Source organism: Desulfofundulus sp. JL263-se (assembly GCF_056316025.1).
Genome location: NZ_CM149993.1, coordinates 402,079 through 515,337 on the forward strand (window position 1 = coordinate 402,079; position 113,259 = coordinate 515,337).

The following is a 113,259-nucleotide window of genomic DNA, read 5'->3' on the forward strand; positions in this document are numbered from 1 at the left end:
TCAATCAGATATTCAACGCTGTTATGGCCGTCCGCAACAGGTATATCTGGCGGTTACAGGTGTTGGACTTGCTGGCTGAAGACTTCCGCCGGCGTCCGCAACAGGTATATATGGCGGTTACCGCAGATGGCAAATTCTGTTTTAATCATAGACGAGCCTCAAGGGCTACCGCCTGAGATGGGCAGGGGCTTGAGAACCGTCCTGCGAGAATTTGCAGAGCTTCTCGGCACGCGTATACTAGTTATGACAGCCACTCCGCCAATATGGTTTTGGGAAGGTATCCGGAGTGCTGGAGAACCCCCTGTTTCCTTAAAGAATCAGGAATATAAAGCCCGTTAAACGGCATAATACTTGGCTTTTTTAACGGTTTTGATAGCACCATAAGGGTTGTAAGCTCCATTACGCTCAAAAGTTGGTTTATTTCTTTCTCGGCAAGTTTTAATAGCACCTGCAAGGGTTGCAGGTACCCACCACTGCAAAACTTGACAGGAACCTTCAGCAGCCGGTGCAGTAACAAACGAGCGAGGCGACGGCGATGGGGAGCATGACAGGGTAAGAAAACGGCCTCGCCCAATCCATTGTACCGGCTGCTGCCACCTGTTCAGTTTCCTTTTCAATTCCTCTTCGAAGAGCAGGGAGAGAAATTCTGTGTAAGACAGGTTATTTGAGATGCCTTTTCTGTCGTCATATACTTTCATGCCTGCACCTAAACAAATCAAGCGAAAAATGACAAATGCCAGCAAGGATATAATTATTGCTACAAAGAATAACAAATGTGCAACCAGCTTTTTTTAAGAGTTGGCCTGAGGTTTTTTCTTTCCAAAAAACATATTAATTATTTCGTACATCTCTTTTTATAAATTTAAAGGAGGTTTTTTATGGTAAAAAAGACATGGTTAACTATTATCGGAACTATTGTTTTGCTTGGTACCCTGGCTACTGCAACCTTTGCTGCCAATCCAATCAAGCTAATTGCAAACGGGCAGCTAGTTAAGCCGGATGCTAGTCCACAGCTAATTAATGGACGAGTAATGGTGCCGGTGCGCTGGGTGGCCGAAGCGCTTGGGGCTGACGTAAAATGGGAAAAAGAAACTAAAAGCGTATGGATCGAAACACCAAAGTTAGATTCGCTTCAACGCCAGATTGCGCTTTTGCAAAAAGCAGTAGCCCCTACAATACCTGAAGAAGCTGTAGAGAGATGGGCTAAGGGCGTAAAAATGCGTAACGGTGCATTGCAATATGCCGTTCTGTCCCCGGAATTAAAAGAGCAAAGCCGTCTTGACTATGAAAGGTGCGGATGGGTAACAGGAGTATCCAGCCCCTGGGTTGAACATTATGAAATAACTAAAACCGGAGATGGAGCATGGGAATATGAAGTCAAATTTAAAATGATGACTTCTACAGGTCCTGCCGGTTCACCGGTAATCAGGGTGATTGCCAAACAATATGAACAAAACTGGTATATATCTCAAATTATTAATTATGATGGTTTGAAGGAACAGCTAAAGAAAAAGATAAAAGATTTTATGGACTCAACATATGGGCAGCATTATCGTGTTCTGGAAACAGATGTTTTCCTGTTGTCGTTCAGTGTTGCCAATTCTAAGGTAGAAGCTGAATTTAAAGCCGGGGTTACGACGGTTCTTGGCTGTGACACACCGGCGGAGTGGCCGCTACAAAAAGGACGAATAAAGTTTTTAAAAGAAAATCGGGAAAAGCTTTCTCCTGAAAGAATAAGAAAGATTGAGGAAAAAATAGATTTTTGGAATAAAGAGTTACAGGAGTATATTAATAAACCCTCCGAAGCCAATGACTTTTTAAAAATTACCGCTGAACTGGACGGCATGGGTTCAATTAAAAAGAATACCGTTGAAATTTATCACCAGGACCCGGTGGGCAATTATGTGCCAATAAACAAAGATACCTTACCGGTGTTTAAATCTACCGAGGAATTGGTCAAACAAGGTTATGAGGAAATGCGGCAGTTAGTTGAATAGCATCTGCTGCTGACTGAAAAAGTTGTCCTTGACCCGATACCTGAGCAAAGAGACTGGTTCTGGCAGATGGGCAGAGCAGCTACACTGTTCTACAACGTCGGTCTTGAACAACGCCGCTGGCATTACCTGCGCTACCACTGGGAAAGAAGTTACAGCCAGGCCGCCGCGGTTTAAGAGCTCGAAGTATTTCTTTACCCTGTACTGCGTTCAGAGCGGCTTTAACTTAAAGGTGAAACGCTGATTTTATCCGGCGGCATGAAGCCATATGTTGACGGTTACCGCCGGCGCAGGGAAGCTATCAAAATCAAAGGTTATCGCAAGTTGCCTAACAACGTCCACATCATGGCTCCCGACTCCGAGTTTTTCGGATGCCCACCATTTCAATGGTGGGAGGAGGTCATCCGTTTTAAGATAACAAGTTCTTCTTCTTGAGAGGAAAGCCTGTTATCGATTTTTTTAATGTCGTTCCATACATACCGAAGCTCAGTTTTAATGTCTTTGACGTCTTTTTGAATTTTATTAATCTCTTTCTGGAGTTCCTGCTGTCCTTGATGCAGGGCATTAACCTCTTCCCGAAGTTCCTGCTGTCCTTCTGTTAATATTTTAAGTTGTTCCAGGACAAGATTTTGAAATTTTTCGTTATTCACAGGTTGCTCCTCCAGGAATTTTTGGGTTAAATATACGTTCACCATTTAGCTAAAATTTCCTGCAGTATCATGGAGCATTTAAAGAATAGAATAGGAGTATAAAAATTAAATGACCCCGGCGGATATGGAACGGGTTAAGTTGCAGGGATGACTAGTCTTTTAATTTGAAATATTCCAATTTTGTTATTAGTCTCCGCATTTTGGCAGGGTTTGAGGCATTTCCCGAGAAATAATTACAGAATTGTTTGTAAATGGGGGGGAGATATACCTGCTTTACGCGGTAATTCTGGCAGGGGGCAAGGGGGAGAGGTTCTGGCCCTACAGCCGGGAAGCCTGCCCCAAGCAGTTTTTGAAGCTGACGGGCCCCCGCACCATGCTGCAGCAAACGGTGGACAGGCTGGAAGGGTTGGTTGGCCCGGAGGCCGTTTTTATAATTACCGGGGCGAGCTATACAGGTCTGGTGCGGGAACAGCTGCCCGGCATACCGGAAAAAAACATTATTGGGGAGCCCTGCGGCAGGGATACTGCAGCCGCCGTGGGGCTGGGCGCGCTGTACGTGGGCCGGCGCGACCCCGCAGGGGTAATGCTGGTGCTGCCGGCAGACCACTACATTGAAGACGTGGGGCGCTTCCGGCAGGTGATCTCCGGGGCCGCCGCCGCGGCTGCCCGGGGACAGCATCTGGTTACCCTGGGCATTGAACCCGCCCGTCCGGAAACGGGGTACGGCTACATCAGGCGCGGCGGCCTGCACGGCAGCTTCAACGGGGTGCCCGCTTATACAGCGGAACGGTTTACCGAAAAGCCGGATTTGGAGCTGGCGAAAAAATTTTTAGCCCGGGGTAATTACCTGTGGAACAGCGGTATGTTCATCTGGCGGGCCGATTTAATTAAGCGGTTGATTGCTGAACTTCTGCCTGAGTTGGATCAGGGGCTGCGCGCTATTGAACAGGCCCTGGATAGCGGTGATGCCTGGCGGGCAATTGAAGAAGTCTACCCCCGCCTGCCCGGGATTTCCGTGGACTACGGCATAATGGAGCGGGTCGGCAATGTCCTGGTAATGCCCGGGGATTTCGGCTGGGACGACGTGGGCTCCTGGACGGCTCTGGAGCGCCACCGGGAAAAGGATGCCATGAACAACGTGCTGGAGGCCAGGGGTGTTTTCCTGGACACCAGGAACTGCCTGATTTCATCTTCCCGCACTGTGGCCACTCTGGGCGTGGAGAACCTGATTATCGTGGATAACGGGGAGAGCCTGCTTGTTTGCCGCAAGGACCTGGCTCAGGAGATAAAGCAGGTGGTGCGGGCCCTGAAAAAGGCGGGGTACAAAGAGTTAGTTTAGGGGGGATATCAGTGGCGGCAATTAATCCGGATATATTTCGTCAGTACGACATTCGCGGGGTGGCCGACAGGGATCTTACTTCGGAAACGGTGGAGCTCCTTGGGCGGGCCTTCGGTACATACATGCGGGAGTACGGCGGCACGGAGGTAATCGTGGGCCGGGACAACCGGCTGAGTTCCGGGCGCCTGCGGGACGACCTGGTGCGGGGGCTGCTGGCCGCGGGCTGCCGGGTGATTGATGTGGGGGAGGTGGTCACCCCCATAGTTTACTTTGCCCGCATTCACTTCGGCATTGACGGGGCGGTGATGATTACCGGGAGCCACAACCCGCCCGATGAAAACGGCTTCAAGATTTCCCGGGGCCCCGGGACCATATACGGCGAAGAAATCCAGCGCCTGCGAGAGTTGATGGAAAAAGGGGATTTTTGCCGGGGCAGCGGTGCGGTAGAAGAGCGGGACGCCGTGACGCCGTACCTCTCCATGCTGCGGGAAAAGATCCGGCTGGGGCCCCGCCGGCTGAAAGTGGTGGTGGACTGCGGAAACGGCACCGCCGGCCTTTTTGCCGAGAAGATAATGGAAAACTGGGGGGTTGAGTGCTGCCCGCTGTACTGCGAATCCGACCCCACCTTTCCCCATCACCAGCCCGACCCGGTGAAAACGGCCAACCTGGCCGACCTGCGCCGGGAAGTGCGGGAGCGCGGGGCCGACCTGGGGGTGGCCTACGACGGGGACGCCGACCGCATTGGCGTGGTGGACGAGAAGGGGAACGTTATCTGGGGCGATAAATTGATGTGCCTGTACTGGCGGGAAATACTGGCCCGTTACCCGGGGGCCCCGGCGATTATCGAGGCGAAGTGCTCCCAGGCCCTGGAGGAAGAAGTGAGGCGGCTGGGCGGCAAGCCCTTTTTCTACAAGACCGGCCACTCGTTGATCAAGGCCAAAATGAAGGAAGTGGGGGCCGTTTTTACCGGCGAGATGTCGGGGCACATGTTTTTTGCCGACGAGTACTACGGCTATGATGATGCCTTTTATGCCGCGGGGAGGCTGCTGCGCATCCTTTCCCGGGAGGAAAGGCCCCTTTCCGAGCTGTTAAGTAATGTGCCCGAGTATTATTCTACCGCGGAAACCAGGGTGCCCTGCCCCGACCGGGATAAGTTCCGCATAGTGAATGAACTGGTGAGGTACTTCCGGGCTAAGTATGATGTTATAGACGTGGACGGGGCCCGGGTGCTGTTCGGCGACGGCTGGGGCCTGGTGAGGGCCTCCAACACCCAGCCGGTGTTGGTGGCCCGCTGCGAGGCCAAAACCCGGGAAGGGCTGGAGCGCATCTGCGGCATAATGAAGGAGGCCCTGCGGAGATTCCCCGAGGTGGGGGACTTTGAGTGGGAATTTTAAGGTAGGGGGACAGTCTCCCTGGGGAAAAGGGGACTGCCGCCTGGATATGAATAAGTTAAAGGATAAAGACAGTATGGTGGGGAGATATAAAACGGAAACAATTGTATTTTAAATTTTAAGGTAATCTGGATCAAAAAGCTGCTTGAATGTCCAAAAAAGGGGACAGGCTGCTTTTTAAAAAGCAGCCTGTCCCCTTTTTTAGAGGGCTATTTTGTCTTCTACTTTGAGCTTCAACCCCTGGGCTAGCATTTTGCGCCGCACATAGGCCAGCTGCATTTGCAGGGGGAGCTCCATGGGGCAGTTGTCGTTGCAGGCCATGAGGCCCATGCAGCCGAATACCCCTTCTTCGGCTCCCACCACTTCGTAATACTGCTCCGGTGTGCGCTCGTCCCGCGGGTCGATCATAAACCGGGCCACCCGGTTTATGCCTGCGGCTCCCAGGAAGTCCTCCCGGATGTTGGCGGTGGCGCACCCGGCAATGCAGCAGCCGCACTCTATGCAGCGCTCGGCCTCGTAAATTTTGAGGGCGGTTTCGTTGTCCATGCGCTCTTCCGGGGCTCTGGGGTTGAATTCCTTGCTGGTGTGGATCCAGGCTTCGGTTTTCAGCGAAAGGTGCCTGAACCACGTTCCCGTGTCCACGGACAGGTCCCCGATGAGCTTGAAGACCGGTAGGGGGAGGAGGGTGATTTTAGCCGGCAGGTCTTTGGTCAGGGTTTTGCAGGCCAGCCTAGGGCGGCCGTTTATGACCATGGCGCAGGAGCCGCAGATGGCGGCCCGGCAGACAAAGTCGAACATGAGGGAGGGGTCCTGCTCTTCCCTTATTTTATTTAAAGCTACGAAGATGGTCATGCCGGGCAGTTCTTCCAGCCGGTATTCCTGCATGTAGGGCTTTATTTCGGGTGTTTGGGGGTTGTAGCGGAAAATGTTGAATGTGAGCTGGCGGTTAGCCATGGTTTGCCTCCTCCCTTCCGGTTTGTTCTCCGTAGCCCCGGTCGCCCGGCGGCAGTTCGGTGATGGTGACGGGCTCGTATTCCAGTTTCGGTAATTCGCTGCCTTCCGGCCAGTAGGCAAGGGTGCGCTTGAGCCAGTTGATGTCGTCCCGCCTGGGGTAATCTTCCCTGAAGTGGCTGCCCCGGCTTTCGGTGCGCTTAAGGGCCCCGTAAGCAATGCAGAGGGCCAAGCGCACCATGCCCGGGAGCCTGAGGGCCGATGCCAGTTCCGGGTTGGCCCCTTTGCCGTTTCCGGACCTCAGGCCTACCTTTTGTGCTCTTTCGTGCAGTTCCTGGAGCCTGGCCACGGCCTTTTCCAGGTCGGGCCCGTTGCGGAAGATGCCCACGTAGTTCATAAGGGTTTGTTCCATTTCCGTGCGGACCCGGTATGCATTTTCATTTCCGTTCTTACCGGAAATGAGGTCTTTTATGCGCTGTTCATCTTTTTTGACAAAATCGTCTACCAGCCGGCTCGAGTATTCCAGTGCGGTCCCCAGGGTGTACTCGGCCACTTTTTTGCCCACAACCATGCCGCTTACTATGGTTTCCGCCAGGGAGTTGCCCCCCAGCCGGTTGAAGCCGTGCAGGTCCCAGCACGCCGCCTCGCCCACGGCAAAAAGCCCCTTCAGTCCGTAGGCGTGGCCGTCAATGTTGGTCCTTACCCCGCCCATGCTGTAGTGCTGGGTGGGCCTTACGGGGATTAATTCTTTGGCCGGGTCTATACCCAGGAAGTTCTTGCAAATGTTGGCGATCTCCCGGAGGTTGGTGTAAATATGTTTTTCCCCCAGGTGGCGGATATCCAGCCACAGATGCAGCCCGTGTTCGCTTTCTACACCGTAGCCGGCGCGCATGTGCTGGGTCATCCGGCGGGATACCACGTCCCGGGAGGCCAGCTCTTTTTTCTTGGGCTCGTAGTCGGGCATGAAGCGGTGGTGGTTTTTGTCCAGCAGGTAGCCGCCGTCGCCCCTGGCGCCTTCGGTAACCAGAATTCCCGCGGGCACAATGCCCGTGGGGTGGAACTGTACCGCTTCCATATTGCCCAGGGGAACAATGCCTGTATTAAGGGCCAGGAACATGCCGCTGCCTTCATTAATAACGGCGTTGGTGGATACCCCGTAAAGGCGGCCGTAGCCGCCGGTGGCGATAACGGTGGATTTGGCTGTATAAGCCAGCAGTTCACCGGTGCGCAGGGAGCGGGCCACCACGCCCAGGCACTTTTCCCCGTCGTGAATAAGGGTAATGGCCTCCACCCGGTCGTGTACCGTAATGCCCATTTTAATGACTATGGAGTCCATTGTGTACTGTAAAGTATGACCCGTCCCGTCCGAGGTATAACAGGTGCGCCAGTAGGCGGTCCCCCCGAAGTCACGGGCGGTGATGAGGCCTTCCTTTTCTTTCTTTTCTTCGATTACCCTGCCGTCCGGGAGCGTTCTTTTGCCGGCCACCACCCGGTTCCAGGGAACGCCCCAGTGGGCCATTTCCCGCACCGCAATGGGTACCGTTTCCACGAACAGACGGGCCACATCTTGCTCGCATCCCCAGTCAGAGCCCTTTACGGTATCTTCGAAGTGAATGTCGGGGTTGTCCCCTTCACCCATGGCACAGTTACCCAGGGAAGCCTGCATGCCGCCCTGGGCGGCGGTACTGTGGGAGCGGCGGGGCGGGACCATGCTCAATATAATGCAGTCCAGGCCGTGCTTTGCCAGTTCAATGGCCGTGCGCTCTCCCGCCAGTCCTGCGCCGATGATTAATACGTCAGTTGTGAAGGTCTTGTAAGTGCTCATACCGTACCTCCTAACTTGAGAAAGACCCACATGGCTGCAAGTCCAAGGGTAACGATGATCAGGGTAATAATCTTCAGAACGTACCCGATGGGCTTACGGGGAAACCATCCCCACTTTACAAAAATGCGGTAGAGGCCTACGCTGGCATGGTATTCTCCCAGGGCCAGCAGTACCAGGTAAAACCACCAGAAGGCCTGGATACGCTCCGCGCTGGTATGGGCGCGTATGGGCCACCCGGTTACAACGGTCCATACGTGAACGGCCGCCAGCACCAGTATGGCCATACCGGTAACGGCCTGGAAAACCCAGGTCCAGGTATCGGTATGGCGCAGCAGTTTGGCATGCCGCCAGATTATTTTTTGTTCCCGGTAGCGGGTGGGAATTCTGCGCCCGGCCACCACGAAGTGAATAAGGCCTATGACCGCAACAACGGGGATACCTATGTATGAGAGCAGATAGGTATCAAAAAATTCCGACAAGTCGTTAAAGGTATCACGGCCCAGTAATATGGTGGATACGAAAATCATATGGGACCACAAAAAGCCTACCAGGGCAATGCCGCTGGCCAGTTCTACCAGGTCCAGGACGGCATCGGCCCTGGGATTTTTGGTTAGGATCCGCTGGGAAAGCATGTCGTTCTCCTTTCTTTTCAGAAACTCGCAAAAATTGCAACAACTCACAAAACTCCCGGGAGTTCCGAATTTTGTCTTATTATGGCACATAACAGGCAAAATTTACGGTCAGATGTATGACAAGTATTTGTCATTTAGTTGACATATGAATGAGTTAAAGGATAAAGGCAGTGTTATGGGAAGATATAATACAGAAACCACTGTATTTTAAATTTTAAAAGCCGCCCCGGGCGGCTTTTTTGACGAAGGTTGTCCATAGTCGTAAAATTATTTTATATTTATTTTCTTAAAAAATATTCTTTCTTCATCATTGTAAAATTCCACTGCTGTCAAAGGCTCTTTAATTTCATACTTCCGGTTTCCTATTTTGATGATGACCCCGTCATAAATTTTTTGAAAAACCCTTATTATACCTGACCTGCTCTCTAAAATGGTTCTGGTGCCGATTTGCGATCCTGCTTCTTCTACTTCTATATTCCCCTTAGCTTTAATTTCTCCACCTCGAAGTACCTTGGCAATATAGACATTACCTCCTGCCGCTATCTTAGAAAAAAAGCATCCTTTGCCCAAAATATAAACGTCATTGCTGGCAGTGATAGTACTGTTAAAAGCATAGTGTAGCCTCACATTAGCTGAAGTATTACGGGTTTGTTCAATAAATTCACGGGCAAAATTTATATGTTCTATCAAAGTTTGCAGTTTTTCTTGGGTGAGATTTCTGGGGGGGATGTTTTCTTTTATCTCTTTAATAAGAATGTTAATTTCAGAGGGCATATCTACCGGAATGAGTTCCAGAAAGTGAGCGGCTTTTTCTAAAAGTTTCGGGGTATTGGGGAATTTTTTCTCTATTAGTATTAGTAAAAGGTAGCCTTGCCTGGTTTTATACTGTTTTAATTTGGGGTGTTCAATTATCATTTTTATGTAGTTAAATAGCCCTTCCAGATTATTGCAAAGTTCTTTTAAGACAAAATACGTATTTGTAAGATAATAGCTGTCTCCACCGGCCTGTACTTGTGCTCCGATACTTTTTCTGGCCCACACAGATTCCACGGCCACCACTTCAGCCCGGTTAATATAGCCAAAAATTTGCACGTTTCCCCCGGCCCTCACCCTTATGCCATCTTGTACATTACCGTAAACAGTAATATTACCTCGAAAATGCAAGTTTCCCACCGAAATATCTATATCTTCATATCGCACCAAATGAGGTTCAATATAAAAAAGCCATGTGGTTCCTATTTTTTTGTATAGGGGTCTCCCGGCCATGGTAGAGTAAACCTTGTTATTTTCTATTCGTACACCTTTCCCCGCTTTTAGGTTAATTCTCTTTGGCTCCCGGGGCATAATTACTTCCCCTGTCACGGAAAGGCCCGGCTGGCCGGCTTTTCCTTCGTGTTTAACGGCCAGCAGGGTATTTTCATCAACTGATGGAATTACATTAATGTTATAGAAGTCTGCTCTGTCTTGAAATGAATAGTCGTATTTTTTTGCCGGGCGTTCCTGGAAAAGTACTACCACGGAATCATCCACAGGCTCGGTCGGAGGTGTTCCTTTGGCAATTGTATAACTGTAGTCCTTGGGATTGGCCAGAAACTCTTGAATGGCCGGGTAATCTATACCGTGAGTTATTCCTTCCTCTTTAATTTTGTTTAATATATCATTCAGGCTAAAAGGAAAGCTTTTACTAATATTAATGGTGGTTTTCAAAACTAGGTGCTGTTGTGGAGGTTGGTCTATAAGTGAAAATTGCTTTATGGTTTTTAATTTTACCGTCATATAAGCGGTTAAACCGTTTTCAGACTTACCAATTTTTATTTCCGCCGGTGTTTCTTGTGTTTTAGGTTCAACATAAATGTTATCTTGCGAAGATACCGGGGTTTTATCTTTTACCAGTTTACCGTTGATGTAGAGATTTACACCTTCTGTGGGCTGTATATATGGTAGAATGGCTTGACCGGGTATGGCTTCTACGTGAATTTCGTTATTCTTTACCCATGCCTGGCCGGCAGGGAGCTTATCTGCGGTATCTTCTTTATATTCTACAGCCGGACATTCTGCATCCGGTACCACTGTATTGGGAATTTCTTGGGTTATGGATGTTAATTCATTTACTTCTTTTAATATTTGTTTTGCCTGGCAGTTTTTTTGAAGTAACTGTTCAATAAATTTTGTCAGTTCTTTTTCGTTGATAAGTATTACCTCCTTTTTATTCTTCCTGTATTTTATGACCTCCTTTATCTAAAATTTGCGATAATGAGCATGCATGAAAATTTTAAAAAAAGAACTGTTGGCACAATTGCTTATAAGCCGTAGACCATGGCTTGGTCTAGGTATTGCCTGTTTTTACCAGCAATACCCGTTTTATTGTGGCTTCATAATAGATTAGGGCGTTTTGTTTGGGGAAATGTTACCTTTTATCTGAAATTATTCTTCTTTTTGGTAATGCTTGGACACCTACCCACTTTAATTATAATCGTAAATACGTTGCATTGCAATAGTCTATCGCAAATACGTTTAAGACCTTGGGATGTATGTTTATTATAAAAGGGTGTATCATATTGATTGGTTCTCAAATCAAATATTTACGAAAACTCTATAAATTGACACAACAACAATTTGCTAAAAAAATAGGTGTTTCACAGGGAAATGTTGGTGATTGGGAAAGGGGCAGATCGCAACCAAGCGTATCAGCTTTAATTTCTATTTCTGATAAATTTAATGTATCTATAGATTGGTTATTAAAGGGAACCGGTCCCGGACCAAAAAGATATATAGAGAATAATCATTCAGAAAGTTTTGCCGGGCAAATGGATGAAACTGGCAATAGGTCTCGTGCAGTAAGTGGAGATACTACCATTGTGGAGAAAAAACTCCCTGTCAGAGAAAGTGGGGGTGAAGTAGAAACCTGGAATATGGTTAATTTTAAGGAAATCTACGAAAACTTAACAGACGAAGAAAAATTTCTGGTTAACCAATTTATAGAATTTCTTATTTATAAACGTAAACAAAAGGAAAACGGCAAGAAAGGAAAATCTTAGAGGGTGTTTATTGAAAAGCTGATATAAAAAAATACTTTACCCCGCAGGAAAAATGCGGGGTAAAGTGTATGTGCGGTATATATTTTAATTTTTGGCGTCAGCACCCGGGAAATTTTTAAACAGCTCCGGCGCGTAACTTTCAATTCGCCCCTGGTCGCACAGGGCAGCCAGCGCCGGGTCCACCGGCAGTTTTTCCAAAAGGGGAATGCCGGTTTCCCTGGCCAGTAATGAGCCGCTGCCTTCACCGAATAACTTTATTTTACTGCCGCAGTCGGGGCACTTCAGGTAACTCATGTTTTCTACTATGCCCAGTATAGGTATTTCCATGTGTTTAGCCATGTTGTAGGTCTTTTTCACTATCATGGCCGCCAGGTCCTGAGGTGAGGTGACTATAATAAATCCCGTCAAGGGCAGTGACTGCATTACTGTGAGCGGCACATCGCCGGTTCCCGGGGGCAGGTCAACCACCAGGTAGTCCAGCTCGCCCCAGGCCACGTCGGTCCAGAACTGTTTTACCGCCCCGGAAAGGACGGGGCCCCGCCAGATAACCGGCTCATCTTCCCTGTGGAGTAAAAGGTTTAGGGAAATTATTTTAATCCCCAGGGAAGATTCCACCGGGTACATAAATTTGTTACGCATATTGGGCTGTTCCTTAAGGCCGAACATTTTGGGTATGCTGGGACCGGTAATGTCGGCGTCCAATATGCCTACATTGAAATTCTTGCGGGCCAGGTTTACCGCCAAAAGGGCGGAAACGGAGGATTTGCCCACCCCGCCCTTGCCGCTCATTACCGCAATCATATTTTTTACCCTGGTAAATTCATTTGGGGCCAGTTTTTCAGGAAATTTACAGCTTTCGCCGTTGCACTTGTCCTTTTCGCTGCAGGAAGTGCATTTTTCTTCTGTCGCGCCCATACTCTTCTCCCCCATTCAGCGATTTTTTTGGCCATTATTTCATTTTTGACAAAGAGTATCGAATACCTTCTTCCAGAGAGATTCAATTTCATTGACCAGGCTGGAGGTCATTTTAATTACGGGCTTCCCCCTGGCGGCCGCCAGCATTACCGCTCCGTCATAAGGGATTTGTCCGGCAAAGGGAACTCTCCGTTTTCGGCAAATTGCCTTTATGCTCTCCGCGTTTTCCGGGTCAATGTCCCACTTGTTAATACAAACCATGGCGGGCACCCCGAAGAAATCCGTCAAGTCGAGAATTCTTTCCAGGTCGTGAATTCCCGGCAGGGAGGGCTCGGTAATGACCAGGGCCAGGGCTGCCCCTCCCAGGGATGCTATAACCGGGCAGCCGATGCCGGGAGGGCCGTCGGTTATTATCAAATCACAGCCCAGTTCCTTTGCTGTTTCTTCCGCCTGTTTGCGTACCAGGGCTACAAGTTTTCCTGAATTTTCCTGACCCGCTCCCAGCCTGGCGTGTATAAGGGGGCCGTAGCAGGTATCGGACTTAAACCACTCTCCGGCTGCGGTGTCCACCATTTCTATGGCTCCTTCGGGGCAAATGTGGCTGCATACCGCGCAGCCCTCGCAGGCCAGGGGGTTGACGTGGTTGTCTTTAATGGCGTCAAAGCGGCAGTATTTTTCGCACAGCCCGCAGTCGACACATTTTTCCCGGTCAATTCTGGCCTTGGGCAGGCCGTAAAACTGGTGGCGCTCCTTTATTTGGGGTGACAGCATCAAGTGCAGGTTGGCCGCATCCACGTCGCAGTCCGCCATTACTTTGTTTCGGGCCAGTACGGCAAAGGAGCTCACAATACTGGTTTTGCCGGTGCCGCCCTTACCGCTGATTACAACAAGTTCCTTCACCTGCCGTCACCCTTTCTATGTGGTCTAGTACCCGGAGAAATTGTTCCTTCAGCCCGGGCTTTATTCGGACGGGGACAGTTCCCCTGGCGTAGGCCCGGGCAATTTCCTTATCCAGGGGTATTTTCATTAAAACTGGAATGTTATTGTCGCGGCAGTACTTTTCCACTTTGTCAAAAGTGCCGGTGTAGCGGTTAATGATTACTCCGCAGGGAATGTTCAGCAGCCGCGCCACTTCCACAGCCAGGGCCAGGTCGTTGAGTCCCATGGCGGTGGGCTCGGTTACCAGAAGGCAAAAGTCCGTGTCCTCTATGGTAGTTACCACCGGGCACGAGGTGCCGGGGGGAGCGTCCAGTATCACCAGTCTTTCCTTTTCCATTTCTTTTTTAACTGCTTTAATCAGAGGGGGGCTGGTGGCTGTGCCTACTTTCAATTTTCCCCGGGTAAATTTTATCTCCCCGGCGTACCCGCTCTCAACGGCTCCAATTTCCCTAGGGACGGTGCTCACTGCCTGTTCCGGGCAAAGGGCCCGGCAGCCCCCACAGCTGTGGCAAAGTTCCGGGAAGGTGAGAACTTCTTTATCCACCACGGCCAGGGCGTTGTACATGCAGATCTCGGCGCATTTCCCGCAGAATGTGCACCGGGTATAGTCAATTTCGGGAACTTCCAGGTAAATCGTTTCCGTTTTGGTTAAACGGGGCTTGAGAAAAATGTGGGCATTGGGCTCTTCCACGTCACAATCGAGGAATTGTACCGGGTGTGGTGCCGAGAGGGCAAGGCAGGAGGCAACGGTTGTCTTGCCGGTACCTCCCTTCCCGCTGGCCACGGAAACGACTTTGTTCACTTTAATTGCCTCCTCGTTCCGGATAACCGCCCCCGCGGGTCGCGGCGTTGGGCCGGTCAAGTTCCGTTAATTTGCCCTGCTTGAACATTTCCAGGGATTCCTGTACCGTGCCGGAAATACCGGAAAAGATTTTGATGCCCGCAGCCTGCAGCGGCTGTATGGCCTTGGGTCCCACTCTTCCCACCAGCACCGCATCAACCCGGTGATTTACCAGCAGCTGGGCCGATGCTATGCCTGCGCCCTGGGGAGAATCAAGGGCCGAATTGGCCAGTGTTTCTATGTGCCTGCCGTTTTCATCCACCAGAATAAAGTAGGGAGAGCGCCCGAATCTTTGTTCTACCGGTGAGTTTAAATCTTGTCCCGCTGCGCAAATGGCTATTCGCAAAAGCCTTCGCCCCTTTCCTGAATTATGAACTTATTTTCAAAATCAGTTTATTCTTAAATTGAACATATGTCAATATCATGGGCAAAAAAAATAAAACCGGCATCCTTTCAGTGCCGGGTTAAATTTGATTCCACAAACAGGATTGTCCCAGCTTCCGCGAGTTTTGTTTGATGCGCTGGGTTATTTGCAGCTCGGCCCTCTTTAATTCAATGAGGGCGGACTGCAAGTTTTTTTGGTTATTTTCCAGCAGTTCCAGCACAATGTTGTTAATACTTTCTGGGGCGTCTGCCCTATATTGAATTTTGCCCTGGCGTAAAGATTTAATGTAACTTCTTACGGTAATTAATTGACAAATTAATTCATGAATGGATTCCAGTTGTTTTTCCATGCGGTAGGTTTGGAGGTCGGTCACGGTGTCACCTTCATTCCGGTACATTTTTTCCTCCTACTATATAATATTTTTCAGCTTGTACACGTGACTTTTAATAGTATGTAAAATTTTTTCCTCCGGGGGCCGCTTTCACAAAATCCCGCCCATTTTAATTTAGTTATCATATTAGCATTGTTCCACTTGATTGTAAACCACCGGGGCCGAACCTTTAATTGTCGCTCTAACCTGAATGTGGCGGCAGGGGTAAAGGTGGACATATTTTTTGCGGTGTTTTTGCCGGCAGAACAATAGTGCAGGAATTTTCGCTGTCTCCGGGGTAAAAAGATGGTATGGAAAATTGTATAATGGTACAGAATATATATCTGTCCGGATTAGGAGTTTGAGATATTGGTGTCCAGGTCAGGCTTTAACAGGCAATCGGTAATCAAGGGGGCCCTGGTGCTGGCGGCGGCCGGGATTTTTATCCGGGTGCTGGGGGCGGTATACAGGGTGCCCCTGGGGCGTCTTTTGGGAGACGAGGGATTGGGCATTTACGGGGTGCCCAATCAATTTTATTTGCTTTTTTTCACCCTGACGTCGGCGGGCATTCCGGTGGGCGTGGCCAGGCTGGTATCTGAAAAAATGGCGGCCGGGCGGTATAGGGATGCGTACCGGGCCTTTCGCCTGGCCCGTTTTTCCATGCTGGTTCTGGGGCTGGCGGCATCCCTTGTTCTTTACTTGGGGGCCGGCTGGCTTGTGGAAAGCGGCATAGTTGCCGATCCCAGGTGCTATAACGGCCTGCGGGCCATTTCCCCGGTGGTGTTTTTTGCCGCCGTCACCGCGGCTTACCGCGGCCTTTTCCAGGGGGTCAGGAATATGACGGCGGTGGCGGTGTCCCAGGTGGCCGACCAGGTTATGCTGGTTATCGGGACGCTGGTATTGGCCTACCTGTTTCTTCCCCAGGGGTTGGCCAGGGCTGCCGCCGGGGGGAACCTGGGCGCCATTCCCGGGGCGGCTGCGGCCCTGGGGATTATGCTGTTTTATCACTGGCTTTACCGCGGTGAATTTTACCGCCTTATGGCCAGGGATGTAAGCGGCAGGGGAGAAGGAACCTTATCTTTATTGAAAAAGATTTTTGCCACCGCCATACCCATTTCTTTTGCCAGTATCGCCATGGCCCTTACGGGTATTTTAGATAATAAGTTAATAATAGGCCGCCTGCAGCTGGTGGGGTATTCCCTCAGCCAGGCTACGGCTTTTTACGGCCAGTTTACCCAAATGGCCATGTCCTTTATAAACATTGCCATAGCCTTTGCGGCCTCCCTGGGGGCAAGCCTGGTGCCTTCGGTGGCGGAGGCTTGTTCCGCCCGCAATTTTTTGCACGTCCGCCGGCAGGTTTCCGGGGCCGTAAGGCTGGCTATTGTTTTTTCCCTTCCTGCTGCCGTGGGACTCTTTATACTTGCTCCCAATTTAACGGACCTGGTATTTGCCAACAGGGCGGCCGGAATTCCCCTGGCCTGGGTTTCCTGGGTAGTTATTTTCTGGTCGGTACACCTAGTGACCTCCGGGGTATTGCAGGGCCTGGGCCGGGCCGACATTCCGGTGCGCAGCTTGCTGGTCGGCATATTGTTCAAGGTGGGCATAACTTATTACTTGACTCCCACTGTCCTCGGCGTGCGGGCCGCCGCCCTGGGAACGGTGGTTATGTTTGTGGTTTCTTCCTTATTGAATATGCTGGCAGTCAGCCGGCGGGTGGGCTTCGATTTTGATGCCGGCAAAACGGTACTGCGTCCCGGGGTGGCAGTTTTAATAATGGCGCTGGGCACATTAAAGGTGTACGGTATACTGGCCCCGCAGATGGGAAATAACTGGGCCACCCTTGCTGCTGTGGGAGCCGGGGTTTTGATTTATGCTCCCGCGGTGGTGCTGGTGGGCGGCATTTCATCCCGGGAGGTGGGGGAGATACCCGGCGTTGGGAAAAAGCTGGCCTTAATAATAAGGAAGCTGGGGCGGTAGATAGCGATAAATTTGGATTTTTAAAGCAAGCAGCAAATAATGAAGAAATGTTTCTTCTCAGGTAGGCTTTTCCAGGGTGAAATTCATCGGCTTTTATGGTAGATATTAAGAAAATGCTTGAGAGGATGATTGCAGGTGGCCGGTAAAAGCTTTGAAGATATGGTGTTGGAACAACTAAAAAACATTATTGACGGCCAAAAGGAGTTATACAGCCTGGTCAAGGGACTGGAACACCGGGTAGAAGAGAATTCTGCCAGGTTGAGTTCTCTGGAAGAGAAAATAAATTATCTGGAAGGCAAAATTACCAATTTGGAGGTAAAAATTGGTAAGCTTGAAGAGAGAATGGACAAGCTTGAAAAGAGAATGGATAAGCTTGAAAAGAAAATGGACAAGCTTGAAAAGAGAATGAACAATTTGGAGGCCTCCTTCAATGTATTTGAAAAAGGTCAGAATTCTTTTGCTGAAAGGATTTTAAATAAGCTTGCCGACATTGAAGGTAATGTTTTATATACCGTGAACATGGTGAACCAGCATAATTTTGGGGGAATTTTTCCAAGTTAAGTTCTATTTATTAAAGATAATGTTTCCGTGGAAAAATTCCCCCAAATAGAGATATTTTTTTACTGCGGCATAAAGTGGCAGAAGAGAAATAAATAACAACTGCCGGGGGTTTACCGGCAGTTGTTATTTTGTTGTGCGCCGGGAAAAAAGCCAGGAAAGCAGCACCGCCGTTAAAATACCCAGGGCCGCAGCCGGGATGTCCGGCAGGAGCCGGGCACCCAGGTAATATACTCCTATTGCCGAGAAGCAGGTTATCGTCATGAGCAGGAAGCTTTTGCTCAATTCCAACATCTCCACTTTACGCGAATCTTTCCAGGCAGGCTTTTATGCACAGGCCGCAGCGTTTGCCGCCTTGGGTCACAAACATGTAGTGGGCGCACTTTTCTTTGTCCATGGGCCTGCCGGTGGAAGGGGAGTAGTTTTCCCGATACCTTTCCAGGGCCCCGGCGGGGCAGGCTTTCGTACACTTGCCGCAGTTGTCGCAAAGGCTTCCCTCTATGGGGGGGCTGTCCAGTGTAATTTCCGCTTCGGTAATGACGCTGCCCAGCCTGACTCCGGGCCCGTATTTGGGGGTAAGCAAGAGGTTGTTTAAACCGAACTGGCCCAGCCCGCAGAGCACGGCGGAGTGTTTGTGGGAGAAATCGGCCTTCAAGCGCGGGTAGTCCCCGATGGCGGCCTCCGGGCTGACGGCTAGGCTGGGGTAACCTTTTTCTTCCAGCATGCGGGCGATTTTGTGGGCGGCCTGGGAAATCAGCTGGTTTACGGTATTGAATTCCATCATATACTGGCTGCGGGTGCGGGGGAGGTTCAATATTGCCGTGCGATTCATGGGATAGGAGAAGGTGATGACCGTTTTGGCGCCGGGCAGGTATTCCTCCGGGCGGTGTCCCTCCGGGGCCCCGGAGTAAGCGGCAGCCGGTGCCGCCCCTATGGCGGCCAAGCCCTGGCTGAGGGCGAAGTATTTAAGTTCACTGACAATATCCATTTTGATACCACCTTTTTTATTTTGTTAATAAAGTATATCAAATAATTAATGAATTTTCATTTGCCGGGGATTATACGGGCTCGTGCTTCCCGAATACGGCCCCGCACTTGCAGCCGTAGGTTACGGTGTGCCTGCAGGGGGTTTCTTTTATGCTCAGTATGCGCACGCGGCTGTCGGCCGGGTAAATGGGCTCGCCGCAGTGAGGGCAGAGATCTCCCTGAATGAAGCGGCGGGCGTAAATTGCCGCGTAGCCGCCTTTTACCGCTTCTACCGTGAAGCCGGTGAATTGGAGCCGGGAGATGCGGTAGCGGTCGAGAATTTTACGGATTGAACGGAGCATAAGCTTCCGGGAGATGCTGCTTTGGGTAAGTAAAAAGGCGTTTATGGCAATTTGTATCATATTTAAGTCATCCTGGGAGGGAAAAGGGTATATCCTGGCTTGCAATGTGGGTCCTCACTTTCTACAGGGGTCAGGTGTTTCCACTTATATTTTGCCCTGCAGGCCTGTCCGCAATAAGTGGAAGTATCCGTGCCGGGCTGATATAATGGGTAAAAAAAATGGCAAAAGAAGGGATAGCGTTGTCTGATGCCAGGTTGCGCCCGCTGAACAAAAAAGAGTATAAAAAGCTGATCAGGGTGTCCCGCGGTGAGGAGGCGGCCGATATTTATTTCCGGGGCGGTACGGTGATAAACGTGTATACCCGGGAGCTTTGGAGGGCCAATGTGGCCGTTAGCGGTGCCTATATTGCCTACGTGGGGGAGTCCGAGGCCATGGTGGGCCCGGAGACCACCGTAATTGACGTGTCCGGCCGGTTTCTTTGCCCGGGATATATAGAGCCCCACGCCCACCCTTTCCCCACCCAGGTTCTTTTTCCTCTTACCCGGGTGGCCTTAACCAGGGGCACCACTACTCTGGTTTATGATAATTTATTTCTTTTCCAGCTTTTGGAGCCGGAGGGGTTGGGGAAACTTGTAAAGGATTTGCAGCAACTGCCTGTAAAAATCCTGTGGAGCGCCAGGCTTGACCCCCAAACATTCTCGCAGGGGGCCCGGGCAAAGTTCAGCCCCGGGAGGGTTATGGAATTTCTTGATTCCACCTCCGTTCGCCAGGTGGGGGAGCTTACCGACTGGCCGGCGCTGCTTGCCGGCGACGACCAGATGGTGGAAAATATGATTAATGCCAAGAAGCTGGGCAAAAAGGTGGAGGGGCATGCCTCCGGGGCCTCCCTGGATACCTTGAATGCCTTGGGCGCGGCCGGGGTGACCGCCTGCCACGAAAGTTTGAATGCGGGTGAGGCGCTGCGGCGCCTGCGCCTGGGGTATTATGCCACTTTAAGGTACAGCCACTTGCGCCCGGACCTGCCGGCATTGATAAGGGGATTGCTGAAATCAGGTGTGAATATGGGGCGGGTTATACTGACCACGGATGCCACGGTCCCGCCCATGCCCACAAAGGGCTTTACCGATTATCTTCTCCGGCTGGTTATGGAGGAAGGAGTGCCGCCGGTTGAGGCCTATGCCATGGCCACGTTGAATGTGGCCACGTACTACGGCCTGGACGACCAGCTGGGGGGAATTGCCCCGGGGCGCCTGGCGGATATACTGGTGCTGGACGCCCTGGAAAACCCTACCCCTTCCCTGGTGGTGGCGGACGGGAAGGTTGTTGCTGAAAATTTGGTCCCCAGCATAAATTTTATGGAAGAAAATTGGCAAAGATATGGGTTAAAGGAAATTTTCCGGCCTAAAGACGTATCCCCGGATCTGTTTTTGATAGGTGCAGCGGGCAGGCCCTTTCCCGTTATTGAGCTGGTCAACCCGGTGATTACAAGGCGAAGGGATAAAAATATACCGGAAAGGCACGGCTGGCTGGATGTAGAAGACCTGCCGGGACTTCATTATGCCGCTTTGCTGGACCGGGAATTAAAATGGGTTAGCAGCGGCCTGATAGCCGGTTTTGCCGATAATGTGGGAGGCCTGGCCTCTACCTATACCACCGCCGGCGGTGTGCTGGTGCTGGGTCGCAATCCGGAAGATATGGCCCTGGCGGCCCGGCGTGTGTTTGAGCTGGGCGGCGGCTCGGTGTTAATTGAAAACGGCTCTACGCTGCTGGAGCTGCCCCTTTCCCTGGGGGAAAAAATGAGTATGGAGCAATGTGATTATTACATGGATAACTTCGGGCGCCTTTGCCGCCTGGTGGAAGAACGGGGGCACAGGCATTATGACTTGCATTATACCTTGCTGTTTCTGTCGGCAACCCATCTTCCGGAATTGCGCCTGTCTCCGGAAGGGTTGTTTGAGGTAAAGAGCCGGCGTGTATTGCTTCCCAGTCGGAAGTTATGACCCGGAGGGATTTAAATGTTTCAAGGGAGTTTGCAAGCCATACTTTCTGGATTGGAAAGCCTTGCCGATTCAAAAACCGTGCTGGGAAAGCCCGTGGTCACCGGTTCCATTACCCTGGTTCCGGTCATTTCCTTAAAATTGGGTTTGGGTTGCGGCTCATTTGGCGGGGCCGGGGGAGTCAGCGTGGAGCCCCGTGCCGTTATAGTTATTAAGGAGAATAACGATGTTTCCGTTTATCCCCTGCACCGGGGGGAAAAAGCCGGGGAATTGGCTGAAGTGATACCGGAGTTGTCCCGGCTGGTGGAGGAGGAGTATAATGATAACATGTAGAATAAACGGGTGATTCCGGTTTGGAGGTTGAGTTATGGGAGACAGAATAAAGACAGCCTGGGAAAAGGCTTTAGAAAGGTTTGAAGAAAGAAGCAAGAATGTTTCTCCTCAAGATATATTGCGTATGGAATACCGGCCGGAAGGGCAAAAATTGGCAGGCCGTTACCTGAAAGAACCTCAATTTAAGTTGTCCGCCGCCCTGAAACAATACGAGGGCAAAAAACGAAAAGTGGTTTTAGAGGCGGTGGAAGAGACCCTTTTAAGCAGGCTGGCTTTGCCTGAAAATGAGCAGGCCCTGCAGGATAACCGCCGGATAATGGAGGGCCTGGTGGAGATTAAAAAAAACAAGCAATTCCTGGCCCCTATTATGGGCGAGCTGGAACATTTGTTTCAGTATTACATGCAGGCCAGGGAACAGGCCCGCGAGTCCCTCAAGCGGGATTTTAGCGCCCGTATAAATTCTACAATGCAGAAGAGGGGAATTCGGCTGGGGCCCGGAGTGCGGGTCAACCCGGAAAGGCATCCTCAGTTCCATGAAGAGTGGGCCAAGTTATTGGGGAAGGTTAACGAGAAGTTTATGCCTGCCCTGGAGCAGTTACGCCAGAAAATACGGGAGACAGAGTAATCCTTCAAGTGGTGAAGGTGGTTAAATGAGTACCGCAGGTATGAAGGAAAAAAGGTATTTAAAAGTTTTAAGGGAAATGTATCATGCCCAGATGGAATCTTTTTTTCCCCATGAGGCCATGCCAAAGGTGATGGAAAGGCTGGGGCTTTCCGATGAGGAAGCCATAGCTTACGTTAAATATTTCCTGGAAAACGGGCTTGTTAAAAAGCCGGCCCACAGGCCCTCTTTTTTCCTGCGTGCCGGTTATATTCAGAGCTTCCCGCTAACCCTTACTTCCAGCGGCATATCTTTGTTAAAAAAGGGGGAGTAAGGTATTATACCCGTTTTTGCCCCGAGGTTTACCTCGGGGCAAAATATTTGGCAAATTACTCCTCTTGCCCTGCTCCTGGAGTACTATCTTCTTTGCAGGGTATGGGCTCGGCGTAGATTTCCCTGGGTATTAGCCGGTACGGCTTTGCAGGAGGCCCTTCTTTACCTCTCCTTTTTTCCGTCATTCAGCAGTTCCTCCTTCTTGTTTTTGTTGAGTTAAGTGAAAATGATTATGTTGTATTTTCAGGGTATGGACGGTGTTACAGCCGGGGCATTTCAGGCTGGTACCGTCTTTGAACCGTATTTCACCTATCCGCTTGCCGCAGCAGGTAATTTCCACGCTTACCAATTGGCCGTTGTTCAGCTGGTTTACCCGGTAATCCGTTATTACGCTCATTTTCCCCACCTCCGGATAAGTTTAAAATAACTAAAACTTGCTAAAATTTACCTGTATGGTATAATGTACCTGTGGTTACCCCCGGCTTGTCCCGCGGAAGTTAATATAAAAATCCCGGAGGATTTTTCCTATTTTACCTCTGGGAGGCAGATTTATTCTCGCTTTCCATTATAAATTACTTCGGAGAAAAGTGCATCCCCTGTTTTTTCTGTGGATATTTGCTTTGGAGGATTTTGTGTACAAAAATTAAAAAATAAAGGGGGCGTTTTAAGTGGAATTCCTGCAAAAGATGAGTGATAAAGCCAAGGGATTGGCTGATAAGGCAAAGGATCTCACCGCCAGGGCCCGGGAAATTCGCAAAAAGTCTTCCGCCCTGGTGGAAGTCGCCAAAATAAAATTTGAATTGTCAAAGTTGGAAAGGGAAATGGAAAACAACCTGGCCGGATTGGGTCTTCTGGTTTACCAGCAATACAACGGGGAAGAGGGGTTACAGCCGGAGATAGACAGGCTTTTGGAGGCCACCAGGGAGCTGGAAGCTGAAGCCAGGGCCCTAGAAGAACAGATAGCCAGCCTGCAGCCCAGTGTGCCTGTCTGCCCCGAATGTAACGAGGAGCTGCCCAAAGGTGGAATATACTGCAGTTACTGCGGGCTCAAAGTGGTGGAAGATCGGGAAAACCGCAGCGGATAGGCTGCGGTTTTCTTATTTTAAGCCTTTAAGCATACTTTTTATTATTTGCGGGTCACTGCCGGTATATAATGCTTTAACCGGCCCGTAGCGCTTTTGCCTGGCCTCATTTTTTGAAACCGGGCGCAGGCCTTCCGCATCCAGTTCCCGGGCCTTATACCTGGCCCCCGAAAACAAAAAATAAGTTCGGGGAGGGTCGGAGTTTTTATTTATATTCATTATTTTTCGCTTGCTGTAGAAATAGGTGATCATTTTGGGACCTTCTTGTTTTGATAGCCGGCATATTTCCCCTTCTTCAACCATGCGGTCAATTTCCTCCACCAGTTTGACATAACGGGGCCGGGAAGTTCTTTCCCGACTTTCTTCCGGAATCTTATTTTGTGGGGTATTGCTTGTTTTTTTTTCTTTTTTAAGTCTTTTCATAAACAAATCCATTAAATTTATCATTTGTTCCACTCCTCACATATGGAATTAATTTAGTGCCCGTGAAGCATAGATGCAGATTATCCTTTGCAATGGTTAAATTAACTTACTTCTACTTTTGTCGATTTTTCCCTGCCGGTATGCATACTTCTTGTGATAATTGTATTGACATGGCTTCGGGAATATCCCATAATGGGTATATATTTTCCAAAAGTTTCAAACAGGGGGTGTTCCATGGACTACCGCGAAAAAGTAAGAGCCCTGGCCGGCTTGATTAGGGAATCCAAAAAGACCTTTGCCCTAACCGGCGCCGGTATAAGTACGGAAAGTGGCATACCTGATTACCGCAGTCCCGGGAGCGGGTTGTGGGAAAAGCTGGACCCCGCCAAGGTATCCAGCATAAGCGCCCTGCGTAAAGACCCGGCCAAATTTTATTCCGTTAATCTCGAGCGCTGGGTGGCTTACGGGAACGCGCAGCCCAATATCGCTCACCTGGCCCTTGCCCGCTTGGAAAAAGCAGGCTACCTGGTGGGAACCATTACGCAAAACATAGACAGCTTGCACAGAAAGGCGGGGTCTGAAAGGGTATGGGAGGTGCACGGGCACTTGCGCACCTGCCGGTGCATGAATTGCGGCAGAAACTATGAATTTTCGTACCTGGTCCGGCAGGTGGAGAGCGGCTCCAACCCGCCGCTGTGCGCCGAGTGCAAGGGTGTTTTGCGCCCCAACGTAGTTCTCTTCGGAGATCCCATGAACGAGGATTTCTTTCAGGCCTGCCAGGTGCTGAGCGGCTGCCAGTTATTGATAGTTGCCGGCAGCAGCCTTTCGGTTTATCCCGTGGCCGGTTTGCCCGAGTTTGCCCGCCGGGTTGTTATTATCAACAAAACGCCCACTTCCTGGGATGACAAGGCCGAAATTGTCATTAACGATTCCACAGGGAAGGTTTTCGGGGACCTTATGGAGAAACTGGGGTTAAAGTTAAGTTAAAAAAGGTGCCTGGTACGCCGAATTTTAAATTAATTCCAGGGTGCACACCAGCGGCAGGTGATCGGAGGCCCGGCTTTTTTCCACTTTACGCTCTATTACCCGGAAATGCCGGGAAATAAAAATGTGGTCGAGGGCATGTTGCGGCTTATCGGCGGGGAAAGTGAGAAGAGGTTTACCTCCGGCGTACCGCAGGTGTGCCAAAAGGGGCTTTAATTCCGGGGCGCCCGGCGGGGTGTTGAAATCACCGGTTAAGACAACCGGATTGCCGGCTCCGGGCAGGGCTTCGGCAATGGCCCGGGCCTGGGCGGACCTGTCTTCGGTGGAAAGCCCCAGGTGGGTATTGAAAAAGTACAGGGGCCCCGCTTCCGGAAGGGAAAGCAGGCAGTATTGAAGCCCGCGCTGCTCCAGTTTCCCGGGAAGCGGAAGGTTGCCTGTTTTGAGAATGGGAAATTTGCTTAAAGCGGCATTGCCGAAACCGGAAAAACGGGTAAAGCGAAGATTCGGCGCGAAGGCATATTCTGTGCCCAGGTACCGGGCCAGTCTTTGAGCCTGTTTTTGAAAAAAACTGCGGGGTAAAAAATTATCCACTTCTTGCAGGCCCACTACGTGGGCGTTAATTTTTTTCAAGGTTTCGGCCACCCGCTTAAGTGAAAGTTTGCCGTCGATGCCCTTCCCGTACCGGATATTAAAGGTAGCGAACCTGATGCATTTAAGCATGGGGAAATCTCCTTTCCAAAGGCGCTTATATTATTAAGCTCAATTCGGTGATAATTATGGATAAGTAAATTTATGGTATAATTATAGTCCGGTTACAAATCTTTGGTGATATGGTGGGATATGCATGGGTGTAATTATACTGGGTGTAGAGACTTCTTGCGATGAAACTTCCGCTGCCGTGGTGGTGGACGGGCGGGAGGTGCGCTCCAATATCATATCATCCCAGGTGGATGTACATAAAAAATTCGGCGGGGTTGTGCCGGAGGTGGCTTCCCGCAAGCACCTGGAGATGATTAATGCCGTAATCCAGGAAGCGCTGGACGAGGCCGGGGTGGGATTCGGGGAATTGGATGCCGTGGCCGTAACCTACGGCCCCGGCCTTGTGGGGGCGCTGCTGGTGGGCGTGGCGGCCGCCAAGGCGCTGGCCTACGCCCTGGATATACCCCTTTTAGGCGTAAATCACCTGGAGGGGCACGTATACGCCAACTTCCTGGACAATCCTGATTTACCCTTTCCGCTGCTTTGCCTGGTTGTCTCCGGGGGGCATACTGATCTGGTGCTGGTGAACCGGCATGGCGATTACCGGGTGGTAGGCCGCACCAGGGATGATGCGGCCGGGGAAGCCTTTGACAAGGTGGCCCGGGTGCTGGAGCTGGGTTATCCCGGCGGGCCGGCCATAGACCGCACGGCCCGGGGAGGGGACCCCGCGGCTGTGGATTTGCCCCGGGCTTACCTGGAGGAGGGCAGCCTGGATTTCAGCTTCAGCGGCTTAAAGACGGCAGTGATAAATTATATCCACAGAGCCGGGCAGCGGGGGGAAATTGTGAATAAAAAGGACTTGGCCGCCAGTTTTCAACAGGCGGTGGTGGATGTACTTGTGGATAAAACCATAGCTGCCGCCGGCAAGTACGGTATACCGGTGGTAATGCTGGCCGGCGGCGTGGCGGCCAATTCGGCTTTGCGGAAACAGCTGTCCAAAAAGGCCGGAGATAAAGGAATAAAGCTGGTATTCCCCCCGCCTGTTTTATGTACCGACAATGCGGCTATGATTGCCTGTGCGGGATATTATAAGTATCTGCGGGAAGATTTTGCCCCGCTGACCTTGAATGCAGTTCCCAATCTTAAATTGGGGGAAGAAAAATACTGATTATTCACTGATTTATCCACTGCTGTGAATGCTTTTTCTGTGGATAATGTGGATAAGTCTGTTAATAACTTGATACATAAGAGATTTCCCATGTGGATGAGAAATTATGAGCAAATGTAAAAATGAGGAGTATATAAGAGCTTTAATGCTGTACAGCGCCCAGCAGGCCAATATTTTACCTGTGACTTCTACGTGCAACGTAAGGTGTATTTTTTGCAGCAACCGGCAAAATCCCCCCGGGACGGAGGTATATGCCGTTGCCCCCAGGAGCCTCGAAGATATAGGGCAAAGCCTTGATTTTATGGATGAGGGGCGCCCGGTCATCATCGGGGAGTCGGTCACCCGCATCTCGGAGGGGGAGCCCTTTACTCATCCCTATATAAAAGAAATCCTTCGCCTTGTGCGCCGGCGCCTGCCCCGCGCGCCCGTTCAAATCACCACCAACGGCAGCCTTTTAGACGAGCACATGGTTTCCTTTTTATCCCGCCTGGGAAAGGTGACTTTATATTTGTCCCTGAACAGTTGCAATCTCCGAATTCGGGCTGAAATGATGGGAGATAAGTCAGCCGGACGGGCTGTAAGGTGCGTAAAACTGTTAAAGGAAGCAAATTTGGAATTCCACGGCAGCCTGGTGGCCATGCCCCATGTCTATGGCTGGAATGACCTGGAGGAAACCATATTGTATTTGGCCCGGGAGGGGGCCAAAACCATACGCGTTTTTATCCCCGGGTATACCCGGCTGGCCCCGGACATATTGCGCTTTCCACCTGATTTGCCGGCCGGGGTGCGCCGGCTTATGGCCGGGCTGCGAAACAGGGTGCCGGTGCCCGTTACCTGTGAGCCCCCTGCTGTAAATAATTTATGCCCTGAAATAGCGGGGGTGATAGCCGGTTCCCCGGCGGAGCGGGCCGGGATCAGGGCGGGGGATGTTATAAAAAGTATTGACGGGGTGAGGCCTTATTCCCGGGTGGATGCCTTCAGGCGGTTCCGGGACGGCGGCTGCCCGGAGATTTTGTTGGAGCGGGATAATAAAACATTTGCCTGCCGCCTGGAAAAAAAGAAGGGAGAATCCCCCGGGGTGGTTATGGAGTACGACCTGGGCCCGGAATGGGAAGACGCGGGGAGGGCAGCCCGCCGGCACAGGGCGCAAAGGGTTTTGGTGTTAACTTCCACCCTGGCCCGGGAAGCGGCCCGCCTGGCCATGAACATGTTCGGCGACGGCTTTGAGTGGAAGGTAGCTGCCTGCCCCAACCGCTTTTTCGGGGGATCCATCGGTGCCGCGGGTCTTTTGGTGGTGGAAGACATGATTGAAGCAGTAAAAGAATTTTTGCAAAAACACCCCTGCTGGCGTCCGGATTTGGTGCTTCTTCCGCCGGCGGCCTTTGACCACTTGGGCCGGGACTTAACAGGGCGCTCCTTCCGGGAAGTGGGAGAAAAAAACGGCCTGCCCGTGGAAATAGTGTAAAACGGGTTGTGGGCGGGCGGGAGATATAATATATTTTAGTTACAAATAACCGGCCTTAATTGAAAGGAGGCATTCCCATGAAAGTCAAACAAATATCAGTTTTCCTGGAGAACAAAGCCGGGCGCCTGGCCCAGGTAACCAAAGCCCTGGGCAAGCACAACATCAACATAAGGGCCCTTTCCATCGCCGATACCACTGACTTCGGCATCCTGAGGCTGATAGTAAATGCCCCGGACAAAGCCTATCAAGTGTTGAAAGAGGAAGGGTTCACCGTCAGCAGCACCGAGGTAATTGCCGTGGAAGTTGCCGATGAGCCCGGCGGCCTTGCCCGGGCCCTGGAGGTACTGCACGGGGTGGGCGTTAATATAGAGTATCTCTACGCCTTCCTGCAAAAAGCTTCTAATGCCGCCCTGGTGGTCTTCAGGGTGGAAAGGCTGGATGAGGCCATTGAGGCATTGCAGAAAAACGGGTTTCGTGTCCTTGAGGGAGATAAAGTTTACACCATCTAGAGTGATTTTGGAGGAATTAAAGTGTCCAAAAAAGAGTTGAGAAAAAAGGTTATAAAGGAGCGCATGGAGCTTTCCGCCCAGGAGGTGGCCGAAAAAAGCGCGAAGATCACCCGGACTGTTTTGTCCATGGAAGAATACCGCCGGGCCAGGTCGATAATGGCCTTCATGGATTTCAAAAACGAGGTTCAAACCGGGGAATTGATCCGTGCCGCCATGACTGACGGGAAAAGGGTTTCGGTGCCCTTAACCGATTTGAAGGGCAAGCGCCTTATCCCTTCCCTGCTTTTGGATTTTCCCGGGGACCTGGCCCCCGGGACCTACGGTATCCTGGAGCCGCGGCCGGAATGTTTGCGCCCCCTGGACCCGGGGGAGCTGGACCTGGTGATAGTTCCAGGCGTGGCCTTCGATGAGGCGGGAAACCGCCTGGGCTACGGGGGAGGTTTTTATGACCGCTTTTTGCCCCTCACCGGGAAAGGCTGCACCTGGCTGGCCCCGGCCTTTGAGCTGCAAATCAGGCCCAGTGTTTACCCCGGTGAGCACGACTGCCCGGTTCACGTTATTGTTACTGAAAAAAGGATAATTGACTGCAGGAGATAAATAATACTGGAATATCAAGGTATTTTTTTGTGGAAAAAACTATGAGTCCGGTCCGAGCCAAAGCCGAAATCGGTGGAGCAATGTTGTAGTGAAAATGGTTACAACTTATAGGAATGCATCCTGTTAAATTATGTTAAGGGAACTAAACGCTAAAGCAAGGAGATGCTTATCTCCTTGCTTTTTTATGTACATTTTTCCCGGTTTGACCATTATCATTTTACAAGACACCGGCCTTTTACGCCGGTGTTTTTTAAAGAACGACTTAAACAACTAATCCTTATTTAAAAAGTCTGAAATTTTGAAGGAATTTCAAAATCCAAACGCGAATCAAAATAGTGTCCGAAAGCAGAATTAGAGTTGGATGCAGGCTTTTACCAGACTTATCATGTAAGTAAAAAATTGGTCCAAATTGGAGAGGGAGGAGGGAACATAATTGTCTGGTTGTCAGTGCGGGTGCGGACATAATGATGAACAGTCCAAGCAGGATGCCCTTAACAAGGTGTTTGAAAAATACCGGGGCACTGCGGGGGCATTAATTCCCGTTTTACAGGAAGCCCAGGAAATTTACGGCTATCTTCCCAGGGAAGTAATGCAGCGGATTTCCAGGGAACTGGGCATTCCCTTCAGTAAGACCTTCGGCGTGGCTACTTTTTACGCCCAGTTTCACCTGAAGCCCCGGGGGCGCAATATTATCCGTGTCTGTCAGGGAACGGCCTGCCACGTGCGGGGTGCGGCCAAGGTCTTTGACGCCATCTCTCAAAAGTTGGGCGTGGGGCGCAACGAAACCACTCAAGACCTGCGCTATACCCTGGAAACCGTGGCCTGCCTCGGTGCCTGCGGCCTGGCCCCGGTTATGATGGTAAACGACGATACCCACGGGCGCCTTACCCCGGATAAGGCAGCCGGCATCCTGGACAAGTACGAGTAGGAAGGAGGTTGCCCTGGTGAACAGGCTAATTGATAAGTGTTGCGATAAGTGCCAGCACACACCGCAAACTCCCTGTAAGGATTTTATAAAGTGCCGCAGGGAAGGTCCCCTTTGCCATGACGATGAAAGCTGCCGGGAGAAGCGGCAAAATTTCTTAAACCGGATTCACGTGCCGGCGGATTCGGCCTACCGGCAGGTGCTTATCTGTGCCGGTACCGGCTGTACCTCCTCCGGGTCCCCCAGGCTGGTGAAGACCCTGGAAGAGGAAATCAAGAAAAAGGGCCTCACCGATAGGGTGGAAATTAAAATAACCGGCTGTCACGGCTTTTGCGAGCAGGGGCCCCTCATGATCGTAGAGCCCCGCAAGACTTTTTATACCGGTGTGCAGGAAGAGGATATCCCGGAAATCGTGGAAAAGGACCTGATGGGGGACGAGGTGGTGGAGCGCCTGCTGTACAAGGACCCCACCACCGGCGAAGTGGCCCGAACTTACGAGAGCGTGCCCTTTTACGCCAAGCAAAAGCGCCTGGTGCTGTCCAATTGCGGGCATATCAACCCGGAAGCCATCAGTGACTATATAGCCAATGACGGTTATCTCGGCCTTACCAAGGTACTTTTTGAAATGAAGCCTGAAGAGGTTATCGAAGAAGTCAAGAGTTCCGGGCTGCGCGGTCGCGGGGGCGCCGGCTTCCCCACGGGGCTCAAGTGGAACTTTGTGCGCCAGGCGGAGGGGGATAAGAAATATGTTGTTTGTAACGCCGACGAGGGAGACCCGGGCGCCTTTATGGACCGCAGCGTGCTGGAGGGCGACCCCCATGCCGTGCTGGAAGGTATGATTATTTGCGGCTATGCCGTGGGCGCCGATGAAGGCTACATTTACGTCCGGGCCGAGTATCCCCTGGCCATTCACCGCCTGAAAATAGCCATTGCCCAGGCCGAAGAGTGCGGCCTTTTGGGCGATAACATACTCAATTCCGGCTTCAATTTCAGGATTAAAATCAAGGCCGGTGCCGGGGCCTTCGTGTGCGGTGAGGAAACGGCCCTTTTAACTTCCATCGAGGGTAACCGGGGTATGCCCCGGGTAAGGCCGCCCTTCCCGGCCCAGAAGGGACTTTGGGGCAAGCCCACTAACCTGAACAACGTGGAGACCTATGCCAACGTTCCCCACATCATCAGGAAAGGCAGCCGGTGGTATGCCTCCCAGGGAACTGAAAAGAGCAAGGGAACCAAGATTTTCGCCCTCACCGGCAAGGTAAACAACACCGGCCTGGTAGAGGTTCCCATGGGCATTACCATGCGGGAAATCATTTTCGGTGTAGGGGGCGGCATCAAGGACGGCAAGAAGTTCAAGGCCGTGCAAATAGGCGGCCCCTCGGGCGGCTGCCTGCCGGAAGAAAAGCTTGACCTGCCGGTGGACTACGATTCCCTGACCGCTGCCGGTGCCATGATGGGCTCGGGCGGCCTGGTGGTAATGGATGAAACTACCTGTATGGTGGATGTGGCCCGTTTTTTCCTGACCTTCACCCAGTCGGAGTCCTGCGGCAAGTGTACTCCCTGCCGCGAGGGCACCAAGCGGATGCTTGAGATCCTCACCCGCATTTGTAACGGAGAAGGTAAAGAGGAAGATATAGATACCCTGGAGCGTTTGGCCAGGGTTGTTAAAAATACCGCCCTTTGCGGCCTGGGCCAGACCTGTCCCAACCCCATCTTGTCCACTTTGCGCTACTTCCGGGACGAGTACGAGGCCCACATCAAGGACAAGCGCTGCCCCGCCGGCACTTGTGCGGCTCTTTTGACCTACCGGATTAACGAAGAAAAGTGCAAGGGCTGCGGCAAGTGCGCCAAGGTTTGCCCGGCAGGGGCCATTACCGGGGAAAAGAAACAGCCGCATAAGATCGATGCTTCCAAGTGCATTAAGTGCGGTAGCTGTATGATTAACTGCAAGTTCGGCGCCGTGGAGACGGCCTGAGAGGGGAGGGATAATTGTGGCGTCTGTTACCCTGACCGTAGACGGGGTGAAGGTGACCGTTCCCAGGGGCAGCACTGTGCTGGATGCGGCCACCAGGGCAGGAATATTTATTCCCACCTTCTGCCACGACCCGGACTCCCCCAGGTACGGGGCCTGCCGTATATGCGTGGTGGAAATTCCCGGTATGCGCAACCTGCCTGCTTCCTGCGCCACCGAGGCTATGGACGGTATGGAGGTTTACACTGAGTCGCCGGCGGTAATAGAGGCCAGGAAGACCATACTGGAGCTGCTCCTGGCCAATCACCCCATGGACTGCCTTACCTGTGAAAAGAACGGCGACTGCCGCCTGCAGGATTACTGCTTCCGCTACGGGGTCAAGGAAAGCAGCTTTAAGGGGGCCAAAAAGGACCATCCCATTGACGACAGCAACCCGTACATCGTCCGGGACCACAATAAGTGCATTCTCTGCGGGCGCTGTGTGAGAACCTGCGCCCAGGTTGAAGACAGAAGCGTTATCGACTTTGCCTACCGCGGCTTCAATACCAAGGTGGCCACGGCCATGGACACTCCCCTGGCCGAGTCCGACTGCGTTTACTGCGGGCGCTGCGTGGCCGTTTGCCCCACAGGGGCCCTGATGTTCAAGCCCCTTATGGGTAAGGGGCGGACCTGGGAAATTGAAAAGAAGCCGGTTACCTGTACCTTCTGCGACAGCGGCTGTATCTTTGACCTCAACATCAAGGACGGGCGGGTTATTGCCGTAACCCCCAAAGCCCCGGGGAAGGGGCGCCCCCTCTGCCTGAAGGGCCGCCTGGCCCTTGAGCTGAAATATTGTGACGACCCGGCACCCCCCATGCTCAAGAAGGACGGGGAATTCGTGCAGGCACCCTGGGCCGAGGCCCTTGGCATCAGGGACCTTATCAATAAAATTATTGACATGAAGTAACGGCGATTTGGGGGAGTTTTTCTACGGAAATGTTATCTTTAATAAGTAGAATTTAACTTGGAAAAATTCCCCCGAAAAAGGAGGGAGGATTTAAGTGGCGGAAGTAACCCTGATCATCAACGGCAAGCAGGTTACCGTGCCCAGGGGTACCACCGTGCTGGAGGCCGCCCGGCAGGCCGGGTTTTTCATTCCTACCCTCTGCCACGACCCGGAATTGACCAGCGTGGGGGCCTGCCGGCTTTGCGTGGTGGAGATTCCGGGCATGCGCAATCTGCCTGCCTCCTGCGTTACAGAGGTAAGGGAAGGTATGGAGGTTTACACCGAATCGCCGGCGGTTGTTGAGGCCAGGAAGACCATACTGGAGCTGCTCCTGGCCAATCACCCCATGGACTGCCTCACTTGCGGCAAGAACGGCGACTGCCGGCTGCAGGATTACTGTTATTACTACGGGGTGAAGGAGGCCCGCTTTGCCGGCGAGCGCCATGCCTATGACGTAGAGGGCGATAACCCCTTTATCGTGCGGGACATGAACAAGTGCATTCTCTGCGGCAAGTGCGTGCGAGCGTGCGCGGAAATACAGGGCAAGAACGTGGTGGACTTTGCCTACCGGGGCTTTAATACCAAGGTAACCCCGGCCATGGACGTGCCCCTTTCGGAGTCGGAGTGCGTCTTCTGCGGCAACTGCGTGGCCGTTTGCCCCACAGGGGCCCTGCAGGAAAAGGGCCTGCGGAGCCGGGCCCGCACCTGGGAAGTCAAAAAGGTCAGAACCACCTGCCCGTACTGCGGAACGGGCTGCAACTTTGACCTCAACGTCAAGGACGGCAAAGTGGTGGGTGTCACCTCCTGCGACGGCGACGTGAACGGCCGGGCGCTGTGCGTGAAGGGACGCTTCGGCTACGGCTTTATCCACCACCCCGACCGCCTGACCAGGCCGCTTATTAAAAAGAACGGGGAATTCAAGGAGGCCACCTGGGAAGAGGCCATAAGCCTGGTGGCCGAGAAGCTGGGCCGCATCAAGGAGGAGCACGGCCCCGGGACCCTGGCGGTATTGAGTTCCGCCCGGTGTACCAATGAAGAAAACTATCTCATGCAAAAATTTACCCGCGCGGTGCTCGGTACCAACAATATCGATCACTGTGCCCGCCTGTGACACGCTCCTACCGTCGCCGGTCTGGCGACTGCATTCGGGAGCGGCGCAATGACCAACAGCATAAAGGAAATAGCCGGTGCTGACTTTATTCTGGCCATCGGCACCAATACCACCGAGTCCCACCCCATTATCGGTTTGCAGGTTAAAAAGGCCGTGAGGGCGGGGGCCATCCTGGCGGTGGTGGACCCGCGGAAGACCGAAGTGGCCTCGCTGGCCCGCTACCACCTGCAGATTAAACCGGGCTCCGATATTGCCCTTTTGAACGGGCTGGCCAATGTAATTATTGCCGAGGAATTGTACGACAAGGAATTTGTTGCCGGCCGCACCGAGAATTTCGAGGCCCTGAAGGGTACCGTGGCCAAGTACACTCCGGAGTACGTGGAGGGTATTACGGGAATTCCCGCTGGCACCATTAGAGAAGTGGCCCGGGGCTACGCTAAGGCCGAGAAGGGCACGATTCTTTACACCATGGGGCTCACCCAGCACATTTGCGGTACCCACAACGTTCTGGCGGTGGCCAACCTGGCCATGCTGTGCGGGCACATTGGCAAAGAGAGCAGCGGCGTGAACCCGCTCCGGGGCCAGAACAACGTGCAAGGGGCCTGCGATATGGGCGCCCTGCCCAATGTTTTCACCGGCTACCAGGGGGTGGTCCTGGACGAGGTGCGGGCCAAGTTTGCCAGGGCCTGGAACGTGGATGCCCTGCCGGCGGAGCCCGGCCTCACCGTGGGCGAGATGATGGAAGCCGCCGGCAAGAGCGTGCGGGGCATGTACATTATGGGAGAAAACCCGGTACTGTCTGACCCGGACGGCGAACACGTGGTGCACGCCTTGGAGAGCCTGGATTTCCTGGTGGTGCAGGATATTTTCCTGACTGAGACGGCCCAACTGGCGGATGTGGTGCTTCCGGCCGCCAGTTTTGCTGAAAAGGACGGTACCTTTACTAACAGTGAGCGCCGGGTGCAGCGGGTGCGCAAGGCCATTGAGCCCGTGGGGGAAGCCAGGGCCGATTGGGAAATAATTTGTGCCGTGGCCACGGCCATGGGCTACCCCATGAATTACGCTTCACCCGAGGAAATTTTCAACGAAATAGTGTCCCTGACGCCTTCTTATGCCGGGATTTCTTACGCCCGCCTGGAGAAGGGCGGCATACAGTGGCCGTGCCCGGCCCCTGACCATCCCGGAACTCCTTATCTGCATAAGGATAAATTTGTGCGGGGACTGGGCAAGTTCACTCCCGTGGAATATGTGCCCCCGGCAGAGCAGCCGGATGAGGAATATCCCCTGGTACTCAGCACCGGGCGCAGGCACTTCCATTACCATACCGGTACCATGACCCAGCGTACTGGAGCCCTGGAAGAGTACTACGGGGAGGAGTTCCTGGAAATCAACGAGAAGGATGCCCAAAAGCTGGGCATTGCCAGCGGTGACAGTGTCAAGGTAACTTCCCGCCGGGGCAGCGTGGAAGTCAAGGCCCGGGTGTGCGGTACCGTGCCCGAGGGACTGGTATTTACCTCCTTCCACTTCCCGGAGGTGGCCATAAACAGGCTCACCAACCCGCAAAGGGACCCCGTGGCCAAGATTCCCGAATTGAAGGTCTGCGCGGTGCGGGTGGAAAAGGTGTCCTGAAGGCGGGATAAGGTTGATGGAAAAAAGCGCCGGTAAGGTTTAACTTTTGCCGGCGCTTTTTCCCATTTGAATCCAGAACTGGTTCGGTCGGGATACTTGCAAATCTGCATTACCATGATGGTTTACATTTAATAAGCTTTTATTAAGAAAACATGCATAAATGCATATATCAGTACGATGTAAATATGCATCGATATTTATAAAAGTAGCGTGCTGTAGAGGGTATTTAAATGGTGGCATGTTTTTTGCTCCTGAGTTTTTTAAAACAACAGAGAAAGGCTGCGCGGGGCAGCATTAAAAAATAAAGCAAAGGAGGAAGCCCATGAACATCGTAGTATGCCTCAAGCAAACCTTTGACACCGAAGCAAAAATCAAATTAACCGGCGACGGTAAGATCGACCGCAGTGGCGTAAGCTTAATTATCAATCCTTACGATGAATTTGCCGTAGAAGAAGCCCTCAGGCTCAAAGAGAAACACGGCGGCGAAGTTACAGTAGTCAGCATAGGCGGCCCGGAAGTGCAGGATGCGCTGCGCCAGGCCCTGGCCATGGGCGCCGACAAGGCCGTGCTGGTGGACCCCGGCGCGGAAGAAATGGACGAATACGCCACGGCAACCATTTTAGCCAAAACCTTAAGCAGCATGGAATATGACATAATCCTCGGCGGCTGGAGGGCCATTGACGACGGCTCCGCCCAGGTTGCCGGCAGGACGGCGGAAATACTGGGCCTTCCCGTTGTAAACATGGCAATTAAGCTGGAAGTATCCGACGGCAAGGCAATTGTCACCCGGGAAATTGAAGGCGGCAGCGAAATAATCGAAGTACCCCTTCCCGCCGTCATAACAGCCCAAAAAGGACTGAACGAACCCCGCTACCCCTCCATGAAGGGCATCATGAAAGCCAAGAAAAAACCCATGGACAAAAAAACAGCTGCCGATGTGGGGGCAGACGCCGTCACCAGCAAAATACAGGCACTCTCCTACTCACTGCCCGAGCCCCGCAAGGCAGGCAAAATAATCGAAGGAGAGGCCCCCGACGCTGCCCGCGAACTGGCCAGGCTGCTGCATGAAGAAGCAAAAATAATCTAAGCAAAGACTGGGAGGGTATGTAAATGGCAAAAGGCATCTGGGTATTTGCAGAACACCTTGACGGCAAAATAAAAAAAGTTAGCTATGAAATATTAACCGCTTCCCGCAAAATAGCGGATGAATTGGGTCAGGAGCTTTGCGCGGTGCTGGCGGGCAAAGACATTGCCGGCCTGGCCCCTTCCCTTGGCGACTACGGCGCGGACAAAATATTCCTCCTTGAAGACAATGCCCTTGAAAACTACACCACCGACGGCTACACCAATGTAATTGTCGACTTAATCAAAGAAAAAGAGCCCTACGCCTTCCTGCTGGGCTACACCGTATTCGGCAGGGACCTGGCGGCCCAGGTGGCCCAGCGGCTGGAAACCGGCCTGATGAGCGACTGTATAAACATGGCCCTGGAAGACGGGCAGCTGGTATTCACCCGTCCCATATACGCCGGCAAAGCATTCGTAAAGGCCCGCTGTCCCGAGGCCCGTCCCGTAATGGCAACCATCCGCCCCAATGCCTTCACGGCCCAGGAAAATAAAAAAGACGCCGAAATCATAAAAGTAACTCCCAAAGTTGGAGACATTCGCCAGCAAATCAAAGACATAGTGCGTCAGGTATCGGGGCGTCCCGAGCTTACCGAGGCCGACATAATAGTCAGCGGCGGCCGCGGCATGAAGGGGCCCGAGAACTTCAAGATTTTAGAAGAGCTGGCCGACGTGCTGGGCGCTGCCGTAGGCGCATCCAGGGCTGCGGTTGACGCGGGCTGGGTTCCCCACAGCATGCAGGTGGGCCAGACCGGCAAAACGGTCTCCCCGGTTCTTTACATTGCCTGCGGTATTTCCGGCGCCATCCAGCACCTGGCCGGCATGGGGTCGTCCAAGTGCATAGTGGCCATCAACAAAGACCCCGAGGCAAATATCTTTAAAGTTGCCGACTACGGCATTGTAGGAGACTTATTTGAAGTGGTGCCTTTATTGACAGAAGAGTTTAAGAAAATAATGGGGTAGGTTTTGGGCAAATAGGGATAATATCTCTTATAAAAAGGGCTGTTAACAAATAAGTTTTTGTTAACAGCCTTTTTCAATGGAAAAAAGGAATATATATTATTTTTGTTGAAAGACTTTAATACAAGTTTAAGACAATATGGCTCCAAGCGATAATTAGAGGTGAACCGGTTATGAATATGAGTAAAGTAATACAGCCCAAAAAAAGGGCAGGCCGCTCCGTAGTTGAAGAAATTCACAGGCGATTGCGAGAGATTATTTTAAACGGTTATTATAAACCTGGAGAAAGGTTAATGGAAAGAGAACTGGCCGATATGTTCGGGGTGAGCAGGACTCCCGTTCGTAAAGCTTTGGAACTCCTGGAACAAGAGCGGCTGGTTAAGCGGATTCCCAATAAGGGGGCCACCGTGGCCAAGTACAGCCCGGAACAGGTGAAGGAAATTTATGAACTTCGTTCTAATCTTGAGGGACTGGCGGCTTACTTGGCTACACAAAGAGCCGGAACAAAAACGAAAAATGCTTTGGTCCAGTTAATTGAAGATGGCTGGAAGGCAATAGAGCTGGAAGACTATAAAAAAGCCAGCAGTAATAACGAAAAATTTCACTCCCTGCTGGCGCAGGCAAGCGGAAACAAGCTTCTCGAGAAAACGCTGGAAACCATGCGCTGGCAATTGAATATCTTGTTACTCTCCACGTGGCAGGTTTTTGAGCGAAGAAAGCAAATTCAAAGGGAACATGAAGCCATAGTAAATGCTATTTTGAAAGGTGATGCTGAAGGTGCGCGGGACAGGGCAGTAGAACACATTAATAATGCTGGCAAGGTGGCCCTGGAAGTAATGTATGAAAAGGAAAAGATTTTTACAAAGTGTATAGAGAATAATAGGTTCTTAATGTCAGAGTCCAGCAAATAATTTCTTGATGAGAATATTTGTGGAAGGGCCTAAGGAGAAAATATTTTCCCGTACAGCCTCTTGGGGATAGGCACCAACCGGTAAAAGACCCCGAGAGGCTAATTTTTGTTTAATCCGGCAACTTCTTATTAAGGTAGGTATTAATTCAAGTGATGGGTGTCCTGGCAGGTAGGGTTTAGTTTTAAAAAATTTTTTCAAAAAAATTAATTTTTAAAAAGGTTTTTTGAGGTTGATGTAGAAAAATGTAAAATACATAATAAATGCCATTTTGTTCATATTTTATGCTTTAAAAAGGTACTTGACGATTACGAAAAATTTAGATTGTTATCCCCGAAATTAAAAGGGATGAAAGCTGCTCAAACAGCAAAGGGGGGAATATGGAAAATGACACAAACAGCATGGGACAACGCCAGGATACAGCTGGGGGACGCAGCTAAAAAAGCCGGCATAAAGCAGGAAGTTGTAAAACTTTTAAGTGAACCTCAACGTATTATGGTTGTAAATTTTCCTGTGAAAATGGATGATGATTCAATTAATTTTTTTACCGGTTACCGGGTACACCACAATTATGCCCTGGGTCCAATACAGGGCGGGACTCGTTTTCACCCGGCTGTAAGTCTTGATGATATCAAAGCACTGGCTATGCTGATGAGCATTAAAAATGCTCTCCACGGGATTCCGGCGGGAGGAGGCAAGGGTGGAGTATGTTGCGACCCAGACAGCCTTTCAAGAAGAGAGCTTGAGAGGGTATGCAGGGCATATGTGCGGGCGATTTTTCCCGTAATGGGTTCTAAATTTGATTTTCCGGGTGCGGATGTGGGTACGGACAATCAGACCCAGAGCTGGATGTTGGATGAGTGGGAGCAATTACACGGTATGCGCCATGAACCAGCTGCTATCAGCGGCAAAGCTGTTCTTCTTGGGGGTTCCAGGGGGCGAGGGCAGGCAACCGGATTGGGGGTTGGTCTTGCTGTTAGGGAGACGTGCCGTGTGTTGGGTCTTGACATTAAAAGGATGCGCGTGGCCATACAGGGTTTTGGGAAAGTAGGATATTGGGCGGCAAAGACCTTGGATAATTTGGGTGCTAAGATTGTGGCGGTGAGTGAATTAAGTGGTTTTGTCTTTAAAGAAGAAGGCTTAAGCGTGGATAAATTAAAGTCATATTTATCTGAAAATAAAACGCTGAAAGGCTTTGAAGAAGGGGAGTTCGTAACAAATGACAGGTTTTTCAGCTGCAGTTGCGATGTTTTAATCCCAGCTGCCGTTGAAAATGTAATAACGGAGAAAAATGCGAATAGTATTCAAGCCCCAATTATAGTTGAGGCAGCAAACGCGCCGGTTACCGCCGCGGCCGAAAAAATACTAAATGAAAAGGGAAAGATTATTGTTCCTGATATCCTGGCCAATGGGGGCGGGACTGTTATTGCCTATCTTGAGCGTGTTCAAGGGGAATATGATTTCTTCTGGGCCGAGCAAGAGGTTCATCAAAAATTTGAGACTATGTTTGTAAAAACATTCAATGATGTGTACAGGGCGGCGGAAGATGAGGGGATTAGTATGCGCAGTGCCGCGTGGATAAGGGCATTACGCAAAATAGAGGAAGCCATTGGGTTAAGGGGCTGGGTCTAATAACTTTTAATCATTTTAGGGTTTTTAAAGAAATTTTAAAAGGGGGGCTTTATTTGAATGGAAACCTGCGGAATATAATACCCAAAGTTGTCTCTATTGCAGCAGTAGGGATGTCCGCGTTTATATTATATACTACCCTTACGATTCCGCTGGTAGCTATGCGCCAGAGGGCCTTGGTTTTGATGCTCAGCCTTTTTATAATCTTTCTAATTTATCCGTTTAGCAAAAAGCGCGGCAGCAAAACAGGTTATATGGATATTTTCTTTGCTCTCGTGGCTTTAGGCGTTAATCTTTATGTTCTCCTCGAGTTTGAGGATCTGGTAATGCGAATAGGAATGCCTAATACGACTGACTTGATTTTGGGCGGGCTGTGTATTTTGCTGGTTCTGGAAGGTACTCGCCGGTCCATTGGTTGGCCTTTACCGATAATTACTTCCTTATTTCTACTTTATAATTTTTGGGGCAAGTATATTCCCGGTACTTTTGGCCACGGGGGATACCCAATTATAAGGGTCATTAACCAGATGTATCTCACTACGGAAGGAATATTCGGGGTACCTCTCGGTGTGGTCGTTACCATTGTATTTCTATTTGTTCTTTTCGGAAGTTTTTTGGAAAAAAGCGGGGGCGGCGATTTCTTCATTAACCTGGCAGTAGCCCTTGCCGGCAGGGCAAAGGGCGGGCCGGCCAAGATTGCTGTTATTGCCAGCGGATTTATGGGCACTATTCAGGGCTCGAGCATTGCCAATACGGTTACTACAGGCAACTTTACAATCCCGCTGATGAAACGCGTGGGATACCGCCCTGCTTATGCTGCGGCGGTGGAGGCCGCGTCGTCAACCGGCGGGCAGATAATGCCCCCGATTATGGGTGCGGGCGCTTTTGTAATGTCTGAATTTACCCAGATTCCTTATCTTACAATCGTTTCAGCGGCAATCATTCCGGCGCTGTTGTATTACTTTAGCATATATATGAATGTTCACTTTGAGGCTAACGTGCAGGGATTACAAGGAATGTCTAAGGAAGAAATACCTGACATAAGGAAAGTTTTAAGCACCGGCTATGTTTATATTTTGCCCCTTATAGCTTTGATAGTTGTATTAATTTTAGGTTACAGCCCGGCCAGGGCAGCTATAATCGGTATAGGCCTGTTGATTGCGGCCAGTATGGTTAATCCCTCTACGCGCATGAATTTGAAGAGTTTTTGGGAAGCCCTGGAAAAAGCAGGCATGACAATGGTTTCAATTGTTGCTGCCTGTGCCTGTGCCGGTATGATTGTCGGTACGGTGAGCATGACGGGGGTAGGCATAAAGTTTTCGAATGTTATCAGTTCCATATCAGGCGGGTACCAAATCTTTGGGCTGTTTTTCACCATGGTTGCTTGTATTTTGCTGGGAATGGCGCTACCAACAACAGCCAATTATATCGTACAGGCATCTATAACGGCACCGGCCCTGGTAACTATGGGAGTTCCGCTTCTTACCGCTCATCTCTTTGTATTTTATTTCGGCGTATTTGCCGATATAACCCCGCCTATTTGTTTGGCTGCCTATGCGGGGGCAAGTATTGCCGGAGCAAATCCTTTGTTAGCTGGGCTTAATGCCACGCGTAACGTAACGGTGGCTTATCTGGTGCCGTATTTGATGGTATATTTCCCCGCACTTATGGGAAGAGCTCCGTTTATCGAAGTGGCACAAACTGTTCTAACGGCCATGCTGGCGGTAATTGCTTTAAGTGCTGTTTTTTCCAATTATTTGAAAACTGTATGTACGGTCTTGCAAAGAGTATTGTTGCTCATAGCTGGAATATCATTAATTATTCCCGAGTTTCTTAGTGATTTGATTGGCGGAATAATACTTTTAGGTGTTTATTTATGGCAAAGATTTAACAGCACTAAAACCGGTTCAGCTTCGGAAATGGATGTTTAAGACAAAACCTGGGAGGTTTTGCCTTGTAAATAAATAAAAAAAACAGGGAGGTGATTATTTAAAAGATATAGTTTGGGTTTTTTAAATTTTTCCTTTTACAAAAATTAATTTGGGAGGGTTTTGAGAATGGAAAAGGTTAAAAAGTTTAAACTTTTATATTTATTAGGGCTCTTTTTGATGTTGGCCGTAGTAGTTGCGGGATGCGGGACTGAGAGTAAGGGAGGGCAGGGCACGGAAGTTCAAGAGGGGACGGAGAATCCCACTAATTTGTCAATTTCGACGGGCAGCACTGGCGGCACCTATTATCCGTTAGGTACCGGAATTGCGAATGTTTTAACGAATTCCGATTTGGGCATCAATGTAAGTGCTGAATCAACTGGCGGCTCAGTGGAAAATGCAAGGTTGTTGGGACAAAAGCAGACAGAGATTGGATTTGTAGAGTCCATGATTGCAGACTGGGCATACAATGGCAAAGAAATGTTTAAGGGCAATGCCATAAAAAATATTCGCGGGCTTATATCTCTTTACCCGAATACAATTCAAACAGTAGTTAAGGCGAAATCGGGTATAAAGAGTTATAAAGACCTTAAGGGGAAAAGGGTGGCAGTTGGCATACAAGGCAGTTCTAGCCCGCTGGCGATGCAAATTGTGCTGGAGTCCTTTGGTATGTCAATGGATGATATTAAACCGGAGTATTTAGGTTTTGGTGATTCAATGAACTTACTGAAGGACGACCAAGTGGATGCCGTAATGGTGGATGCAGGAGCACCCAATTCTTCTATTATTGATATCAGCGCCCAACATGATATTCGGATTCTTTCTATTCCGGAAGAAAATATAAAGAAAATTAAGGAAAAATATCCTTTCTTCTCAGATGTTGTTGTAATTCCCGCAGGTACTTATGAAAAAGTGCAGGAAGATGTTATTACTTGTGGCTCGAAGGCTACTTTATGCACAAGGGCGGAGCTTTCAGAAGAGTTGGTTTATAATATATTGAAAACCATATTCGAAAAGAAAGAAGATATAATTAAAGTTCATGAAAAAGGTAAGAGTATTAATCTGGAAACAGCTACAGACGCATTTTCTATACCGCTTCATCCCGGTGCAAAGAAATACTATGAAGAAAAGGGTGTACTTTAAAAGTTAATTATATAAGTAATAAAAAAATTTGGAGTTATGTAAGCCCGCCTTTGATTAAAGGCGGGCTTACCCTACATATTTTAGAGATAAGGGAGAATGTTTGAAATGACAAATCAGCTGATGGGGATTTCAACTATATGTGTACATTATGGTGAAGAAAAGGGAAAATTTTTGAATTCCGGTGTGCCGCCTCTTTTTGAGACAGTTAATTTTTATTTTGGTGATTTCCAGCAGGCAAATGATTACTTTAATGGTCGGAACAGTAATCGTTATTATTACACCAGAAAAGTTAACCCTACAGTGGAGATACTTGAGAAAAAAATAGCTGCGTTGGAAAATACACCCTGTTGTAAATTATTTGCTTCGGGAATGGGAGCAATTGGGGCAGCGATTTTGGGGCTGGCACAAAAAGGAGACCATATTATTAGTGTAAGAACCGTTTATAAAAATACTTATCGTATTTTGGAGGAGATAACCACTCGATACGGGATAACTACAACTTTTGTTGACGGCAGAAGAGTAGAAGATTTTGAGAGAGCTTTGCAACCTAATACAAAAATTATTTATTTGGAAAGCCCGTCAAGTTATAAATATTTATTGCAAGATTTAAAAGCTGTTGCTGAATTGGCCAGAAGTAGAAATATAATAACTATGATTGACAATACCAATGCAACACCGTTTAATCAAAATCCATACGAGTTTGGCATTGATGTTGTTATTCATTCGTGCAGCAAGTATTTGAATGGGCATGGAGATGTTTTGGGGGGAGCGGTTTGCTCCAGTGAAGAGATAATTAAAGAGATTGCTGAAAGAGAACATTACCTTGCTGGTAATTTATTGGCTCCGTTTGAAGCTTGGCTAATTTTGCGGGGCTTGCGTTCTTTCCCCTTACGCATGAGGTATTTTAATAAAGCAGGGGTGGAAATGGCGAAGTTTTTAGAGAACCATCCTAAGGTAGCTAAAGTTTATTATCCTTTTCTGCCTTCTAACCCACAATATGATTTAGCACGTACCCAAATGCGCGGTGCCGGCTCGTTAATGGCCTTGGAATTAAAAGCAAGCCGGGATAAGGTAGCGGTATTTATAGACAACTTGAACCTTTTCAAGATTGCAGCCAGTTGGGGAGGTTTTGAGAGTCTTGTGTGGTATCCAATGACCGGGGTTAAAAACATTGATCCTGACTGGTTGGAGAAGCACGGTCTTAATCCATCCATGGTTCGTCTTTTTATAGGGTTGGAAGATTTAGAAGCTTTAAAAGAAGATATTGAGCAGGCTTTAAAAAAATGTTAGCAGCTTATCGGCTTTATTGGAGAATTTTTCAGCTACTTGCCATATCTTCCTTAAACTCCCTGTGTACTTTTTATTTATACCGGAAGTTTTTTAGACGGGAGATGTTAGGCAAGTGGTTTTTTCTTTCTGTTGACCTGCATGGCTCAGTAGCCGAAATTTAAATATTTACTTTGTGCAATTGGGTTTGAAAAAGCCAATTCCTTTAAAAAAATTTTAAGAAAATTATTTTTTAAAAAAAGGTTTTTTAAAGTCAGTATAGAAGAATGTGAAATACATAATAAATACCATTTTGTTTACAAATCAGGTTTTAAAAAGGTATTGAGAGCTTTGTAATGTAGTTCGGTTACCGGAAGTGAAAGGAGCGAGATTTTTTAAACCATGGGCATCGGTAAAAAGAATGTGCATATTTCAGTAAAAGAAGAAAACTGCAAGAGGTGCGGTTACTGCATCGAATTCTGTCCGGGTAAGGTATATGAGCCTGCCAGGGATGGCCTGCCGCTGGTAAAGTATCCTGAAAATTGCACCGCTTGCGGGGCATGCGATTTGCGCTGTCCGGATTTTGCCATAACACTGGAGGTGGTTGGGGGTGAGTAGACCGAAAGGAGTGCAATTGCTGCAGGGAAATGAAGCCTGTGCCTGGGGGGCAATTGACGCGGGAGCAAGGTTTTTTGCCGGTTATCCTATAACACCGTCTTCCGAAATAGCCGAAATTTGTGCCAGGGAATTGCCCAAATACGGCGGGGTATATATGCAAATGGAAGACGAAATTGCCAGCATAGCCGCCGTTATCGGAGCATCCCTTTCCGGCAAGAAATCATTAACCGCCACCAGCGGCCCGGGATTTTCCCTAATGCAGGAAAACTTGGGTGTGGGTATTTACCAGGAAGTACCATGCGTAATTGTGAACGTGCAGCGGGTGGGCCCGGCCACCGGGCTGGCGACCAGGCCGGCCCAGGCGGATGTCATGCAGGCGCGCTGGGGAACCCACGGTGACCACGCTATTATAGTTCTGTGTCCTGCGTCGGTACAGGAAATGTACGACCTTACCGTGCGGGCCTTTAACCTGGCGGAAAAATACCGTACCCCGGTCATATTGTTAAGTGACGAAGTAATTGGGCACCTCAGGGAGAATGTATCCTTGCCTGAACCAGGTACGATCCAAATTATAAGCCGCAAGCGGCCTGCAGGAGACCCAAAAGAGTACCTGCCCTACAGGCCGGATGAGGATGGAATACCGCCTATGGCCGCCTATGGAGACGAGTATATAGTGCACACCTCCAGTACGTGCCATGACGAAACCGGGTGTTCTAACTTTAAGCCGGCCACCAATGCAAAACTGCTTAGTCGCCTGCGGGATAAAATTTATAATAATAAAAAAGATATAGTTCAAGTGGAATACTTTGGCCCCGAGGAGGCGGACGTAACAATCATATCCTTTGGCGCGGCGGCCAGGGTAGGGAAGTACGTTGTAGAAAAAGCAAAAAGAGAAAACTTGAAAATAAACCTTCTAAGAATCATCACCATGTGGCCCTTTGCTGATGAAGAAGTGCAGCAGGCCCTGGAAAGGACAAAGGTAGCTATAGTTCCCGAAATGAACCAAGGGCAGCTGCTGGGGGAAGTGCAGCGTGTAAACTGCTCCAATACCCCTGTATATCCTGTTTCCCGTACAGACGGGGAATTGATTACTCCGGAAGAAATAATGGCCCGCATACGGGAGGTGGCGAAATAATGGCCTACAAGTACACGGATTATCTCAATACCGAAAAACAGCCTTACATGTGGTGTCCGGGCTGCGGAGACGGCATAATCCTGCGGGCACTTACTGAAGCCCTGGCCGAGTTGCAGCTGCCGCCTCACAAAGTTGTAATTGCTACCGGCATAGGCTGCTGGGGTAAAGCCGACGATTATTTCGCCACCCATGCCTTTCACGGCAGTCACGGGCGGGCCCTGGCCTTTGCCACCGGCATAAAAGTAGGCAATCCTGACGTACACGTGATAGTGCTTATGGGAGACGGCGATGCGGTTACCATCGGGGGAAACCACTTTATCCACGCCTGCCGGCGCAATATTGACCTCACTGCCATCATAGCCAATAACTATAACTACGGCATGACCGGCGGCCAGTATTCGGCTACCAGCCCCCTCGCCGCCAAAACTTCTACCTCTCCCCGGGGCGTGCCTGAGCCGGGATTTGATATCTGTGCCCTGGCGGAAGTATCAGGGGCGAACTTTGTGGCCCGCACCACCGCCTACCACGTTTTCCAAATGAAAAAACTAATTAAACAGGCAATTGAGAAAAAAGGCTTCAGCGTCGTGGAAGTAATGAGTCCGTGTCCTACTCACTTCGGGCGGCGGAACTTTACCGACGGGCCGCGGGCTATGATGAAGTTCCTCAAAGAAAAAGCCGTACCTAAGAAACGCTATGAGCAGATGCCTGAAGAAGAGAGAAAGGAATATATAGCTACGGGTGTATTTGTCGATAAAGACAGGCCGGACTTTCTGACCGTCTACAAGAAACTGAACTCAATGGAATAGGAAGTTAAAGGGGGCGAGATTAAGATGAGTGAGACCTGGCAGGTAGTTTTGGGCGGAGAAGGTGGACAAGGTCTCATTGTGGGAGGGCAAATCCTGGCCCGTGCCGCCATACTGGAAGGCAAAAATGTAGTGCAAACACAAAGTTACGGTATCTCGGCCCGGGGCGGTTATTCTGAGGCCCAGGTGATCATCTCCGATGGTGAGATTCATTATCCCAAGTGCAATGAGCCGAACTTGGTTTTGGCTCTCACCCAGGAAGCGTACGACCGTTACTGCAACAGTGTCAAGGATGACTGCCTGATCATATACGAAAAAGACGGCGTTAAGCCCAGAAGGGGTAAAAATGATATCGATTATCCCTTTAAAGATACCTGCCTTAACATAGGAAACCTCAAGGTTATCAATATACTGTTTCTGGGCGTTATTCTGAAAAATGTTTCTATTGTGAAAGAAGAAAGCATGGTGCAGGCGATAAAAGACACCCTGCCGCCAAAAATCCACGCAGTTAACCTGAAAGCATTCAATGTGGGGCTGGGTAAATTGCGAAAGGAAAGGTAATGCTTATGATTATGGTTTCGCAAAGTTGTGCGCAGCCGAGAGTGGAAAATATTGAGGAAGAAGTTATCAGTCAATTGAAAAAAACGCGTTGCACTCATCAAGGCTTCCATCATAGCCGGACTGGGCATAGTTAAAAATACGGCTTTTGATGAGAGCAGAAAAACATGTTCATGCACATAATCTCGAAAGCTTGAGGGGCAGGATTAATTAACTTGGGATAAAACTTCTAATTGAGGAGAAAATAGAAGTGGCAAAGGTGCTTCTGACAGAGGCAATTCACGAAGAAGGCATGAAAATTATCCGAGAGGCGGCGGAGTTGGAAATTGCTGCCGATACCAGTGAAAACACCATTATCAAGGCCATTGCCGATGCCGACGGTTTGATTGTTCGCAGCAGCAAGGTTACACCGGCTATTATTGAGGCAGGGAAAAAGTTAAAAGTTATCGGGAGGCATGGCACAGGCCTTGATAACATTGACCTTGAGGCCGCCAACAGGTGTGGGGTGGCGGTGGTCAATACTCCGGACGCCAATGTGCTGTCGGTGGCTGAATACGTGCTGGCCACAATGCTTTACCTTTGCAAAAATTTACGGAAGGTCGATGCCGCCTTGCGGCAAGGCGTATTCGAGCAGCCCGGCTCGCTGCCTGGGCTGGTAACCAGACTGGGATACACAACCCTGGAGTTATACGGAAAAACCCTTGGGCTGGTTGGTGTCGGCAAAATAGCGCGCCGGGCGGCGGAAATTTGCCGCAAGGGTTTTAATATGAAGGTTTGCGGCTACGACGCTTACTTAACGCCTCAAGCCATTGAACAGGCCGGGGTGGAGCCCTGCGGGTCACTGGAAGAGGTATTTGAAAGGGCGGATTTTGTATCAGTTCATGTGCCGCTCACCCCTGGGACAAAAAACCTTATAACGGAAAAGCAGCTTAGGCTAATGAAGCCAACTGCTTATTTAATTAATGCGGCGCGGGGAGGGGTGGTGAACGAGGATGACCTGTATAAAGTGTTGAAGGAAAAGTCCATTGCGGGGGCCGCGGTTGATGTGTTTGCACAGGAGCCGCCCGGCAGGGGACATCCCTTTTTTGAGCTGGATAACATTATTGTTACACCTCACATGGCGGCCATGACCGACGGGGCGCTTATCAGAATGTCCCGGGATGTGGCGGAAGGTGTAGTATCCGTATTGCGCGGGGAACGGCCAAAACGCCTGGTCAACCCTGAGGTTTGGAGCCGGCGGAAATTTCACTGATTGAAGGAGAGGCAGTAACGTGGGTAAAAATTTCGCAGCAATGCCATTGTTAAGGGGATTGGCCGGGCAGGAATAAGGTCTTTCTTTAAAGCCGTGGGCCTGCTCAGTGAAGAACTTGACCGGCCTTTCGTTGGGGTGGTCAATTCGTGGAAATGAAATGCATCCCGGGTACGAGCATCTCAGGGAAATTGCCGGCGATGTAAAGTGGAATAAAATTTAGGATACGTGAATCTATTATATGTATTCTGCGGGTAAATTCCCGTGAATTTTAGCACGAGGGGATCGTATATGGTAGATGTAAATTTGTTGGGGAGTGGCAATTTTTGGAAGTATATAGGTATGAGGGTGATAAGGGATAAGGAAGGTAAAGTAGGGGTAAGAGTTAATAATAGCGATAATTTGAAACAGGTTTACGGAAATTATCACGGCGGAGTTATTGCTACCGTGGTGGATGCTGCGGTGGCGGTAGCCGTAAACGAGATTATCGGCAAAGAATATGGAGCCGCAACGGTTGAATTAAAACTTAATTTTTTACGGCCGGTATCAAATTCAGATTTAATTGGCTTTGCAAAAATTTTGAAGAAGGGGAAGAATTTAATTGTAGGTTTAGCAGAGGTTTATAATGAGCAAGAAGACCTAGTTGCAGTAGGTATGGCCACGTATAAAGTGGGATCTAAAACCTGGCATACACGGGATAGGTAAACGTAGTGATCCTGTTACAATTAAATTTCGAAGTTATCGTCCAAGTGCATAGTGGCCATCAACAAAGACCCCGAGGCAAATATCTTTAAAGTTGTCGACTACGGCATTGTGGGAGGCTTATTTGAAGTGGTGCCTTTATTGACAGAAGAGTTTAAGAAAATAATGGGGTAGGTTTTTAATCAATTAGTCTAAAAAACCCCGGGCAATAAGCTGCCCGGGGTTTTTTAGCGGTTATTACGATAAAGCCCGTGCTGGCCTGCTTAAATTACTCCCTTTTCCCTGAGGTTTTTGATGTCTTCTGCAGTGTATCCGAGGCGCTGTAATATTTCCTCTGTATGTTGTCCCAGCAGAGGCGGCGGGGAATGATATTCGGGCGGAGTCAGGGATAGATTAATGGGGTTCCCCAACACTTTTACCTCGCCAATTGTTGGATGCTCCATACTTACTACCATGCCCCGGTGCTTTACCTGGGGATGGTTGACTACATCCGATATTTCATTGACCGGCCCGCAGGGTACCCGCGCCTTCCTAAGGATTTCTATCCATTCATGGGAATCCTTGGTGGCAAAAATTTCTCCCAGTATTGCGTTCAGTTCTTCACGATTCTCCACCCGTTTTTCGTTGGTGCAAAACCGGGGATCGTCCACTATATCATTTAGGTCCATCGCCTCGCAGAAGCGCTCCCAGATTTTATCGTTACCTACCGCCAATATAAAGTAACGGTCCCTGGCTTTATATGCCTGGTAAGGGACGATATTCGGGTGGGCGGACCCCATTCTAACGGGATTCTTACCGGTCAGGAAGTAGTTTGACGCCATATAGGTTAACCAGGAAACTTCCGTGTCCATTAAGGAAACGTCTATATATTGCCCTTTTTTCGTTTCTTTCTTTACCATCAGGGCTGCAAGAATGCCCAGTGCCGCGTACATCCCTGCCCCGATGTCCACAAGTGCTACTCCGATCCTTATAGGCGGGCCGTCTTTTTCGCCGGTAATGGACATAAGCCCGCCCATGCCCTGCATTAACAGGTCGTACGCGGGAAAGTCCCGGTAAGGCCCGTCCTGGCCGAACCCGGAGATGGAGCAGTAGATTATTTCCGGGTTAACTTTTTTTATTGTTTCGTAATCCACTCCCAGCCGCTCAACTGTACCGGGGAGAAAGTTTTCTATAATTACATCACATTCTTTGGCCAATTCCAGCAAGATCTTTCTTCCTTCATCGCTTTTCAGGTTTAAAGTCAGGCTTTTCTTATTACGATTTATACTTAAGTAGTAAGCACTTTCTCCTTCAGCAAAGGGAGGTCCCCATGCCCTGGTTTCATCTCCTTTGCCCGGAATCTCGACTTTAATCACTTCCGCTCCCAAATCACCTAGTATCATTGTGCAAAAAGGACCGGTAAGGACGCGTGATATATCGAGGACCTTAACTCCTTTAAGCGGCAAATCCATAAATATTCCTCCCCCTGAAGTATGAATACATTCTTTTTTTATTTAATTTGCTGACGCAAAATTTATGCCAGCAGGAGCTGTTAAAAATCCAGCTGAATACGTGTTTTGCATTTGAAAATAAAATAAAACTGGTATTGTCCAAGTAAATCAGGTTAATTTCCCTATGTAGGAAATTTGTATATGGATGGAATAATGCATAAATAAAAATAATGATGCAATACGACATGGCAGTATTTATCTAAGACAAAAAAACTTCCAAAAACCGAAAAAAGGTAAAATTTAATGAATTTTTGCATCGCACTTATTGCAAATTTAATTAATAAGGTCCCCTATACCTGCATGGTAATTTAGAAATTATAAAATATTCATCATTTCAAGAATATTGTCAATATGGTATAATCTTTGCAAATTATCATAAAGTTAAGTAAATTCTTTGCTTGCATATGTTTAAAAAGAAAGGGGGAGGTCTGATAAATAAGCCCAGCGCAAAATTGTTAAAAATTTTTAAGGAGGGGGTCCTTATGCTTCCGGAAAGAAAAACTTTATTGAAGTTAATTAGTATTTTATGTGTTGCATTCATTATGATTGTATGTGCAGGCTGTTCTGCTCAAAAAACCGAATACATTTCTATCGGTACCGGGGGGACAGGGGGGACGTACTACCCTTATGGCGGTGCAGTGTCCAGCATAATTAATAAGCATGTGGAAGGTTTTCAAGCCACTGCAGAAGTTACCGGGGCTTCCGTGGAAAATATAAGGCTTTTGGAAAGTGGAGAGGCGCAGCTTGTTATGGCCATGAACGATGTTGTATATCACGCTCTTAACGGTAAGGGAGCTTTTGAAAAACCTGTAGAGGTGCGCACTTTATTTGAAATGTATCCCAATGTTTTCCATGCAGTTACCCTGAAGAACAGCAACGTAAAAACCATGCAGGATCTTGTTGGCAAGAAAGTGTCCGTGGGAGCGCCCGGCAGCGGCACGGAAACAATGTCTCAGCTCGTTCTCGATGCGCTGGGTATTAGCTACGACGACTTTGAGGTTTTCCGCCTGTCCTTCAGTGAAAATACCCAGGGTCTTAAAGACGGTGTAATTGATGTAGGAATATGGTCGGTGGGACCGCCTACTTCGTCTATCATGGACCTGGCAACCACCCACAAAATCCGGATATTATCGTTTACAGACGAAGAGATTAATAGGGTAACTGAAAAACACCCGTATTACTCTTCCTGGAAGCTTGAGCCGGGAACCTATAGCGGGCAGGAAGAAGAAGTTATAACTCCTGCGGTCTGGAACACGATAGTGGTGCATAAAGACATGAGTGAAGAAACTGCTTACAAATTGGTCAAGGCTATTTTTGAAAATGTCAACGAACTGGTTGAAGTATATGTAGGGGCTAAAAACACTACGCCGGAAAATACCATTAAAAATGCAGTGGCCCCCTTGCACCCCGGTGTAATCAAATACTTTAAAGAATTAGGTCTGGAAGTGCCTGATAAGTTAATTCCCCCCGAGATGAAGTAGTTATGTTCGGCACAAAAAGTTGTACCCGGCTTTGGGCGCCTAAAAAAAATCTTTTTTGGGCGCCCAGTTTCCTTGCCTTCACGTTATTGGTGTTGATTTTATGCCTGCTGGGGTACTGGGGCTTTAATACAAAATTTTTAGTTATAAAAGACAATAAGTCGGGTGCGGTCGGGTGGGCGGCAAGGATTAATGAAAGTGAAAATTTTGCCATTAGATATACTCATTCAGTTGACCGCCTGCCGGTTTTTGAATTTTACAAAGTAGAAAATCAAAAACTTGTTTTGACCGGTACCAAGGTAATAAATTTCGGGGCCGGGTTGGGTTATATCGGAGAAGGCAAAATGTACACGGCTGGCAAGTGGACTTTCATTAAGAATATGGATAGGCAAATTGGTTCTTTGCCCCTCAGAGTAGGGACGGTAGCGGATCATGCTTTGTTATATAGAGGTCGCGAAATTCACCTCAAGGATTATTTTTCAGGCCTTACGCTGGTGAGGCTGGAAGTTCAAAATGTATTTCAGGTTATGTTTAACAGAGTGAGGGGTGAAATCAAAGATGTCTTCAAAAAACCTTGAGTCCCAAAGAGGAACGGGCTTAACATCAAAAGCTGTCCTGATTGTAGCCCTTGTTTTAACCTTTTTTCACCTGTATACCTCCGGAGTATCCATATTAACGGCGTGGATACAAAGGGATATACATTTGATACTTATTTTAACCCTTGTATTTTTAATTTTTCCTGTAACTAAAAAGGGCAAATATAATTACGCCACAATTTTAGATTGGCTCTTTGTTATACTGGCGCTGGCTTCAGGTATCTATATAATAGTTTTTTATCAGGACATAGTTTTAAGATTGGGTAATCCCAACAGCCTGGATTTAATCTTCGGCGGAATTATGATATTGCTGCTCCTTGAGGCAACTCGCCGGGCAACCGGCTGGGTGCTTGTAATCATTGCCGGGAGTTTGCTGGTATATAACTTTGTAGGTCCGTGGCTCCCCGGCCTGTTGGGGCACAAAGGGTATTCCGTTGCCCGCGTCATCTCTCAAATGTATTTAACCACAGAAGGCATTTTCGGAATACCTTTGGGTGTTTCGGCCAATTATATATTCCTTTTTATCTTTTTGACTTCGATGCTCGAAAAATTGGGCATGGGAGAATTTTTGCTCAGGCTGGCCATGGCCATTATGGGAAGATTTACCGGCGGGCCTGCTAAAACTGCCGTTATAGCCAGCGGCTTTATGGGCTCTCTTTCAGGGAGCGCGGTAGCAAATGTTGTGGGCACCGGAACTTTTACCATTCCGCTAATGATAAGAAACGGGTACGAGCGGCATTTTGCCGGGGCCGTTGAGGCCTGCGCATCTTCCGGCGGGCAGCTGATGCCTCCCATAATGGGGGCCGCCGCTTTTATCATTGCCGAATTTTTGGGCATACCTTATATTGAAGTTGTTATCGCGGCTTTAATTCCCGCTCTCCTCTATTATTTATGTATATTGTTCGGGGTCCACTTCGAAGCTTCCCGCCTGAATCTCGTTGGCCTTCCCAAAAAGGATTTGCCTTCACTGAAAAAGGTACTTAAGGAAGGCGGGCACTTTTTGATTCCCATTTTCGTTCTTATTTTCTTTTTAGGTGTGCTCAGGTATACTCCTATCCGCTCGGGCTTTTATGCCATTGTCTCCATGTTTATCGTTTCACTTTTAAAGCCTGAAACACGTATTACCTGGGAACGTTTCAAGGAAGGAGCAGTGGCAGCGGCCAAAAATACGATAACAGTGGCGCTGGCATGCGCCACCGCCGGTCTGGTTATAGGCAGTATTAACCTGACGGGCTTGGGTCTTAAGATTTCTTCCTTTATTATTTCCGTATCCGGTGGTATCCTGTGGCTTGCCTTAATTTTAACTGCCGTGGTTGCTCTTATTATGGGCATGGGCCTGCCGGCCACTGCAGCTTACATTGTAAGTGGAACCCTGGCTGCCCCGGCTTTGGTTAAATTGGGGCTGGTTCCCCTGTCCGCCCACTTGTTTGTATTTTACTTTGCCATTATATCCGCCATTACTCCGCCCGTAGCGCTGGCCGCTTATGCTGCATCGGGAATTGCCCAGGATAATCCCTTTAAAATCGGCGTAACAGCGTGCAAGCTGGGGCTGGCCGCATTTATCGTGCCCTTCATGTTTGCATATGAGCCGCTTTTGATTGCTAAAGGCGATATTTTACAAATAATATGGGCAGCTGCAACTGCTATTTTAGGGGTTGCCTCCCTGGCAGCGGGAGTTATTGGCTTTGTTGTTAAGCCGGCCAAGATTTATGAAAGGGTGCTTTTTATCGGCGGGGCGATAATGTTATTATATGCCGGGGTGTTTAGCGATATTTTGGGCCTGGGAATGATTGCACTGGCCTTTGGTTCAAATATTACACGCGGTAAAAAACTGGCAGGTGCTGCTCAAAAGGAAAAAGAAGATAATAGGGGTTTTGAAGGGCCCCAGTTATTTACAAAAGCTGCTCAAAAGCATATTTGAACCGGCGTCAAACACCTCACCCGCCCTTTGGAAGGGCGGGTAATTTATTATGGCTGTCCCCCGAATTACTTAATTGTTAGCAAAGTCTTTTCAGTTGTTACTATTTCCTCCGGAGATACATAAATTTCCGTAACTTCCCCGCTGGCGGGGGCATATATGTTTGTTATCGTATTCAAGGCTTCCATGGTGGCTATTATGTCGTTTTTTTTGATTTTATCCCCGATTTTTACTTTGACCGATACAATTTTGCCGGCCATGGGGGCGAATATTTCAGGCATGGCAAGCACTCCTTTGTTCACTTATTGCTCCTGGTGGTTGATGATAGCTGCATCTTTATCTTTTCAGCAATATTTGTGCCAGCGAGTGAAAGATTAATGTAATAGTTTGGGCAGGTACTGCAAACACAAAAACTGTTGCTTCGCGGGCAAACCGGGATTCCCGGCGCTTTCAATGCGAAAGTGCAGAGGCTTATTCGGCATTGCATTGCTCACTCTTTGCTTTATGAGAGCGCTCGGGAAAAATTTAATGCCTTTTTACATTATTGTTTTAATTTTTTTATTGTTTTTCTACTCAGAATTATAGTAATCTTAATAAAAAAGCCGTGTAAAATAGGGGGGCTCGAAACAAAATATGCTCGTTGGCGACGTAATGACTAAAATTCCCGTAACCCTAAATAGCCGGCAAAGTATTTATGAAGTCTGGAAGTTAATCGCTGATCTGAAGGTTGTGGGGCTGCCTGTGGTGGATGAAGGGGGGCGGGTTATAGGTATTGTTACGAGGGACAGTCTTCTGGCTTTAGGGCTGGAAACCATTGTAAAATACAATGCTCAAGGCAAGGTGGAGCTAAATACCGCAGGTAATACGGTGGCCTCTGTCATGCAAGAAGATGTTTTTGTGGTCAGGGAGGACATGCCCCTCCAAGAAACGCTGTCCTTGCAGTATGAAGTTTTTCCGGTAGTTAACGAAAAAGGAGAAGTTGCCGGTGTATTGGATAAGGCTCAAATAGGCCTGGTTCTTTTCAAAGAAGCAAGTCGCATGCTGCTGCAAATAGAGACAATTCTTGATTCCGCCCACAACGGCATCGTGGCTATTGATAAAGATGGTATTGTTACCATTTTTAACAAGGCAGCTGAAAAAATTACCAGGAGACCTAAGAAGGATGCTATTGGGAAGCATCTTTCGGAAGTGATTATCCCCCAGGGCTTATTAGATATATTAAAGGAAGGCAAGTCCCAGCTGCACCATAAATTTTCCGTTGAATATTCAAAGGGTACGCGCATTTACCTTACCAACCGCAGCCCTATCATCGAGAACGGCCGTGTGGTGGGCGCTGTGGGAGTCTTTCAGGATATTTCTGAAATTGAGTTTATTTCCGAGGAACTGGATTCTGTCAAACAGTTGAATGAAGAGCTAAATGGCATTATAGAATCTTCTTATGACGGTATTTTAATTACAGATGTCGAAGGTAAAATTATCAAGGTTAACCGGGCCCACGAGCGCATTACGGGAGTAAAGGCCGAAGAGATTCAAGGTCTTACCATGCAGGATTTGGTTAAGCGGGGCATTTACTCCAGGTCAGTAGTGGACGAGGTTTTAAGTAAGGGAGAATCAGTTACCTTTTCTCAAAACCAGCTCTTAATTACCGGCAATCCGGTACGTGACAAGTCCGGAGAAATTTTCAGGATAGTAATTAACATCAGGGATATGACCGAATTAAATCAGCTGAAAGAAGAATTGGAGGCAAGCCGTGAGCTGAGCGAGCGCTACCAGTCGGAATTGGCGCAGCTCAGGGGTAAGTTGCTGAGGCAGGAAGGCCTGGTATTTAATTCCCCCAAAATGCAGGACCTGTTGGAGGTAGCTCTTCGCATCGCCCGGGTGGATTCTACGGTTTTGATTTACGGTGAATCCGGTGTAGGCAAAGAAGTTATTGCCAAACTGATCCATAAAAACAGTAAGAGAGGTGAGGGGCCCTTTATCCCCGTAAACTGCGCAACCATCCCGGAAAATTTATTGGAATCGGAACTGTTCGGGTACGAGCGCGGGGCTTTTACAGGTGCCAACCGGGAAGGCAAGCCCGGCTTGTTTGAATTGGCCCACAACGGCACGCTGTTTTTGGATGAAATTGGTGAACTTCCCCTGCATTTTCAGGTTAAACTTTTGCGGGTTATTCAGGAGCGCGAGATATTACGTATTGGCGGCAACAAGCCCCGCCCCGTTAATGTGCGCATCATAGCCGCCACCAACCGTGACCTGGAAGCGCTGCTGCAGGAAGGCAAATTCAGGGAAGATCTGTACTTTCGCTTGAATGTGGTACCTCTTCATATTCCTCCTGTACGGGAAAGAAGGGAAGAAATAATACCCCTTATATATACCTTTAAGCAGAAATTCAGTAACGAGTACGGGATTAAAAAAGAATTTTCTCCGGAAGTATTTGAAGTTTTCTTAAACTACAATTGGCCGGGAAATGTGCGGGAAATTGAAAATTTAGTGGAGCGATTACTGGTAACTGCCCCGGGCCCGGTGATTACTGCCAAAGACCTGCCCCGCCAGCTTCTGGGAGATGCCGGCCTGCGAACTCCCGAAGTTTCCGTAAAAGGCATTCTCCCGTTAAGAAAGGCTGTACTGGAACTGGAAAGACAGTTAATTGGAAGTGCTTTGAAGCAATACGGGAGTACTTATAAGGCAGCAAAGGTATTAAAAGTTGACCAGTCCACCGTTGTGCGAAAAATTAAACGATTAAAATTAGAAGGGTTATCCTTTTAGCTTTTTACCGGCCTTGAAAATTCGCCTTTTGGCGGCGGGTTTTTAGGGCTTTATTTGTGACTGGCAAAAATGCATTGAGTTTCGGGTAAGAGTATTTCAGGGGAAACCGGTTTAATGCAAAGGTGCATATTTATTTGCCTAAATGCATTACAAAGTTTGTCAGAGCTAATTTTCAGGCGCAAAAAAAGCCGAAAATGCACAGCGATGGTATTGGCATAAATATTGCGATACATGAGCGTTAACCGGGGCTGTTTAAAGTGGGGCCGGCAATCAACAATTTTCTTAATTTTGGATAAGGAGGGTCTTTCTTTATGGATTTTGAACTCACTGAAGAGCTAAGGGATATAAAAAAATTGGCACGGGATTTTGCCACCAAGGAAGTACTGCCTACCGTGGATGAAGATGACAAGGCGCACCGGTTTAGAAAAGATCTGGTTGAAAAAATGGGCGAGCTGGGCTTTTTGGGCTGCGTTATCCCCGAAGAATACGGCGGAAACGGGCTGGGCTACCTGGCTTTAGCTATTCTGGCCGAGGAAGTAGCCCGGGTGCACAGCTCCCTGCGCATCATTTTTGCGGCCAACACCCTTGGCCCGGCCATTACCATCTGGCGTCACGGCAGCGAAGAGCTGAAGCAAAAGTACCTGCCGGGGCTTACCAGTGGCAAACTGTTGGGTTGTTTTGCCATGACCGAACCCAACGCTGGATCCGATGTGGCGTCCATGAAGACCCGCGCTGTTTTAGAGGGAGATTACTATATTTTAAACGGCAGCAAGATCTGGATTTCTTTGGCGCCTGTAGCCGACATAGCCCTCATTTACGCCTATACCGATCCTTCCCAACGGGCCAAGGGCATGTCTGCCTTCATTGTGGACATGAAGAGTGAAGGCATTACCGTGGAAGCGATAACTGAAAAACTGGGCAACTGGTCTTCGCCTGTGGGCACCATTACTTTTGAAAACTGCAAGGTGCCTAAAGAAAATCTCCTGGGGCGGGAAGGCCAGGGGTTTGCCATCTGCATGCAGCAGCTGGACAATACTCGCCTGGCCTCGGCCGCGGGTGCAGTGGGAGTGGCCCAGGCCTGCCTTGACGCCGCCATCGAATATGCCAATACCAGGGAGCAGTTTGGCCAGCCCATCGGCAAGTTCCAGATGATTCAGGATATGATTGCCCAAATGCGCGTGGATATTGAGGCGGCTCGCCTTTTAACCTACCGGGCAGCATTCCTGAAGGACAAAGGGGTGCCCAACACCCTGGAAACCTCCATGGCCAAGCTTTTTGCCAGCGAAGCCGCCAATAAGTGCGCCGATTATGCCTTAAGAATATACAGTGCCTACGGCTACTCCGAGGAATACCCTGTGGCCCGGTTCTTCCGCGACGCCAAATATTATCAGATAGTGGAGGGCACCAGCAACATCCACAAGCTCATTATCTCCCAGGATGCTCTGGGTTACCGCAAGGCCAACCGGTCGTCTTAATCACGTCTGAAGGAGGAAGCTTAAATGGATCGCTACCAGGAACTCAAGGAGAAAAAAGAAAAAATAAAGCAAATGGGCGGGGAGAAAGCCGTTGAAAAACAGCATAAAGCCGGTAAAATGACCGCCCGCGAAAGGATAGAGTACTTCTTTGACCCGGGCACTTTTACAGAAATAGGGACATTTATAAAGCACCGCCAGACAGCCTTTGGCATGGCAAATAGAGACGTTCCCGCGGAGGGCGTGGTGGTCGGCTACGGCAAAGTCAACGGAAGAATGGTCATGGCCGCTGCCGAAGATTATACTGCCATGGCCGGTACTTTTGGGGAATACCACGGTAAAAAATTTGCCCAGGCCATAGATATGGCCAAAGAAATGGGGATTCCCTTCGTGGGGATGAATGACTCCGGGGGGGCCAGGCTGCAAGAAGGAATGGATACCCTGGAGGCGTATGCCTGGCTGTTCCGCTCTCAAAACCTGGCTTCAGGGATTATTCCTCAGATAGCGTTAATTATGGGCCCCTGCCTCGGCGGGCAGGCTTACCACCCGGTTATGCAGGATTTTGTTTTCCAGTGCAAAAATTACGGCTTTATGGGCATTGCCGGCCCGGCCTTCGTTAAGACCCAGCTGGGCATAGATATAGACCTGCAGACACTGTGCGGGGTGGAAGCACACGCGGTAAAATCCGGATGTACCCATGTGGTTGCGGAAGATGATAAGGACTGCTTGGATAAGGTTAAGGAACTGCTGGCGTTCCTGCCCCAAAATAACAGAGAAAAGCCGCCCCGGGTGCAAACGGGGGACGACCCCAACAGGCCGGTGTCCGAGCTGGATAATATGATACCTGAACAGCCCATGATTCCCTACGATATGCACGATGTAATCCTTAAGCTGGTGGACAACGGGTATTTCTTTGAAATAATGCCTGATTTTGCCAAAAATGTAATAGTGGGCTTCGCGCGCTTCAACGGCAGGAGTACCGGCATAGTGGCCAGCCAGCCCAACCACATGGGAGGCGTTATTGACTGTGATGCGGCTGACAAGGTGGCAAGGTTTGTAAGATTCTGCGACCTCTTCAATATTCCTTTGGTCAACTTCCACGATACGCCGGCTTATATGATCGGTCCCGATGAAGAATGGAAGGGAATATTGAGGCACGGGGCCAAGATGTTGTATGCTTATATTGACGCCACCGTGCCCAAGATTACCGTAATTCTCCGCAAATCCTACGCAGGGGCCTATTTGGGCATGTGCTGCAAGGATACCGGGGCGGACCTTGTATTCGCCTGGCCGGAGGCCAGGGTTACCATTGTGGGAGCGGAGACTGCCGCCAGCGTAATTTTTGCCAAAGAAATCAAACAGGCGGAAAATCCCGAGGAAGTAAGGGCTAAGAGGATTAAAGAATACCGTGACCTTTATGAAAATCCATACAGAGCTGCTGAGCGCGGGTATATTGACGAAATTATCCTGCCTTCGGAAACCAGAAGATATATTTGTGGAGCTTTAGATGTTTTAGAGAATAAATCCGTGGCGAGACCGTGGAGAAAGTACTCCAATATTAACTTATAATAAGGAGGCCTTGTGGAATGGATGTAGTTGCACCTATGGTCGGCAAGGTTGTCTCAATTGATGTAAATGTAGGCGATCAGGTCAAGGCAAATGATGAGGTTGCTACCATTGAGGCAATGAAAATGTACGTAAAAATTTATGCCCCTGCTGACGGTACGGTAAAGGAAATAAAGGTAGCACCCGGTGATGTGGTTAACCCGGATACTGTGGTGATGACAGTGGAATAAAGGATAAAACAAGGGGGAGGGCGCTATGCGGCCTCCCCCTTTTCGCGTTATAAAAAAAGCCCGGGCGTCACCCGCCCGGGACAAATAAAAATTTGTTTAAGGAGGATGGAAAAAGCTTTTTAAAAGCTAGATTTTCAGGTTGACAGGTTTCCCTTCCTTATCCCAACCCCTCAGCTTGTAGTAATCAGAGAGCATTTTTTGCAGCTCATCTTCGGTAAGATTGCTTTCCACATTTTTATGGGGTTCCTTGAACAATCGCTTCGGGAGCTTGTCGTCTTCCGGCCCGGCACCGTTGTAAATATTGAACTGCCGGGTCATGCTTATTATGTTATTGGCTATTTCTTTCAGTTCCTGTTCGGAATAATTAATGCCGGTAGTGGCCTCAATAAGTGTGATCAAATTGGACCATTGAATGAGGTCGCGGAAAAACACGCACAGGATTTGAGTATTAAAGATTGTCAGCCTGTTTTCAAATTCTATATATAGTTCTGCTTTTCCTTCAGTTATTTTAGGGTCAATAATTCCCGAAATTTCCGGCTTATAAAAGGTGGCTCTGAGGTGACAGGCGCCCCTGGCCGATGTTGCATATCCCAGCCCGACGCCCTTTAAAACCCTGGGGTCGTACCCGGCAGGTTCCAGGCCTTTTACGTGTATTGCCAGGTCAGAAAGGCCCAGTTCCCGGCTTGCGGTTTTGATTCCTTCCGCCAAAATGTTGCCGATATCTTTCCTGTCACAAATTTTTTGCAGGAGCAGGGCTGCTCCTTCGGCGTCACCGTAATCCAGCCGGTAGTCAATGAGACCCCTTTCGCTGGCTTCCATTACCAGGCCCACCAGGTTCCCTGCCGTTATGGTATCCATCCCCAGGCGGTCGCAGATGTCATTTAAATATATAATTTCATCCAGGCGGTCGATGCAGCAAAGTCCTCCGAAGGAGTAAATGGTCTCATATTCCGGTCCTTCCAGCTTTAGCCCGGCGTGCTTCCCCGCAGTGACAGTAGTTAAATTGCCGCAGGCCATCATGCAGTGCGGGCATGCTTTGGACTTGACGTCCAGGGTTTCTAAAAGAGTTTCCCCGCAAATATTTTTCCAGTTAACAAAGTGATTTTTTGACCAGTACTTTGTAGGGAAGCATTTTGCTTCATTCATTAAAGAGACCATTACGGTGGTGCCGTATCTCTTGTAAGTATTGACTGCAGGATGTTCTTTAGAAAGTTCTTTTAGTTCTTTAACATAATCCTTTAGCATTTCAGGATTTGCTATTTCAGCCTTTGCATTGCCGTGGAATACTACGGCTTTGAGATTTTTGGAGCCCATTACGGCGCCCGTTCCCGTGCGCCCCGCCGACCGCCAGTAATTATTTTCTATGCAGGCAAAACGGACCAGGTTTTCACCTGCCTGCCCGATTACAACTGCCTGAGCCTCTGGAACGCCCACTTCTTTTATTACGGTATCCTCTGTGGTATAGGTATCTTTGCCCCACAGGTGCGAGGCATCGTGAAATATAACCTTTTTATCGGAAATTTCCAGGTACACCGGCTTTGGGGCCTTACCTTCCAGTATAATTGCGTCATATCCCGTCTTTTTCAGTGCCGGGGCCACTCTACCCCCGCTGTAAGATTCCGCGTATAAACCAGTGAGGGGGGACCGGGTGAATACGCCGTACCGGCTGCTCCCCCACATATTAGTCCCGGTGGCGTTACCGGTGGCAAATATAATTTTATTGTCCGGGGAAAAGGGGTCCGTACCCGGAGAAACGTTCTGCAGCAAAAGATAAGAACCTAAACCTTTACCTCCCAGGTAGGACTTAAAAACTTCCGGAGAAATTTCCTCTACTGAAGTTTCTTTTGTGGTAAGATTAACCCTGAGCATTTTACCGTAAAATCCAAACATCCAGAGCCCCCCAGTAATAAGATTCATTTAAAGTTTTCTTGCCATCAAAGCAATATAACATCAAAATAATAGAGCAAGAACCATGCCAAATAAAAAACACATGGTGTTGCGCCACCATGTGCTGAATTATTAACTTGCCTGGTTCCAAATTTTTAGCGGGCGGTTGAAAAGAGAATTGATTATAACGCCATATCCCGTTCTTTTTTGCACTTCTTTGTCGTCTACCAGTTGAACGTCGAGTAACCGGGTAATTTTGACCGCTTCTTCTCCTATCAGCTTTTTATAATGATTGAGCAGTTCTGAATTGAGCTGCTCTATTAAGGAGAATAACTTTTTTTCCTTTCTTTCAACGTGAAGAACAAGGTCAATATCAGAAGAGATCCGGGCATTATCCTTGATGGTGCTGCCGTGTACATATACGGCCCGTAAATTACGTTCATTTTCAAACAACTGGCACAGCTTTTTGGCCAGGGCATATCTAAAATTACTGTGAACGGTTTTATAACCCTGCTGCATTAGTTGAACAAATTCGTCCCTGGTGCTTTTTTCCCTGTGGCAGCAAAATTCAATGGAAGCTTCTATTAATTGGCTGGCGGTCATAAAAAATCCCCCGTTAAATGCAGCATTTCCGCACAGCGGAAATAATTTTCATTTTCGGGGGTTATTTTATATCCAGTCTTGTGTCATGTCAATATTTTGTTTTCCACTATGGGAAAATATATTCCATTCATAATACTGTATACAAAATTAAAAACCCTTTAAACAGGGTTTTTATAAATAAACATCTTTTGGTTTGATTTTATTTTTCTTTATATCCCATCTTTTCGGATAATTTTTTTGCCACTTCACATACAATGGATATTAATTCATTATAAAGGTAATAATCGGTAATTCTTATGCTGGGTCCGGATACACTGATGGCCGCAATTACCTTTCCCTCGTAATTGCGTACCGGGGCTGCAACGCACCTTACTCCTTCATCCCTTTCCCCCAGGTCGAGGGCATAGCCGTTTTTTCTGACCCGGGCCAGCTCTTTCCGTAACAATGCGGGATCGGTAATAGTCTTGCTGGTAAACCTCTCCAGGGGCATTTTACTTAATATTCTGTCCAGCTCCTCATCCTCCAGGCTCGCTAACAGCACCTTTCCCGTGGCAGTGCAGTGGGCGGGGCCCCTGCTGCCGATCTTGGCAAACATTTTAACGATAATCAAATTTTTTGATTCCAGCTGGTCAATATAAACCACATCTCCACCGTCTAAAACGGCGAGATTTGCCGTTTCGTTGCAACGTTCAACCAGTTCGTGCAGGTAGGGCTTGGCAGTGGTGCGCAAGTCGTAATAGCCCAGGGCCGTCCTGCCCATTCTTAATAGTTTTAAGGTAAGCCGGTACTTGCTGGTCTCTTCGTCCTGTTTGACAAATCCTTTTAAAACCAGGGTATTTAAAAGCCTGTGAACGGTACTTATTTTCAGGCCGACCCTGTCTGCCAGGTCAGATATGGACATGGGACCTTTTTCTTCCGATAAAACTTCGAGGATGCTAAGCGCTCTTTCCACTGACTGTACACCGGAAGTATCTCCGCTGTTACGTTGTTTGGGCATATAAATTCACCTTGCATTAAAATATTATTACAGGGAGGCCCCGGACTGGTAAATTCCGGGGCCTCCCTGTAAACTGGCGGCGTGAAGCAAGCTATGCCCAGCCGCGTATTTTGATTGCCTCGGCAATTCTGCTTATGGATACCATGTAAGCTGCGGTACGCATATCGACTCCGTGTTTTTTGCTCATGTTATAAGTGGCTTTAAAGGCATCGACCATAACTTTCTCCAGTTTGGTATTTACTTCTTTTTCCGTCCAGTAATAGTTCATAAGGTTTTGCACCCATTCGAAATACGAGACAGTGACGCCGCCGGCGTTGGCAAGGATGTCGGGTATGACAAGTATATTATTTTCAAAAAGAATCTTGTCGGCATCAGGCGTAGTGGGCCCGTTGGCCGCCTCGGCAATTATTTTGGCCCTGATTTTACCTGCATTTTCCTCTGTAATCTGGTTTTCCAGCGCTGCGGGGATAATTATGTCGACGTCCAGTTGGAATAATTCTTCCTGTTTAATCGGCCTGGTTCCTTCCAGTCCCTCTACTGTTCCGGTTTTTGTTTTGTGGTCGAGGGCAGCCCGGGGATTAATTCCTTCGGGGTTGTAGGCCGTGCCCCGGGAATCACAGATCGCTACAACTTTATATCCCATGTCGTTTAGCAGGGTGGCGGCAGTACTGCCCGCGTTACCGTAGCCCTGTATTGCTACGGTAATGCTTTCGGAATCAAGGCCAAGGTGGCTTACAGCTTCGCGGATGGTGAAAACACAACCCCGGGCGGTGGCTTCGCTGCGGCCCAGGGAGCCGCCGCAAATTACGGGCTTGCCGGTTACAATTCCCGGCTGGTTGGATTGCTTCAATTTGCTGAACTCGTCCATCATCCAGGCCATGACCTGGGCATTGGTATATACATCGGGGGCCGGTATATCCTTATCCGGGCCTATATTTTGCGCAATGGCATTGATATATGCTCTGCTGAGCCTCTCTAGTTCATTTTGTGATAATTCTTTAGGGTTACAGATTACCCCGCCTTTCCCGCCCCCGAAGGGAATGCCTACAACTCCGCACTTAAAGGTCATCCACATGGAAAGGGCCTTTACCTCATCTACATTTACATCGGGGTGGAACCTTATGCCCCCTTTAAAAGGCCCCAGGGCATCGTTATGCTGGGAGCGAAATCCTTTAAAAATGCGGATGCTGCCGTCATCCATTTTAACAGGGAAATTAACCTCAATTACCCGCTGGGGTTCTTTCAACATTTCTACAATTTCGGGTTCCAGCCCCAGTTTTGCGGCAGCGGCACTTATTTGCTGCTGGGCAATTTTGAAGGCATTAAGCTCTGCCATGATATTCTCCCTCTCTGTTTTTTATTGCACCGATGCAATGGCCTTTTCCAAAATGTCCAGGCCCTCTTCAAGCTGTTCGTCGGTAATTACCAGCGGCATTAATGTCCTCACTACATTGCTGAAAATGCCCGCCCCCACAACGATTAAGCCGTTCTTGCAGCACTCTTGAAGAACCTTACTCGTTTCTTCCTTGGCCGGTTCCTTGGTGTTTCTGTCTTTGACGAGCTCCAGGGCAAGCATACCCCCCAGGCCGCGCACGTCGCCGATAATGGGGTATTTTTCTTTCATTTCCAGGAAGCGTTTCTTGGCTACCTTTTCTATAAATTGGGCGCGCCCCACCAGGTTTTCTTTTTCCATGTAGTCTATGGTGGCAAGGGCGGCCGCGCAGGATACCGGGTTTCCGCCATAGGTTCCTCCTATATGGCCGGGGTCGGGGCCGTCCATTACTTCGGCCTTGCCCACAACCCCGCTGAGGGGCATGCCGGAGCCGATTGACTTGGCCACTGTTATAAGGTCGGGCTCCAGATTCCAGTGCTCACAGGCAAACATCTTTCCTGTCCTGCCAAAACCGGTCTGCACCTCGTCGGCAATTAACAGAATGCCGTATTTATCGCAGATTTTCCTCAGGCCGGGCAAAAATTCCGGCGGGGGTACGATGAAGCCGCCTTCGCCCTGTACGGGCTCGATAATCACGGCTGCAATGTTTTCCGGCGGAACTTCGGCGGCAAACAATCTTTCAAATTGCTCCAGACAGTGCAGGCCGCATTCCGGGTAAGTGGAGTGATAGTAGCAGCGGTAACAGTAGGCGGATGGTATTTTGTATACTTCCGGCGCAAAGGGCCCGAAACCGAATTTATAAGGTTTGACCTTGCTTGTAAGGCTCATGGTCATTAAAGTACGCCCGTGAAATGCGCACTCAAAGGAAATGATTCCGGGCTTCTTTTTATAAAACCTGGAGATTTTTACGGCGTTTTCTACAGCTTCCGCCCCACTATTTACGAACATGGCCTTTTTGGGATAATTGCCGGGAGTTATTTGTGTCAGTTTATCTGCCAAATCAATATAGGATTCGTACATGGTAACCATAAAACACGTGTGGAGGAGCTTATCGGCTTGCTTTTTGATGGCCTCTACAACAGGCGGGGGACAGTGTCCCGCATTCAGGGTTCCTATTCCCCCGTAGAAGTCAATATAAGTATTCCCGTCCACATCAGTAATCCGGGCGCCCTCGGCTTCTTGCACAAAGATAGGAGTAGCGTTGGATACTCCGCGGGCCACTAATTTTTGTTTTTTTTCTAATAATTCTTGAGATTTGGGGCCTGGTACTTCTGTGGCCGGTTTAACTGTATTTTGCTTATCTGCCATACCCATGCCTCCTTAACTGGTCTTTGTACACTGTTCACGCAAAGTGCATGCCAAATATTTTTGTCGTTAAAAACAAAAAACTGCACATTTTGTAAGTATAAATGTGCAGTTTATGTAATATATTGGGAGTATTTTAAAATTTAATTTTTTGTAATTCACGGATGCATCTTCTTTAATTCATTCGTGCATTTCCCCAGGTATTTATGTATCTTGCGCACTACTGTAGACTGGCTTACCTGAAGGATTTCGGCGATTTTATAAGTATTGCCGTAATTTTCGTAGGCTTTTTTAATAAGCTGGCTTTCCACTTCCTCTATGCCTTTTTTTAAGGGGCAAATATTCAGTACAATAACGTCCTTGTGGCTCGTTCTTGCTGAACTTAACACGTAATCGGGCAAATGAAAGCTTTTAATGAGATTTCCGTCGGTGGTAACCACCAGTCTTTCGATAAGGTTTTCCAGCTCCCTTACATTCCCCGGCCAGTCGTACTTGACCAATATCTTTAGCGCATCATCCGATATTTTTTTATTAAGCCTGTAATCATCATTGAACTTTTTAAGAAAATGCTTTGTCAGGGGTACAATGTCATCCCGCCGGTGACGGAGAGGGGGGATCCAAAGGGGGATAACGTTAAGCCGGTAAAATAAGTCTTCCCTGAACTTTCCTTCTTTAACGAGTTTTTGAATATCCTGATTGGTGGCAGCTATTATGCGTATATTCACATCTATATCCTTGTTTCCGCCGACCCGCCTGAACTTTTTGTCCTGGATTACTTGCAGCAATTTAACTTGTAGATTTAAAGGTATTTCGGTTATTTCATCCAGGAAAACGGTACCGCCCTGCGCTATCTCAAAAAGCCCCTTTTTACCGCTTTTTCTGGCGCCGGTAAAGGCCCCCGGCTCGTATCCGAATAACTCCGACTCCATAAGGTTCTCCGGTATCGCCCCGCAGTTAACGGCTATAAAAGGCTTGTCGCGGCGCTTGCTAAGCGTGTGTATGCGGGAGGCGAAAACTCCTTTGCCGACCCCTGATTCCCCTTCAATTAACACGGTGGAATCCACCCTGGCAATCCTTTTAACCATTTCAAGAATTTCTTTAATTGGCTCGCTTTGGGCGATTATTTCTTGCTGACGGGGCTGTTCTTTTTTTAATTTTTCCAGTTCGGAAAGATACATCGCTGAAAGTTCTTCAGTTTCAGCCAACTTTTCCTTGAGGATGCTGAGCTCTGTAATATCGCGGGAAATGGTGACAACAGAATCAATTTCTCCTTTTTCATTGAAAATGGGATTGGCTGTTACCAGGAGTTTTTTACCCCTTTTGGTGGTTTGTATCATTGTAACTTGTTCTTTTTTATGCAATACCTCACGGGTTACTGATCGGGAAAACATGCCTTTTTTTTCAAGCTCGTAAACATGTTTTCCTAACAAGTCACCGGCCTTAACCCCGTAAAGTTCTTCGCAAGCTTTACTTACAAATATGGTATAACCTTTTCCGTCGGTAAGGTAAATTTCGTCAAAGCAGTAATCAAATATGGCTGTTAATTTCTTAATAAAAACATTTAAATTTTCTATTTGGTTTTTTAATTTTTGGGTGGTATCCTTCTCGGGAAAGAGGTCTCCAAAATCCGATAATTCACATAATGATATCACAATTTCCTTTGGCTTTTCTTTAAGAAGCACGGGAGCAGCTTTACAAGCCAGGTTTTTTTCTTTTATTACAATATTTTGCCACTTGTTGCTATCTGTATCTAAGAGCTTGTCCATATTAATCCCGGGAATAACCTCGTCTAAAGCTCGCCCCACTACGTGTTCCTTTTTGCAGTCAAGCATTTTTTCTGCTGCTTTATTAACAGTCAAAATTATTCCATTAATTTTTACCGTTATAATTCCCATATCGATTATATCCAAAATTTTCCTTAAGCTCATTAAATCACTCCAAAGGAGGAAATGTATTTTTAATTAAATTAATTTTAATAATTATTTAATAAAAAAGCTAATTTAATTCATTTATGAATTTTCTTAATTCAACAAAGAATTTATATGTATTTAATAAATTATTTGATTAATTAAATTTTTATCGTGAAAATTGATGGATTTTAGCATTAGTAAAAATTAAATTTTATGTACGATTACTAAATGTTTTTATTTGGCTTTTTTTTTGCAACACGAATTTTAATCAAGTCTATAATTTTGATAATTTTACAGGAGGGTGGTAACAGTAAGAAGTTTTAGTTTTGACAAAAAATTTTGAAAATATTGTTATTTTTACTTAGTGTTTACTTTTAGAAAAGGGGGAAAATTAAGTGTCACAGGATACGGGTTTTGTCAGGGTATTATCGCGGCGTGACGTGTTAGCCCTGGCCTTCGGGGCCATGATAGGCTGGGGCTGGGTGGTGCTGGCCGGGGGATGGATTCTTTCCGCCGGGACCCTGGGTGCCATGATTGCCTTCGTTATTGGGGGACTTCTGGTTGCCTTTGTAGGGCTGACCTATGCCGAGCTGGCTGCGGCGATGCCCAAAGCCGGTGGAGAATTGCTTTTTAGTTATCGTGGACTGGGGGTGACACCATCATTTATTTGCGCCTGGACCATTGTTCTGGGTTACATTTCAGTGGTATCTTTTGAGGCGGTAGCATTGCCCACGGTGGTGGAATACCTTTTTCCGAATTATAAGCAAGGTTACCTGTGGACTGTAGCCGGGTGGGATGTATATGCCAGCTGGGCCCTGGTAGGAATAATCGGTTCTATTATCCTGTGTATAATCAATTACGTGGGCGTTAAAATGGCGGCCTTCATGCAAACGATATTTACCCTCATGATTGCCGCCGGGGGCATAATGCTTATAACCGGCAGTTTCTTTACCGGGAGTACGGCTAATATGGAGCCGCTGTTTACCGGCAGTATGGCTGGACTTTTCTCGGTAGTGATTATGACTCCCTTTATGTTTGTGGGATTTGACGTCATCCCTCAGGCGGCGGAAGAAATGGACATACCTTTTAAAACAATTGGGAAGATATTGATTTTATCAGTATTTTTGGCGGCAGTATGGTATGTTTTAATTATCTTTGGAGTCTCCCGGGCCCTTGGTCCTGCCGAGCTGGAGAATACCAGCCTAGCCACGGCGGATGCCATGGTGGCGCTCTTTGGCGGCCAGTGGGCCGGAAACTTAATGGTCCTGGCCGGTATGGCGGGAATTATTACCAGCTGGAATGGTTTTTATATCGGGGCCAGCCGTCTCATTTATGCTATGGCTCAAGCCAAGATGCTGCCCGACTTTTTGGGCAAGTTGCACCCGAAGTACAGGACGCCTTCTAATGCCATTCTTCTTGTGGGGGCCCTATCTATGCTGGCGCCTCTTCTGGGGAGGAAGATGCTGGTCTGGTTAGTGGACGCTGGCGGGCTCGGAGTGGTAGTTGCTTACCTGGCTGTGGCGCTGTCCTTCCTGGTACTCAGGTATAAGGAACCCGATATGCCCAGGCCCTTTAAGGTTTCCAACGGCAAGCTGGTAGGTTTTATTGCCGTTTTATTAAGCATAGGTATTGCTTTAATGTATTTGCCGGGAAGCCCATCGGCCTTGGTTTGGCCGTATGAGTGGGGCATAGTTCTGGGCTGGATGGTGCTGGGAGTGGTATTTTATGCTTGGACTAGGTCCAAGCATGGTAATGCAGCAGATAAAATACTGTATGAAAAGGTACGTGAAAACATAACTGAGGCAAATAAATCTTCCCTGGAAAAGCCGGAGCATAAAGTTATGGCTTAAGGCTTTAAAGCTTTAAAGAAGCACGGGGTGGAAATTCCCAAGCTCACGGTAGACCAGAAAAAGTGTAAGGACTGCCAGGTGTTATTAAGCGACAAAAGCTTCCAGGGTTGCAAGGCCCTGGAAGCTTTTTGAAACTACGACGTTAGTCCCTGTTTATTTTTAACTATTAACTATTTTTCTTTTTAGTAAATCAATTTCCATATCATATTTTCCAAGTTTTCCTGCAATATATTCAGTTTGTTCAGCCGCTTGCTGCTCCATATTATTAAGCCTTTCCAAAATCCTGGAATTACTGCCTTTTAAATAGTTAATTTCTTCGTCAATCCGCCTGACGATATTCCTGGTTATTGTAACATTTTCTTCCAAGCCTCTTGTAAGCTGGTATAATTCCTTTTGGCCGTTTTTAAGGCCTTCAACTTCCGCTTTTAAGTTTTTAGCTTCCGTTTTCAGGCTTTCGACTTCCGTTTTCAGGCTTCCAACTTCCGTTTTTAAGTCTCCAACCTCCGTTTTTAAATTTCCAAGTTCTATTTTCAAACCGCCAACTTTTTCTTTTACTTCCTGGATTTCAGCAAGTATTTGTTTAAGTATTTCTTCCATCCGAAGAATCCCCCTCTGAAATTTTCTCAACATTATACCACGTCCCTTTACCTGGAACGTTTCAGGTTTTTCCGAAAATTTAAGGTTATTTTAAGAGTAGTGTTTCCTTTACTGCCCGGGCCATCTGTTGCGGCGGTACGGTTCGGGTGTGCAGCAGGGGTTTTTTATCCAGGTCTTTCAGCCCCGGGGGGATTGGCATTCCGCTTATGCGGGCCAGCACGTCTAAAAGCTCAAATTCACTTTTGCCGGCTACTTTTTCGTTTCCAAGGACGGCCCTGGCCACGCTGGCGTTAAATTTAAAGGGGCTGGCTGTGGAAACCAGCACGGTTTTGGTGCTGTCTCCCGTGGCCATGACGTATTTATCGTAAACGTTTTTGCCCACGGCAGTGTGGGTATCCATAAGGTAGCCGTATTTATTAAAAGTTTCCTTTATGGCCTGCATGGTTTCCGTATCGGTGGCGTATTCCGACCAGAATACCCTGTCAATGGTGTTTCGGGTGACGTCTACGTCATACCAGCCTTTTTCCTTTAATCTGCTCATCCACCGGTTTACGGCTTCCGCATCGCGCCCAGTTACCTCGTAGAGCAAGCGTTCGAGATTGCTGGAAATGAGAATGTCCATGGAAGGGGAAATGGTTCTTTTAAATTTGCGGTTGCGGTCGTAAATTCCGGTGCGGATGAACTCGGTGAGTACGTTATTTTCGTTGGCGGCACAAACCAGTCTTTTTACCGGGAGTCCCATTTCCCGGGCGTAAAAGCCGGCCAGGATGTTGCCGAAATTCCCGGTGGGGACCACAAAGTTTACGGCTTCCCCTTCTTCTATTTCTCCCTGCTTGAGCAAGTCAAGATAGGCAGAGAAATAGTAAACTATTTGCGGTACCAGCCTGCCCCAGTTAATGGAGTTGGCCGAGGAAAAGCGGTAGCCGTTCCTTTTTAATTCTTCATTTATTTCGCTGTCGCCGAATATGGCCTTTACTCCGTTCTGGGTATCGTCAAAATTTCCGTCAACGGCAATGACGTGAACGTTTTGCCCTTCCTGGGTGACCATTTGCAATTTTTGTATTTCACTCACACCCTTTGCGGGGTAAAATACAATGATACGGGTGCCGGGAACATCCTTAAAGCCTTCCAGGGCGGCTTTTCCGGTATCTCCAGAAGTGGCCACCAGGATAACAATTTCATCTTTTTCACCGGTTTTGGCCGCCGCCCGGGTTAAAAGGTGGGGCAAAATTTGGAGGGCCATGTCTTTAAAGGCGCATGTGGGCCCGTGCCACAATTCCAGTACGTAAATTTCCGGGGATAGTTTTTTAACGGGTGCTATTTCCGGAGTATCAAACTTATTCCGGTTATAGGCGCTTTCCACACATTCCCGGATTTCATCCTCCGTAAAGTCCGTCAGAAAATATTGCAATATGGAAACGGCCCTGCCGTTATAGGAATAGGAGGTCATTTCCTGTAATTTATTCCGTTTGATACGGACACGGCTTTCCGGCACAAAAAGCCCGCCGTCCGGGGCGATACCCATTTTTATTGCCTCAGCTGATGTTACGGAGCTCCATTTTCCTCTGGTACTTTCGTAAAGCATGTTCTCGATCTCCCTAGTTCAAAGTTTTCTGCCTACTATATTAAATAACACATTTAAAGGCCAGTAAAGGGATCGGCAGAAAAAACTTGTACCGCCGGCAGGAGGGCACTGCTTGATGTAGAAAAAAACAAGAAAAGGTAAATATAGACCACAATTCTAACATTTCCTTGACAAATCCTATTCATTTAGCTATATTAAGCCCACTATAAAAGCCAAAGAAGTAATGGAATTGTTACGAATCAGTCGGAGTATTCTTGGGAAAATAAAATCAAAGCGAATAATACTCCAAGAGAAGAAAAATAAAAAAACACATTGAGGAGGCCCTTCGTGAGAGTTAAACGCGCTCTAAGAATAAGAATTTCAAACAAGAGAAAAAGAAGGGCAAAGGAACTCACCTGCGACCTGGCCCAGTTTCGCAACCTGCTGGTTATTTTCCAAAACAGGTATCACAAACTGTTCGGGCAGTTCGTTTTAAATGAAAGTTACTCTCTTTTGGCCGACAGGACCACCAAAAAGAAGCCCGAGCAGGAAGAAGTCCTGCGGGAAATCTCCGAAAAAATCGCCCGGGACCCGGAACTGCAGGCCCTTGTAGAGAGAATGAAGAAGCAGAAAGCCAGGGTGAACAACAACTACGTCCTCCAGACGACCATCCGGCAGGTTATCAAAGACTACAGGAGTTTTCTCGCTTCCCTTGCCGAGCACCACGCTAACCCGGCAAAGTTCAAAGAACAGCCGCGGCCTCCCAGGCCGAAAAAGCTGGACAGGCTCACCCGGATTACCGCAGAGTTCAACAGCAATGTTTTTAAGGTTGAAGGCAGCGTTCTTTTCCTTCGCCTGAGGATGAGCAGCAGCAAGAGAATGAAAGTAAAACTGCCTCCGGGGACGGAGAACGTTTCCTCGGTCAGGTTGATCTACCACCTGTCCGACGCCTGGGTGGACGTGGTTTACGAAAAGGAGTTGAAGGAACCGGAGGCCGGGCTCTCCCACCTGGCCGGAATCAAATTAAGTGCTCCGGCAGGAGAATCGAACGCGGCTTATACAAGGATAACGTGCTCAACAAGGTTTTCAATGCCGATTTGAATGGGGCCTTGAACATTTTAAAGGTAGGAGCTAGGCTCCGTGAACTTACGCTTAGTTTCAAACTTCTCATCTACAAGCTGTCGAACCCTTTGAAGTTTGGCCTTTACAATTTCATATACCATTTTAAAGGTAACCACCGAGTCCCTTTGGGGATAGGGGCTAGTAGGCTGGCAACAGCAGGGTTAACCCGATAGATATGGTATCTCCATTTGAATACCAAATGGATGATAAAATATCTATTTGGGTACCTGGCAGGTTCCGATTTAGCAGGCCTAAGGCCGGGTACACTAATACGGCTATGGCTGCTAAACGAAAGCCGCTTCCGCGGTTTTTTGAGGAAAATTTCGCAGATAATGGTCTCTTTATAAGAGAACACTGGCAAGCGAAAATTTCCTCAAAAGGGTATGTCTTTGCCACTGGCAAACTCAGGGGAAACCGGCATGCCTCCCGTACTGGAAAGGAGCCTTTTTAAGATAATCACAGGCGCCCTTTTCAGGGTGCCTATTTATATTTTTAAGAAAGGGGATAAATATATGGATAAAGGGGAATTGAAAAAAAAGCTGGAGGAATTGGCCAGGGACGGCCGCATTAGTTGCACTTCCGCCCGCAAGCTGGCACAAGATTGTGGGATTTCTGTACGGGAAGTGGGTAGACTTTGTGATGAATTGAAAATAAAGATCCACAGCTGTGAGTTGGGGTGTTTTTGATGACGGAACTGTTTCAGGCACGTACGGTGGGCGAGGCCCGGGAAATAGTTGCCGGCCACTTAAAGCCGCAGCGGGGCACCAGGGTGGTTCCTCTGCTTGAGTCCCTGGGCCTGCGCCTGGCGGCAGATGTTCTTGCCAAAGAGGATGTCCCCGGCTTTGACCGCTCCACCATGGACGGGTTTGCGGTGCGGGCCGGGGATACCTTTGGCGCATCGGAAAGCTTGCCCGCTTATCTCGATGTAACCGGGGAAATTTTTATGGGAAAAGACGTCGGGGGGAGTTTGGAAGCCGGGCAGGCCTGGAAAATCCCCACCGGGGGCATGCTCCCTGCCGGCGCGGATGCCGTGGTTATGGTGGAATATACGGAGCCCCTGGACGAAAAAACCATTGGTGTCACCAGGCCGGTGGGACCCGGGGAAAATGTGGTCCGCCGGGGGGAGGATGTAAGAAAGGGGGATACGGTTCTACCTGCCGGGCATATTATCCGCCCCCAGGACCTGGGCATACTTTCGGCGGTGGGGGTGTCGGAAGTAGAAGTGGTGCCCCCGGCCCGGGTGGGTATTTTGTCTACCGGAGACGAGGTGGTTCCCGTGGAGGCAACTCCCGGTCCGGGGCAGGTGCGGGATATTAATTCCTATACCCTTTACGGGCAGGTGCGGGCCTGCGGGGGAGAGCCGGTACTGTACGGGATCGTGCGGGACGATTTCGGGGAGCTAAAGGACCGGCTGGAGAAGGCGCTGCAGGAATGCGACCTGGTTATCCTTTCCGGGGGGAGCTCGGTGGGGACCCGGGACGTTACCGCAAAGGTGATTGAGGCGCTGGGCCGGCCGGGAGTTTTATTCCACGGCATTTCCATCAAGCCGGGCAAGCCCACGGTGGGCGCCGTGGTGGATAACAAGCCAGTTTTCGGCCTGCCCGGGCACCCGGTTTCGGCAATGGTTGTTTTCCAGCTGCTGGTTGCCCCGCTGGTGCGCTTTGGGGAGTACCGCCGGGATCCCCTTGAATTTGCGGTGCGGGCAAAAATTACCCGCAATATGCGCTCTTCAGCGGGAAGGGAAGATTATATAAGGGTGCAGCTCAGGGAGGGTGACGGGGGAGAGCTCTTGGCCGACCCCATTCTGGGCAAGTCCGGCCTCATTGCCACAATGGTGAAGGCCCACGGCTTGGCCAAAATCCCCGCCGAAAAGGAAGGCGTGGAGGCCGGAGAGTGCGTGGAAGTAAAACTGTTTTAAACGATTTTTATACCGGTTTCAAGGTATCTGGGATATGGCTTTTTTAAGACAGGATCAACAGGATTTGCAGGATGCAATGTATCTCAAGCCTATAAGTTTCATCAACAAATGCAATCAATTTATCCTGTTAATCCTGTCTATATTAAAAATTAATTTTGACAAGATTTACATAATTTAGGATTAATAGGGTTGACTGGAATATGAATAATTTATTATTCTGTTAGTTATTCATTCTGTTAATGCTGCCTGAATTTGTTTTGGATATACTGAAAAAATAAACTTGAGTTAGCCGAAGAATAAGCTTAAAGAGGAGGAAGTAACTTATATGAAGCGGGATATTTACCTGGAGGACAAGCCCCTGGAGGAGGCCCTGGAGGGTTACCTGAAATACCTGGAAGAAAAGGGGGCGCTGGAGCCCGGGGAGCCGGAAACCATTCCTACGGAAGATGCCGTGGGGCGGGTGACGGCGGCACCCGTCTATGCCCAAAATTCATCCCCCCATTACCATGCTGCGGCCATGGACGGGGTGGCGGTCAGGGCCGCGGACACCTTTGGCGCCTCCGAGGCCGAGCCCAAACAGCTGCGGCTGGGGGAGGGGACAAAGATGGTGGATACCGGGGACCCCCTGCCCGAAGGGTGCGACGCGGTGATAATGATTGAAGATGTCCATTTCGTAAGTGAAGATACCTTTGAAATAACATCTGCCGCCGTTCCCTGGCAGCATGTGCGGGTCATTGGTGAGGACGTGGTGGCCACAGAGATGATTTTGCCGGCCAACCACCGCCTGCGCCCGGTGGACATTGGAGGGGTGCTGGCGGGGGGCATTACCGAGATCAAGGTTCACCCCAGGCCGAAGGTGGCCCTGCTGCCCACCGGCACGGAGCTGGTACAGCCCGGGGAAAAATTAAAGCCCGGTGACATTGTGGAATACAATACCAGGGTGCTGGGCCCCATGCTGGCCGAGTGGGGGGCCGAGCCGGTAAGGTGGGATATAACGGTTGATAAATACGAAATTCTGAAAGAAAGGCTTTTGCAGGCTCTGGACCAGTCGGATGTGGTATTGATAAATGCCGGTTCCTCCGCCGGGCGGGAGGACTTTACGGCGGAGTTAATCGGGGAACTGGGCACCGTGCTCACCCACGGGGTGGCCATTAAGCCGGGCAAGCCGGTGGTGCTGGGCGAAATAAAGGGGAAACCGGTAATAGGCATACCCGGCTATCCCGTTTCGGCAGTACTGGCGGTCCAGTTGTTTGTAAAGCCCGTGATTTACCGGAAGCTGGTTTCCACCCCGCCGGAGCCGCAAAGGGTTTCGGTGGTGATTTCTCGCAAGATAGTATCTTCCATGGGCACTGAAGAATTTGTGCGGGTGAAGCTGGGACAGGTGGGGGACAAAATTGTGGCCACGCCCGTTTCCCGGGGAGCCGGGGTTATAATGTCCATGGTGCGGGCGGACGGTATGCTCAGGATACCCAGGCTTTCCGAGGGCTATAACGCCGGGGATACTGTGGATGTGGAATTGCTGCGTCCCCTGGCCGAGGTGCGGGAAACCACCGTAGCAATCGGCAGCCACGACATAGCTCTGGACGTGCTGGCCAATTTTTTGCGGCAGAAATACCCCGAGGCTACCCTTTCCTCCGCCCACGTGGGCAGTCTTGGCGGCCTTACCGCTTTGAGGAGGAAGGAGGCTCACCTGGCGGGCACCCATCTCCTGGATGAAGAGACCGGTGAATATAACATTTCTTATATCGAGCGTCTGCTGCCGGGGCAGCCCGTGGTGCTGGTAAACCTGGTATACAGGCAGCAGGGACTCATTGTAGCCAGGGGAAATCCTAAAAACATAAAGGGTGTGGGGGACCTTATACGGGATGACGTCAGTTACATAAACCGGCAGCGGGGGGCGGGCACGCGCATTCTGCTGGACTTTAAATTAAAGGAGAACAACATAAATCCCGCTGATATCCGGGGATACGAAAGGGAAGAATATACTCACATGGCGGTGGCGGCCGCCGTGGCCTCCGGCTCCGCCGACGCCGGGATGGGTATACTGGCCGCCGCCAGGGCCCTGGACCTGGACTTTATCCCGGTGGTAGAGGAGCGCTATGACCTGTGTATTCCCGTCGAGTTTTATAACACCTCCTATATCCAGCGCCTGCTGGATGTGATGCAAATGCCCGAATTCCGAAGGGAAGTGGAGAGCCTGGGCGGGTATGACCTCAGGGACTGCGGAAAAATTATCTGGAGAAAGACCTAGGTTACCCGCTCCGGCCAGGTGTAAACGTTCATGCGGTTGCCCCGCATGAACCCTACCACCGTAACCCGCAGCTGGCGGGCCAATTCCAGTGCCAGGTGGGTGGGCGCTGAGCGGGAGGCCACCAGGGGAATGCCCATGCGAGCCACTTTGAGTAATATTTCGGAAGATACCCTCCCCGTAAAAACCAGCAGCTTGTCGTTCCGGGGAATATCGTTGAGAATACTATACCCGAATATCTTGTCCACCGCATTATGTCGGCCCACGTCTTCGAAGAAGCAAATTATTTTACCGGGCGAACAGAGAGCGGCCCCGTGGGCTCCCCCGGTCCGGCGGAAAAGCTCGCCCTTCTCTTCCAGCTGTCGGCCCAGGGAATGCAGCTCCCGGGCCGGAATTGTTATTTCCCCCGTAACGGGCTTTATGTTTTCAACGTCATTGGAGAAGTAAAAGGAAGCCCTTCCCCGGCCGCAGCAGGAAGCAATGGAGCGCTTCAAAAATCCCCGGGGCGGCGGCGTGGAAGTTTCGGCCCAGATAAGGCCGTCGTTATGATTTACGGCCAAGCCCAAAAGTTCTTCCCTGCGGGAGATAAACCCCTCGGCGCAGAGGAATCCCGCGGCCAGTTCCCGCAGGTGCACCGGGGAACAGAGCAGGGTGACCACCTCTTCGTCATTGACGTGAAGGGTGTAGGCTTTTTCTTCTGTGACTACGTCGCTTGTTTCCCGGCGGCTGCCGTTTTCTATTTTTAGGATATTAATTTCCTTAATTGGGTCCATTTTTTACCTCCGCTTAATTTAAGATGTTTTTATAATTTTAGCAGTAATTGAAAACCGGTACAAAGGAAAGAGAGGTGCATTTCAATGTACAGGGTCGGTATAGTTACCATGAGCGACAAGGGTTCCCGGGGTGAGCGGGAGGATAAAAGCGCCCTGGCAATCCGTGAAATAGTGGAGCAGATGCAGTGGGAGGTGGTTGCCTACCGGGTTATCCCGGATGATTTGGAAACCATAAAGGAAACCCTGATTGAATATTGTGACCGGGAAAAGCTGGACCTGGTACTGACCACCGGCGGTACCGGCCTGGGGCCCAGGGACAATACTCCCGAGGCCACCCTGGCGGTGATTGAGCGGGAAGTTCCCGGCCTGGCCGAAGTAATGCGCCTGGAAAGTTTAAAAAAGACGCCCCGGGCTATGTTAAGCCGGGCCGTGGCGGGTATCCGGCACCGGACCCTGATAATAAATCTTCCCGGGAGCCCCAAAGGGGCCAAAGAGTGTCTGGAAGCAATCATTCCCGCCCTGCCCCATGGCCTGGAAATAATGACCGGTCGGGGAGGAGAATGCGCCAGGTAAAAAATTTTGGGAATAATAGTATAAAAAGGGGAATAAGGTGGGAAAATATTGCTAGAAATTTGGAAGTAAATATGTGGGATGGAATAAGAAAGATATAGAAGGAGAAATTGAGAGCCGTACTTAAACATTTTTTCTTATTAAGCCAAAACGGCCTAAAATGTTTTTAAAAGCCGTTTGCTTTTTATTTGTCTCCTTCCTATATTATATTACGTAGGTATTAGCACTCAGCTTAAATGAGTGCTAACAATAATAATCTAAACAAAGGAGGGTATAACATGATTAGACCTTTGGGCGACAGGGTAGTAGTTAAGCCCATTCCTGCCGAAGAAAAGACCAAGAGTGGTATTGTTCTTCCGGAAACCGCCAAGGAAAAGCCGCAGGAAGGCGAAGTTGTTGCAGTGGGTTCCGGCCGTTTGCTGGATAATGGCCAGCGTGTGCCCATTGATGTTAAGGTTGGAGATAGAATTTTATATTCCAAATATGCCGGTAACGAAGTAAAAATTGACGATGAGGAATATCTGATCCTGCGTGAAATGGATATTCTTGGTGTAATTGAGAAATAAAAAATAAAAGGGGGTAAGAAAAATGGCAGGTAAAGAAATTATCTTCCGCGAGCAAGCACGCAGTGCTTTACAAAGAGGTATAAATGCCCTGGCCGAAGCAGTAAAGGTTACCTTGGGACCCAAAGGGCGTAATGTTGTTTTAGAGAAAAAGTTCGGTTCTCCCACTATCACCAATGACGGGGTAACCATTGCCCGTGAAATAGAGCTGGATGATCCCTTTGAGAACATGGGCGCCCAGCTGGTAAAAGAGGTTGCCACCAAGACCAACGATGTGGCCGGTGATGGTACAACCACCGCAACCATCCTGGCCCAGGCTATTGTGCGGGAAGGTTCCAAGAATGTTGCTGCCGGCGCCAACCCCATGATTATGAAGCGGGGTATTGAAAAGGCAGTAGAAAAGGCCGTTGAAGCCATCAAAGAAAAGGCCGTACAAGTGGAAAGCAAGGAAGCCATTGCCCAGGTGGCGTCCATTTCAGCCAACGATAAGTCCATTGGTGACCTGATTGCAGATGCCATGGAGAAGGTTGGCAAAGACGGCGTTATAACCGTGGAAGAGTCCAAGGGTATGGGCACCACCCTGGAAGTTGTAGAAGGTATGAATTTCGACCGCGGTTATATTTCTCCTTATATGATTACTGACACCGACAAAATGGAAGCGGAACTGGAAGACCCCTATATATTGATTACCGACAAGAAAGTTTCCAGTGTCCAGGATATCCTTCCGATTTTGGAGAAGGTCGTACAAGCCGGCAAGCCTATGCTTTTGATTGCTGAAGATGTGGAAGGTGAAGCCCTTGCCACTCTGGTGCTTAACAAGCTGCGCGGCACCTTCACCTGTGTGGCTGTTAAGGCTCCGGGCTTCGGTGACCGCCGTAAGGCCATGCTGCAAGATATCGCCATTCTCACCGGTGGTACCGTAATTAGTGAAGAAGTAGGCCTGAAACTGGATAAGGCCGAAATAGATATGCTCGGCCGCGCCTCCAAGGTTCGGGTCAAGAAGGAAGAGACCATTATTGTGGGCGGCCAGGGTAATCCGGATGAAATCAGTGCCCGGGTGGCCCAGATTAAGAAGCAGATTGAAGAAACCACGTCCGATTTCGACCGTGAAAAACTGCAGGAGCGCCTGGCAAAACTGGCCGGCGGCGTAGCTGTAATCCAGGTGGGTGCTGCCACCGAGACTGAAATGAAGGAGAAGAAGCTGCGTATTGAGGACGCGCTCAATGCTACCAGGGCTGCCGTGGAAGAAGGTATTGTTTCCGGCGGCGGCGTGGCATACGTCCAGGCTATGAAGGCCCTGGATGATTTGGAATATGAAAACATGGATGAAAAGGTAGGTATTGATATTATCCGCCGGGCCCTGGAAGAGCCTCTGCGCCAGATTGCAACCAATGCCGGCATGGAAGGGTCCATAGTGGTTGAGAAGGTGAAGGAACTGGAGTCCGGCATGGGATTCAACGCCCTGACCGGTGAATATGTCAACATGATCGAGGCTGGTATTGTAGATCCCGTCAAGGTAACCCGCTCGGCCCTGCAAAATGCTGCCAGCATTGCCGCCATGATTCTTACCACTGAAACGCTGGTAGCCGAGAAAAAAGAGGAAGAAAAGAATAATACACCGGGAATGGGCGGCGACATGCCAATGATGTAAAAACTGCTTGAGGCAGGAGAAGTCACCCCCGCGCATGAAATGCGGGGGTGGCTTTTTGTGTTTTAACCAAAGTATCTTTTCAGCAGGCCGTCAAGGGCCCGGGCGTGGCGGGCTTCGTCTTTGGCTGCGATTTTCGGGTAGCCTTCCCGCCCTTAAAATGGGAAAAATATATCTTGTGCAATTAAGCTCCCCCGGTGCAAATTGTTGACATCTTTTACCTGATAGTGATAAATTGAGAAGGACTGAAGGGGGTATTAAATTATGCATGAGAGCCTGACGGATTTAATAGGGGCAACGCCCTTATTAAAATTAAAAAAGATTGCAAAGGGGTTACCCGGCCAGGTAGCTGCCAAGCTGGAATACTTTAATCCCGGCGGCAGCGTTAAGGACAGGATTGCCTGGGCCATGATCAGGGATGCCGAGGAAAAAGGACTTCTTAAGCCCCAGAGCGTGATAATCGAGCCCACCAGCGGAAATACCGGCATAGGGCTGGCCATGGTTTGTGCCGTGCGCGGCTACCGCCTTATTCTTACCATGCCCGAGACCATGAGCACGGAAAGGCGCAATCTGCTGCGGGCCTATGGTGCCGAAGTCGTATTGACTCCCGGTGAAAAGGGAATGCGGGGGGCCGTGGAAAAGGCCGGGGAATTGGCAAAGAAACTGCCGGATTCCTTCATTCCCGGCCAGTTTGAAAATGCAGCCAACCCGGAAATACACCGGCAAACCACTGCCAGGGAAATTTGGGAAGATACGGGGGGGCGGGTGGATATATTTGTTGCCGGGGTGGGTACCGGCGGTACCGTTACCGGAGTGGGGAGGTTTTTGAAGGAAAAAAATCCTTCCATACGCGTTGTGGCTGTGGAACCTGCCGCATCGCCCGTTCTTTCCGGAGGGGTACCGGGCCCGCATAAAATCCAGGGAATAGGGGCTGGTTTTATCCCCAAGGTATTGGACACTGAATTGTTGGATGAAATCATCAAGGTTTCGGACTATGCGGCGATGGAAACGGCCCGCCGCCTGGCCAGGGAGGAGGGGCTTTTAGTGGGTATTTCTTCCGGCGCCGCTGTGTGGGCAGCCCTGGAGTTGGCCGGCAGGGAAGAAAACAGGGACAAGCTGATTGTAACGTTGTTACCCGATACGGGGGAGCGCTACCTGTCCACTTCCCTTTTTCAACAGGGGTAAAGTAAAAGGAGATCCAGTAGGCATTAACCGGGAAATGTTATACGGGCGTGATGTACAAAAACCGGTGGTCAATCCCTACCTGGCGGTTTTGCTTGGAGTTGTGGGGGCGGCCTTTTCTTCCATTTTTACCAAGCTGGCTGAGGCACCGCCCCTGGTTATTGCCTTTTACCGCCTGGGGTTTACCGTTTTAATCCTTGCCCCCTTTACTTTTATGGTTGCAGGCGCCCAGCTGCGCCGCATGGGCAGGGCGGATATATTCCTGGCGTGCCTGGCGGGGATTATGCTGGCCCTTCATTTTGCCGTGTGGATTACTTCGCTGAACTATACTTCCGTTGCCAGTTCCACGGTTTTGGTTACCATGCAGCCCCTTTTTGTTATTGCCGGCGGCTATATATTTTACCGGGAGAAGATAAAGCTCCCGGGGCTTTTGGGGGCCGGCCTGGCCATTTTGGGCAGCATTTTGGTGGGCGTCAGCGATTTCCGGGTGGGCGGGCAGGCCCTTTACGGGGATCTCCTGGCCTTTAGCGGCGCCATTTTGGTGGCCGGCTACATGCTCATCGGGCGGGGGCTGAGGAGACGCTTGTCTTTACTGCCTTACATATTTGTGGTTTACGGCATGGCCACCCTGGTTTTGTTTTTATGGGCCCTGGTAATGGGTAATTCTTTTTGGCCTTACCCGGCCTGGACCTGGGTCTGGTTTTTAGCCCTGGCGGTGGTTCCCACCATTTTCGGGCATACAGTATTTAACTGGGCGCTACGTTATGTGAAGGCTGCGGTTGTCTCGGTGAGTATACTGGGGGAACCGGTGGGAGCCACCATAATGGCCTATTTTATTTTTAACCAGGTGCCTACCGTACTGCAGGTAACGGGGGGAATTATTATTATAGCGGGGCTGGCCGTATTCATTTTGTCTTCCGGAGAGGAAAGCTGGTGAAGATGAAAGTTTATATAGAAGAAACCACCGCCGGGTACGTGGGCTTTGCCTGGACGGGACAAGGTGTTGCCGCGGTGACCTTACCCTGTAAACATCCCACTGCTGCCCTGGAGGAACTGGAAAGGTATACCCGGCGGGAGTCCCGCAAGGCCCAAATGGTGAAACCGGAGCCGGGGGAGGCCGCCCACGGGCTGGGGGAGGCATTAAAGGATTATTTTGACGGGGAGTGCCCGGATTTTGCGCGCTTTGCCGTGGATTTTACCCCTTATACACCTTTCCAGGCCCGGGTTTTAAAGGCCGTGCGGCAAATACCCTTCGGGGCGGTAATGTCCTACGGTCAGGTGGCGGCCGCCATAGGCAGGCCCCGGGCCTGCCGGGCCGTGGGCGGGGCACTGAATGCCAACCGGACACTGTACCTGGTACCCTGCCACAGGGTAATTAAAAGTGACGGTTCCCTGGGCGGTTTCGGGTCCGGCACCGGCTGGAAGAAACGGCTCTTGGAATTGGAGGGTTTGGTCACTGGTCAAAAAGTGGCTGAAAGGTTTTCCCGGTGAAAGGGAAAGGGCTGTTGTTTTTCAAAGCTAAATATGATAAAATTAATTGTTGTCAATATTATATTAAGCCGGTGTAGCTCAGCGGTAGAGCAGCGCACTCGTAATGCGCAGGCCGTCGGTTCAAATCCGTCCACCGGCTCCAGAAAATACAGAAATGGCGGGGCTTCCGGGGTTGGAAGTTCCCGCCATTCGCCTTTCAGGGGGCCAATTTGAGAAAAATTTGAGAAAATAATCTTGTCACCTGTCGTACATGACGCACTTTTGAAACATAGTCTTGCCGTGTTATAATAACCTTGTAGCGCATAAGGCATTAATCCTTTCGGGCATTCCCCAACTTTTCGGCCAGGGCGGTTTCTATCTTCCTGGCCGCTTCTTTTTGTGCATCGACTGCCAGGTGAGCATAGATGTCAGCCGTAATGCCTATGCCGGAGTGCCCCAACCTCTCACTGATTGTCTTCAGGTTCTCGTTCATCTTTAACAAAATACTGGCGTGGCTATGCCGCAGGGTATGAAATGATGCGTTCAACCCCACCAGCCTTGCCAGCTTCCTGAACCTCGACCCGAAAGTGGCGTTGTTTATAGGCCTGCCGTCTTCCCAGCAGCATACCAAATCGCTGTCGTGGTACTTCTCCCCGTAAGCCAGTCTATTCTTTTTCTGCTGTAGCTTGTGCTTCTTCAATAGCTCCACCAGGATTCTCGGTACATCAATGCTCCTTCCTTTCTTGTTTTTAGGCTTGCCGTAGGTTATCTCGTAAGTAATGTTATCCCCAAAACCTTCCCTGCTTACCTTCTGCGCCTGCACCACGGTAATCACGCCCCTCTCCAGGTCAACGTCCTTCCACCGCAAGCCGAGCACTTCTCCCAGGCGCATCCCTGTGGAAATAGCTATATACGTCGGCACGTAAAGGTAAGTACCTTCCAGGGCATTGACCAGCCTCTCAATCTCCTGCTCGTCCAGCGGGGTTACTTCGGTTGCTGCTTTCTTCGGCGGGTCAACGGCATCCGCCACGTTCCTGTACGCCACTTCCCACTTGACCGCGTGGCTCAGCGCCTCGCGTATAATGGTGTGTATCTTCCGCACGTAGTTAGGTGAAAGTCCCCTCGGCTTGGTTTTCTTGTTGTCCTTCCGCCCTTCCCGCAGTAACTTGCTGTACAGGTCCCGCAAATGCACTGGACGCAATTTCGCCAGCGGGATATGCCCCAGCTCCGGCTTTACGTGGCTGTTGATAATGTACGTGTAATCATAAAGCGTCCTCTCTGAAAGATTGCTCCTGCCGTAGTCTTCCAGCCACCTGTCAAGGAATTCCCCGAAAGTAATTTTCTCCGGGTTGATGTCAATGCCCTTATCCAGCTGGCTGATTAGCTCGGTTAGACGCCTCTCGGCGTCTTTCTTTTTGCCCCTCACGGTTTCCTGGTACTTGTCGTACTTGCCTTTCTTGGGGTTCCACCCAAGGCTTATAGTAATCCGCCAGCTGTTCTTCCCCTGCTTCCTTATACTACCTCTCACCGCACTACCACCCCCTGTAGAAAATTATAGCACGGCCTTTGGATAATAGACAAAGTTTATTGCGAAATGTGACGTCACATATTGCATTGATATACATAGTGTGCTATAATAGAGTCAAACAACAAAGGAGGTATTCCCAGTGTTGCAACGTACCCAGCTAAGCACCGTCATTCACGCAGGGCTGGCAGCCAAGCTACGCAAAATGTCCGAGGAGACCGGCAAAAGCCAGCGGGAAATAATCGAGGAGGCGTTATCCAAGTACATGGACTACGCCGGCGTTCACTCCACCGGCATAGAAGAATTCCTGTCCGAGCAGAAACCGGGCGAGTACAAAGCCAGCGAGCTTTATTCCAGCTACGTAACGTGGTGCGCGAAAAAAGACATACCGCACGTCACGCACACCGCGTTCGGCAAAGAACTGCGAAGGCTCGGTATCAGAAAAGAAAAGAAAAGCGGCGGATGGTATTGCTATTACTTAGAATAAGGAGGTGCAAACCGTGGACTACCGAAAGCTACTTCTCCAGTTTATCGCATCTCTTACGCTATGTGACCACATGGGAGATGTCGAAGGAGACATTGCGAAAGTATTAAGGGAAATGGGTCTGACATTTGAGTAGGACGACTTAGACGAGCTACGGAGAAAGTTAGGCAAGATGGGCGTCACAACACTATATGGGACGAAAATCCTGGATTAATGGGAGGAGATGATATATTGTTATCGGTTGGAAAAAGTAAGCTGTCCGTTAGTATTCCCGTAGAACTCCACGCGCAGCTACAATCTGCATCCAAGTGCACCAAACAAACAATAAGTGAGCTGGTTACGGAAGCAGTAAGCCTATACCTCGGTTGCTTTGAGTTCGTAGACGATGATGACTACGATGAAATTATGTACCCATCCACCTATCACATCACCGACGCGAGAATTACAAGCAAATACGTATCAAAGTTCTTATCCGAACAGCAAATACCAGCATTGATAAAGGCCGGTGAATTGTATAGGATATTCATGTCGTGGTTAGCGGACAACCACAGCGGTATTGTTATAACGCAAACAGCGTTCGGGCGTGCACTGAACAGGCTGGGTATAAGAAAACATAGAAAAAGAGATGGCCTGTACTACATCATGCCAGGAGGTCGTAAGTAATGCCCCGACAGTTCAACATTATGCTCTCTGACGAGCTATACGAAGAAGTACGCAAAGCAAGCTCAAACACCGGTAAAACCCAGCGGGGAATAGTTGAAGAAGCCCTCGCCAACTGGCTCAATGTAAATGTTTACGGTAACGTAGACAAAAACGTCCAGCGGTTTATCAAAGGAACGCCGCCCGGCACGTACCGCGCCAGCGATTTGTACCGGGACTATGAATTGTGGTGCAAAGTCGTTTGCGCCCAGCCGGTCAGCCAGCAGAGGTTTGGCAGGGACCTTGGCAAACTCGGCATAGCAAAGCGCCGTGATGAAAAAGGGTTCTGTTATGTTATTCCACCGCGCAAACACTAAACCCACTCCATCGAAAGGAGTGGGTATTTTTGTTTGGTGTGTATGGATTGAGCCGCCGGCTGTAGGAAAAACTAGCTATATCCTACAACACGCTCGTTTTTCATGTAGCTTATGTAGGTTTTGGGGCTTCTATTGCATGAAACCACTAGCTCGACGTTAAGAAATCGTACATTTCACGTATGATTTTCAAAGATATTTTGGTTAGAATGTATACAATTTGCATGTTCTCAAAACCGGCTATATACATGCCGATTTTCTAGTTTTTGTCATTTTTAACACTACGAGTGTTAAAAATGGGTGTAGGGTGTACTCACGATGTATGCTACGGACTATACACAGTTACGTAGCTTAAACCCTTGGTATCATTGGTCTAGGATGCTTTTATATCCAAGTGTCAGACCATGCACCATTAAATTTATTTTTATGGCACTATATCTATATACTATTTTCTAGTTCTTATTATACCCCATTGTGGAAAATACATACGTAAGTATACACAAACCCTTGATATTACTGGGCTAAAGTATACACTTTTTGGTGTATTGTAGTTAGATTCGCTTTCCGTCCAGTCACGGTACGGGTTTCAGCGTTCTCGTACTGTCTACTTAGGAGTGTTAATGACGCTTGTGTCTGTATTTCTGCTTGAGGCTCATACCCCACAGTACCCCATAGGGGTTTTAATTTTTGTTGGTTGCGCGGATGAAACTTCTCCCCCACCGCACCACACCCGCGCGTGCCGGCCAGGAGGTACGTACCCCCGTACCCCTGGTAAAGGTAAAGGCAAAGGTAAAGGCCCTCTGCACGTGCAACTGGCTACCTGCTGGTTGCTGCTACCGGCCAAAACGCTGGCTTTCAACGGAGGGAGGGGGAGCCGGCGCTTTAACGCGCTAAAACACTAACGCGGTGAAGATTTAAACATTGAAAGTTTAGGATGTCCATATATACGAATGACCGAATGTCTGAATATACGAATGTCTGAATAAACGAATATCCGAATGTTTGAATATTTTAATAACCGAATGTCTGAATACCCGAATATTCATATATTCGGATGTTTTGTTCTACTTTTTGGCCAGTCGACCGCTTTCCTGCTTACTGGCCGCTGGCCACTGGCCACTACTTATATCCGAATATTTGAATATTCGACTTTAACGAATGAGGCGCATAACACGTTGTGTAACAGTGCAGATTGTGATATAATTATGGTGACGGGGGAAAATTCCTCAAAATTAAAAATCGTATGGATGGAGGCTGATAGAGTGGTTAGGGTGTTTAGCACTAAGGGCTTTTATACGTTGCCTGTCAGAGGCCAATTATTCAGAGTCGGCCCATGGACAGGAAAGGCGCTATTGGTTACCACGTGGTTCGTTGTCATGGGTAATGTGCAGGATAGCAGGAAAATTGATACAGGGAGGCTGGTATAATGGCTGCTGATATTCAAGGGCTTATTTCGGCATTGCAGGCGGTCAAACCAGATCCCGAATTATTGAAGCGTCGGGAGCAGCTGGCCAGGAAAATCTCGCATTGTGAGAAAGTCCTGGACAAATGGCGTAGGGAGTATGCCGAGGTTGATAAGCAAATTCGCGAGGTTGAAAGGACCATGCAGCAGATTGAAAAGATGCTTGCGTCAGCTGCAGCCAAAGCTGGGATTGACCCTAGCTTATACGGAATTAGTCCAGCGCCCGCCCGCAAGTCAAACGGTAATGGCAATGGCAAGAAGAATGGTAACGGCAAGAAAATGGTTGTTAGTGTTTTGCGTAGCCCTGACGAGGACGCGGTCATATACGACAAGTTAAGTAATGCACTTTGGTACAACACCAAAGGCATGGGCGGGGGTGCTCAGGACGGGCGGTGGAGAGTAAAAGAACTCGAGGAATACGCGAAAGCTAACGGCATAGATATTTACAGCCCTCCTTGGGAGTTAGAACTACCTAACGGTATTGTGTTCTATGGTGAAATGGTGGAACAGGATTAATTCCTGTTCTACCTTCTTTTATTTTTGATGCCTTTTACTGGAAGGAGTTGGAAGGCGTGAAAAGAAGGGTCAAGCAAGAGCGGTTCGTCCGCAGGAAGAAAATTACATTTCCTGCGGACATCATGGACAGGCGCAAAAACCCGGCGTACCGGGCGGGCCGGGTTGTAACGTACAACCTCAAGGACAGCTTCGTTGTCTATCCTCCGTCGGCCTCCAGGCCATAACGGATAGACGTTACCGCGAAACCGCAGGCCATAACGGACAGACATTCGTGCCTGCGGTCGCCCGCAAACCGGTCGCCCGTCGCGGGCCTGATGAGCAGGGGCGACCAAAACCAAAAATTGGAAGGAGAGAATGCCCATGCAAGAGCATGAAGAAGTCCTTGTGCGTTACCCAATGCTGGTGGCCCACATGATTTGCGAAAGCCTGGGCTACTTCACGCCTAGAAGGGCGGCTGACACTCTCCTGGCATACAAGAAGGGGGAGCCTTTCTGGTGTGAGTGGTACTGCCACATGGCGGACCTGCGGATTCGTTATGGTCGTACCAAGGAGGACGTCAAGAAGGTCTTGGTGGATGTAGGCCGCGACGTTATTCGCTGGGCCTTTCACCGCCGCCACTATCACAAAGGCCCTATGGCCGATTATAGGCACGCGAAGTACATCGTGGCCAGGGCCATAGCGGGCCATCACCCCGAATTTGCAAGCTGGTTCTAATATCTGCCTCCATCCAAACCGCCCGGTGGTCGGGGCGGGTAAGAAATACCGGCCACACCGGTTGACTAAACAATTGAAAAGACGTGCTATGAAAAGTCAATAGGCTAAAGCAAAAAGATCTTTGACAATCACATAGGGTCCTGGTCACTCTTTACTGCCGGGTGGGGACCATTGATAATTCGGGTCATACGGTCGGTTATCTTTCCAGAGAGAGTAAATTAAATGCACAAGTCGTCTGGCAACTGCTCCGGTAGCAACGCTTGAATGCTTTCCCTGGCTGCGTTTTAACTCATAATAGGCCCTCAATTCCGGGTTAAAGCGGCGGGCTGAAACAGCGGCCAACCACAGACTGTTTCTCAACACAGGTGAACCGCGTTTAGACATGCGGTTGCGAGTGCCTTCAAACAGCCCTGATGCCCTTACTGAAGCATCTAAACCGGCATAGGCCACGAGAGTCCGGGCGTTGGGGAAGCGTGTAATATCGTCTACTTCTCCGATGATTGCAGCAGCTAGTACAGGACCGATACCAGGGATAGTTTCAATAACGTGGCGGTATGGAGTATCTTCGCTGGGGCGAAGCTCCTCCATAACCTCATTGATTGCATCCTCGATAACCTTTATCTGCTCCTCAATGAACTCAATTTGCTCAACCAGCAGGCGCAGCTGGAGCGTGAAAGCGTCCAGAGCCAGGGTAATGCCGAAGGTGCCTTTAGCCAGAGACTGAATCTTTCTAGCTCTTTCTTTACCGAGGCGGCCGCGGGAATGTTCTTTCAAGAAAGCGGATAACTCTGAAAGATCCATTTCGGTCAGAGCTTCCGGTTCGGGGCAAGATTTAAGCAGTTCTCTGGAAGTCCGGATAAAGACATCTGAGAAACAGCCGGGGTATTCTGGAAAGATCCGGTCGAGGATGCCCAGCACCCTGTTTTTAAGCCCACCGACCTGGCGAACGAACTCAAAACGGAGTCGAGAGAGTGTCTGCAATTTGAGAACCGTTTCGGAAGCAAGCTTTAGTTTAGGAGCACGTCCTAATCGCAGCAAGTCAGCAAGAAGCAGAGCATCCTTCTGGTCGGTCTTGGTTTTACGCACATAGAGATTACGCAAAGCATCTGACTGGATAGGGTTGATAACATGAAGCTGAAATCCCAGCTCACTGAGGTGGCAGTAGATAGGGAGCCAGTAGTGTCCGGTGGCCTCCAGGCAGAACTTAACGCCGTCAGGCTTGATACCCAGCCTTTCCAATGCCTGCAGAAGCTTATTCAATCCCCTCTGGCTGTTATCCATATGCATCTGCAGGACAACATCGCCAGCGTCATTGACGAAGCACACCTCATGGCGATACTTGGCCACATCAACACCACCGTAAATCATTTTTTGCATCCCCACTTTCACTGAATTCAGGCAGGGTTCCCGCAACCCTTACGAGCCACTCAACCTTGCTCGTAACTCGCGGCATACAGCAAGCTGTATCCACAACGTGCTCATTCGAGTCCTCTCGTATGGGCGGGGCTTCACTCTTTCAATCAGGACAGCTAAAGCTTCCTAAGGAGGGCGATCGAAGCCCCCTGCCTCTACGAGAATATTTATCCGAGTTGCCCCGGGATTCCTATGTGGTTGTCAGGGGTCAAGTCTATTGGCTTTGAGCTGACTAATCTAAACTCTATAGTACAAGGAGGGTTTGTGTATGTCTTGCCTTTACGTACCCAAAAACATGCCTTTACGGGACGCTATTTTGGGAGGGCATTTAACTACGCGCCTCGGGCGTGGCTCCCGCAAGTGGCGCAGGATGACAAAAGAGGAGGATTATATTTACTTCTCATTCTGCCACCGCATTTTGCGGGACGGTGGTGCGGAGGCGAGGCGGTGGTTGGAAGAAGAGGTTGCTAGGCGTGGAATTTGAAAATTTTTCTCTCGCTTTCTGTGATATACTGGGGGAAAAACGGAAAGGAGGTTGTGTTGTGCAGAAGCAGGCTGTTACGCTGTTCCTTCTCGTACCCGCTCCTGGGTATGAGCGGGTAGCACCTGCTGAGAAGCGGATGCTGCCCGATAGGTTTACTGTCTTCTAATATGCTGTTGTAATGCAGAGCAGGCGCATTTGCGCTTGCTCTTTTTGTTTTTGTGGTGTTGCGTAGAAGGCGTTACAATTAAAAATATTACTTGACGTGACGCCACAAAAAGTATATAATGTTAAGTGGAAAGCAAAAACGTAAAACACGGAAGGGAGGAAACCAGATGAACGCGGAGCATCAAGAGTGCCAGGTTGCAACGGAGCACCGGGCTATAACGGAGTACCGCGACACACTTGCCCGGTGGAAGGAGGGCCGTGTGTCATTCGATGCGGTCATGTACGCCGGCGGGAAGGTACTCGGCCTGTTCTACGCGGGGAAAATCCCGCGTGAGCAGCTACCTGCCGGGGAGGACTTCTTCTATGAGGACCGGCAGTTAGCTAGTCGTATAACCGAGGACCTGCGGGAATGCCACGAGGCAGGCACACCCACGCAAGCCCGCCAGGCGTTTGCCAGGGGGTACAGGGAGGGGTACTATGGCCTCCTATGGCGAGTATGACATCTATCCCTGCACCCTGGAGTTTTACGCCCTGGATGTGCTCCGGCTGGAAACCAAGTCCCGCCTGGAGCGCTTCAGGCACTCCCATGAGCGATGGCTTAGGGACTTCACCGAATACCAGACTGCCTATACACGTGCATTTGCGCGGGCCTTGTTTGATTACCTCACCCTCATTTGCTTTGGCGAAATGAGGCACGCATACAGCAAGTGCAGCATCGTCGTCGAGGGCTTCCCGGCATATGGGAGCTCTCGGGGCACTGCCTACGCAATTGCCGCCGAGTACAAGCCCGAAAGTATCCTCGACCGGGCCGTGAATGTCTTTGGCGAGGGCGATTGGGTTAGCGGCTACGGTGGCAGTTCTTGGGCCCGGATTGCAAGGGCCGCGCAGTTGTACAGGCGGGTCCCGGATGCGGTCTTCATAGACCACGCCGTAGACCTCGCCCACAACGGGGGCATCTGCTTCGATAAGATCGAGGCAGGTGTCTTCAAGCTGGATTACCAGAGTACGTATAGGGAGTACTACGCACACTCCTACCAAGAGCTATTGGACGCGAAAGCGTCCATGACTCCTACCGAGTTATTGCTTATGTTCCATAGGCATTGTTCCCTCACGTTCAGGGGTTTTATGGCACGGGCGTCTGTGTTGGGCCTGCTTAGTTTTAGGCCGTTACTCACGCGGCTACCGGAGTGGGTACGCGAGAACAGTGCTGATGCCCTGCTGGACTACGAGCCCGTCCAGTGGGGCGATAAGAAGCTCGGCCAGGTTGTGAGGAACGGGTTTGTTCAGTGCGAGGAGTGCGGTGAGCTAATAGGCGAGGAGTACGCCTATTATTACGAATGCGTTTATTACTGCGAGGATTGTTATAACGAGCGTTTCGCCGAGTGCGCCTCCTGCGGCGAAACGTGTAGTAAAGACAGTATGTATTTGGTAGGAGAGGCGTGGTACTGCGTGCCTTGCTTTGATTCAGAGTTCTTCATTTGTACCACTTGCCTCGATCCAACGCCGCAGGAGGAGATGCACACCATTGGGGTCTTAGGTTACTGCCCCGACTGCTTCATCGAAAAGGGCGCCTACTGCGATGGTTGCGGTGAGGCGTTCTACTGGAACGAGCTGAAGCAGGACAATGCGGGAGACCATTTTTGTGAGGAGTGTTTTGAGAAGTATGGGGAAGAGGAAGAAAAAGATATGGAAAAAAGTGAAGAAAAAGCAAGCTAACAATGGCGGGCACAAACAGCCCGCTAACGATAAAGCAAAGGATAATTCCAAAACCAAGCAGGCAGGATTCACTGTGGTATGGCGGAGGGACTGCCATAAGGACCCGACGGAAATCATTCCGAACTTATTCCTCGGGTCCGGTAGCTCGGCGGAGGACATGGCAGCTCCCCCGCCCGAGGGGTACGGTGTGGATGTCCTGGTGCCTCTGGCCAGCCTGGGCGGGGACATCTGGAAAACCGGCTGGCGGGGCCGCATTCTTTATTGCCCTATCGAGGACTTCCATGCCCTGCCGGAAGATGTCCTCGACATCCATGTGCAGGAGGTCATAAACCTCCTCAACGAGGGCAAGAAAGTAGGCGTCTTCTGTGTGGGAGGCCACGGGCGGACGGGGTACATGGCCGCCGCTATCCTTGGCCGCTTGTACCCGGACAAAGACCCCATTGCGTTCCTGCGGGAGAAATACTGCAAGGACGCGGTGGAGTCCGAGGAGCAGGTTAAGTCTCTTGCCCGATACTTGGGCAGGGACGACCTGCTCAAGCACAAGGCCACAAAGAAATGGGGCAAGGCCCACTGGGACATATATGACCTCTACGGAGATGATTCCTACTATACTGGCAAGACAGTAAGCAGGTCGTTTAATAGCCTCTGCTTCGATTGCCACTATGGCCTGCCGTTGACGGACGAGGTTGAATGTACGTTAAGCCCGGAGCGGCAGGACAAGATTAAGGGAGGGCCGTGCATTTTCTTCATTCATTACAACGATGCGCACGGGGCATCTCTGTGCCCTGGGTGTGCGCGTTGGAATGGGAGATGTTCATTATTCGATGTCACAAGTCCTGAGGTCATTGATTGTACTGGATATGAGCCTCTTGAAGGGGGTGAGAATGGGCAGGAGCAAAAGTAAGGCGTTTGGTGTTGGTTGTTCAACTAAAAATTAATTTCAAAAGGAGGAGATTCTTTTATGAAAACTTTCGAAAGCCCTCAAACTGGTTCTGTTTACAATATTGCTAACACTGGGGAGGTCTTTGTCTCCTTCCGGGAGATCCAGAAGGGCGTATACCGCGTCCGTATTCAGGGGGATGAGGACGCGCTTGAGGAGATTCGCCAGCTTCTTCCTGCTGATAGGTGGGGCGAGATTAAGGCTGGCGATCACCTCAGCGTGGTTGTCAGTGGTGTTGACCACCTGGCCAACGCGGTGGGTGATGCCGTCCGGGCCGTCACTTTATGGCAACAGGGCGACAACGACAGCGAGTTCGATTACTAGACTATTCCTGCCAGCCGGTTCACGAGGGCGTCCGGCTTACCAAAAGCCCTCTACCAGGCCATAAGCCACAAAATATTTTAAGGAGGGGTTTTTGTGCTGAGTTTGACTGATTTGATTGGTAGGAAGAAGGAACTGAATGACAATGAGAAAGAGAGGGAGATGATTGAGGGTTACAAGGAGGCGTTTATTGTACTTACCGGCACCTGCTCTGTCCTGGCTGACCGGCACAATTCCGTGGTCGTTGCGGGAGCATTGGGAGCACTATTCGCTATGACCGTGAAGGCCATGAATGACACGGACAAAGGCATGACGAGGAGCTTTTTGGAGTGTATGGAGAATGCGCTAGATAATGCAGGCGTCCGTGCTGAACTCAAGTTAAAGGAGGAGCGGTAATCCTGTATGAAGGAGTACCGCTGTCCTCGTTGCAACCGCTTGTTATTTAAGGCCATAAAGATAGCCAATGCTACGATTCAGGTTGCGTGTCCTCGTTGTAAGGCCATCAGCGAGATAACTTTGGGTCGTGGTTAGGCAAGAGGGCCTTCGAGCCCCGGCTTTACGCCGGGGCTTTTTATTTTTCTTTGAGGAGGCATCTTTGTGGTTAAGAAGGAGTGCTTTGAGTGTGGGAATACGTCTTATTCTGCTACTGAAATGGGAAAGTGGGTGCGTCCTTACTGCGGTGCTGACCTGACAGGCGTCAGGGCTGTACCAGCTACCACCCATAACGGAGAACCTCACGACCGGTAGGCCAACCATAACGGAGAACCGTTTGAAGGAGGGCGAGACAATGGGTCTTGATGCTTACGTTCCGGGCACTGACGCTGACTATCGTATTGGTAGTTACGGCTGGTACCACAGCTTCCGCCGTACCGTGTGCAACCACCTGGAGGACGGTGAATGGGGTTCCAGGTACCCGTTATTGATGAACCACTCGGACTGCGACGGTGAGTACAGCCCCGAGGAGTCCGAGAAACTACTCCTTGAGCTTAAAGACATTCGGGAGAAGCTCAAGGACGTAAGATACCCAGCCAATATTTGCAGGGACAGGTATGGGAATGTGGTAGAGGTTCAACCTGGGTACGGTGAGGAAGGCGTTTTCTGCTTCGGTGGTGGTTTTGGTTATGGTGCCCACGAAAACGGGATTGTTGTGCAGGTATCTGTCTACCCTAATTGGGGAAAGCGTGCCCGTGAGTTACAGGAGTTCGTTGACAGGCACCTGGACTTCTTTACTCCGTTTACCAAGGTGCTTTATCTGAGCCCTGGCAACAAATATTATGTTGCTTATTTCGACAGGTTGGAGTTTGTCAGGAGGAATGAGGAGAAGTTCTGGCGCGGTGTAAATGCCACCGGCACGCTCGACTTCCCCAAGGAGTTCAGTCCCCGGTGTTCTTCAAAGACAGTATTAATTGAGAAGGGAACTACTCCTGCACTGGAAGTCTTCGGTAGCGTTATTGACCGGCTTACAATGCTGGCCTCGGCCAGCATTCAGGCCAAACAACCCATTATCTTTTGCTAAGGGCGGCGGTTCACCGCCGCCCAGTCATAACGGATAAGCGTTTCCAAAGGAGGTACAAAAAGTGGGTTTATATTCAGGTGCGTTGTTCCGGCTTGGTAACCTCTACGCTACGCCTGGTGCTGCAGAGGCAATATCAGACGCCGGGCAGACACCGTTCGAGTTTCTAAAGCGGCACCTGTCCGGCGACTGGGGAGAGCTTTGTAATGAAGACAAGGAGCTTAATAACCAGGCTCTGAAGCACGGCGGCAGGTTACTCAGCGCATACAAAACCAGGAAGGGCGTAAAGCTCTGGGTCATAACGGAGAGCGACCGCTCGGCAACCACGATTTTATTGCCGGACGAGTATTGACATTGTGTACGCTATGTACTATTTCTTAATGTGACAGTATATTACGCGACATCAGGAGGTGATTATTCCATGTCTGCAGAGCTATATAAAGTTCGGGAGGCCGCAGAGCTGCTCAACATTGGACGCACTACTCTATATGACTACATCCGCGCTGGTAAGGTAAAGACGGTGCGCTTCGGGCGTGCTATACGTATTAGCAGGGATGAATTGGATCGCCTGAAACGTGACGGTGTGGCTTAGGGCATTCTACCGGACCCGGTAAAATAACAGAAAGGAGTTGAATAGGGCCTCCAGATGCCGCCGTCTCGCCGGGTTCGGCTTCTTTAATATTGCAATAAAGAGCCCCGACAGATAATTGTCGGGGTTCGTTGTGGTTTTATCTATTTTCGTTTGCGCGTTTCCACCAGCCGTTGCCCAACTCATCGTCATTTGCGTTGGGCCACCCGGCAATTAGCCGGTGAATGCTGGCGGTTATTGCGTCTTCCGGGATTCCTTTGCTACGTGCCCGCACTATCAGCTGTTGTATTTTTGCTTCATCGCTGGCAACGCCTTTTCGTTCCAGTGGCGTAGTTTCAATTCGCTGGACTGTACCGAGGATTTCAATGTCAGAGGACATGGTAATACTGTCTTCTACGGGGGTGAGAGGTCGTAATGTTACACTGTCTCCTTCAGGTACGTAGAAGCGTAGCTCAAGTGTTTTGTTTCTCTTGACGAGAACCATTTCGTTAGGCATAGGCTTTTGCCTGCTGTTGACGAGTGCGGTAGCACTGGGGAAGACGGAATCGTTAAGCTCCACCACGTAAGCTGTATCTACAGGCTCATTTTCCATAACGTAGACATATCCTTGCGGGTCGTTCTTGTTTGCTATTGGGACTTTTTTCATGGGCAAGTAGTTACGTTCTTGTTGCGCTATGCGTATGTCGTACTCGAGCCGCTGAATGGTACGGGCAAGCATGGTTGCCTTTTCACTTAGCTCTATCCGCTTTTCATTGCTTATGAGAGAGTCGCTTATTTCGTTCAACACGCGCTCGTACTCTGTGCGTGCCTTCTCTAATTCTTCTCGTATTTTCTCCAGGCTTTCATTCGTCCTGTCAAAATAGTTTTCTGGTACGTTAAACAGGTGACATAACCTGCGCAGATTGTTCCTGTCAGGGTATCTTTTTCCCAACTTCCACATACGCACGGTGCTGTCGCTGACACCCAGCTTATGAGCTATCTCTTTTACGGGTATATTGCGCTTCTCTATTAGCCTAGACAGCTTTTGCGAGAAGCTGCTTTGGTGTTCTTTTTTCATTTCTCTTAGTTTCCTCCTTTGTAAATCGTCACTTGACGTGTCATTTCAGACTGTGCTATAATGATACGTGAAGGGGGGAGATGACAATGACAAAACCGAAACGACACAAATTGATTGAGTTACGCCGTCAACTCGGTAAATCTCAGGACCAAATGGCAAGGTACGTTGGTATCAGTGTTTCCCACTGGCGACAGATAGAAACAGGTTATAGAACCCCGTCACTTGACCTCGCTGCGAAGATAGCTCGCAAGCTAGGCAGGACGGTTGACGAGCTTTTTATTGTAGATGAGGCCAGTGATTGTAAGTAACTGTAAACATTATATCATAACGTTGCTTAACGTGTCAACACTGTATGTAAGAGGCGGTGTTGGTGTTTGAGTCAGGACATCCTTGTTCTTAGCAATTACCAGCAGGCGGGAGTTGAGTTTTTGGTTAGCAGGAGGCGGGCTATCCTGGCTGACGATATGGGCTTGGGGAAGACCGCTACTGCTATTAGGGCGTGCAATCAAGTGAATGCCTCCAGTGTCTTGGTGGTTACCAAAAAGTCCTTAATCACCAACTGGTTGGCTGAAATAGATAGGTGGAACACACGCCCGCAAATCAATTGGGACGTTACCAACTACGAGCAGGTAGTATTCCACCCTGAACGCTACCCGGTGTCTCGTTACGACGTCCTTATAGTGGATGAGGCCGCTTCAATTCGTAACCGCAAGTCGAAGCGCTCGAAGGCTATTCGCAAATTAGCCCGGGGAATTCCATATGTATGGCTTTTAACCGGTACCCCGGTAGTAAATGGCCCCTGGGATTTGTGGGCGCTGCTTAACGCTATAGATCACAAGAAATACTCCAGCTTTTGGCGGTTCGTTAACCGCCACGTAATAACTGCAAGTAACGGTTGGGGTACTGAGTTCATAGGCACCAGGGATGAGCGTGCCCTGGCTAGGGAATTAGCACCTGTAATGCTCAGGCGCACCAAGGAAGTGCTCAATTTACCTCCGCTCAGCTTTGAGGATGTTTACATATCCTTAAACAGTCGCCAGAAGCGCATTTACGACAAGCTGAGGAAAGAGTTTATAGCCGAAGTAGGGGACAATGTAGTGGTAGCCCCGTCCGTAGTCGCGCTTCTCACCAGGTTGCGGCAGGTGGTCTGCTCACCTGCCCTGCTGGGCGGTGATGATACAAGCACGAAGACTGACGCACTTACGGAACTGCTTGAAGACTTGACACCAGCGCACAAGGTACTCGTATTCTCAGCCTTCGCAGAGTACGTGAAGTTGCTCCTCCCCAAACTATCCGCGTACAATCCCACCTATATAATAGGAAGTCTTTCCACCAAGCAACGTAACCAGGCAGTAGAAAAATTCAATAACGATAACAGCTGTCGCGTGTTAATCGGTACCATTGGCGCAATGGGTGAGGGGCTTAACCTTTACGCGGCGGATGTGGTTATTTTTGCTGACCAGGAGTGGGTACCGGCGGCCAACGAGCAGGCGTGGAGCAGGGCATACAGGCGTGGCCAGACAAAGCCGGTGCACGTCATCAAGTTAATTGCGAAGAACACCGTGGAGCAGTATGTCCAGCGCAAGCTGGACGAGAAGGCAAGTCGCATTGAGGTAATTGAGTACGCCGTTAAGAGCGTGCTTGAGGAAGAAAGGAGGTGTGGTACTTGAGGCATGGGTTTCTGAACGCTGATCCATTTGCCCCGTGGAATGACCCCCTGTATAGGGATGACCCGTTTATGCCGTGGAACGACCCTCTGTACAGAGATGATCCCACGGCGCCCTGGAACAATCCTGTTGCTGACAGGAGAGAGTATGAGAGTTGGAAGCGCAGTCAAGGGAAGGTTGCCAGTGAATTACCGGATTGGATATAAGGGGGAATGTCCAGTGACGACTGAGTTACATGCCTCGCAGGTGAGCACGTACAAGACATGTCCGCGCTTTTACCGTTACCGTTACGTGGACAATTTGGTGCCGAAGTCCGAAGACGTTAAGCTGTTTGTCGGCAAGGGTGTACATGCTGGCATAGCTGCGTATTACCAGGGAGAAGACATCATCAAGACTTATGATTCGTGGCTGAATGATACAGTAAGCCAGATGCCTTCAGACGTTCCCAGGGAGCACCTGGATAAACTGCTCAAAGAAGCGGAGCTGGGGCGCAAACTGATATTTGCGTATATTTCTTACGCAATGGCCAACGACGCTTTTGAGGTAGTAGCAGTAGAGCAGGAGTTTGCAGTACCTATTTACACACCTGACTTTAGCAAGAAGCTGGATGACGTGTATCACGTCGGGCGCTTCGACGGTATAGTGCGCGACATACACGGAAATCTGTGGGTATTGGAACACAAGACATGCTCCCAGTTTCCAAAAGAGAGCGAGCTTCGCAGGAGGGAGCAGGGTGGGTTCTATACGTTGGCGGCCATTCAGCTATTTGACGAGCCGGTGAAAGGAGTAATATACAACCTTATCCGCAAGCAGGACCCGGATAAAGCGAAAACGCCAGTAATTAACCGGGTGGAGATTCCCTACAATGAACATTCCATACGCTCATTTGCAAGAAGGCTCTACAACGCATACATGAAAATATCGCAGGAGACTACATTCGACCCGTCAGATGGACAACACTGCAACTGGATGTGTCCTTATGGTGTCCTGTGCGACGCCGAGGACGACGGTACGGACACGGATACCTTGAAGGCGGAGTTTTATGAAGTCCGCCCGATGGAATCCGTCCTGGCAGGAGAGGTGGTGTAGGTGCCTGCCACCGTCTACTACCTGCCCGATGAAAATGACCGTGCTACGATTGACACTGCATTAAATGTTTTCCTGTCCACCGGGTCCGGGGTTGTGCGGGACATTATGCTTGGAGTTATCTATTTCACTCTGAAGAAGAAATGTCTCCGCAGGTTGCGGATGGGAGGTTACACGGTAGGCATTGACAGGAGGGAATATGTGTACTTCCATGCAACAAGGAGGGTAAACGGCAACAGGTGCCCAGGTTGCGGGGCAAGCATATATGGCAGGCATGTACGAATATTGACGATTGATGAGAAACTCAGTTGGGATGAGGTGCATTATGGTTGTTCTTGCGGCACACTGTTCTACAAAACTGAAAAATTAACAGATGGGAGGAAAGAAAGTTGAGTAATGTATTAACTCCTGTGGCACACCCGAAAATACGGTTGGTGTCCGAGCGACCTACCTATGTGAAGGCACTCATTTATGGTGATGCAGGCGCTGGTAAAACCTGGCTTGGTGCTACCGCGCCGGATGCGCTCATACTGCTGACGGAGCCTTCCGTCTCGGATACTACCTTGAAGGCTGTAAAAGACAGACTGGGGTACAACCCGGCAGTGTGGGAATTGCAGTCCCTGGACGACCTTGGGGAAGTATACGAGTTTCTAACGGAGGCAGACCACAATTTCAAAACTGTGGTGCTCGACAGCCTTACCGACCTGTTCAGGCGTACAGTAAAGAAAGTTCTCGGTGCCGCTGTAGAAAGGGCATTGGAAAGAGGTAGGGTACATGACCCGGATGTTCCTGAACAGGGCGATTGGTTCAGGATAGCCGAGAAACTGCGTTATGTTACCAGGGCGTTCCGTGACCTACCTATGAATGTGGTGTTCACGGCCCTGGTGATGGATATACGCAATGAAATGCGCAAGGTACCTTTTGTACAGCCTAAGAGTTTAGCTCTTGAATTACCAGCCTTTTTCAACCTGGTGGGTTACCTTGGTGTATCTATGGAAGACCTTCTATGTCAATAGTGTAATCTAAAAATTTTTCATGGTCGAGCAGTACAAATGTTCGTGGCCTTTTAAAAGGACGGGCTTTACCCGTTCCGCCTAGCTATGGGCCGGATCAAAATCCCGCCCTCCTTGCTGGCGGCTTAAGAACTTTGAAAACCGAATATTTAACATTATGCTGCCCGATTATAATGCTTGGCGCGGGCTGCTATAAACGTGGCTTCGTCGTAACAAGTACGGTTTTTCCACATGGCAAAGATGAGCCGCACCCAGATATTTGCCAAAGCCCGTAAAGCTTCATGATGGGTTTTGCCCTGGCTTCTCTTGGTATCGTAATATTCCCGTGCCCAGGAAACCTGCCTGATACTCTGGAAGGCGAACAGGTGCATAGCTCGTCGGAAAGGTTTCACACAGGATTTGCGCTGCCTGGCAAAGCGGTACTTACCGCTTTGAAAAAGAACCGGCGAGGTACCTGCTAAAGCCTGGACCACGGCTGCATTTTCGTAACGTTCCCGGTCGTCCCCCCACTCCGCCAGCAGTCTTGGCGCGAGCCGCCCGGCCGCCCCTGGCAGGCTAGCGAAGATCCTGCTGTCGGAGTGCTGCTGAAAAAGGCGGTTGATCTCCTTGTCGTAAGCAGCGATTTGCTCCCGGACCACTTCCAGCTGACTCACCAGGGCGAGCATTAAGCGGCCTTTTGCCCGTACGGTGGGAGCACTGGCCCGAAGCTGCGGCTCCTGCGCCTTCTGCCAGATGGAGACAGCCGTTTGATTGGGCCGGGGATGTTTATGACTCTTAAGAAAGGCGGCTATCTCTGGAACGGTAGCTTCCCTTACCAGATCCGGGGTAGGATAGCGCTTGTAAAACTCCAGGGCTACCGGTAGGGTTGGCTTCGAAAAGAAACCTAAAGCTACCGGGTAATATTCCTTCAAGCAAGCAATGAGCTTGTTGGTCAGCCGGGTGGATTCCTGGATAAGGCCGTCCTGGTCTCGGGTGAACATTTTTAGTTCCGCGATCAGTTCCGCATCTGGCTTAAGCCTCTTTAGCTGCGCCAGGTCGGAGCGGCCGATGTTGGCCAGCAGCCTGGCATCGATTGGGTCACTCTTCGCCCCGGAGGGCTTTCGCCGGTAGTCTACAACCTTCGGGTTGAGCGGGTAAACCGGAAAGCCGGCTTCCAACAGAAACTGCACCAGAAGACCGTTTTTGGTTTCGATCAGGCAGGCGAAGTTTTCCGGTTCGGGATCGATGCTCAAGAGCCTTTTCTTTAATAACTCCATGCCTTCCCTGTTGTGAGGGATGGTGAAATACTTAAGTTCTTGACCCTTTTCATCGAGCACGGCTACGTCATGATGTAAGTCAGACCAGTCAATCCCTACAAAGTACATGTTAAGAACCTCCGCAAAAGAAATTTGCTGCAGACTGGCAGTGGGCCTTATCTAACGCGGTGCTCGAAGCACAACCCTTCTATGAACCGCAGTCTGCAAATTTGATCCGGGAAAGGTGGCTCTTCCGACAGCAGTCGAACTGCCAGGAGGTGGAATCCTTTTCCCGGAAACCTTTGGCTATATTTTTGGCCAACTTAGGCTAGCTTTCCTGCTACCTAATTTGAGTTTAACAGATAAGGGGGTGAGGCGGTTCGGAAGCTGTTAGTTACTCCCACGGACACCCATGTAGCTAAGAACCCTGGATGTGCTCTACCAGATGTGGTGGAGAACCCAAACCTGCGGGAGATATTCGCACTGATTCAAAACCAAAACCAAAATCAAGAGGAAAAGGGGAGTGTTAATAATGCCGAAGCTGTATCTTAGTTGGAACAAGGATGAAGTAGGCGGTATGGAGCCACTTCCGGCTGGACTTTACAATGCCAAAATTGACACTTCCGAGTCGGAAGTAGGCGAATCCGATAACGGTAACCTGTACGTCACTATAGCGTTTGTAATTGAGGACCACCCCGAGTACGCTGGGAGAAAACTTGTCCAGCGGTACTACCTCGGCGAGAGGTCCCGGTGGAAGCTGAACTCCATGCTCCACAACCTCGGAATGTTGCCGGAAAAGGAAGGCGACTACCAGTTTGATACTGATACATTGCACGGGATTCAGTGCAAGATCAAAGTCAAACAGCGCGTCCACGAAGGAAACACTTACAATGACGTTGCGTATGTAATACCACGGGATTCTGCTTCCACCGCAGGCGCACGCAAGACCATTAATTTCTAAGTTTGCAGTGCGGTGGCGGAATGGGTAGACGCTATCACGCACCGGCTTAATGAGGCCAACTTAAGGCAGTTGAAACAATGCTCTGGCACCAGCGGGTTTGTCTGCTGGTGCCTTATGGTATTGGTGTCTGATTATTATCAAAAGGAGGTCAAACCTGGTGTATGAGATCACTGTTAAAAACCTTGAGACAGGAGAAACAGAGGTGCATGAAGAGGTACGTGAATATGTTCTATCCGCGTATAAAGACGACGGGTGGACCAAAGTATCTATTTGCGCTAGTAAGTTGTTTGCGTTAGCAGCTGTCATGGATTTGATGTGCAAGCTCACCGAACTTCGGAGGGGTAGCTCGTGGGATTAGACATTTGTAGAGAATGTCCTCATTCAGTATGGAATGTAGGTGAGTTTGGGGATTGTAAACTCTGTAACAAACCGGGGTGTGAACTCAAATGCTCATCGGAGGAATAGACCCTGGCAAAACCACCGGTATTTGCTTTGTGGAACCACCTTACGACATCGTGTGTGTTGGGCAGGTTAGTGGTATTCCGGCGGTGGTAGCGTTATTGCGTGCCGTAGAATCGGAGTTAGTGGTGTTGGAGGAATTCAGGTTGTATCCCAAAAAGGCTATGGCGCAGTCGTTGTCGCGCATGTATTCCGCAGAGGTTATCGGCGCGGTTGTGTCTGCTTGTTCTGACCTGGGGATAGATGTCGTAAGGCAACCTGCCAGTGCCAGGAAGATGGTATCCAGTCGCGTACTGGAGGTCACCGGGGGGTTACGCGCCACCCGGGGGCTTCCCCACGCGCGGGACGCTTTGCGGCACGCGCTGTACTACTGCCAGCGTAAGTATCCAAAAGACTTCGCTTCTCTGTTGGGGCAAAGGGGGTGATCTCTTGTACAAGATTCTATGGCTTTCACGCCACAATCCTACGCCTGCTCAGATAAAAGAACTACGAAGGACTTTCGGTACTCCTATTTTGATACAACAACCAGTAACCATTTCAGCAGGAAAAGAGGTTAAAGAGTTGATGGAGAAGTACCAGTGCGATGACGTGGTGGTTGTGCTTCCTCCTGACCTATTGCAGGAGGTAGTGCAGTGCGGAATAAAGCCGCTTCGTGCTGTCATGGACAGGAAGACTGGTAAACACCTGTACTTTGAAAGGGTATGCGGTATGTACCTGAAAACGGAGGTGTTGGTACCTAATGACGGTGAGGTATGTAACGGGCAGGATGGTGCTTCCGGAGGGTGCGAACTGCGACAAGTGCAGCAGGGCTGACTACCCCTGGGTACCTGGCCACGGCCCGATAGACACCCGTATAGTTCTGGTGGGGGAATCACCGGGTAAAACTGAAGTGAGGCGTGGTCGCCCGTTTGTTGGGCGCTCTGGAGAGCTTATAAATAAGGTACTGAGTGAAGTCGGACTCAAGCGTGAAGAGTGCTACGTAACGAATGCTACGTGCTGTGCAGCCCCAAAAACACCGACTGCCAGGGAAGTAGCCGCGTGCAGGCCACGGCTTATTGACGAGATAAACGAGTGTGCACCGAAGGTTGTGGTAACGCTTGGCAACGCAGCGCTCAGGGCTTTGCTCGGTAAGGGTAATATATCCAGGGAGCGGGGCGCGGTGGTGTGGTCTGACGAGATTTCGGCATATGTGGTACCGACTTACCACCCGGCGGCTGTCTTGCGCTCTCCAGGCTTATACACGGATATGCTCAAAGATTTTCTGCTGGCTGTAAAAGTGCTATCGTCGGACGATGTTTCAGTACGGGTAAAGCCGGAAATAGACGTGGAGCATACCATAACACATACCAAAGGACAATTGCTGGATGCGATTGAGGACGCTATGCAGGCTGACATGGTGGCAGTTGACGTGGAGACTGCCAGCGATGGACAGCTTCTTTGTATCGGCATGTCCTGGGGTAAGGGTAAGGCTGTTGTCGTGCCGGCGGATATAGCGTTGCAGGCCACTTCCATGCTGGACAAGCTGTTCAGGGAGAAGTGTCTGGTGTTTCACAATGCGCAGTTTGATTTAAGAGTGTTATGGCAAAACGGTATGCCGAGCGCCCGAACCGGCAAGGACACTATGCTTATGAACTACACGCTCGACGAACGGAAAGGCAAGCACTCACTGGAGGACTTGATTCGGGAGCACTTAAATGTCCCAAGCCACAAGCCCATGATAGATAAGTACAAAAACCGCATGGAAGAAGCACCAACTGATTTGCTTTGGAGATATAACGCGCTCGACGCCGCGTACACATACGCGCTGGCAGAAATTATCGAAAAGTCTCTTGGGCCTGATGAGATGATGGTATTAAACAGGCTCCTGTACCCTGCCAGTGACGTGCTGGCTCGTATGACAATGTTAGGCACAATGGTTGACATGCCTTACATGCAGGAGTTGGAGGAAAAAATCAGTGCTGAAGTGGACGTGCTCGAGAAAGAGTTGTGGGAACTTGCCGGGAGAGAGTTTAATCCCAGGTCGCCTAAGCAGTTGGTTGATTTGCTGTATAACGAGCTAAACCTGCCCATACCGGTTGAGCTGGGCAAACCTTCCTCAGATGAAGAGCACCTTAAATTTCTCAAGGACTACCACCCACTGCCTGGAAAGTTACTGGAATATAGGAAGAGGCACAAGTTTCTTACTACTTACGTGCGCGGCATTATGGGTATGGCAGACGCAAACCACCGGGTCCACACGTCGTTCAACCTGGGAGGGACGGTTACCGGCAGGTTGTCCAGCTCGCGCCCGAACCTTCAGAACATAGGGCGCGATAAGGAAGCACGGAATATGTTCATGGCTACTCCTGGGTATACGCTGGTGGAAGCGGATTGTATATCGGTCCGCTATAAACCTCTCTAATTGCTGGGACGCCCTTAGAGCCATGTAGACCACAACGTAGGGATGAAATATGCCCAAGCGTGATGGTTTGAGAACTACGTGGATTGGGTAATCAGCAGGGAAGCCCCGAATAGGGGAACCTTCAACGACTATCGAAACCACACCATCACGGTGGAAGGGAGTAGAGTAGGGTTCACGTGAACCCGAAACGGGAGGGCTCTGATGCACCACTACTTGATGAGGAGGGTTGTTATGCCTCGTATTTACACTGATGAAGAAAAAGAATTTTTGAAGGAAAATTATCGTAAACTTGGCCCTAAGAAGTGTGCAGAGCATTTGGGTAGACCATACAACTCTGTTCAAAAGAAAGCATCTGAATTAGGATTGCGGGTATGGCGTTATAAAGCGTGGAAGGAAGATGAAATCTTATTTCTTCGCAATAACTACCCATCATTGGGGGCATTACAGTGTGCCAGGTACCTTGGGCGTAGCCGTAGTAGTGTAGAGAAGAAGGCTCAGGAGTTAGGTTTATCCTATGGATTACACTTTTATGTCTCGTCAGACGGTTATCTGTGGTATTGTCCATCTAAGGACGAGAAGTATGCTATACATAGATTGATAGTTGAAAGTCACTTAGGACGTAAGTTGAGGCCTGACGAGGTAGTGCATCACAAGAATGGCAATACCCTAGACAACAGAATAGCTAATCTTGAGGTATTGACCCGTACAGAGCATATCGAAGTGCATAGACCTAAATTAATCAGAATGCAACGTAAAAGTGGTGCATCAGAGTAAGATATAGTCTAGGCTTGTGGGAAACCACAAGAGCAACCGTTGTCACAAGCTGAAATCCGCGTCCTGGCGTACTACTCTCAGGACAAGAACCTTATCAGTGCATTGTCTTCAGGAACGGATATACACACTGCCAATGCTTCCCTCATGTTCGGGAAGAAACCGGAGGAAGTGACCAAGGAATTGCGTCAAGCCGCCAAGCACTTGTCATTCGGCGTGATTTATCAGATGTCAGCCAAGTCGCTTGCTCAGGAGCTTAAAGTATCTGTGGCCAGGGCTGAGGAACTTATTGATCAGTTCTTTTCCACGTTCAGCCAGGCCAGGGAATGGATCGAAGCTACGAAGACTGAGGTGCTGACTAAGGGGTACCTTAAAACACCATTCGGTAGAACAAGGCGGTTTGGGTTCATTACCAAGCAAAACCAGTCGGAAATATTAAGGCAGGCAGTTAATTTCCCGATCCAGAGTTGTGCCAGTGACATAACTTTAAGTGCGTTGATTCGTCTGGGCAGAAAGTTGTGGGATGACGATTCGACCAGGCTATTGCTAACCGTCCACGATTCCATCCTGCTGGAAACCACCGAGGACGCCAGGGAAGTTGCCGCCGCCGTAAAGACGGAAATGGAACGTAAAGTGCTGGATGGGCCAGTGCAGTTTATGGCCGACGCAAAAATCGGCAAAAAGTGGGGTTCATTAGAGGAAATTGAGTTATAACGCAGATTCAAACCTGCTTTCTTTGTTTTGATAGGGGAGGGTTGCTATGTGCTACGGTATTTGTGGTTTTGAAAATTTTATGGGAGGGTGCGCACTGTCCTGGGAAGAGGTAAAGATGATTGAAGAAAAGTTCGGTGTTTGTCCCTGTCCGGGCCCGGAAATGACTGACGAGCTGGAGCACGAAATAAAGGTCTTTGTGATTCAAAATAGAGAGGTAAGGTCCCGTAATGACAACTGGTAAAGGAGTGCTTTTGGCGTGGACAGGCTCATCAAAAACATAGAAAAGGCAAATGTGATCATAGACCTGATATGTAACATCATAACACTCGCCTTGTTGCTGGTGGTAGTTAACTGGGTTATCAGCGTGTTACCACTTTTGAGTTTAAAGATTAAGTAGTACGGGAAGGAGTGATTTTGATGATACAAGTCATTTCGCTTGAATTAGCAAAGAAACTCAAGGAAGCGGGACTGCGGTGGGAGCCGAAGAAAGGGGATTGTTTGCTCTTAAAAGGAGCGGCACTGTTAGCATAGTGCGTCTTGCTGAAGATTGGTCATCTTCTAATTTGGACGGGTATATTTGGCTTCCCCGCCTCGATCAACTCCTTGCCGAAATTGAGAAACGAGAGTACGCATGGGAACTTAAATACGTTGGCGGCGATTACAAGCCTTATGCATGTGTAATCAGAGAATGGGGGCGGCTCAACATTCTAGGCGACACCTCCGTAGACGCGGCGGGAACGGCGCTTCTCTGGATTTTGGAAAAGGAAAGCGGGAAAAATGAATGATGTTTTTGATGAACTCTTGGTTAAAGAGAAGAATTAAGAGAGTTAAAGGCCTTCTTGAGTAGAAAAACGCAAAAGCCCCGGTGGATTTCGGTTCTCCGAAGCCAACCGGGGCTCTTGTATTGTTGTAATATGGAATATTTTGTGTTACACTCTAAGCACTAGAGTTGTGTTGGAGGAGGTGAGAGGGTGAGAAAGGTTCTGCTTATCCTGTCACTTACTCTACTGCTGGTATTTGGCGCATGTTCCGCAGCATTTGCCGGTACCGGGTATTGGATCGGCAACACATACTACTACGATTACGGAAACGGCCTGACTGCAAAGAGCTACTTCATAGGCAACCGCATGTACACGGACTTCAGCGACGGTACAAGCGCCGTTACCTACCGCATAGGCAGGAACGTCTACACAGACTACAGCACTGGGCTCACTTCCACAAGCTACAGGATAGGTAGGAACATTTATACAGACTGGAGTGACGGGATAAGTGCAACAAGCTACTGGATAGGACGCAATTTTTATACGGACTACAATTGGGGAGGACATAGAGTAGGTTACTACATCGGTAATTACTGGTACGATTACGAATGGTAAGATAAGGGGCCACACGGCCCCTTATTTTATTGCTTGCCAATAGCATTAGCCCACTCTTCTCCAAACTCGTCCTTAAACGCGCGAAGTGTAGCCTCAATTAGCCCTATAATTTCTTCCTGTGTGATCTTTAAACCGCGTTCCTCTGCCATCTTTTCCAGCCACTCAGCAGCAATTTCAAATTTCTCTGGACCATTGAGGTCGCGATAAACCTGCTGCACGAAACGCACCGCGAGAGACGCCAGTTCCTGCTTCGTGGCAAGTTCCCTTTCGATTTTCTTCATGCCTTCAGTGCCGATCTTCTGTTTCAGCCACGCGACTAAAAACCCTGCCGCCACCGTGGCAAGCAAAACCAGTAAGTCGTAAAGAAGTTTGGTTACCAGCTCGTTCATTATTCAGCCTCCCTTGTTGTAAAAGATACAGTTCGGGTGTCCGGGTCCCACCCGATTTTGGCATGTAAAAGCTGGGCAAGGCTACGGAGCTGTATCCAGTGGCCGTCTAGTAGTGCATAAGTACGCCCGCTTATGTTCTTGAGAGGGACATCAGTTTTCTTGCCGTTAACGACGAGCTTAATGTCACCAGGTTCAGTTTCATCTTTATCTTTCAGCATGGAGTGCAGCTCCTTCCAGGGGAATAACCTGCCGGGGCACGAAGTGGGATACACGTCCTTGTGGCCGACAACTTTAAGGTTGCCATACCTGCCTCTAATATCTTTAATCAGCTCTACCAATGAATTCATTTGTGCTTCTGTTGGCTCATGGTTCATAAAGTTACCGGTGAGACAGATACCGATACTCTTGCTGTTGACGCCTTTGGCGTGGGCGCCTATGGTATTCTCCGGCCTGCCGCGTTCTACTGTGCCGTCCGACCTTATGATATAGTGATAACCGATTCCACTCCAGCCGCGCTGTATATGCCACTGGTGAATTGTTGTTGAGGAAACATCACGGCTTTTGGAGTGGTGGATAACTATCATCTCTGTCTGGTGCCGTGGGCTCAGACTTTTAAACCTGTGCTTAACTTCAACGATTTGCACTTGTATCCCCTCCTAAATAGGTGGGCCTTCTTCGTAATCGTCACAATCATTACGTCCCTTGCTGTACCGGCTTCTGCCAGCGTAGTATTTGACCGATGAGTAGCCAGCTCCACCGAGTATTGCCGGGGCCACCTGGGTTGTACTGACGTGCTTGAAGAATTCAAACAGCTCCTGGCTGAACTGACATACTCCAAAGAGGCTCAACGCCACGTTGGTCAGTACGGTGAGTATTAAAACACCGTCAATAATCATAAGCCAGACAACTACCCACTCCGTCAGGGACAGCCCGTCGTCCCAAAAGTTACCCTTCAAAACCTTCATTGCTCTGCCCATCATCAATCACTTCCTCGCGTGTCAGCCCTGCTACGAGCCGCACAATAAATGGCCCTTCGTAATACGCTGTGAATGTTCCAAGGCACTTTTTACACCTCAAAGTTGATCCTTTGGTACTAAAAATCATTGTTCTCTGTTTGCATTCGCAATCAGGACACGTCCACTCGATTTCCTCAATCATTGAACCACCTTCAGATACAGGAAAATAGCCGTGGCTGCGATGCCCAACAAATTCAAAGCCACCCCCAGGGTGGCTCTCATAATCCAGTATTTCATTTCGTTTAAGTCCTCTCGAATTTCTTGAATACTTCCGTTCTGCCTCTTTTGCCAGTCCTTTAAATTATCAACATCTGTCCGAAGGCTTGAGATACTCTGGACAATAGCTTCGCTGTCCAACATATCCCCTCCCTATTAAGATGTATCATGCTAACCGCTCATATCACCCCCAGTTCGCGTAGCGTAGGTATCTCTTTGCCTTCTACATCTCTCAGGTAGCGGAGGTATTCCTGTAACTGTCTCCTGCGCCGGATAGCGTCGAGCATTGCCTGGCGGCGCGGGTCGTAGCGGTACCAGAATGAACCTATGAGTGGTAATTGACGTACAGTGGGAGGTACCTTGCCCCTGACTTCCGGCGGGGGTGCTTCTTCCCTGGTTATCATTACGTCTGATACACGGCGTGCTAACGAAGGCTCTTCACCGGTACTGCCGGTGGACATACCCGCTAGCGAAGTGAGTATCTCCATAATTTCCCTGCCTGTGCCACCGGTCTGCTGAACGGCGTAGTCTACCCATGCTGGCAACTGGTACGGCTCTCCCGGTCTTTGACCAGGTAAAAACGGCAGGTAGTACCTGCCGCGTGCCCCTTCATAGGGAGATATTTCACCGCCGCTTACTTTCCTACCGGTTGCTACTTCAAACGGTACACGTATGAGTGGCGAAATCATATTCAGCAGTTCTTTGTGTCCACCAGTGCCCAAGAATGCCAGTTGGGATACGGGGAAGTCCATACGCAGGTATTGGTGGTACCCCTTATCATCGGTACCAATTGGGATCGCCAGGTCTTCCTTAATCCACTCTGGAGTGTCGTCTATTCCGGACGCTTCCCTGGCTTCGTCTAGCAGGTGAACGACTTTAGTTATTTTGGCAGGGTCTTTTATCAGCGTTTCTAGTTGTAATGGAATATTTTTCCTAGTGAACGTGTAAAAGGGAACAAATGTT

General features: G+C 49.5%; 123 protein-coding genes, 1 tRNA gene and 1 pseudogene (1 of these 125 only partly in view). 87 read left to right on the forward strand and 38 right to left on the reverse strand.

Features of this window, described 5'->3' with window-relative positions:
* Positions 1–335: 335 nt before the first annotated feature.
* Positions 336–743: a hypothetical protein gene (locus tag ACX4JR_RS02005; protein ID WP_476059389.1), complete on the reverse strand. Its 408-nt coding sequence runs from the start codon at positions 741–743 to the stop codon at positions 336–338.
* A gap of 135 nt (positions 744–878) precedes the next feature.
* Here ACX4JR_RS02005 and ACX4JR_RS02010 point away from each other — a divergent pair, with 135 nt between their 5' ends.
* The gene (locus ACX4JR_RS02010) at positions 879–1,997 is read left to right on the forward strand and encodes a copper amine oxidase N-terminal domain-containing protein (RefSeq protein ID WP_476059390.1); all 1,119 of its coding nucleotides are present in this window, start codon (positions 879–881) and stop codon (positions 1,995–1,997) included.
* Between the two features lie 380 nt (positions 1,998–2,377).
* Here the strand turns inward: ACX4JR_RS02010 and ACX4JR_RS02015 are convergent, their stop codons facing one another.
* Positions 2,378–2,644 carry a hypothetical protein gene (locus ACX4JR_RS02015; protein ID WP_476059391.1) on the reverse strand — a complete coding sequence of 89 codons (267 nt, stop codon included), beginning with the start codon at positions 2,642–2,644 and terminating at the stop codon, positions 2,378–2,380.
* Between the two features lie 241 nt (positions 2,645–2,885).
* On the opposite strand from ACX4JR_RS02015, the gene ACX4JR_RS02020 reads away from it, so the two are divergent.
* Together ACX4JR_RS02020 and ACX4JR_RS02025 are read left to right on the forward strand one after the other, a co-directional pair.
* Positions 2,886–3,983: a mannose-1-phosphate guanylyltransferase gene (locus ACX4JR_RS02020; RefSeq protein WP_476059392.1), complete on the forward strand. Its 1,098-nt coding sequence runs from the start codon at positions 2,886–2,888 to the stop codon at positions 3,981–3,983.
* 20 nt (positions 3,984–4,003) lie between these two features.
* Positions 4,004–5,377, forward strand: a complete 1,374-nt coding sequence (locus ACX4JR_RS02025) for a phosphomannomutase/phosphoglucomutase (protein WP_476060452.1) — start codon at positions 4,004–4,006, stop codon at positions 5,375–5,377.
* Positions 5,378–5,575: 198 nt separating this feature from the next.
* Here the strand turns inward: ACX4JR_RS02025 and ACX4JR_RS02030 are convergent, their stop codons facing one another.
* From ACX4JR_RS02030 to ACX4JR_RS02045, 4 genes are all read right to left on the reverse strand, one after another.
* The gene (locus ACX4JR_RS02030) at positions 5,576–6,328 is read right to left on the reverse strand and encodes a fumarate reductase iron-sulfur subunit (RefSeq protein WP_476059393.1); all 753 of its coding nucleotides are present in this window, start codon (positions 6,326–6,328) and stop codon (positions 5,576–5,578) included.
* Entirely contained in the window at positions 6,321–8,150 is a 1,830-nt protein-coding gene (locus tag ACX4JR_RS02035) for a fumarate reductase flavoprotein subunit (RefSeq protein WP_476059394.1), read from the reverse strand. The genes ACX4JR_RS02030 and ACX4JR_RS02035 overlap by 8 nt, the downstream gene beginning before the upstream one ends.
* Positions 8,147–8,830: a succinate dehydrogenase/fumarate reductase transmembrane subunit gene (locus ACX4JR_RS02040; protein ID WP_476059395.1), complete on the reverse strand. Its 684-nt coding sequence runs from the start codon at positions 8,828–8,830 to the stop codon at positions 8,147–8,149. The genes ACX4JR_RS02035 and ACX4JR_RS02040 overlap by 4 nt, the downstream gene beginning before the upstream one ends.
* Positions 8,831–9,049: 219 nt before the next feature.
* Positions 9,050–10,852, reverse strand: a complete 1,803-nt coding sequence (locus ACX4JR_RS02045; protein WP_476059396.1) for a DUF342 domain-containing protein — start codon at positions 10,850–10,852, stop codon at positions 9,050–9,052.
* 488 nt (positions 10,853–11,340) lie between these two features.
* On the opposite strand from ACX4JR_RS02045, the gene ACX4JR_RS02050 reads away from it, so the two are divergent.
* Positions 11,341–11,820 carry a helix-turn-helix domain-containing protein gene (locus ACX4JR_RS02050; RefSeq protein WP_476059397.1) on the forward strand — a complete coding sequence of 160 codons (480 nt, stop codon included), beginning with the start codon at positions 11,341–11,343 and terminating at the stop codon, positions 11,818–11,820.
* 84 nt (positions 11,821–11,904) lie between these two features.
* Here ACX4JR_RS02050 and ACX4JR_RS02055 read toward each other — a convergent pair whose 3' ends face one another.
* From ACX4JR_RS02055 to ACX4JR_RS02075, 5 genes are all read right to left on the reverse strand, one after another.
* The gene (locus ACX4JR_RS02055; RefSeq protein ID WP_476059398.1) at positions 11,905–12,735 is read right to left on the reverse strand and encodes an Mrp/NBP35 family ATP-binding protein; all 831 of its coding nucleotides are present in this window, start codon (positions 12,733–12,735) and stop codon (positions 11,905–11,907) included.
* A gap of 39 nt (positions 12,736–12,774) precedes the next feature.
* On the reverse strand, positions 12,775–13,635 hold the full coding sequence (locus ACX4JR_RS02060) for an ATP-binding protein (protein ID WP_476059399.1): 861 nt from the start codon (positions 13,633–13,635) through the stop codon (positions 12,775–12,777).
* Positions 13,607–14,476: a nucleotide-binding protein gene (locus ACX4JR_RS02065; RefSeq protein WP_476059400.1), complete on the reverse strand. Its 870-nt coding sequence runs from the start codon at positions 14,474–14,476 to the stop codon at positions 13,607–13,609. Before ACX4JR_RS02065 ends, ACX4JR_RS02060 begins: the two co-directional genes overlap by 29 nt.
* A gap of 1 nt (position 14,477) precedes the next feature.
* Positions 14,478–14,861 carry a NifB/NifX family molybdenum-iron cluster-binding protein gene (locus ACX4JR_RS02070; protein WP_476059401.1) on the reverse strand — a complete coding sequence of 128 codons (384 nt, stop codon included), beginning with the start codon at positions 14,859–14,861 and terminating at the stop codon, positions 14,478–14,480.
* Positions 14,862–14,979: 118 nt separating this feature from the next.
* Positions 14,980–15,297 (reverse strand): hypothetical protein, encoded by a 318-nt coding sequence (locus ACX4JR_RS02075; protein WP_476059402.1) that lies wholly within the window; start codon positions 15,295–15,297, stop codon positions 14,980–14,982.
* Positions 15,298–15,642: 345 nt separating this feature from the next.
* On the opposite strand from ACX4JR_RS02075, the gene ACX4JR_RS02080 reads away from it, so the two are divergent.
* Both ACX4JR_RS02080 and ACX4JR_RS02085 read left to right on the forward strand, forming a co-directional pair.
* Complete coding sequence (locus tag ACX4JR_RS02080; RefSeq protein ID WP_476060453.1) at positions 15,643–17,247, forward strand: putative polysaccharide biosynthesis protein; 1,605 nt, start codon at positions 15,643–15,645, stop codon at positions 17,245–17,247.
* Positions 17,248–17,382: 135 nt separating this feature from the next.
* Entirely contained in the window at positions 17,383–17,808 is a 426-nt protein-coding gene (locus ACX4JR_RS02085) for a coiled-coil domain-containing protein (RefSeq protein WP_476059403.1), read from the forward strand.
* Between the two features lie 123 nt (positions 17,809–17,931).
* On the opposite strand, the gene ACX4JR_RS02090 is transcribed toward ACX4JR_RS02085, so the two are convergent.
* From ACX4JR_RS02090 to ACX4JR_RS02100, 3 genes are all read right to left on the reverse strand, one after another.
* Positions 17,932–18,090, reverse strand: coding sequence for a hypothetical protein (locus tag ACX4JR_RS02090; protein WP_476059404.1), 159 nt, complete (start codon positions 18,088–18,090; stop codon positions 17,932–17,934).
* Between the two features lie 16 nt (positions 18,091–18,106).
* Positions 18,107–18,793 (reverse strand): 4Fe-4S dicluster domain-containing protein, encoded by a 687-nt coding sequence (locus ACX4JR_RS02095; RefSeq protein ID WP_476059405.1) that lies wholly within the window; start codon positions 18,791–18,793, stop codon positions 18,107–18,109.
* A 70-nt stretch (positions 18,794–18,863) separates the two neighbouring features.
* A complete protein-coding gene (locus ACX4JR_RS02100) occupies positions 18,864–19,193 on the reverse strand; it encodes a hypothetical protein (RefSeq protein WP_476059406.1) in 330 nt (109 codons plus the stop codon).
* 158 nt (positions 19,194–19,351) lie between these two features.
* On the opposite strand from ACX4JR_RS02100, the gene ACX4JR_RS02105 reads away from it, so the two are divergent.
* From ACX4JR_RS02105 to ACX4JR_RS02120, 4 genes are read left to right on the forward strand one after another with little or no spacing between them, the layout of a single operon-like run.
* Positions 19,352–21,133 (forward strand): adenine deaminase C-terminal domain-containing protein, encoded by a 1,782-nt coding sequence (locus ACX4JR_RS02105; protein WP_476059407.1) that lies wholly within the window; start codon positions 19,352–19,354, stop codon positions 21,131–21,133.
* Between the two features lie 15 nt (positions 21,134–21,148).
* Positions 21,149–21,463 (forward strand): GerW family sporulation protein, encoded by a 315-nt coding sequence (locus tag ACX4JR_RS02110; RefSeq protein WP_476059408.1) that lies wholly within the window; start codon positions 21,149–21,151, stop codon positions 21,461–21,463.
* A gap of 34 nt (positions 21,464–21,497) precedes the next feature.
* Complete coding sequence (locus ACX4JR_RS02115; RefSeq protein ID WP_476059409.1) at positions 21,498–22,088, forward strand: DUF6657 family protein; 591 nt, start codon at positions 21,498–21,500, stop codon at positions 22,086–22,088.
* A gap of 25 nt (positions 22,089–22,113) precedes the next feature.
* Positions 22,114–22,398: a hypothetical protein gene (locus tag ACX4JR_RS02120; protein ID WP_476059410.1), complete on the forward strand. Its 285-nt coding sequence runs from the start codon at positions 22,114–22,116 to the stop codon at positions 22,396–22,398.
* A 55-nt stretch (positions 22,399–22,453) separates the two neighbouring features.
* Here ACX4JR_RS02120 and ACX4JR_RS02125 read toward each other — a convergent pair whose 3' ends face one another.
* Positions 22,454–22,582 (reverse strand): hypothetical protein, encoded by a 129-nt coding sequence (locus tag ACX4JR_RS02125; RefSeq protein ID WP_476059411.1) that lies wholly within the window; start codon positions 22,580–22,582, stop codon positions 22,454–22,456.
* The gene (locus ACX4JR_RS02130) at positions 22,579–22,794 is read right to left on the reverse strand and encodes a hypothetical protein (protein WP_476059412.1); all 216 of its coding nucleotides are present in this window, start codon (positions 22,792–22,794) and stop codon (positions 22,579–22,581) included. Before ACX4JR_RS02130 ends, ACX4JR_RS02125 begins: the two co-directional genes overlap by 4 nt.
* 271 nt (positions 22,795–23,065) lie before the next feature.
* Here ACX4JR_RS02130 and ACX4JR_RS02135 point away from each other — a divergent pair, with 271 nt between their 5' ends.
* Positions 23,066–23,482, forward strand: a complete 417-nt coding sequence (locus ACX4JR_RS02135) for a zinc ribbon domain-containing protein (RefSeq protein ID WP_476059413.1) — start codon at positions 23,066–23,068, stop codon at positions 23,480–23,482.
* A 12-nt stretch (positions 23,483–23,494) separates the two neighbouring features.
* On the opposite strand, the gene ACX4JR_RS02140 is transcribed toward ACX4JR_RS02135, so the two are convergent.
* Positions 23,495–23,926 carry a hypothetical protein gene (locus tag ACX4JR_RS02140; RefSeq protein WP_476059414.1) on the reverse strand — a complete coding sequence of 144 codons (432 nt, stop codon included), beginning with the start codon at positions 23,924–23,926 and terminating at the stop codon, positions 23,495–23,497.
* 210 nt (positions 23,927–24,136) lie between these two features.
* Between ACX4JR_RS02140 and ACX4JR_RS02145 the strand changes: the two genes are divergently transcribed.
* The gene (locus ACX4JR_RS02145; protein WP_476059415.1) at positions 24,137–24,889 is read left to right on the forward strand and encodes an SIR2 family NAD-dependent protein deacylase; all 753 of its coding nucleotides are present in this window, start codon (positions 24,137–24,139) and stop codon (positions 24,887–24,889) included.
* 24 nt (positions 24,890–24,913) lie between these two features.
* Here the strand turns inward: ACX4JR_RS02145 and ACX4JR_RS02150 are convergent, their stop codons facing one another.
* Complete coding sequence (locus ACX4JR_RS02150) at positions 24,914–25,606, reverse strand: endonuclease/exonuclease/phosphatase family protein (protein ID WP_476059416.1); 693 nt, start codon at positions 25,604–25,606, stop codon at positions 24,914–24,916.
* 124 nt (positions 25,607–25,730) lie between these two features.
* On the opposite strand from ACX4JR_RS02150, the gene tsaD reads away from it, so the two are divergent.
* The 22 genes and pseudogenes from tsaD to ACX4JR_RS02260 all read left to right on the forward strand — a co-directional run.
* On the forward strand, positions 25,731–26,753 hold the full coding sequence (gene tsaD / locus ACX4JR_RS02155; RefSeq protein WP_476059417.1) for a tRNA (adenosine(37)-N6)-threonylcarbamoyltransferase complex transferase subunit TsaD: 1,023 nt from the start codon (positions 25,731–25,733) through the stop codon (positions 26,751–26,753).
* Between the two features lie 106 nt (positions 26,754–26,859).
* Positions 26,860–28,218: a DUF512 domain-containing protein gene (locus tag ACX4JR_RS02160; RefSeq protein ID WP_476059418.1), complete on the forward strand. Its 1,359-nt coding sequence runs from the start codon at positions 26,860–26,862 to the stop codon at positions 28,216–28,218.
* Between the two features lie 77 nt (positions 28,219–28,295).
* Entirely contained in the window at positions 28,296–28,727 is a 432-nt protein-coding gene (locus tag ACX4JR_RS02165; protein WP_476059419.1) for an ACT domain-containing protein, read from the forward strand.
* Positions 28,728–28,748: 21 nt separating this feature from the next.
* Positions 28,749–29,324: a 5-formyltetrahydrofolate cyclo-ligase gene (locus ACX4JR_RS02170; RefSeq protein WP_476059420.1), complete on the forward strand. Its 576-nt coding sequence runs from the start codon at positions 28,749–28,751 to the stop codon at positions 29,322–29,324.
* Between the two features lie 433 nt (positions 29,325–29,757).
* Positions 29,758–30,252: an NADH-quinone oxidoreductase subunit NuoE gene (gene nuoE / locus ACX4JR_RS02175; RefSeq protein WP_476059421.1), complete on the forward strand. Its 495-nt coding sequence runs from the start codon at positions 29,758–29,760 to the stop codon at positions 30,250–30,252.
* A gap of 16 nt (positions 30,253–30,268) precedes the next feature.
* Complete coding sequence (nuoF, locus tag ACX4JR_RS02180) at positions 30,269–32,221, forward strand: NADH-quinone oxidoreductase subunit NuoF (RefSeq protein ID WP_476059422.1); 1,953 nt, start codon at positions 30,269–30,271, stop codon at positions 32,219–32,221.
* A 16-nt stretch (positions 32,222–32,237) separates the two neighbouring features.
* Positions 32,238–33,164 carry an NADH-quinone oxidoreductase subunit G gene (locus tag ACX4JR_RS02185; RefSeq protein WP_476059423.1) on the forward strand — a complete coding sequence of 309 codons (927 nt, stop codon included), beginning with the start codon at positions 32,238–32,240 and terminating at the stop codon, positions 33,162–33,164.
* Between the two features lie 94 nt (positions 33,165–33,258).
* Positions 33,259–35,943, forward strand: a complete 2,685-nt coding sequence (gene fdhF / locus ACX4JR_RS02190) for a formate dehydrogenase subunit alpha (RefSeq protein WP_476059424.1) — start codon at positions 33,259–33,261, stop codon at positions 35,941–35,943.
* 322 nt (positions 35,944–36,265) lie between these two features.
* Positions 36,266–37,030, forward strand: coding sequence for an electron transfer flavoprotein subunit beta/FixA family protein (locus ACX4JR_RS02195; RefSeq protein WP_476059425.1), 765 nt, complete (start codon positions 36,266–36,268; stop codon positions 37,028–37,030).
* 23 nt (positions 37,031–37,053) lie between these two features.
* Positions 37,054–38,028: an electron transfer flavoprotein subunit alpha/FixB family protein gene (locus tag ACX4JR_RS02200; RefSeq protein WP_476058072.1), complete on the forward strand. Its 975-nt coding sequence runs from the start codon at positions 37,054–37,056 to the stop codon at positions 38,026–38,028.
* A gap of 176 nt (positions 38,029–38,204) precedes the next feature.
* Positions 38,205–38,936 (forward strand): GntR family transcriptional regulator, encoded by a 732-nt coding sequence (locus ACX4JR_RS02205; RefSeq protein ID WP_476059426.1) that lies wholly within the window; start codon positions 38,205–38,207, stop codon positions 38,934–38,936.
* A 384-nt stretch (positions 38,937–39,320) separates the two neighbouring features.
* Positions 39,321–40,565, forward strand: coding sequence for a Glu/Leu/Phe/Val family dehydrogenase (locus tag ACX4JR_RS02210; RefSeq protein ID WP_476059427.1), 1,245 nt, complete (start codon positions 39,321–39,323; stop codon positions 40,563–40,565).
* Between the two features lie 53 nt (positions 40,566–40,618).
* Complete coding sequence (locus ACX4JR_RS02215) at positions 40,619–42,493, forward strand: TRAP transporter permease (RefSeq protein WP_476059428.1); 1,875 nt, start codon at positions 40,619–40,621, stop codon at positions 42,491–42,493.
* Between the two features lie 126 nt (positions 42,494–42,619).
* A complete protein-coding gene (locus tag ACX4JR_RS02220; protein WP_476059429.1) occupies positions 42,620–43,633 on the forward strand; it encodes a TAXI family TRAP transporter solute-binding subunit in 1,014 nt (337 codons plus the stop codon).
* 105 nt (positions 43,634–43,738) lie between these two features.
* Entirely contained in the window at positions 43,739–44,923 is a 1,185-nt protein-coding gene (locus ACX4JR_RS02225; RefSeq protein WP_476059430.1) for a trans-sulfuration enzyme family protein, read from the forward strand.
* A 378-nt stretch (positions 44,924–45,301) separates the two neighbouring features.
* Complete coding sequence (locus ACX4JR_RS02230) at positions 45,302–45,517, forward strand: 4Fe-4S dicluster domain-containing protein (RefSeq protein ID WP_476059431.1); 216 nt, start codon at positions 45,302–45,304, stop codon at positions 45,515–45,517.
* A complete protein-coding gene (locus ACX4JR_RS02235; protein ID WP_476059432.1) occupies positions 45,510–46,652 on the forward strand; it encodes a 2-oxoacid:acceptor oxidoreductase subunit alpha in 1,143 nt (380 codons plus the stop codon). Before ACX4JR_RS02230 ends, ACX4JR_RS02235 begins: the two co-directional genes overlap by 8 nt.
* Complete coding sequence (locus ACX4JR_RS02240) at positions 46,652–47,458, forward strand: thiamine pyrophosphate-dependent enzyme (RefSeq protein WP_476059433.1); 807 nt, start codon at positions 46,652–46,654, stop codon at positions 47,456–47,458. The genes ACX4JR_RS02235 and ACX4JR_RS02240 overlap by 1 nt, the downstream gene beginning before the upstream one ends.
* 24 nt (positions 47,459–47,482) lie before the next feature.
* The gene (locus ACX4JR_RS02245; protein ID WP_476059434.1) at positions 47,483–48,016 is read left to right on the forward strand and encodes a 2-oxoacid:acceptor oxidoreductase family protein; all 534 of its coding nucleotides are present in this window, start codon (positions 47,483–47,485) and stop codon (positions 48,014–48,016) included.
* A gap of 247 nt (positions 48,017–48,263) precedes the next feature.
* A complete protein-coding gene (locus ACX4JR_RS02250; protein WP_476059435.1) occupies positions 48,264–49,265 on the forward strand; it encodes a hydroxyacid dehydrogenase in 1,002 nt (333 codons plus the stop codon).
* A 288-nt stretch (positions 49,266–49,553) separates the two neighbouring features.
* Positions 49,554–49,967 carry a PaaI family thioesterase gene (locus ACX4JR_RS02255; RefSeq protein WP_476059436.1) on the forward strand — a complete coding sequence of 138 codons (414 nt, stop codon included), beginning with the start codon at positions 49,554–49,556 and terminating at the stop codon, positions 49,965–49,967.
* Between the two features lie 36 nt (positions 49,968–50,003).
* Positions 50,004–50,138, forward strand: a pseudogene (locus ACX4JR_RS02260) (electron transfer flavoprotein subunit alpha/FixB family protein); the annotation flags it as partial.
* Positions 50,139–50,227: 89 nt separating this feature from the next.
* On the opposite strand, the gene ACX4JR_RS02265 reads toward ACX4JR_RS02260, so the two are convergent.
* Complete coding sequence (locus ACX4JR_RS02265) at positions 50,228–51,415, reverse strand: CaiB/BaiF CoA transferase family protein (RefSeq protein WP_476059437.1); 1,188 nt, start codon at positions 51,413–51,415, stop codon at positions 50,228–50,230.
* A 521-nt stretch (positions 51,416–51,936) separates the two neighbouring features.
* Between ACX4JR_RS02265 and ACX4JR_RS02270 the strand changes: the two genes are divergently transcribed.
* From ACX4JR_RS02270 to ACX4JR_RS02280, 3 genes are all read left to right on the forward strand, one after another.
* Positions 51,937–52,935, forward strand: a complete 999-nt coding sequence (locus ACX4JR_RS02270) for a TAXI family TRAP transporter solute-binding subunit (protein WP_476059438.1) — start codon at positions 51,937–51,939, stop codon at positions 52,933–52,935.
* A gap of 89 nt (positions 52,936–53,024) precedes the next feature.
* The gene (locus ACX4JR_RS02275; RefSeq protein ID WP_476060454.1) at positions 53,025–53,510 is read left to right on the forward strand and encodes a DUF1850 domain-containing protein; all 486 of its coding nucleotides are present in this window, start codon (positions 53,025–53,027) and stop codon (positions 53,508–53,510) included.
* The gene (locus tag ACX4JR_RS02280) at positions 53,491–55,449 is read left to right on the forward strand and encodes a TRAP transporter permease (RefSeq protein WP_476059439.1); all 1,959 of its coding nucleotides are present in this window, start codon (positions 53,491–53,493) and stop codon (positions 55,447–55,449) included. The genes ACX4JR_RS02275 and ACX4JR_RS02280 overlap by 20 nt, the downstream gene beginning before the upstream one ends.
* 65 nt (positions 55,450–55,514) lie before the next feature.
* Here ACX4JR_RS02280 and ACX4JR_RS02285 read toward each other — a convergent pair whose 3' ends face one another.
* Complete coding sequence (locus ACX4JR_RS02285; RefSeq protein ID WP_476059440.1) at positions 55,515–55,727, reverse strand: acyl-CoA carboxylase biotin carboxyl carrier protein subunit; 213 nt, start codon at positions 55,725–55,727, stop codon at positions 55,515–55,517.
* Positions 55,728–56,079: 352 nt separating this feature from the next.
* Here ACX4JR_RS02285 and ACX4JR_RS02290 point away from each other — a divergent pair, with 352 nt between their 5' ends.
* From ACX4JR_RS02290 to ACX4JR_RS02305, 4 genes are all read left to right on the forward strand, one after another.
* A complete protein-coding gene (locus ACX4JR_RS02290) occupies positions 56,080–58,212 on the forward strand; it encodes a sigma 54-interacting transcriptional regulator (protein ID WP_476059441.1) in 2,133 nt (710 codons plus the stop codon).
* Between the two features lie 311 nt (positions 58,213–58,523).
* Positions 58,524–59,687: a glutaryl-CoA dehydrogenase Acd gene (gene acd / locus ACX4JR_RS02295; RefSeq protein WP_476059442.1), complete on the forward strand. Its 1,164-nt coding sequence runs from the start codon at positions 58,524–58,526 to the stop codon at positions 59,685–59,687.
* 24 nt (positions 59,688–59,711) lie between these two features.
* Entirely contained in the window at positions 59,712–61,253 is a 1,542-nt protein-coding gene (locus ACX4JR_RS02300; protein ID WP_476059443.1) for an acyl-CoA carboxylase subunit beta, read from the forward strand.
* Positions 61,254–61,270: 17 nt separating this feature from the next.
* Complete coding sequence (locus ACX4JR_RS02305) at positions 61,271–61,480, forward strand: biotin/lipoyl-containing protein (protein WP_476059444.1); 210 nt, start codon at positions 61,271–61,273, stop codon at positions 61,478–61,480.
* A 126-nt stretch (positions 61,481–61,606) separates the two neighbouring features.
* Here the strand turns inward: ACX4JR_RS02305 and ACX4JR_RS02310 are convergent, their stop codons facing one another.
* The 6 genes from ACX4JR_RS02310 to ACX4JR_RS02335 form a co-directional block, all read right to left on the reverse strand.
* A complete protein-coding gene (locus tag ACX4JR_RS02310) occupies positions 61,607–63,370 on the reverse strand; it encodes an aldehyde ferredoxin oxidoreductase family protein (protein ID WP_476059445.1) in 1,764 nt (587 codons plus the stop codon).
* Between the two features lie 129 nt (positions 63,371–63,499).
* A complete protein-coding gene (locus tag ACX4JR_RS02315) occupies positions 63,500–63,970 on the reverse strand; it encodes a nucleotidyltransferase domain-containing protein (RefSeq protein ID WP_476059446.1) in 471 nt (156 codons plus the stop codon).
* A gap of 199 nt (positions 63,971–64,169) precedes the next feature.
* On the reverse strand, positions 64,170–64,967 hold the full coding sequence (locus ACX4JR_RS02320) for an IclR family transcriptional regulator (protein WP_476059447.1): 798 nt from the start codon (positions 64,965–64,967) through the stop codon (positions 64,170–64,172).
* Between the two features lie 91 nt (positions 64,968–65,058).
* Entirely contained in the window at positions 65,059–66,303 is a 1,245-nt protein-coding gene (locus tag ACX4JR_RS02325) for a Glu/Leu/Phe/Val family dehydrogenase (protein ID WP_476059448.1), read from the reverse strand.
* 21 nt (positions 66,304–66,324) lie between these two features.
* Complete coding sequence (gene gabT / locus ACX4JR_RS02330; RefSeq protein WP_476059449.1) at positions 66,325–67,668, reverse strand: 4-aminobutyrate--2-oxoglutarate transaminase; 1,344 nt, start codon at positions 67,666–67,668, stop codon at positions 66,325–66,327.
* A 155-nt stretch (positions 67,669–67,823) separates the two neighbouring features.
* Positions 67,824–69,593, reverse strand: coding sequence for a sigma 54-interacting transcriptional regulator (locus ACX4JR_RS02335; RefSeq protein ID WP_476059450.1), 1,770 nt, complete (start codon positions 69,591–69,593; stop codon positions 67,824–67,826).
* Positions 69,594–69,970: 377 nt separating this feature from the next.
* Between ACX4JR_RS02335 and ACX4JR_RS02340 the strand changes: the two genes are divergently transcribed.
* A complete protein-coding gene (locus tag ACX4JR_RS02340; RefSeq protein WP_476059451.1) occupies positions 69,971–71,425 on the forward strand; it encodes an APC family permease in 1,455 nt (484 codons plus the stop codon).
* Between the two features lie 159 nt (positions 71,426–71,584).
* On the opposite strand, the gene ACX4JR_RS02345 is transcribed toward ACX4JR_RS02340, so the two are convergent.
* Positions 71,585–72,022 carry a zinc ribbon domain-containing protein gene (locus ACX4JR_RS02345; RefSeq protein WP_476059452.1) on the reverse strand — a complete coding sequence of 146 codons (438 nt, stop codon included), beginning with the start codon at positions 72,020–72,022 and terminating at the stop codon, positions 71,585–71,587.
* 85 nt (positions 72,023–72,107) lie between these two features.
* The gene (thrC, locus tag ACX4JR_RS02350; protein ID WP_476059453.1) at positions 72,108–73,607 is read right to left on the reverse strand and encodes a threonine synthase; all 1,500 of its coding nucleotides are present in this window, start codon (positions 73,605–73,607) and stop codon (positions 72,108–72,110) included.
* A 327-nt stretch (positions 73,608–73,934) separates the two neighbouring features.
* Here thrC and ACX4JR_RS02355 point away from each other — a divergent pair, with 327 nt between their 5' ends.
* The 4 genes from ACX4JR_RS02355 to ACX4JR_RS02370 all read left to right on the forward strand — a co-directional run bounded on the left by ACX4JR_RS02355 (position 73,935) and on the right by ACX4JR_RS02370 (position 78,877).
* A complete protein-coding gene (locus tag ACX4JR_RS02355) occupies positions 73,935–74,687 on the forward strand; it encodes a hypothetical protein (RefSeq protein ID WP_476059454.1) in 753 nt (250 codons plus the stop codon).
* 533 nt (positions 74,688–75,220) lie between these two features.
* The gene (locus ACX4JR_RS02360; protein WP_476059455.1) at positions 75,221–75,394 is read left to right on the forward strand and encodes a hypothetical protein; all 174 of its coding nucleotides are present in this window, start codon (positions 75,221–75,223) and stop codon (positions 75,392–75,394) included.
* Complete coding sequence (locus ACX4JR_RS02365; RefSeq protein ID WP_476059456.1) at positions 75,394–76,626, forward strand: molybdopterin molybdotransferase MoeA; 1,233 nt, start codon at positions 75,394–75,396, stop codon at positions 76,624–76,626. Before ACX4JR_RS02360 ends, ACX4JR_RS02365 begins: the two co-directional genes overlap by 1 nt.
* A gap of 325 nt (positions 76,627–76,951) precedes the next feature.
* On the forward strand, positions 76,952–78,877 hold the full coding sequence (locus tag ACX4JR_RS02370) for a molybdopterin biosynthesis protein (protein WP_476059457.1): 1,926 nt from the start codon (positions 76,952–76,954) through the stop codon (positions 78,875–78,877).
* Here ACX4JR_RS02370 and fdhD read toward each other — a convergent pair.
* The gene (fdhD, locus tag ACX4JR_RS02375) at positions 78,874–79,647 is read right to left on the reverse strand and encodes a formate dehydrogenase accessory sulfurtransferase FdhD (RefSeq protein WP_476059458.1); all 774 of its coding nucleotides are present in this window, start codon (positions 79,645–79,647) and stop codon (positions 78,874–78,876) included. The genes ACX4JR_RS02370 and fdhD overlap by 4 nt on opposite strands.
* 84 nt (positions 79,648–79,731) lie before the next feature.
* On the opposite strand from fdhD, the gene mog reads away from it, so the two are divergent.
* From mog to ACX4JR_RS02410, 7 genes are all read left to right on the forward strand, one after another.
* Entirely contained in the window at positions 79,732–80,220 is a 489-nt protein-coding gene (mog, locus tag ACX4JR_RS02380) for a molybdopterin adenylyltransferase (RefSeq protein WP_476059459.1), read from the forward strand.
* 275 nt (positions 80,221–80,495) lie between these two features.
* On the forward strand, positions 80,496–80,783 hold the full coding sequence (gene groES, locus ACX4JR_RS02385; RefSeq protein WP_476059460.1) for a co-chaperone GroES: 288 nt from the start codon (positions 80,496–80,498) through the stop codon (positions 80,781–80,783).
* A 22-nt stretch (positions 80,784–80,805) separates the two neighbouring features.
* Positions 80,806–82,431: a chaperonin GroEL gene (groL, locus tag ACX4JR_RS02390; RefSeq protein ID WP_476059461.1), complete on the forward strand. Its 1,626-nt coding sequence runs from the start codon at positions 80,806–80,808 to the stop codon at positions 82,429–82,431.
* Between the two features lie 261 nt (positions 82,432–82,692).
* Complete coding sequence (cysK, locus tag ACX4JR_RS02395) at positions 82,693–83,613, forward strand: cysteine synthase A (RefSeq protein ID WP_476059462.1); 921 nt, start codon at positions 82,693–82,695, stop codon at positions 83,611–83,613.
* A 34-nt stretch (positions 83,614–83,647) separates the two neighbouring features.
* Positions 83,648–84,547, forward strand: coding sequence for a DMT family transporter (locus ACX4JR_RS02400; protein WP_476059463.1), 900 nt, complete (start codon positions 83,648–83,650; stop codon positions 84,545–84,547).
* Between the two features lie 2 nt (positions 84,548–84,549).
* Entirely contained in the window at positions 84,550–85,101 is a 552-nt protein-coding gene (locus ACX4JR_RS02405; protein ID WP_476060455.1) for a methylated-DNA--[protein]-cysteine S-methyltransferase, read from the forward strand.
* Between the two features lie 67 nt (positions 85,102–85,168).
* A tRNA-Thr gene (locus tag ACX4JR_RS02410) sits at positions 85,169–85,243 on the forward strand.
* A gap of 168 nt (positions 85,244–85,411) precedes the next feature.
* On the opposite strand, the gene ACX4JR_RS02415 is transcribed toward ACX4JR_RS02410, so the two are convergent.
* Positions 85,412–86,608 (reverse strand): tyrosine-type recombinase/integrase, encoded by a 1,197-nt coding sequence (locus tag ACX4JR_RS02415; protein ID WP_476059464.1) that lies wholly within the window; start codon positions 86,606–86,608, stop codon positions 85,412–85,414.
* 139 nt (positions 86,609–86,747) lie between these two features.
* On the opposite strand from ACX4JR_RS02415, the gene ACX4JR_RS02420 reads away from it, so the two are divergent.
* The 7 genes from ACX4JR_RS02420 (at position 86,748) to ACX4JR_RS02450 (ending at position 90,794) form a co-directional block, all read left to right on the forward strand.
* The gene (locus ACX4JR_RS02420) at positions 86,748–87,092 is read left to right on the forward strand and encodes a hypothetical protein (RefSeq protein WP_476059465.1); all 345 of its coding nucleotides are present in this window, start codon (positions 86,748–86,750) and stop codon (positions 87,090–87,092) included.
* A 228-nt stretch (positions 87,093–87,320) separates the two neighbouring features.
* Positions 87,321–87,752 carry a hypothetical protein gene (locus ACX4JR_RS02425; protein WP_476059466.1) on the forward strand — a complete coding sequence of 144 codons (432 nt, stop codon included), beginning with the start codon at positions 87,321–87,323 and terminating at the stop codon, positions 87,750–87,752.
* Complete coding sequence (locus tag ACX4JR_RS02430) at positions 87,752–88,105, forward strand: hypothetical protein (protein ID WP_476059467.1); 354 nt, start codon at positions 87,752–87,754, stop codon at positions 88,103–88,105. Before ACX4JR_RS02425 ends, ACX4JR_RS02430 begins: the two co-directional genes overlap by 1 nt.
* Before the next feature lie 684 nt (positions 88,106–88,789).
* On the forward strand, positions 88,790–88,996 hold the full coding sequence (locus tag ACX4JR_RS02435) for a hypothetical protein (RefSeq protein WP_476059468.1): 207 nt from the start codon (positions 88,790–88,792) through the stop codon (positions 88,994–88,996).
* A 532-nt stretch (positions 88,997–89,528) separates the two neighbouring features.
* Positions 89,529–90,080: a hypothetical protein gene (locus tag ACX4JR_RS02440; protein ID WP_476059469.1), complete on the forward strand. Its 552-nt coding sequence runs from the start codon at positions 89,529–89,531 to the stop codon at positions 90,078–90,080.
* Positions 90,081–90,136: 56 nt separating this feature from the next.
* Complete coding sequence (locus tag ACX4JR_RS02445) at positions 90,137–90,304, forward strand: hypothetical protein (RefSeq protein WP_476059470.1); 168 nt, start codon at positions 90,137–90,139, stop codon at positions 90,302–90,304.
* Between the two features lie 130 nt (positions 90,305–90,434).
* Positions 90,435–90,794: a hypothetical protein gene (locus ACX4JR_RS02450; protein ID WP_476059471.1), complete on the forward strand. Its 360-nt coding sequence runs from the start codon at positions 90,435–90,437 to the stop codon at positions 90,792–90,794.
* Positions 90,795–90,938: 144 nt separating this feature from the next.
* On the opposite strand, the gene ACX4JR_RS02455 is transcribed toward ACX4JR_RS02450, so the two are convergent.
* Positions 90,939–92,162, reverse strand: coding sequence for an IS110 family RNA-guided transposase (locus ACX4JR_RS02455; RefSeq protein ID WP_476059472.1), 1,224 nt, complete (start codon positions 92,160–92,162; stop codon positions 90,939–90,941).
* A gap of 313 nt (positions 92,163–92,475) precedes the next feature.
* On the opposite strand from ACX4JR_RS02455, the gene ACX4JR_RS02460 reads away from it, so the two are divergent.
* The 11 genes from ACX4JR_RS02460 (at position 92,476) to ACX4JR_RS02510 (ending at position 97,938) form a co-directional block, all read left to right on the forward strand.
* Positions 92,476–92,691: a hypothetical protein gene (locus ACX4JR_RS02460; protein WP_476059473.1), complete on the forward strand. Its 216-nt coding sequence runs from the start codon at positions 92,476–92,478 to the stop codon at positions 92,689–92,691.
* Positions 92,692–93,023: 332 nt separating this feature from the next.
* The gene (locus ACX4JR_RS02465; protein WP_476059474.1) at positions 93,024–93,356 is read left to right on the forward strand and encodes a hypothetical protein; all 333 of its coding nucleotides are present in this window, start codon (positions 93,024–93,026) and stop codon (positions 93,354–93,356) included.
* Positions 93,334–94,572 carry a hypothetical protein gene (locus ACX4JR_RS02470; protein ID WP_476059475.1) on the forward strand — a complete coding sequence of 413 codons (1,239 nt, stop codon included), beginning with the start codon at positions 93,334–93,336 and terminating at the stop codon, positions 94,570–94,572. The genes ACX4JR_RS02465 and ACX4JR_RS02470 overlap by 23 nt, the downstream gene beginning before the upstream one ends.
* Complete coding sequence (locus ACX4JR_RS02475) at positions 94,481–95,476, forward strand: protein-tyrosine phosphatase family protein (RefSeq protein ID WP_476059476.1); 996 nt, start codon at positions 94,481–94,483, stop codon at positions 95,474–95,476. The genes ACX4JR_RS02470 and ACX4JR_RS02475 overlap by 92 nt, the downstream gene beginning before the upstream one ends.
* Positions 95,477–95,533: 57 nt before the next feature.
* On the forward strand, positions 95,534–95,836 hold the full coding sequence (locus tag ACX4JR_RS02480) for a hypothetical protein (protein ID WP_476059477.1): 303 nt from the start codon (positions 95,534–95,536) through the stop codon (positions 95,834–95,836).
* Positions 95,837–95,929: 93 nt separating this feature from the next.
* Positions 95,930–96,229, forward strand: a complete 300-nt coding sequence (locus ACX4JR_RS02485) for a hypothetical protein (protein WP_476059478.1) — start codon at positions 95,930–95,932, stop codon at positions 96,227–96,229.
* A gap of 6 nt (positions 96,230–96,235) precedes the next feature.
* Positions 96,236–96,364: a Com family DNA-binding transcriptional regulator gene (locus tag ACX4JR_RS02490; protein WP_476059479.1), complete on the forward strand. Its 129-nt coding sequence runs from the start codon at positions 96,236–96,238 to the stop codon at positions 96,362–96,364.
* Between the two features lie 66 nt (positions 96,365–96,430).
* Positions 96,431–96,580 (forward strand): hypothetical protein, encoded by a 150-nt coding sequence (locus tag ACX4JR_RS02495; RefSeq protein WP_476059480.1) that lies wholly within the window; start codon positions 96,431–96,433, stop codon positions 96,578–96,580.
* 40 nt (positions 96,581–96,620) lie between these two features.
* Entirely contained in the window at positions 96,621–97,349 is a 729-nt protein-coding gene (locus tag ACX4JR_RS02500; RefSeq protein WP_476059481.1) for an Imm70 family immunity protein, read from the forward strand.
* A 61-nt stretch (positions 97,350–97,410) separates the two neighbouring features.
* Positions 97,411–97,698 (forward strand): hypothetical protein, encoded by a 288-nt coding sequence (locus ACX4JR_RS02505; protein ID WP_476059482.1) that lies wholly within the window; start codon positions 97,411–97,413, stop codon positions 97,696–97,698.
* A 69-nt stretch (positions 97,699–97,767) separates the two neighbouring features.
* A complete protein-coding gene (locus tag ACX4JR_RS02510) occupies positions 97,768–97,938 on the forward strand; it encodes a helix-turn-helix domain-containing protein (protein WP_476059483.1) in 171 nt (56 codons plus the stop codon).
* A gap of 136 nt (positions 97,939–98,074) precedes the next feature.
* Here the strand turns inward: ACX4JR_RS02510 and ACX4JR_RS02515 are convergent, their stop codons facing one another.
* The gene (locus ACX4JR_RS02515; RefSeq protein WP_476059484.1) at positions 98,075–98,992 is read right to left on the reverse strand and encodes a helix-turn-helix domain-containing protein; all 918 of its coding nucleotides are present in this window, start codon (positions 98,990–98,992) and stop codon (positions 98,075–98,077) included.
* Positions 98,993–99,078: 86 nt separating this feature from the next.
* Between ACX4JR_RS02515 and ACX4JR_RS02520 the strand changes: the two genes are divergently transcribed.
* From ACX4JR_RS02520 to ACX4JR_RS02545, 6 genes are all read left to right on the forward strand, one after another.
* The gene (locus ACX4JR_RS02520; RefSeq protein ID WP_476059485.1) at positions 99,079–99,300 is read left to right on the forward strand and encodes a helix-turn-helix transcriptional regulator; all 222 of its coding nucleotides are present in this window, start codon (positions 99,079–99,081) and stop codon (positions 99,298–99,300) included.
* Between the two features lie 66 nt (positions 99,301–99,366).
* Positions 99,367–100,662: a DEAD/DEAH box helicase gene (locus tag ACX4JR_RS02525; RefSeq protein ID WP_476059486.1), complete on the forward strand. Its 1,296-nt coding sequence runs from the start codon at positions 99,367–99,369 to the stop codon at positions 100,660–100,662.
* Positions 100,659–100,865, forward strand: a complete 207-nt coding sequence (locus ACX4JR_RS02530) for a hypothetical protein (RefSeq protein ID WP_476059487.1) — start codon at positions 100,659–100,661, stop codon at positions 100,863–100,865. Before ACX4JR_RS02525 ends, ACX4JR_RS02530 begins: the two co-directional genes overlap by 4 nt.
* Before the next feature lie 13 nt (positions 100,866–100,878).
* A complete protein-coding gene (locus tag ACX4JR_RS02535; protein ID WP_476059488.1) occupies positions 100,879–101,748 on the forward strand; it encodes a PD-(D/E)XK nuclease family protein in 870 nt (289 codons plus the stop codon).
* Positions 101,749–102,138, forward strand: a complete 390-nt coding sequence (locus ACX4JR_RS02540) for a hypothetical protein (RefSeq protein WP_476059489.1) — start codon at positions 101,749–101,751, stop codon at positions 102,136–102,138.
* Positions 102,135–102,761, forward strand: a complete 627-nt coding sequence (locus ACX4JR_RS02545) for an AAA family ATPase (protein ID WP_476059490.1) — start codon at positions 102,135–102,137, stop codon at positions 102,759–102,761. The genes ACX4JR_RS02540 and ACX4JR_RS02545 overlap by 4 nt, the downstream gene beginning before the upstream one ends.
* A gap of 152 nt (positions 102,762–102,913) precedes the next feature.
* Here ACX4JR_RS02545 and ACX4JR_RS02550 read toward each other — a convergent pair whose 3' ends face one another.
* Positions 102,914–104,122, reverse strand: a complete 1,209-nt coding sequence (locus tag ACX4JR_RS02550) for an IS110 family RNA-guided transposase (protein ID WP_476058235.1) — start codon at positions 104,120–104,122, stop codon at positions 102,914–102,916.
* A 403-nt stretch (positions 104,123–104,525) separates the two neighbouring features.
* Between ACX4JR_RS02550 and ACX4JR_RS02555 the strand changes: the two genes are divergently transcribed.
* The 10 genes from ACX4JR_RS02555 to ACX4JR_RS02600 all read left to right on the forward strand — a co-directional run bounded on the left by ACX4JR_RS02555 (position 104,526) and on the right by ACX4JR_RS02600 (position 110,675).
* On the forward strand, positions 104,526–104,954 hold the full coding sequence (locus tag ACX4JR_RS02555; RefSeq protein ID WP_476059491.1) for a DUF669 domain-containing protein: 429 nt from the start codon (positions 104,526–104,528) through the stop codon (positions 104,952–104,954).
* 446 nt (positions 104,955–105,400) lie between these two features.
* Positions 105,401–105,838 (forward strand): RuvC family protein, encoded by a 438-nt coding sequence (locus ACX4JR_RS02560; RefSeq protein ID WP_476059492.1) that lies wholly within the window; start codon positions 105,401–105,403, stop codon positions 105,836–105,838.
* A 4-nt stretch (positions 105,839–105,842) separates the two neighbouring features.
* Positions 105,843–106,226, forward strand: coding sequence for a hypothetical protein (locus ACX4JR_RS02565; protein WP_476059493.1), 384 nt, complete (start codon positions 105,843–105,845; stop codon positions 106,224–106,226).
* Entirely contained in the window at positions 106,153–107,814 is a 1,662-nt protein-coding gene (locus ACX4JR_RS02570; RefSeq protein ID WP_476059494.1) for a DNA polymerase, read from the forward strand. The genes ACX4JR_RS02565 and ACX4JR_RS02570 overlap by 74 nt, the downstream gene beginning before the upstream one ends.
* Positions 107,815–108,045: 231 nt before the next feature.
* Entirely contained in the window at positions 108,046–108,588 is a 543-nt protein-coding gene (locus ACX4JR_RS02575) for an HNH endonuclease signature motif containing protein (RefSeq protein WP_476059495.1), read from the forward strand.
* Between the two features lie 39 nt (positions 108,589–108,627).
* Positions 108,628–109,299, forward strand: a complete 672-nt coding sequence (locus ACX4JR_RS02580) for a DNA polymerase A family protein (RefSeq protein WP_476059496.1) — start codon at positions 108,628–108,630, stop codon at positions 109,297–109,299.
* Positions 109,300–109,345: 46 nt separating this feature from the next.
* Positions 109,346–109,540 (forward strand): hypothetical protein, encoded by a 195-nt coding sequence (locus ACX4JR_RS02585; RefSeq protein WP_476059497.1) that lies wholly within the window; start codon positions 109,346–109,348, stop codon positions 109,538–109,540.
* A 15-nt stretch (positions 109,541–109,555) separates the two neighbouring features.
* Complete coding sequence (locus ACX4JR_RS02590) at positions 109,556–109,696, forward strand: hypothetical protein (RefSeq protein ID WP_476059498.1); 141 nt, start codon at positions 109,556–109,558, stop codon at positions 109,694–109,696.
* Between the two features lie 76 nt (positions 109,697–109,772).
* Entirely contained in the window at positions 109,773–110,084 is a 312-nt protein-coding gene (locus ACX4JR_RS02595) for a hypothetical protein (RefSeq protein WP_476059499.1), read from the forward strand.
* 186 nt (positions 110,085–110,270) lie between these two features.
* Positions 110,271–110,675, forward strand: coding sequence for a hypothetical protein (locus ACX4JR_RS02600; protein ID WP_476059500.1), 405 nt, complete (start codon positions 110,271–110,273; stop codon positions 110,673–110,675).
* A gap of 26 nt (positions 110,676–110,701) precedes the next feature.
* Here ACX4JR_RS02600 and ACX4JR_RS02605 read toward each other — a convergent pair whose 3' ends face one another.
* The 5 genes from ACX4JR_RS02605 to ACX4JR_RS02625 all read right to left on the reverse strand — a co-directional run.
* Positions 110,702–111,064 (reverse strand): phage holin, encoded by a 363-nt coding sequence (locus tag ACX4JR_RS02605; RefSeq protein WP_476059501.1) that lies wholly within the window; start codon positions 111,062–111,064, stop codon positions 110,702–110,704.
* Complete coding sequence (locus ACX4JR_RS02610; protein WP_476059502.1) at positions 111,064–111,708, reverse strand: N-acetylmuramoyl-L-alanine amidase; 645 nt, start codon at positions 111,706–111,708, stop codon at positions 111,064–111,066. The genes ACX4JR_RS02605 and ACX4JR_RS02610 overlap by 1 nt, the downstream gene beginning before the upstream one ends.
* A gap of 12 nt (positions 111,709–111,720) precedes the next feature.
* Positions 111,721–112,044 carry a hypothetical protein gene (locus tag ACX4JR_RS02615; RefSeq protein ID WP_476059503.1) on the reverse strand — a complete coding sequence of 108 codons (324 nt, stop codon included), beginning with the start codon at positions 112,042–112,044 and terminating at the stop codon, positions 111,721–111,723.
* Positions 112,045–112,218: 174 nt separating this feature from the next.
* Positions 112,219–112,440 carry a hypothetical protein gene (locus ACX4JR_RS02620; RefSeq protein ID WP_476059504.1) on the reverse strand — a complete coding sequence of 74 codons (222 nt, stop codon included), beginning with the start codon at positions 112,438–112,440 and terminating at the stop codon, positions 112,219–112,221.
* A 35-nt stretch (positions 112,441–112,475) separates the two neighbouring features.
* On the reverse strand, positions 112,476–113,259 hold the final stretch of the coding sequence (locus ACX4JR_RS02625) for a hypothetical protein (RefSeq protein ID WP_476059505.1). The gene runs 2,210 nt beyond the window's last position; only the last 784 of its 2,994 coding nucleotides appear in the window; its start codon lies off the right edge, out of view; the stop codon is at positions 112,476–112,478.

Excerpts from the sequence above, each read along its gene's own strand:
- ACX4JR_RS02075 (WP_476059402.1), bottom strand. The coding sequence starts at position 15,297 with ATGTACCGGAATGAAGGTGACACCGTGACCGACCTCCAAACCTACCGC.
- ACX4JR_RS02195 (WP_476059425.1), top strand. The coding sequence starts at position 36,266 with ATGAACATCGTAGTATGCCTCAAGCAAACCTTTGACACCGAAGCAAAA.
- ACX4JR_RS02480 (WP_476059477.1), top strand. The coding sequence starts at position 95,534 with ATGAAAACTTTCGAAAGCCCTCAAACTGGTTCTGTTTACAATATTGCT.
- ACX4JR_RS02345 (WP_476059452.1), bottom strand. The coding sequence starts at position 72,022 with ATGGAAGAAATACTTAAACAAATACTTGCTGAAATCCAGGAAGTAAAA.
- ACX4JR_RS02450 (WP_476059471.1), top strand. The coding sequence starts at position 90,435 with ATGCCCATGCAAGAGCATGAAGAAGTCCTTGTGCGTTACCCAATGCTG.
- ACX4JR_RS02560 (WP_476059492.1), top strand. The coding sequence starts at position 105,401 with ATGCTCATCGGAGGAATAGACCCTGGCAAAACCACCGGTATTTGCTTT.
- ACX4JR_RS02165 (WP_476059419.1), top strand. The coding sequence starts at position 28,296 with ATGAAAGTCAAACAAATATCAGTTTTCCTGGAGAACAAAGCCGGGCGC.
- ACX4JR_RS02575 (WP_476059495.1), top strand. The coding sequence starts at position 108,046 with ATGCCTCGTATTTACACTGATGAAGAAAAAGAATTTTTGAAGGAAAAT.
- ACX4JR_RS02310 (WP_476059445.1), bottom strand. The coding sequence starts at position 63,370 with ATGTTTGGATTTTACGGTAAAATGCTCAGGGTTAATCTTACCACAAAA.
- ACX4JR_RS02405 (WP_476060455.1), top strand. The coding sequence starts at position 84,550 with ATGAAAGTTTATATAGAAGAAACCACCGCCGGGTACGTGGGCTTTGCC.
- ACX4JR_RS02035 (WP_476059394.1), bottom strand. The coding sequence starts at position 8,150 with ATGAGCACTTACAAGACCTTCACAACTGACGTATTAATCATCGGCGCA.
- ACX4JR_RS02105 (WP_476059407.1), top strand. The coding sequence starts at position 19,352 with ATGGCAAAAGAAGGGATAGCGTTGTCTGATGCCAGGTTGCGCCCGCTG.
- ACX4JR_RS02605 (WP_476059501.1), bottom strand. The coding sequence starts at position 111,064 with ATGAACGAGCTGGTAACCAAACTTCTTTACGACTTACTGGTTTTGCTT.
- groES (WP_476059460.1), top strand. The coding sequence starts at position 80,496 with ATGATTAGACCTTTGGGCGACAGGGTAGTAGTTAAGCCCATTCCTGCC.
- ACX4JR_RS02620 (WP_476059504.1), bottom strand. The coding sequence starts at position 112,440 with ATGTTGGACAGCGAAGCTATTGTCCAGAGTATCTCAAGCCTTCGGACA.
- fdhD (WP_476059458.1), bottom strand. The coding sequence starts at position 79,647 with ATGGACCCAATTAAGGAAATTAATATCCTAAAAATAGAAAACGGCAGC.
- ACX4JR_RS02240 (WP_476059433.1), top strand. The coding sequence starts at position 46,652 with ATGGCCTACAAGTACACGGATTATCTCAATACCGAAAAACAGCCTTAC.
- ACX4JR_RS02270 (WP_476059438.1), top strand. The coding sequence starts at position 51,937 with ATGCTTCCGGAAAGAAAAACTTTATTGAAGTTAATTAGTATTTTATGT.
- ACX4JR_RS02095 (WP_476059405.1), bottom strand. The coding sequence starts at position 18,793 with ATGGATATTGTCAGTGAACTTAAATACTTCGCCCTCAGCCAGGGCTTG.
- ACX4JR_RS02150 (WP_476059416.1), bottom strand. The coding sequence starts at position 25,606 with ATGCTTAAATGCATCAGGTTCGCTACCTTTAATATCCGGTACGGGAAG.
- ACX4JR_RS02550 (WP_476058235.1), bottom strand. The coding sequence starts at position 104,122 with ATGTACTTTGTAGGGATTGACTGGTCTGACTTACATCATGACGTAGCC.
- ACX4JR_RS02615 (WP_476059503.1), bottom strand. The coding sequence starts at position 112,044 with ATGATGGGCAGAGCAATGAAGGTTTTGAAGGGTAACTTTTGGGACGAC.
- ACX4JR_RS02140 (WP_476059414.1), bottom strand. The coding sequence starts at position 23,926 with ATGATAAATTTAATGGATTTGTTTATGAAAAGACTTAAAAAAGAAAAA.
- ACX4JR_RS02475 (WP_476059476.1), top strand. The coding sequence starts at position 94,481 with ATGCGGGAGACCATTTTTGTGAGGAGTGTTTTGAGAAGTATGGGGAAG.
- ACX4JR_RS02585 (WP_476059497.1), top strand. The coding sequence starts at position 109,346 with ATGTGCTACGGTATTTGTGGTTTTGAAAATTTTATGGGAGGGTGCGCA.
- ACX4JR_RS02305 (WP_476059444.1), top strand. The coding sequence starts at position 61,271 with ATGGATGTAGTTGCACCTATGGTCGGCAAGGTTGTCTCAATTGATGTA.
- ACX4JR_RS02490 (WP_476059479.1), top strand. The coding sequence starts at position 96,236 with ATGAAGGAGTACCGCTGTCCTCGTTGCAACCGCTTGTTATTTAAGGCC.
- ACX4JR_RS02145 (WP_476059415.1), top strand. The coding sequence starts at position 24,137 with ATGGACTACCGCGAAAAAGTAAGAGCCCTGGCCGGCTTGATTAGGGAA.
- ACX4JR_RS02440 (WP_476059469.1), top strand. The coding sequence starts at position 89,529 with ATGGCTGCTGATATTCAAGGGCTTATTTCGGCATTGCAGGCGGTCAAA.
- ACX4JR_RS02115 (WP_476059409.1), top strand. The coding sequence starts at position 21,498 with ATGGGAGACAGAATAAAGACAGCCTGGGAAAAGGCTTTAGAAAGGTTT.
- groL (WP_476059461.1), top strand. The coding sequence starts at position 80,806 with ATGGCAGGTAAAGAAATTATCTTCCGCGAGCAAGCACGCAGTGCTTTA.
- ACX4JR_RS02220 (WP_476059429.1), top strand. The coding sequence starts at position 42,620 with ATGGAAAAGGTTAAAAAGTTTAAACTTTTATATTTATTAGGGCTCTTT.
- ACX4JR_RS02430 (WP_476059467.1), top strand. The coding sequence starts at position 87,752 with ATGCCCCGACAGTTCAACATTATGCTCTCTGACGAGCTATACGAAGAA.
- mog (WP_476059459.1), top strand. The coding sequence starts at position 79,732 with ATGTACAGGGTCGGTATAGTTACCATGAGCGACAAGGGTTCCCGGGGT.
- ACX4JR_RS02315 (WP_476059446.1), bottom strand. The coding sequence starts at position 63,970 with ATGACCGCCAGCCAATTAATAGAAGCTTCCATTGAATTTTGCTGCCAC.
- ACX4JR_RS02110 (WP_476059408.1), top strand. The coding sequence starts at position 21,149 with ATGTTTCAAGGGAGTTTGCAAGCCATACTTTCTGGATTGGAAAGCCTT.
- ACX4JR_RS02370 (WP_476059457.1), top strand. The coding sequence starts at position 76,952 with ATGAAGCGGGATATTTACCTGGAGGACAAGCCCCTGGAGGAGGCCCTG.
- ACX4JR_RS02520 (WP_476059485.1), top strand. The coding sequence starts at position 99,079 with ATGACAAAACCGAAACGACACAAATTGATTGAGTTACGCCGTCAACTC.
- acd (WP_476059442.1), top strand. The coding sequence starts at position 58,524 with ATGGATTTTGAACTCACTGAAGAGCTAAGGGATATAAAAAAATTGGCA.
- tsaD (WP_476059417.1), top strand. The coding sequence starts at position 25,731 with ATGGGTGTAATTATACTGGGTGTAGAGACTTCTTGCGATGAAACTTCC.
- ACX4JR_RS02510 (WP_476059483.1), top strand. The coding sequence starts at position 97,768 with ATGTCTGCAGAGCTATATAAAGTTCGGGAGGCCGCAGAGCTGCTCAAC.
- ACX4JR_RS02055 (WP_476059398.1), bottom strand. The coding sequence starts at position 12,735 with ATGGGCGCGACAGAAGAAAAATGCACTTCCTGCAGCGAAAAGGACAAG.
- ACX4JR_RS02120 (WP_476059410.1), top strand. The coding sequence starts at position 22,114 with ATGAGTACCGCAGGTATGAAGGAAAAAAGGTATTTAAAAGTTTTAAGG.
- cysK (WP_476059462.1), top strand. The coding sequence starts at position 82,693 with ATGCATGAGAGCCTGACGGATTTAATAGGGGCAACGCCCTTATTAAAA.
- ACX4JR_RS02245 (WP_476059434.1), top strand. The coding sequence starts at position 47,483 with ATGAGTGAGACCTGGCAGGTAGTTTTGGGCGGAGAAGGTGGACAAGGT.
- ACX4JR_RS02265 (WP_476059437.1), bottom strand. The coding sequence starts at position 51,415 with ATGGATTTGCCGCTTAAAGGAGTTAAGGTCCTCGATATATCACGCGTC.
- ACX4JR_RS02285 (WP_476059440.1), bottom strand. The coding sequence starts at position 55,727 with ATGCCTGAAATATTCGCCCCCATGGCCGGCAAAATTGTATCGGTCAAA.
- ACX4JR_RS02100 (WP_476059406.1), bottom strand. The coding sequence starts at position 19,193 with ATGATACAAATTGCCATAAACGCCTTTTTACTTACCCAAAGCAGCATC.
- ACX4JR_RS02365 (WP_476059456.1), top strand. The coding sequence starts at position 75,394 with ATGACGGAACTGTTTCAGGCACGTACGGTGGGCGAGGCCCGGGAAATA.
- ACX4JR_RS02455 (WP_476059472.1), bottom strand. The coding sequence starts at position 92,162 with ATGATTTACGGTGGTGTTGATGTGGCCAAGTATCGCCATGAGGTGTGC.
- ACX4JR_RS02500 (WP_476059481.1), top strand. The coding sequence starts at position 96,621 with ATGGGTCTTGATGCTTACGTTCCGGGCACTGACGCTGACTATCGTATT.
- ACX4JR_RS02300 (WP_476059443.1), top strand. The coding sequence starts at position 59,712 with ATGGATCGCTACCAGGAACTCAAGGAGAAAAAAGAAAAAATAAAGCAA.
- ACX4JR_RS02200 (WP_476058072.1), top strand. The coding sequence starts at position 37,054 with ATGGCAAAAGGCATCTGGGTATTTGCAGAACACCTTGACGGCAAAATA.
- ACX4JR_RS02465 (WP_476059474.1), top strand. The coding sequence starts at position 93,024 with ATGAACGCGGAGCATCAAGAGTGCCAGGTTGCAACGGAGCACCGGGCT.
- ACX4JR_RS02125 (WP_476059411.1), bottom strand. The coding sequence starts at position 22,582 with ATGACGGAAAAAAGGAGAGGTAAAGAAGGGCCTCCTGCAAAGCCGTAC.
- ACX4JR_RS02010 (WP_476059390.1), top strand. The coding sequence starts at position 879 with ATGGTAAAAAAGACATGGTTAACTATTATCGGAACTATTGTTTTGCTT.
- ACX4JR_RS02290 (WP_476059441.1), top strand. The coding sequence starts at position 56,080 with ATGCTCGTTGGCGACGTAATGACTAAAATTCCCGTAACCCTAAATAGC.
- ACX4JR_RS02230 (WP_476059431.1), top strand. The coding sequence starts at position 45,302 with ATGGGCATCGGTAAAAAGAATGTGCATATTTCAGTAAAAGAAGAAAAC.
- ACX4JR_RS02325 (WP_476059448.1), bottom strand. The coding sequence starts at position 66,303 with ATGGCAGAGCTTAATGCCTTCAAAATTGCCCAGCAGCAAATAAGTGCC.
- gabT (WP_476059449.1), bottom strand. The coding sequence starts at position 67,668 with ATGGCAGATAAGCAAAATACAGTTAAACCGGCCACAGAAGTACCAGGC.
- ACX4JR_RS02400 (WP_476059463.1), top strand. The coding sequence starts at position 83,648 with ATGTTATACGGGCGTGATGTACAAAAACCGGTGGTCAATCCCTACCTG.
- ACX4JR_RS02030 (WP_476059393.1), bottom strand. The coding sequence starts at position 6,328 with ATGGCTAACCGCCAGCTCACATTCAACATTTTCCGCTACAACCCCCAA.
- ACX4JR_RS02555 (WP_476059491.1), top strand. The coding sequence starts at position 104,526 with ATGCCGAAGCTGTATCTTAGTTGGAACAAGGATGAAGTAGGCGGTATG.
- ACX4JR_RS02320 (WP_476059447.1), bottom strand. The coding sequence starts at position 64,967 with ATGCCCAAACAACGTAACAGCGGAGATACTTCCGGTGTACAGTCAGTG.
- ACX4JR_RS02205 (WP_476059426.1), top strand. The coding sequence starts at position 38,205 with ATGAGTAAAGTAATACAGCCCAAAAAAAGGGCAGGCCGCTCCGTAGTT.
- ACX4JR_RS02460 (WP_476059473.1), top strand. The coding sequence starts at position 92,476 with ATGTCTTGCCTTTACGTACCCAAAAACATGCCTTTACGGGACGCTATT.
- ACX4JR_RS02570 (WP_476059494.1), top strand. The coding sequence starts at position 106,153 with ATGACGGTGAGGTATGTAACGGGCAGGATGGTGCTTCCGGAGGGTGCG.
- ACX4JR_RS02360 (WP_476059455.1), top strand. The coding sequence starts at position 75,221 with ATGGATAAAGGGGAATTGAAAAAAAAGCTGGAGGAATTGGCCAGGGAC.
- ACX4JR_RS02335 (WP_476059450.1), bottom strand. The coding sequence starts at position 69,593 with ATGAGCTTAAGGAAAATTTTGGATATAATCGATATGGGAATTATAACG.
- ACX4JR_RS02160 (WP_476059418.1), top strand. The coding sequence starts at position 26,860 with ATGAGCAAATGTAAAAATGAGGAGTATATAAGAGCTTTAATGCTGTAC.
- ACX4JR_RS02225 (WP_476059430.1), top strand. The coding sequence starts at position 43,739 with ATGACAAATCAGCTGATGGGGATTTCAACTATATGTGTACATTATGGT.
- ACX4JR_RS02515 (WP_476059484.1), bottom strand. The coding sequence starts at position 98,992 with ATGAAAAAAGAACACCAAAGCAGCTTCTCGCAAAAGCTGTCTAGGCTA.
- ACX4JR_RS02470 (WP_476059475.1), top strand. The coding sequence starts at position 93,334 with ATGGCCTCCTATGGCGAGTATGACATCTATCCCTGCACCCTGGAGTTT.
- ACX4JR_RS02255 (WP_476059436.1), top strand. The coding sequence starts at position 49,554 with ATGGTAGATGTAAATTTGTTGGGGAGTGGCAATTTTTGGAAGTATATA.
- thrC (WP_476059453.1), bottom strand. The coding sequence starts at position 73,607 with ATGCTTTACGAAAGTACCAGAGGAAAATGGAGCTCCGTAACATCAGCT.
- ACX4JR_RS02130 (WP_476059412.1), bottom strand. The coding sequence starts at position 22,794 with ATGAGCGTAATAACGGATTACCGGGTAAACCAGCTGAACAACGGCCAA.
- ACX4JR_RS02210 (WP_476059427.1), top strand. The coding sequence starts at position 39,321 with ATGACACAAACAGCATGGGACAACGCCAGGATACAGCTGGGGGACGCA.
- ACX4JR_RS02280 (WP_476059439.1), top strand. The coding sequence starts at position 53,491 with ATGTCTTCAAAAAACCTTGAGTCCCAAAGAGGAACGGGCTTAACATCA.